Source organism: Paenibacillus polymyxa, assembly GCF_018614975.1.
GTDB lineage: Bacteria > Bacillota > Bacilli > Paenibacillales > Paenibacillaceae > Paenibacillus > Paenibacillus polymyxa_E.
In genome coordinates this window covers 1-89,297 of sequence record NZ_JAGGNR010000015.1, presented here as the reverse complement: position 1 = coordinate 89,297, position 89,297 = coordinate 1, and the positions used below count along the sequence as shown (strand labels likewise).

Sequence of the window (89,297 nt, the reverse complement as noted above, 5' to 3'; positions counted from 1 at the left end):
TAGGATATTCAACAGGCGTGCAATACTATGGTGATAGAAGCATTCAAGGCTCAAATGAATTATAATAGAGTCTAATCTACTGAAAAGGTTCAGGCAGCAGGAATAGCTGTTTATTTCAGAATAATCACCAGGAGTGGATATGAATACATCAAAACGTAAAGCTAAACAGAGAAAAAAGAGAAGTCTGAAAACCTGGATTATAGCTACTCTTTTACTTTCCATTATATATGTGTGGTTACAGCAAAAAGGTGATATAGATAACATGTGGCCCGGGTCAACAATCCAAGAAGCTGTGCCAATCATTGGCCTTCATCCTGTGGTAGCAGAGAATGAGAAATTATTGGTACGTAAGGCAGCGAGACGTGGAATAGAGATTGTTATCACCCACGGCTACCGAAGTTCCGAGGAGCAAGATGCACTATTCAACCAAGGACGCTCAAGCGCAGGCAATATCGTTACGAATGCGCGTGGTGGTGAGTCATATCATAACTATGGATTAGCAATTGATTTTGCACTGAAGACGCCTGAGGGTGATGTCGTATGGGATATGGAACGTGACGATAATGGCAATGGCAAGGCAGACTGGATGGAAGTTGTGGATCTCGCCAAAGCGTTAGGTTTCACTTGGGGTGGAGACTGGGCAAACTTTCCGGACTATCCTCACTTGCAGATGGATTTTGGCTTGAGTATCAATGAGTTAAAACGTGGTAAAAGACCTCCTGATTCTCAGTAAAGGGTATTATATATACAATTAAATGAATAAATATTAGATGAGCTCTGCATTTTGCAGGGCTTTTTTCTTTCTTTTGTAAAATAAATGATAAAAGATGACAATTTGGTCTTTACATTAGCAAATAAATAAAACTATACTAGATTAACTAGATTTTTTACTTTGATCGCATATATTTTTTCAATTGTAAGCATAACGAGTCCGATTAAATAAAGTTCAGCTATAGTTCGAGATATAATCATCACTCATATATGTAACATTTACCTCACGCAAAATTAAGTATATCTACTTAAATCAAATCATACACATACAATAGATGTAACTATTATGTTATGTATATGTTATTTTGACCAATTGCCTATGTTCACCTCACAGCGAAAAACAAGATAACATCTCTCAAACTCCCTGCTATACGCCTTTATAGTATTACTAATATCCAAATCTGTAGTATAAAAAACATTTATACCAAAAATCTCAAAATAAGCATTGACGTTAGCTAAAATTACACGTATGATTACATTAATTATTATGATATATAATTCCGCTAGGAATTATCAACATTAATTGACCAATGGTCTAAATATAAGTCTCTGAAGCTTGTTTCTCCTAACAATTTGGTATTTTGTATAAGCTATTGTTCGTTATCTTCAAGAACTTGGAAATATACAGTGGATGCATTCCTCTACACACGAATACAATCTACGGAAATTATGGGGTTAGGGTGATTGATTTGAATACAGAGCTATTGGAAGTCAGAAATCTAACAACATCATTCAGAATTGAAGATGACTATTATGCAGCAGTGGATCACGTTAACCTTACGGTGAAGAAAAATGAAGTGTTGGCGATTGTAGGTGAATCCGGGTCAGGTAAAAGTGCTTTTGCATTCTCTCTTATGGGTTTGCATAACAAAGCAAAGATTGAAGGCCAAATTCTCTATAAAGGACAAGATATTGCCAACATCTCCCCAAGCAAATTAAACAAGCTACGTGGCAAAGAAATGGGCATGATTTTTCAGGACCCATTGTCCGCACTAAATCCTCTAATGATTATTGGTGAACAGATTGAAGAGATTCTCACACTTCATCAGTCCAAGCTGTCTTCCAGAGAGAAGAGAGAAAAGGTCATTCACTTATTGAATCAGGTAGGGATTCCACGTCCCGAACAAATATACAAGCAGTATCCCCACGAATTATCTGGTGGTATGAGACAGAGAATTGTTATCGCCATTGCGATTGCCAACAAACCAGAACTACTCATAGCCGATGAACCAACGACGGCGCTTGACGTTACGATTCAACTACAGATTCTGGAGCTGATCCGTGATCTGAAGAATGAAATTAACGCAGGCATTATTCTGATTACACATGATCTGGGTGTCGTAGCTGAGATGGCTGATCGCGTAGCAGTTATGTATGCAGGCGAAATTGTTGAAATCGCAGATATCTTCACATTGATGAACGATGCTAAGCATCCATATACCCGCTCACTGTTGAATTCTATACCCACCCTGTCTGAAGAAAGATCCAAATTGCATGTCATCCAAGGCATCGTACCATCACTCAAAAATCTTCCTCGCAAAGGGTGCAGATTCAAAGCCCGAATTCCATGGATTAGTGAATCGGCTCATGAAGAGAACCCACAGATGCATGAAATTGCACCAGGTCACTTGGTACGGTGTACCTGTTACCAGCACTTTCATTTCCCTGACCAAAGCTGAGGAGGAATAACATAATGGCATTACTCGAAGTAGAAGGACTCAAGATACACTTTCCAATTCGCGGTGGATTGCTTAAACGGGAAATTGGCAGTGTAAAGGCTGTTGATGGTGTTAGCTTCTCCATTCAACAAGGACAGACTTATGGTCTGGTTGGTGAATCAGGTTCAGGTAAGACAACAACAGGCAGAGCCATTATCGGGCTAAATCATGTAACTGACGGAAAGATTCTGTTTAACGGAAAAAATCTGGCTACGGAGCGACGTAAGAACAGGCAGCTCCAGCGGGATGTACAAATGATTTTCCAGGACCCATATTCATCACTGAATCCAAAGAAGCGGGTTATTGATATCATCGCTGAGCCGTTTCGTAACTATGAGCGTCTGACAGCTACCGAGGAGAAAAGACAAGTAAGAGAATTACTTGAAAAGGTTGGCCTGAGTCCGGAATCAATCTACAAATATCCGCATGAATTCTCAGGCGGGCAGCGTCAACGGATCGGCATTGCAAGGGCTATTGCATTGAAGCCGAAGCTAATTATCGCGGATGAACCTGTATCTGCACTCGATGTATCGGTCCAGGCTCAGGTACTTAATTTCATGCAGGAAATTCAAAAAGAATTAAATCTGACGTATCTGTTCATCAGTCACGATCTGGGTATCATCCGTCATATGTGTGATGAGATTGGAATTATGTATAAAGGTCGATATGTGGAACAGGGCACAACAAATGATATTTTTGAGAATCCACAACACATCTATACCAAACGTCTTATTGCAGCCATTCCGGATATGGACCCAACCAAACGAGAGGAAATGGTAGCCTTCCGTCAACAGGTCAAATCCGAGTATGAACATTCATACCGAAATTTCTTTGATGAGGAAGGGCTTGCATACTCGCTCAAATCCATTTCCGATACTCACCGAGTAGCTCTACCTCAGAAAGGTTGAAGGCCATATGTGGAAAACGATAGTACGCAGAATTATCATAATGATCCCTCAGATATTTTTACTTAGTCTTTTGGTCTTTCTGATGGCCAAGGCCATGCCGGGCGACGCGCTAACCGGATTGCTTGATCCAAGCGTTGATCCCAAAGCATTGGAAGCCCAGCGAGAGAGACTGGGATTGAATAATCCTTGGTACGTGCAATATTGGGATTGGATCAAAAACGCCATCCAAGGTGATTTTGGACAATCCTTCCGTTTCAAAATGCCGGTTACGGACCTGATCGGTCAGCGTGTAGCAAACACATTCTGGCTTGCACTGGCGACACTTGTACTGACTTACCTGATCGCTATTCCACTGGGTATCATCAGTGGTCGTTACAACGATACCTGGTCTGATCGGTTGATCACGGGATACACCTACCTGGGCTTTGCCGCACCATTGTTCATCTTTGCACTGGTGATGGTATGGATCTTCGGATTCCACTTCGGCTGGTTCCCGACGGGAGGAAGTGTTGCGCCAGGACTTACACCAGGCACATTCAGCTACGTGATGAGTAAGTTCTATCATCTATTATTGCCGGCACTATCCATGGCACTAATTACAACGGTATCTACGGTTCAATATTTACGTAGTGAAATCATTGATATCAAGCATAAGGAATTCGTTATTACTGCCAGAGCCAAAGGCGCCTCGGAATCCCGGATATACAACAGGCATATCTTGAGGAACTCACTATTACCTATCGCCGCGTTCTTCGGATATGAGATTACAGGGCTTATCGGAGGTACGGTATTTATCGAAAGTATATTCAGTTATCCAGGTATGGGGCAGTTGTTCCTGAGTTCCATCTCATTGCGTGACTTCAGCGTTGTGACTGCACTCGTATTGTTGTATGGCGTAGCTTCCATTCTCGGGGCATTGCTGTCTGACATAATTCTAGGAATTGTAGATCCACGCATACGGATCAAGTAAGAACTTGAAGATTTCGGGGTGAAAACAAGATGAGCAAGGCCAACGAGGTAGTTGTAACTTCACAAAAGGTTGATAAAAGCCCCTCCAGCTTGAGTATTTTATGGAGGGAGCTTGTCAGAGATAAGGTGGCACTAATCTCGCTCATTTTCTTGGGCTTGGTCATGTTGCTGGTATATGGCACGTCTCTCATCCTGAATCAGGATGATATCGTACGCGTGGATCTGTTTGCCTTATATGAACCACCATCCGCAAAATATTGGCTTGGAACGGACTATGGAGGTCGTGATGTATTTGGCCAACTGGTCATCGGTACACGTAACTCCCTGACCATTGGAATTATCGTAACGTTAATGACTGGCTTCATAGGTATCTTAATTGGCCTTTTATCCGGTTATTTCGGTGGAATGATAGACAATCTGTTTATGCGTGTTGTTGATTTCTTCATGATCCTTCCAATGTTGATGATTGTTATCGCGTTTGTTACGGCAGTACCGAAATACAATATCATCTCGTTCTCTCTAATCATGACGGCATTTCTCTGGATGGGTATTGCCAGATTGATTCGCTCCAAAGCATTACAGGAACGGGAGCTGGATTATGTAAAAGCTTCAAAAACATTGGGCTCTTCTCATCTGAAGATTATGCTCTCACAGGTTCTTCCGAATCTGAGCTCCATTATCATCGTAACGATGACATTGAATCTCGCTGCCAACATTGGCCTCGAATCAGGGCTGTCTTTCCTTGGGTTTGGTTTTCCGGAAAGCACACCCAGTCTTGGAACACTCGTAAGTTATGCACGTAATCCGCAAACCCTGGAATCCAGATGGTGGATATGGCTACCCGCATCGGTACTGATTCTGGTATTGATGTTGAGTATAAATAATGTCGGTCAAGCCCTAAAGCGTGCGACTGATGCAAGACAAAGAAGAGGTTAAAAAAAGGGAGGAAAGGTTCATGAAAAAGGGATTATTTTCACGGGGACTATTTTTCACGATGATGCTGGTCTTTGTATTGGTGCTCGCAGCATGCTCGGAGAAAGAAGCAGCTACTCCAGCTCCAGCTTCCAACACAGAAGAGGGAAAAACGGAGGAAAAACCTGCTAATGAAGAGGGCGTTTACTCCATTGAAGACTTCAACAATGTCAAAACGAATGAAGGTACTGCGATCGAAGGTGGATCGATTACATTCGGACTTGTATCGGATACTGCTTTTGAAGGTACACTGAACTTTAACTTCTATTCCGGTAACCCGGATGCACAGGTTCTTCAATGGTTCGATGAAGGCTTGCTGACTTGGGATAAAGACTATGTGTACACCAATGATGGTGCTGCAACATATGAGACTTCCGAAGATGGCAAAACGTTCACACTGACCATTCGCGACAATGTAAACTGGCATGATGGCAAGCCGGTAACGGCTGAAGATCTGCAGTTTGCTTATGAAGTGATCGGTAACAAAGCGTATGATGGTCCACGTTACGACTCCAACTTCACTAGTGTAGTAGGTATGGACGAGTATCATGCTGGAAAAGCAAAAACAATCTCTGGTATTAAAGTGCTGAGCGACAAACAAATCAGCATTACGTATAAAGAATCTACTCCGTCCCTGCTGACAGGTGGCGTATGGACGTATCCACTGGCTAAACATATCTTCGGAGATATGGATGTAGCCAAAATGTCTTCTTCCAAAGAAGTACGTGAAAAACCAATTGGTTTTGGTCCATTTAAAGTGGATGTTATCACTCCAGGTGAGTCTGTAACTTTTGTTAAAAACGATGACTACTGGCGTGGAGCTCCAAAACTGGATAGTGTAACTCTGAAAGTTATCAACCCGACAACGGTTGTTCAAGAACTGAAATCTGGCGGGGTAGATCTCGTAGATGCATTCCCGACAGATCAATACAAAGACAATGCTAACCTGTCCAACGTAGAATTCCTGGGCACAATCGATCGTGCTTATACGTACATCGGTTTCAAACTGGGTACGTGGGATGAAGAGAACGGAAAAGTTAAAAGCAATGCTGAAGCAAAAATGGGCGATAAAAACTTGCGTAAAGCAATGTGGATGGCCGTGGATAACGATCAAGTGGGTAAACGTTTCTATAATGGTCTGCGTTGGAACGCAACAACCCTGATTCCACCGTCTCATCCAGAATTCCATGATGCCAGCAATCCGGGTGTAACGTATGATCCAGAAGCAGCGAAAGCATTGCTCGACGAAGCTGGTTACAAACTGGATGGTGAATTCCGTACGAATCCGGATGGAACACCACTCGAAATTAACTTTGTATCCATGACAGGTGGCGACACAGCTGAACCATTGGCTCGTTATTATGTTCAATCATGGGCAGCTATTGGTTTGAAAGTAAACCTGGAAATGGTTGAGTTCAACAGCTTCTATGACCGTGTAGGTAACACAGGTAAAGATGATCCGAACATTGATGTGTATCAAGCAGCATGGGGCGTTGGTATTGACGTAGATCCATCTGGTCTGTATGGCCGCGATGCACTCTACAACTTCTCCAGATTCTCCAGCGAAGAGAATGACAAATTGCTGGCACAAGGTATCTCTGCTGAAGCATTCGATGTAGACAAGCGTAAAGAGATCTACAATCAATGGCAGCAATACATGGTAGATGAAGTTCCTGTATTCCCTACACTGTATCGTGCAGTTGTAGCACCAGTTAACAAACGTGTAATGAACTATGCGATTGGTGATGGAACAGGCGTTTACCTGAGCGACCTGCAAGTTAATGCAGACAAAGCAGTTGTAGCTGAGTAATACATTCTTAAATTAGCAGCTGTAAGGATTGGGGTCCTTTAAGAAGTCGGTTGCTAGATTATTAATGAACAATTTTCCTGGGAAAATGAATAAAAAGTGTCTTTAAAAACATGGATTCTGTACACTCTGGCATGGGTGTATGGAGTTCATGTTTTTTTGTAACTGAAAAATAAAAAAAATTAACTTTTTTTCAAAAAAGTGCAGACAAAATGCCTTTTCACTTCGTCTATATAGGTAAGAGGTGATCATCTTATGAAAAAATGGTGGAAACGGGCCGGTATGCTCCTGGCTCTGCTGCTTATTATATATTTGGGTGTGAAACCGGACTTGCTGGTAGGCAAACCGGGAATTAAAGCTGAATCTGCAGTATTAATGGATATGAACTCTGAACAGATCTTAATGGATTTTAACGGCTCCGAAGAGATTGCCCCGGCAGGCGTCAGTAAGTTGATGACAGAACTGCTAGTGATGGAGGCCGTGATCAATGGTGATATAGGCTGGAATGATCTTGTTAATGTGAGTCTGTATGCCAGCTCCGTGGGGGGCAGTCAACTGACCCTGAAACAGGGAGAGCAATTCACCGTTCAGGAGTTGTTCGAGATCGTAGCTGTCTATTCAGCCAATGATGCAACTGTCGCTCTGGCTGAACATATCAGTGGTACAGAGCAGAAGTTTGTGCAACAGATGAATCAGAAAGCAACTCAAATTGGACTGTCTGAGAATACACAATTCACGAATTCAACGGGCCTCAGTGAAAAGCTGCTTGGTCCTAACCGTCCGATGGAAATACAAGGGCAGACCTTAATGACGGCTATAGATGCATGCAAGCTTGCAAGATATCTGCTGAATAACCATCCCGAGATTTTAAGAATTTCCAGTCAAATGCAAGTATCAATGCACCAAAAAGGGATGTACATGAGTAACACGAACTGGATGTTGTCCTCTATTGGTGGGCCGTATGCTTACGATGGAAATGACGGATTAAAGACTGGGTATGACGAAGATTCCGGCTATCATTTTGTGGGGACAGCTGAACGTGATGGCAAAAGACTGATATCAGTTGTATTTGGAACAAATACTCGTGAAGGGCGTTTTGTGGAGACACGGAAGTTATTCAACTATGGGTTTTCGGGCTCAAAATGAGAGGGCGTACATAGGCATCATCAAAGAGACCTTCAGGGCGCCAATGATCCACATGTCAAACAAACCGAGACCGGATCATTGAAGCATTACGTAAGCGTTAGTACATTAGATAAGATATGAGGGCTGTCTCACAGGTTCGACTGAACATGTGGCAGCTCTATTTTATCGAATCAGAGGTAAATTTAAGCCATATATCCATATTATTAAATTGACATATAGATTTATTTTGTTTTAAAATGACCAGTGAGTCATTATTGTTCAATCCGGTTTAATATATATGTACCAAACCAACTGTACGATACTGAATTTACGATCTGATCGGGAGGTAACATGTGATGCAAAAACAAATGAAATGGCCGCTAATCCTGTTTGCCATAGGGGTATTTATGGCTGCACTGGATAACGGGATCATCACCTCTTCACTGACCACCTTAAATGCATCATTTGGTGTGTCGCCAACGTGGGGGGCATGGACAATTACGCTCTACACGCTTGGGCTTGCGGTGAGTGTACCTATTGCGGGCAAGCTGTCGGACCGTTATGGTCGCAAGAAACTATTTTTGATTGAAGTGGCGTTGTTTGGGATCGGGTCCCTGCTCGTTGCGCTAAGCACATCGTTTACCTTTTTCCTGATCGCTCGTGTCATTCAAGCTTTGGGCGGCGGGGGGATTTTTATCATTGCCAGCTCATACGTATTAAGCAAGTTCCCGGCGGAGCGTCAGGGTACAGCTTTGGGTCTGCTCGGAGGTATGAATGGTGTTGCCGCTATTTTGGGGCCGAATGTCGGTGCTTTTATACTGGACATTACGGGCAACTGGCATTGGTTATTCCTGATCAATGTACCTATCGCCATTCTGCTATTCATTGCAGCTATTCGATTTATTCAGGAAGAGCAGGAACTGAATCGTGCAGCAGTGGACTGGAGCGGTATTGCTGTCCTAACGTTGGGTGTGCTCAGTTTAATGTATAGCTTCAGCAATCTGGACGGTGTGAACATGCTTCAAAGTCTGGGATCACCGATGTTCTACGGCTTTTTCTTGGCAGGTGTGATCATTCTGGTGCTCTTTTATTTCATGGAAAAAAGGCTGGAAGGATCTGAACGTGAACCTGTTGTATCAACACAGCTTCTGGGCATTGCGTCCTTTCGCTGGACGCTATTGATTGCCTTTTTCTCCGGAGCCATTCTGGCCTCGGTGATCTTTATTCCCGGATTTGTTGAGCAGTATCTCGGCGTATCCAATACGGCTTCCGGGTATTGGTTTACTCCGCTCGCGCTAGCATCCGGCATCGGGGCTGGTGGAGGTGGATACCTCGTTGACCGCAAAGGGCCAATCTGGACGTTATCGGTTGCGGGGCTGCTATCTGCCATTGGATTCCTGCTGTTCCCACTATGGGTGGAGCATATCTGGCAATTTGTCATCGCGAGTACGCTCGTAGGTATCGGCTTCGGCATGATGCTTGGTGCGCCAGTTAACGTACTTGTCACAGAACAGGCGGGGGAGAACAACAAAGGCATCGCGGTAGCGACCAGCTCGTTATTCCGCCAGATGGCGATGGCTATTGCACCTACTATTTTTGCCGGATTCCTTGCACGTTCTTTCACTAATCTGGGGTCCAACATTCAGGCAGGATTCGCTGACAAAGGAATTCAGGTGCCGCCGGAGATGCTTGAGCAATATGCCTCGGGAGGGGCATCCGGGAGTGATGTCTCCAGTCTGACAGAGGGCCTGTCCCAGATTCCTGATGAAGGTATCCGTGATGTGTTGCTCCAGGCAGTGCATCAAACGACAGGGCAGGGTTACAATGGCCTTTTCTGGTCTGCGGTGACATTCAGTGTGCTTACGCTGGTAGCTGCGCTTATAACGGGACGTCTGCGTCAAAAAGAGAAGAGCCATCATGTGGAAAGTGTATCCACGAACGGATAGGATCTCATGTGAAAATGAAGAGAACAGTGTACCTTTTGAAACTAAAAAGGAGTCGCTGTTCTTTTCAATTTAACCGGATTGTAACTTTTCTTGCTCCTGCAATGATTACAATAGAACGAGCGTAAGCGGTGTCTTGATTTCAGAGAGAGAGCAGAGAACACCGAGTCACTAGGGATCCCAGACGTTTAATTGGTATTATGGATTATCATTTTGATAGTGAAGAAGGAATCAATGGATGAAAAGCAGAACTAAAGATAAGAAGAAGAAAAGAAGAAAAGGCCTATATATAACGCTCGTTTCACTTGTTGTTTTGTTAATCGGAGGTTATTTGTTCCGTCAGCAACTGGCTGTAGCGGCATTTGATCTGTTTCTCGCCGGTTCGGTAGAAGATCAGCTATCCCGCTCTTATGTGCCGCAAGAAGGCAACAATACGCCTGATCCAACGGTATACCGTAAGGAACCATTCTCCGTGTTACTGCTCGGTTCGGACAAACGCGCCTATGAGAAAACGCGTGGACGTTCCGATACCGTTATCTATGCTGTAGTACGTCCCAAGGAATCCCGTGTGCTTCTGGTATCCATTCCACGTGATACGTATGTGCAGATTGTAGGACGGGATGCGAACAAGGACGGCGAAGATGATTATGATAAGCTAGCGCATGCCTATGCTTTTGGTGGGGAGAATATGTCCATCAATACGGTGGAGAAATTTCTTGATGCTGATGTGGGTTATTATGCAACGATCAACTTCGACGGAATCAAAAAAGTGGTTGATGCGCTTGGTGGTGTAAAACTGCCAATTGATGAGGACATTGTGAACAAGAACCCGGATCATGTGCAATTTACAATTGAAGGCGGTAAGCCGATCTATGATGGTCAGGAAGCATTGTATTATGTAAGATACCGTGAGGATAGCGATTTTAATCGTACCAAGCGGCAGCAGATTTTCCTCAACGCGATGGCAAATGAGATGCTGAATTTGAATCAAATCGCCAAAATTCCAGAATTGATTCAGATCATGGGAGACAGCTTCCAGACGGATATGCGAGCTTCTTTCATTATTGATCTGGCTAAACAAGTGCTTACTCAGGAGAAACCGCAGATTTCAAGCTTCACCATTCTGGGTGAGGGGATGAAAAAAGACGGTATCTATTATGGTCAGGCTGACGAGAAAGATGTCCAATATGCCAAAGAGCTGATTAACAACTGGATGGATCAATCGACCCCAGCCGGTGAAGTAATGATCCCTGACCGGCAAATGATTGAATAACCAATTCCATACCGATGATTTGTTGTAAACCACAATCAGCAGTACGTTTATTCGCGGGCTGCTGTTTTTTTTCTTTGTGGTGAGACCGATGAGCCTTTTGGAACATCCTGCGTTTTGATCCGTATAATATAAGTTGAGCGACATAAGTTGAACGAAGAAATTCACAAGGAGGATACGTAAGGGTATGAATATTGCATTTTTTTTGCTACCCAAACAAGAGGTTACGTGTGTGACGTCGGATTCTACGCTGCGGCAAACGTTGGAACGGATGGAATATCATCGATTTACGGCGGTGCCCATTTTGAATAAAGAAGGCAAATATATGGGTACGGTTACTGAAGGCGACTTACTGTGGTATATGAAGGATTCCGAGGGAAAGATTTCGTTTGAAAACGCTTCAAAGTTCTTACTCAAAGATGTTCCACTTCGCTTGGATATGAAGCCAGTATCCATTAACGCCAACATGGAAGACCTGATTAAACTGGCCAAAGTTCAGAACTTTGTACCTGTGGTCGATGATATGGAGCGTTTCATTGGTATTGTCAGACGGAGTCAGATTATTGAGTACTGCGAGGGCATTGTAGCCAAAGAGTCGATCAACACCAAGTAAGGTTGTAACGAATTTAAACATTATTGTGTCATCAGGGATAATCACAGCTGTCCAGTATCATGTTAAACTTAAGAAGTTCTGAACGAAGGGCGCAGTCAACGTTTTATTACAATCTATATGTCGATAGGATGTACGGAGGACTCCGCATAAGTACCTGACATCAGTTTCGGAGAACTTCTCCGCTTTTTGGGTAATTTTGCGGGCCCTCTTTTTATGCTATAATGGAGAATAAAGCTTTTTCGGGGGAGAGTGACTTTCGCCAAATGCCTAAAGAACTGGATGTAGCCAAACGCGCTAAAGTGATTGAATGGCTGAAAACCGAAGTGCTTGATCAGGTATCCCGATTATTCAAGGCGTTATGGGAAGGCAGTACAACTCGAATCGGGGACAGTCTTGCCAGTTTGATTATGAGTAGTTACATATTGGGCCGCAGGCTCGGTATTCCTTTCAAGGATCTGGATGCACTGCTAGTGGAGAAGTTGAAAAAGCATAAACAGGAAGGTCACCAGCTTGAAGACTGGTACCAGGATATTTCCGCGCTAGAAGATCATATGCGTAAGAGGTGAATTTGTTGAAATTTAGCTTTAAATCAGCTGTTTGGAGCGCAGTTTATCTGCTCTTGCTACTTTCGCTGTTAACTCCTTTATCGGTACTTGCCATATTTTTTATGATGATTCCGGGAGTTATTTTGTATGCTTCATTATCTTTAAAATCATTTATATGGCATCTCGTGCCCGTAGCCGTTATTTTGGTCGTATTCCACCCCATCTATCTGTTACTATTGCTCATCTTTACCCTGCCTGCGATCGCTATGGGTCACGCGTACAAAACACGCAAATCGGCCCTGTTCGCCCTGATGGCGGGAAGTGGCATGATGTTGGCAGAATACTTATTGTTGCTCTTAATTGGCAGTGTCATTTTCCAGTTCGACCTGTCCAGTTATATTGAAGATGTGGTCAAATTGACCATTGAACCGTTAACCAATACATCGAATCAGATGATCAACGGGTTTGCATGGACACCTGAGATGACCAAGGATGTTGCGAAACAAACACAGCTTATGATTCCGTTTGCTCTCGTTGTCACGTCGATGGTAATGGCCTTCATTACACACGCCATTGCTCGTCCGATTCTGAATGTGATGGGTGTGGTGGTATCGAAGCTTCCACCAGCGAGAGAATGGCGTATGCCGCGTGCGTTGATCTGGTATTATTTCCTCGCATTGTTGATCGAAGTGATCTCCAGACAAAGTGATGGAACATACTGGACCATGATTGCCATGAATCTGTCCCCGTTAATTAATCTGGGCTTCATGATTCAAGCGATCGGTTTCTTCTTCTTTCTCTCACATACAAAGAAATGGAATCCGGTTATACCATATTTCCTGGCGGCTGCTGTCTTCTTCATTGGTCCGCTTCGGATTATCGGAATTATCGATCTGGCGTTCCCGCTTCGTGAGGCAATATCGAAATCAAAACGATAGGGTGATGAGTCTTGCCTAAATTTCTGAAGAAACGCTGGCACGGCTACTATACCGTATGGGCGTTCATACTGCTGCTGTTGCTCGTTATGTTCGTTACCATTTATAACTGGACGCTAGGTTTGATTAGTCTGATACTGGCTTCGGCGCTGGGAATCGTCATGATTAAGGCGGAGCTCGCGTTCCGCCGTGAGCTTAACGACTACATTAATGGCCTATCTATTCGGATCAAACGGATGGAGGGGGAAGCGGTCAGCATGCTTCCATTCGGAATTGTGTTGTACAGCGAAGATCGTACGGTAGAGTGGCATAACCGCTTTGTCGCGGAGATGTTCCAGGAGAAGACAATGGTGGGTAATCCGCTACTTAATTTGTTTCCCAAACTTCCTCAGCCTAAAGAGAAGAAGGATGGGACGAAGGAACATTCATCCAAGGAGTTCCATGACGAATTCCAGTTGGATGATCGGCATTATGGAGTTATTCATAACCCGCAGGAGCGATATGTATATGTATACGAGATTACGGAGCTAGCCATTCTTCGTGATAAATATGAAAATGAACGCCTTGCATTGGGTATTCTCGTTCTGGATAATCTGGACGAGGCTGCCCAAGGCATGGACGACCAACAGCGTACAGCACTGATTGCCCGAGTGACCAGCGAAATTACGTCTTGGGCCAAGCAGTACGAAGTGTACCTGCGCCGGCTGTCTTCTGATCGTTATCTGTTGATGCTGAATCATAAGTCTTTGCAGGAACTGGAGCAGAGTCGATTTGTCATTTTGGATGAAGTTCGGGAGATGACTGCTGACCTCAAAGTGCCAATGACACTCAGTGTTGGACTGGCGTTTGGATCGGATAGCATCAGCGAGATGGGAGAACTGGCACAGTCCAGTCTGGACATGGCACTTGGACGCGGTGGTGACCAGGCTGCCGTGAAATCGGGGCAAAGGCTGTCTTTCTATGGCGGCAAGTCCAATGCAGTAGAGAAACGGACACGGGTAAGAGCACGTGTTATTGCGCACGCATTGCGTGATCTCATGCAGGAGAGCGATCGGGTGCTCATCTTGGGGCACAAAATTCCGGATATGGACGCGATCGGCGCATCCATCGGAGTGTGGAAAGCGGCCAGTCTGTACAATGTGGAAGCACGAATTGTGCTGGATGGAGTTAATCCATCGATTGAACGCATGATGGAGCAAGTGAACAAGGACGAGAAGTTGTCCAAGGCATTTGTATCACCGGAACAAGCAACCCAGATGATGACAGAGCACACGCTGCTGGTGGTGGTGGATACACATAAGGCCTCCATGACAATGGAGCCAAAACTGGTGCAGTCTGCAACCCGTGTTGTCGTTGTGGATCACCACCGTCGGGGTGAGGAGTTCATCAATGATGCTGTGTTGATCTATCTGGAGCCTTACGCGTCCTCAGCTGCGGAACTGGTAACGGAACTCTTGCAATACATTCATGACAAGGTGCAATTCACTCCACTCGAAGCTACGGCTCTACTTGCCGGAATTACAATGGATACGAAGCACTTTGCATTGCACACCGGGTCCAGAACGTTCGAAGCGGCAGGCTTCCTGCGTCGTAGCGGTGCGGATACCATTATGGTCCAGCGGTTTATGAAAGAGGATCTGTCAGAATATATTGCTAAGGCAGAAATCATAAAGCATGCTAAAATGGTATATGGAAACATTGCGCTGGCGGTCACGGACCCCGGTAGCAAGATTTCACAGATGATGATTGCCCAGGTGGCGGACACATTGCTGAACATGACTGACGTGGTCGCTTCATTTGTGATTAGTGAGCGTCCGGATGGACTGATTGGCATCAGCGCGAGATCGCTGGGGCGCATGAATGTTCAGGTTGTCATGGAACGACTGGGCGGTGGCGGGCATTTGACGAATGCTGCCGTGCAGCTTGAAGGAACGCTTGGAGAGGCAGAAAAACGGCTGACGAACGTACTGGCTGAAATCGAAAAGGAAGAGGGGCTGTTCGAATGAAAGTCATTTTTATAAAAGATATGAAGGGTCAAGGCAAGAAAGGGCAAGTGAAAGAAGTATCTGAGGGTTACGCACAGAACTTCCTATTGCCACGGGGAATCGCACGTCTGGCAACGGACGGCAACATGAAGACATTGGACAACCAGAAGGCGGCTGAGGAAAGACTCAAACAGGAAGAGAAAGCGGAAGCGGAAGCACTTGCGAAGAAGCTGGAAGCAGAAGTGACTGAACTGAAAGCGAAGTCTGGCGAAGGTGGTCGTCTGTTTGGCGCCATTACGAGCAAACAGATCGCAGAAGCTTTGTCCAAAAAGGGTCTGAAAGTAGACAAACGCAAAATTGAGCTGGACGAGCCTATTCGTACACTCGGCGTAACACAAGTAACTGTCAAGGTTCACCCTGAAGTGAAGGCAACCTTGAAGGTACAGGTAACGGAAGAGTAAAATGGGCGGAGAAATGTTATTCGACCGGATTCCCCCGCAGAACCTGGAAGCCGAACAGGCCGTGCTGGGTGCAATCCTGTTGCAGGGCGAAGCCCTGATTACAGCGATGGAACGGGTGCAAACCGAGGATTTCTATGATAAGCCCCATCAATTAATCTTTGAAGCGATGATCCAGCTTGGTGAGGGAAATCAACCGATTGACCTCGTGACACTGACTTCGCTTCTGAAGGATAAAGGTGAGCTGGAGGACATCGGCGGCGTTAGTTATCTGGCTAAGCTAGCCCATGGTGTACCTACAGCCGCGAATGTAGACTATTACGCTCAGATTATTGAAGAGAAATCGATGTTGCGTCGCCTGATTCGTACGGCAACACAGATCGTGAGTGAAGGATATACAGGCGGCGAAGATGTTGCAGCGATGCTCGGAGAAGCTGAGCGTCGCATATTGGAGATCTCCAACCGGCGCTCCAGTAGTGGGTTTATAGCCATTCAGGACGTTCTGATGGAAGTATTCGATCGTGTGGAGACACTTCATCAGAATAAGGGGACAACGACAGGTATTCCGTCCGGGTTCATCGATCTGGACAAAATGACTGCCGGATTCCAGCGCAGTGACTTGATTATTGTAGCGGCCCGTCCTTCCGTAGGTAAGACGGCCTTCGCCCTAAATATCGCTCAGAACGTTGCCATTCGGGCACAGGAGACGGTAGCCATCTTCAGTCTGGAGATGTCAGCCGCCCAGCTGGTGCAACGTATGATCTGTGCGGAAGCCAACCTGGATGCCAGTGTGATGCGTATGGGTGACTTTAAGGGTGATGAAGACTGGCAGAAGCTGACGATGGGTATTGCAGCGTTGTCAGAAGCCAACATCTTTATAGATGATACGCCAGGGATTACCGTAGCGGATATTCGTGCCAAATGCCGTCGCCTGAAGAAAGAGAAAGGCCTTGGCATGATCCTGATCGACTATCTTCAACTGATTAGTGGACGTGGTAAAGCAGGGGAGAACCGTCAACAAGAGGTATCCGAGATTTCACGTACACTGAAACAGATTGGCCGGGAACTGGAAGTTCCGGTTATTGCCTTGTCCCAGCTGAGCCGGGGTGTAGAGCAACGTCAGGACAAACGTCCGATGATGAGTGACTTGCGGGAATCGGGTTCGATCGAGCAAGATGCCGACATCGTAGCGTTCCTGTACCGGGATGACTACTATAACCAGGAGACCGAGAAGAAAAATATTATCGAGATCATTATCGCTAAACAGCGTAACGGTCCGGTAGGTACGGTAGAACTGGTCTTCCTGAAAAACTTTAATAAATTCGTCAATTACGAGAGGGCGCACAATGACGCCTTCGCGATGTAACGGGCAGGTGCTGACAGCTTCGATCAGGAAGCAAAATCGTCTGTCCCGAAGATCAACCATTAGAGCAACTGAACTCAAACATGTCTTATAAATACCAGATATAGATTCATATTAAATTGGGTATCCTTGAACCGGTGATAGCAGTCAAGCAAGCTTGGACTGAAGTCTCCGGTTTTTTGTGTCGAAATAATAGGTAAATCCCGAACATTACGGTTGTACTATATCTAATTGTTCGCCATTTGATTTGACTTTGAAAAAGGGTACTGGTACACTAATACTGCTGCGTTAAAGCAGCGCAAACCTTCCCTTGAATGTAACGGAAGGACATTTTTACTGTCCGTTAGCACGCTTCTCAGTCGGTTTATTGCGTAACATGCCTGCCGGGATAGAGGACGGACAGACCAATACAAAGGTGCGCAAGGCACCCACGGAGGAATGTTAACTATGTCAACGGTAGTTGTAGTGGGAACGCAATGGGGAGACGAAGGAAAAGGTAAGATTACGGATTATTTGGCGGAGAGCGCCGATGTCGTGGCTCGTTATCAAGGTGGTAACAATGCGGGTCATACGATTCTGATTGATAACAAAAAATATAAACTTACGATGATTCCATCAGGAATTTTCTACACGGATAAAGCGTGTGTCATTGGTAACGGAATGGTTATCAATCCTAAGGCACTCATCGAAGAAATTAACTATATTCATGACAATGATTTCACAACGAAGAACCTGTCCATCAGTGAGCGCGCACATATCATCCTGCCATATCACATGGTACTGGATGCACTCGAGGAAGAGAGCAAAGGTCCGAACAAAATTGGTACGACTGGCAAAGGAATTGGCCCATGTTACATGGACAAATCAGCTCGTATTGGTATTCGGATGGTTGACCTGCTGGATGCTGAAGATTTCGAATTGAAACTGCGTCATCTGGTCAAAGAAAAAAACCGCGTCATCGAGCAAGTCTACGGCGGCCAGCCTGTTGATGTTGAAGAGATTCTGCAAGATTACCTCGGATATGCTGAAATTCTGCGTCCTTACGTACGTGATACATCCGTTGTTCTGAACGAATATATTGATGAGGACAAAAAAGTATTGTTTGAAGGCGCACAAGGCGTTATGTTGGACCTTGATCAAGGAACTTATCCATTTGTTACATCATCCAATCCGTCTGCAGGCGGTGTATGTATCGGTTCTGGCGTAGGCCCGGCTCGTATTCAGCAAGTCATTGGGGTAGCGAAAGCCTACACAACCCGTGTAGGAGATGGCCCATTCCCTACGGAATTGCATGATGCAATCGGCGACCAAATCCGTGAGACTGGACATGAGTACGGTACGGTAACTGGACGTCCACGTCGTGTAGGTTGGTTCGATAGTGTGGTTGTTCGCCACGCGCGCCGTGTCAGTGGAATCACAGGTCTGTCCCTGAACTCTCTGGACGTAATGACAGGTCTGGAAACTGTAAAAATCTGCACAGGATACAAATTCCGCGGCGAGGTCATCACACACTATCCGGCAAGCCTCAAAATGCTGGCAGAATGTGAAGCGGTATACGAAGAGATGCCAGGCTGGAGCGAAGATATCACTGGAGCGAAGAAACTTGAAGACCTGCCAGTGAACACACAGAATTATGTAAAACGAGTATCGGAACTGACAGGCATTCCAATTGCCATCTTCTCCGTTGGTCGTAACCGTGAGCAAACGAATCAAGTTCTGCCAATCTACGAGTAATCGAAGAAATAGAGAGATTGTTTCTTGAATTATAAAATAGAATTGTCTGCCGACTTAGGCATATTAAGCCTCCAGTTGTTGCTTGTATAGCGATGACTGGAGGTTTTTTTGTATATTTTTCGGATATAATCCCGAGATTTCCGTCAATACTGGTTAACAGTAGAGTTACAGACCCCGACATGCATATGTTAGACGGGTAGGATAATCGGAGGGAGAGAACGGAATGAAGTTGCTTGTGTGGTTTGTAAAAATCGTGCTTACCGTGTTGCTGGTCAGTTCACTGACACTGCTCACGACTGGATTAATTGTACAGTCATATGCGAAGTCGCTACTCGCGAGTTTCAATATTCAGTGGGAAGGTCAACCCATGGGGTTAACCGCCATGTTCCAAGGTGCCTTGGGCGGTAAAACCAGCGAGGGGAATAAATCGGGAAATGGGACGACAGACCAGCCGTCAGGAGCGGACGAAGAGCAGGTTCCGGAAGATGCTGTTTCAGTTATGGGGAATGGGACGGATACGGGCACAGGTAATGACTCAGGAACAGATCAGGGTAGTGGTTCAGCTTCAGGTAATGGAACCGGAGCGGACAGCGGCGTTGCTTCTTCAGGCAATGATGCCATTGTTGTATCACCGGATGACATTACAGGAGCGAAGGACAAGTTGCCAGCAGAGGAGAAAGAAAAAATCTTCACCCTGCTCATGAACAAGCTGCCGCAGAAAGAAATGCAGCAGATCTCAGGCGCCATGGAAGGAGGCCTAACGGAACAGGAACTGCGTGAGATTGAACAGGTGATCTCGAAGTACCTGACCAGTGATGAGTACGACAACCTGATGGAAGTACTACAAACGGAGTAAAATAGACAGAGAAAGCAGGCGTGATCATAGACGAGTATCGCCTGATTCATATTGTAATGGACTTGTCGATGGCGATTGAATATAATCTATTTAAATAAATACTGGAAACTAGATACTGAATCATACCAGTTTTGGAGCATTGAGTGCTTACGTATATTTTATTAGCCTATAGGAGGGGGAAAGTGTATGAAATATAAAGGTAAAGAACACAACATATAAAAACGCTTAGGCAACATTGCAGAAACCTCCAGTCCAATTCGTGGACCTCCGTTCATAGGTGCTTTCAAGAGATCCGATGGACTTGTGTTTATGAATACACTAATTGGAGGTTTTATTGAACATGAACTTATATCATTCTAATTCAGAACCATCAGTAAAAAGGTTTGCCGAGGCGACGAAAGAGCGATACGAGCAAGGGCTGCAAGAGGCGGAGCAGCCGTTTAGTGGCTGGGATTTTAGCTATGTAACAGGGAGTGGGCGAATCCAGAGCGGAATGTTACCTTGGTCCTATGGAACAATGGCACGCCGATTGTTGAATCAAACAGAACGAATGCTCGACATGGGGACTGGTGGAGGAGAAATGCTGTCCAGACTTCGCCCTCTTCCTCCATACACATGTGCGACCGAGGGCTATCACCCCAATATACCGATTGCAGAGGAACGTTTACAGCCGCTCGGTGTGAAGGTGCTTCCAGTGACTGATGATTCGCAACTTCCTTTCGCAGACGGAGAATTTGAACTGATTCTTAACCGGCATGAGTCGTATGATGAACAGGAAGTTAGGCGGATTCTATCCGCAGGAGGACTGTTTCTAACCCAACAGGTAGGTTGGTCAGATTGCAGAGAGATCAATGATCGGCTTGGCATTCCTATGCCAGCGGATTACGCTGGATGGGAGCTGGATCGTGCTGCTTTTCAGCTGGAACAGTGTGGATTCCGCATTCTGGAGCAACGGGAAGCAACTCCCGCGCAGCGATTCTATGATATAGGGGCACTGGTCTATTATCTAAAGACCATCCCGTGGCAAGTACCTGATTTCAAGGTAGAGCAGTTCCGCGAACAATTAATGGATATTCATATGGAGATGGAGCACAATGGATTCTGGGAAGTTCAGCAGAAGCGATTTGTAATTCTTGCAGTCAAAGAATAGCGACATAATAGTTAATTTCTATTGTGGCATGAGATGAAATCCAGTTTTAAGATAAACCACAAACAGGTTGTTTACGTAATCCCTTATCAGAGTTGATCTGGTGAGGGATTTTATTTGTATTTTTATGAAAAATAAAGCATATTTCACTGGGTCTTAGAACCTAGTCTTAAATTGCAAGCTAAAGTACATAGTACTGCGGGTGTTGAGGCATAATGGGTGATGGACCAGCCGTGCCACAGGGTGGATAATTAAGGGAAACCAAGCGTGGCGTGGCTTTAAGGTGTGACGTGTAGAGTTGAAATGAATGTAAAACCTGTGTTAAAGTATACGGGTGTGATAAAAGGTTAAAATTTTGACACTTTTACGAGCGCAGCTAAAGTCCTGATTTTGCGGACACCCAATACAAGTATCAACGAGCATGGGACAGACACGATGGGTGATGTCTTGACAGAAATGCGAACTTAGAAGTGCTGAAAAGGAGAGAATCATGAAAGGTTTCAGAGGCATACGCCAACCGGGCAAAGACCGGGTACACGAACAATCCGGGGAACACCGGACGGCCGAAGACAAAAACAACATGAGCATGTCCACCTTCAGTGTGAATAAGAAGCACGTTCTGACCTCTCGCAAATGGATCATTACAGCAGCATGTGGTGTATTTATCGCAGCATCGCTCGGGTTCGCAGGCAAACAATATGTTACTGCAAACACCGTACCGTACTATAAAGTAATGGTTAAAGGTAGCGAGATTGGTACCATTGCAGATGAAGCACAATTACAACAACTATTTACAGACAAAACTGAGGAATATCAAAATAAATATCCGGATGCAGAGATGGTGCTGAACACGGATGGCATTACAACCGAAACGGTAAGAGCGTACAAACCTGAAGTGAACAGTGACGAAACGCTGGACAAACTGGGTGACATGCTGACAGCCTACGCCAAAGGTGTGGAGCTCAAGGTAGACGGTGAAGTCATTGGTATTGTGAAGGATCAGGCAACAGCGGATGCAATCCTGCAACAAGTACAGAGCAAATACATATCGGCATCGGCTGTGCGAAGTTCGCTGAAGACGAAGTCGGTATCGGCTAATTCCTCGAAGAAAGACGAGGGGCCAAGCACAACCCTGAAGTCGGTAGGCATCAAGGAAGATGTAGCCACAGATGTGGTGAAGGCTGATCCAAACAAAATATGGGATGTGTCCGAGGCGGTTAAAGCATTAACCGTCGGTAAAGACGCGCCTGTAACTTATGTAGTTCGTGAAGGAGATACAATCTCATCGATCGCTGCCAAGTATGAAATTAAACAAAGCGAGATTCGCAAAAATAATCCGGGCATCAAGGAAACGTCACTGCAAATCGGAGACGAACTGACCTTGACCGTGCCTAAGCCAGCTGTTACCGTTAAATCGGTTGAACAAGTGGTTGAACAGATCGAAATTAAACCGCAAGTAGAGGTTCGAAAAAGTGCCGAACTGAAAGCAGGAACAACAAAAGTCGTGCGTCCTGGACAAAACGGATTGAAAAGCATGCAATACCGTATAATAAAAGAAAATGGTGAAGTTGTTCAGGAGGAATGGCTTGGTCAGGAAGTGATCAAAGCCGCCGTAACTGAAGTTGTTCTAAGTGGAACAAAAGTCGTTGGTGAGGGCACGGGTGAATTTGCTTGGCCTGTATCAAATGCAACGATGAGCAGCAGCTTCGGACAGCGTTGGGGTCGTCAGCACAAAGGGGTCGATCTGGTAGGTAACCGGGATGTGAAGTCAGCCGATGAAGGCGTGGTTACTTTTGCAGGGCAGAAGAGTGGTTATGGCAATGTCATCATTATTAACCATCGTAATGGATACGAAACATTGTATGGGCATCTGGATAGTATCGGTGTGAAGGTTGGACAAGTGGTTGAAAAAGGGGAGAGCATCGGCGTTATGGGTAACACAGGTCGCTCGACCGGGACACATCTGCACTTCGAGATCCTGAAGAACGGCACAGCGGAGAATCCAATGACGTATTTGAACTAATATAAGCTAAAGTGAGAGCAAGGTTGGCTATAATGCTGGCCTTGTTTTTTGCTGCTGTAAAAAATTTTCAAATGAAAGACCTTTCAAGTCTCCAATCGGGATGTGACGGTGCTTCAGGTATGTTAAACTAGAGAATATAAACAACAGATTAGAGAAACAAATCAAAGCAGGCTTGGTACAAGCTAAACATAGAAGAGAGATATAAACGCTAACGCGGATTAAGCAGGATATAGGGGTGAACTTAGCCGATGCAGGGGAAGATTTTGGTGGTGGACGATGAACAGCCCATCGCGGACATTCTGAAGTTTAATTTGGAAAAAGAGGGCTACGAGGTCATCTGTGCATTTGATGGCATTCGTGCGGTTGAACTGGCGTTATCCGAGAAACCGGATCTGATGCTGCTGGATCTGATGCTCCCGGGCAAGGACGGTATGGATGTCTGTCGTGAGGTGCGCGCTCATCTGGAGATGCCGATCATCATGCTTACCGCCAAAGATGGCGAGATCGACAAGGTACTCGGATTGGAATTGGGTGCGGATGATTACGTGACGAAGCCGTTCAGTACGCGTGAGTTGCTTGCACGGGTGAAGGCACAGATGCGCAGACGGCAAAAGCTTGCGATTACGGCAGAAGCGCACGAAGACGAAGAGAAGCAGGTCATGCGGCTATTTGATCTGGCGTTTGATATGGACATGTATACAGCTTACAAAGGCGGGGAACCGCTCGATCTGACCCACCGTGAGTATGAACTTCTCTATTATATGGCGAAGCATTCCGGCAAGGTTATGACACGAGAACATCTGCTGCAAGCGGTATGGGGATATGAATATTTCGGCGATGTACGTACCGTGGATGTTACGATTCGTCGTCTGCGTGAGAAGATTGAGGAGAATCCGAGCAAACCGGAAACGATTCTGACACGCCGCGGGCTCGGTTATCTCGTGCGCAGTGCCAAAAGCGTGGGGATATAATGGGCCGATTCTCGCGATTCTCGTTCTTCCGAACGATTCAGGCGAAATTGATCATTATCTATGTACTGCTGATTCTGATTGCGATGCAATTGATCGGCGTTTATTTTGTGAGCGCGATGAAGAACTCACTAACGAGCAACTTTACGGAAGACTTGCAGGCGCGTGCGGAGATGCTGTCGGTTCTCGTGGGGGAGACGATGGCGGGTGGAGAAGCAGAGGCAGGCGAGGACAAAACGGAAAATCTGCGTGTACTGGTAAACAACCTGTTCAACATTAACGGTGCTGAGATTCAGGTGTTGGATGCTAGCGGCAAAGTACTGACGACCTCGCTAAGTTCACATTCGGATTATGTGGGGCGAAAAAATACTCAGACCGTCGTCAGCCGTGCGCTGCAAGGCATTCGGGACAATGAGGAATATATCGTGGACGAGGATAATGTTCGCAAAAAGGTCGTCGCCAAGCCGGTGCTGTCTGGCGGCAAGATCATTGGCGCGGTCTACATCGCGGCATCCATGAACGAGCTGTATTCCACGATGGAGGGAATCAACAAAATCTTCATCTCCGGCATCCTGATTGCCCTGGTGTTAACCGCGGTGCTTGGCGTGATCCTATCCCATACGATTACGCAGCCGATTAAGGAAGTGACTCGGAGAGCGACAGCGGTCGCAGAAGGTAACTTTGATCAGCAGACACCTGTATTTGGCACGGATGAGATTGGTCAGCTCAGTCGGGCTTTTAACTATATGACCAGCAGGCTTCGGGATGCACTTTCACTGAATGAAGAGGAGAAGGAGAAGCTCACCTCCATTCTGACGAATATGAGTGATGGTGTGGTGGCTACGGATGAGTACGGTAAAGTCATTCTCGTAAACCGTCGTGCCAGCAGCATTCTGGGTATGCATCCTGCGGATATTGAAGGAAGACACTTTGCCATATTACTCGGCATTGATCCGGAGGATGCGGAGGCCCTTGCGAGTGGTTTCACAGGTTCAACGCTGCTGCAGATTGCACCCGCAGGACAAGAAGAACCTGTGGTCATTCGAATGACGTTCACACCGGTTCATCGGCGTGAACGGGGGATCACGGGAACGATTGCTGTACTTCAGGATGTTACCGAGCAGGAAGAGCTTGAGGCATCCCGGCGTGAATTCGTGGCCAATGTATCCCATGAACTGCGTACACCACTGACTACGATCAAGAGTTACGCGGAAGCGCTGGATGACGGTGCACTGGAAGATCCGCAGCTTGCTGGTCGTTTCGTTGGTGTTATTCAGAACGAGACGGAGCGAATGATACGACTGGTTACGGATCTGCTGCATTTATCGCGGCTTGATTCCAAAGAGGCCATGCTACGGAAACAGCCAACCGACATCCTGGAAATGCTGGAGGAAGTGACGGATCGATTCTCGTTCCAGATGCATCAGAAGGATATTCAGCCTGTGTTATCTGTGGAGAATGATATTCCGGCTGTTCCACTGGATCGGGACCAGATTGATCAGGTGCTGGATAATGTCGTGTCCAATGCGCTGAAATATACATTGGAAGGCGGCACCATTACGATTGCAGCTAGACGCAGTGATGAACATACACTTGCCATCTCGGTATCGGATACCGGAATGGGTATCCCACAGCGTGATTTGGATCGCATTTTTGAGCGGTTTTATCGGGTGGACAAGGCTCGTTCCCGCAGTATGGGAGGCACAGGGCTGGGACTGTCCATTGCCCGGGAAATTGTGAAGGCACATGATGGCAGCATCTCTCTGGAGTCTGAGGTAGATGTGGGCACGACAGTAACGTTCACACTGCCGATGCGCGAGGAAGGGGGTGAGCACCGTGAAGGAACGGATTAAATCCCTGGTGCTTGCTGCCCTTGTTGTAGCCAGTCTGGTTCAGAGTTATTTCCTGATCTACCGTTTGCCCGGAGGCGGGGATTCCATTGTGACGTCAGAGACGAATTATGTGAAGACGGAAAATATGGGTCAGGAACGCAATATTGAAGAATTGATCTTCCCCGATCAGATGATTATTCATCTGGGCGAGGATAAACATACGGTGTTTTACCCTGGCAATACGTTCTATCAGTTGATCTATTCACGGTTACAGGGGCGAGCGTTCGATGATTTTCAGCGCCGCAGTGTGCAATCGGTGAATTGGAATCAGATTCGCAAGGAGAATCCTGGATTTGAGCTTTCGTTCAAGGAAGGAATCCCCGTAGCATTGTTACAGCGGGTGATGAGACTGGGGACAGATTCTTTGTTCCAAGGGGAGACCATTAACCGAATCTCGATCTATACGTCCAAAAATGAAACGAAGGCCCATGCGCTGTTCTTCAGTGCCAAGGGAGACGTGGTATACGAAGCAACCCAGGCGGACTTAACGGTACAGGACGTGCAGCAGCATGTCGACTTTGGTACGAACTGGACGCCATATACCTTGATGGAAGGCGGGTATTATATCCCGGCGGAAGCTCTGGAGACGATTGAGGCGGATGTGCCCACAGGTCAGTTCACGGTTGAGCAGATGCAACGCAGTCTGTTCTTCGATCCAAGCATGACCCGGAACATCCGGGAAAAAGATGGATCGGAGATCTACACGGATAGTAAACGTAGTCTGCAGGTAAAACAGGAACAGCGCTGGATCAGTTACACCGATCCGGCGGCACCGCCTGCGGGACAGATTGATCCTGCGAAGGATGCGTTGTCTGCAGTTGATTTTGTGAATCAGCATGGTGGCTGGAAAGGCCGTTCGCGCATGATGCTGGGGACCGCGGACAGCAAGACACGGCTTGAATTCCAGCAGTATTATGGCAGCTATCCGATTATGGATTCCATGCAGTTCCGCTTTGGCACGATCAGTATGGAGATGCAGCAGGAGACGGTATCCAGCTATGAACGATCACTGGAATATCTGAACGAAGGTGCAGAGACGAAGAAATCGGTAAAGTTGCCCGGCGGAGACAAGCTTAAGGCTCTTATTAAAAAGGTGGCAGGTGAGAACCGCCAGGTCGTGGACGTGTACCCGGCGTATCGTCCTTCTACGATTGAGGACGGACTAAAGCTGATCCCGGTATGGGTGATTCGCTTTGGAAATGGTGAGGAGACTACCGTATCTTAATGGGTTGTAGTCTTTGAACCAAAGAGTAGCTGTACTTTATCACTACGCGTACAGAATAACCTTCCGATCGCTGTTACCCCCAGATTTCTTGAATTCCCTTTTAACACGGGAGAAATCTGGTGGTGAAGGCGAGGCAAGTGCTTCCGAAGTAGTTTTCTTTCAGAAAGCTTTTAGCTCCGCTTCTTCAGGTTATTTCTGCCCTCTCCGTTGTCGTATAGTTTTAAGTTCAAAGGCTATAAACGGCCAGTTCCGGTGGAAGGGTAGGCAATTTGAGAAAGTATTTCAGCCAGTTAACTGAAGGAGGTGGATGTTTTGGATTGGGGACGGGCGAAAAATGTGTTGATCTATGCCTTTCTGCTGCTCAATCTGGTGCTGGGATACCAGATCTGGATGGATGCGCGGGAGACGGCCGGAGCCAATCTGGACTTCACCTCACTGGCAGATAATACACAGCAGGCGATGGAAGAGAAGGGCATTCAGGTGCTGGCTCCAATTCCGAATGAAACGCCGAAGCTGCCAAAGTTGTCCTATGAGTTCATTGAAGAGGACAAGGCTGGCGTGGATATGGAGCTGGAACAGCCTGTAGATAGCAAGCTGATCTTCTCGCAGAGTGAGCTGGAAGATGCATTAGAACGTGAGATTCCACAGATCGGGACATACCGGCTGGATCAGCTGATGGCGGAGGACGGGGCTTTTGTACTTCACCCACTGGTGGATGGCAAATGGCCGCTCTTCAATGTGAGTCTGGAGCTATTCTATAGCGACCAGAAAATAACGGGTTACCGTCAGACTCCAGTGCGGATTACGACCGCAGAGGAGAGCGATCAGCAGGTGCTTCCGGCGTCGAAGGCGCTGGGAACGCTGATCGAGAATTTTTTGCCAAACGATGCAATTGTCAAAGATATTCAGCTGGGTTATTACGGCCAATTGTTCAATTCAGATATACAGGTAGCGATGCCGGCGTGGCGGTTCGTGCTGGAAAGTGGCGAAGTGTTGTACGTGCAGGGCATCAGTGGGGATGTATTCAGTCCCAAGACAGACAAACCAGGGGAGTAATGCGTTATGGGGATATATTTTACCGTGTTGTCCAGCGGTTCGACAGGGAATGCTACCGTTATACAGCATGGGGGCACGTCGCTCATGATTGACGCGGGTTTCAGTGCAAAGCGGCTGGAGGCACTGTTTCAGGAACGGGAGATTTCGGGGGCAGAGCTGGACGGCATTTTGGTTACACATGAACATTCCGATCATATTAAAGGACTAGGACCGATATCTCGGAAATATAATTTACCGATCTATGCGAATACGAATACGTGGGCGGCACTGGAGAAGTCGGTTGGGGCGATTCCAGAGGAAAACCGGAGGGTATTTGAGACGGGTGAAAAGCATGATTTTGGGTCACTGCGCGTGGAATCCTTCGGGATCTCGCATGATGCAGCTGAGCCTGTAGGGTACACATTCGATGATGGTACGGAGAAGCTGTCTGTTGCAACCGATCTTGGGTACATGAGCGACAAGGTACGCGATGCGATCTCTGATTCCGATGTGCTGGTGCTGGAGGCGAATCATGATGTCGAATTGCTGCGTATGGGGCGTTATCCGTGGAACACCAAGCGCCGGATTTTGAGCGACATTGGGCATTTGTCGAACGAAGCGGCAGGGGCAGCGCTTAGTGAACTGATGAACGGACGCATCAAGCGCACGTATCTGGCACATCTTAGCCGAGATCATAATATGATGGACCTCGCGAAAATGTCGGTGCGCGACGCGATGGAGAGCCGGGGATGCTTTTATCGGGATCATGAGTTCAAACTCTGTGATACGTATTACGACCGTCCTACGCCATGGGATAGGGTGGGTGAGCCATAAAGCTGTCGAGTTCGGTGGCTTTGCGCTCGACTTCCTCGCGGGTTAGGATGCCTTTATCGATAAGCAGTTCGATGATGGTACTCAGGGCAAGGGTATTCCGATAGTGTTCTTCCTTGAGATCGGCCAGCTTGGCCGCCATATGAACTTCATCCATGGCTGTGAGTGTACGCGTGCGATCCATATATATCCTCCTCTATGAAGCTTCGAATTGTCTTTTACTATTATTGTAGTCAGGCTTGATGGAAAACATTCCTCTTTTTGCAGCTAACATTTGTGTGATAAGGCGTGTATGCTGAACCTGTGACTATGCAGGCGAAAAAAGTTCTTCAAATTTCCCGAAATGGCGCTTAGCGGACCGGATTTTGTGGTGATAGATACTATGGACCTTTATTGTTAAGCGCGAGATAGCAGAAATTTGCTTTAATTTTCGTAAATATGCAACTTTTTGTGATTTGACGTGTTTAGTATATGAGGAGCATTGTGATTTTGGCTGTTTTGCGTGTGAAATGGCATGTCATAGAATGCGAGAGCATGATTGATAGAGTCACTGACAGAATGGCGTGTCCGTTCTGTTGTACATAGACGCTGTATCCTGTTTTGATGCGGGATGCGGCGATATGCAAGACCATTTTATAAAAATGCAAAAAAGCATGAGAAAGCGAGAGGTTATTTACGGTAACGCACGTAACGGAAGACACAGAACGAGGCTGGAGAAGCGTAGCGTTCGCCTTTATGAACAAATTTTACCTTGGAAAAGGGAATACAAAAAATTTGTGAGTAACAGCGATTGAAAGCTCGGCTGTGGCTGGAGTGGGGGAACGTAAGGACACCAATGTTGATCCATGCGACAACTTAGGCGGCAGTCAGGGTCTTGATGCGTGACAACGAAGGGGAGAGGATCACGATGGGATTGTTTGGAGACGATTTTTATTCAACCAAAGTATCAAGACGCGCCGAACCTGAACAGAAAGGCAAACTTCAGATCATCCGCCCTGGAGGCAGAGCACGTGGACGTGACCGCTGGAGCAATCCGCGCAGATCGCGTACGGGAATTAGTTCCACAGTGAAAGTAGCTGTGATTAGCTCGGTGATCAGCTCCATCGTGACCGTCATGCTGTTTAGCTTCATCACACAGCCCGCTTCGTTACCGCTGGTTAAAGCTACAGGTAATGGTAGTGGAGGCGGTGCACAGACAGCGCAGGCAGCTGATCCATACGATCGGATTATCCAGGCAGCCGCACACGTTCGTCCTTCCGTGGTGAGCATTGTGAACCATAAAACGGGTAGCAGTCTGTCGATGGAAGATTCGGCGTTGGGCTCAGGGGTCATTTTCAAGAAGGAAGATGGCAAGGCTTATATTATGACCAACCACCACGTCGTGGAGGGTGCGAGTGATCTGGAGATTGTGACCGTGGATGGGGAGACACATAAGGCAAAGCTGGTCGGTAAGGACCGTGTGAGCGACATTGCGGTATTATCCGCAGAAGACAAAGGGCTGGGTGCGGTTGCGGAGATCGGCGATTCCAGCAAACTTCAGCGTGGTCAAACGGTGCTGGCGATTGGAAACCCGCTCGGTCTGGGCGGTACGCTGACATCCGGTATTGTCAGTTACACGGATCGTATCCTGCCTGTATCGATTAACCAGGATGGGGTGTACGACTGGGAGCAAAACGTGATCCAGACGGATGCGGCAATTAACGAAGGCAACAGCGGTGGTGCGCTGGTCGATCTGAACGGCAAAGTGGTTGGTATTAACACGATGAAAATCTCGGATACAGGCGTTGAAGGCCTCAGCTTTGCCATTCCGATGAACGAAGTGATGAAAACGGTAGATTCTCTGCTGCTGAACGGCAAAGTATCTCGTCCATATCTGGGTGTGTACACGGTGGATCTGAGCAACCCTTATGCACCATTGGATGACGAGCAGCGTAAGGATCTGAAGCTGCCATCTCAGGTGGACAGCGGTGTGGTTGTGCTGGAAGCATCGGGTCCGGCATCCGAAGCCGGCATGAAGCTGAATGATGTCATTACGGAATTTGACGGGCAAAAAATTACCTCCACGCTGGATCTGCGGAAATATCTGTATGATCAGAAGAAGATTGGGGATACGATTGAAGTGACCTTCTACCGGGATGGCAAAGCGGAGAAAGTATCGGTGAAGCTGACGGATAAACCGGAGTAGGAACGTTTAACGGGGCCTATACTGTTGCGTTGATTGAAATAGGGAAAGCTAGAGGAGTGATCAGATCAACTGACCACTCTTTTTTAGTTGTTATGGTTGGACGTATGCATTCGACAGTAAATGAGTAGATCAACCATTTTTATGTTCTCATGATCAGTTAGACCCGGAGCCAAAGGAGCAGATACATAAGACTCGGGCTGTGGTAAACTGTTGTCAATATGTTAGGACGGTCGTTGATGCAATAACATCTGTTTGTCGATCTAATTTTATTTCAGAATGGAAGGGGTATTTTTGATGAAACATTTGAAGAAAAAGATGCTTGGGGGAACGAGCTTGGCGCTGTCGCTGTTTATGCTGTCTGCTTGTGGTTCCGAGGTAGCTACAACAGGAGCATCTGTGGATACAAGTGCTCTGCAAGAGAAGATTACAGGGCTGGAGAAGAAACTGGTGGAACAGGGAGCCAAGAGCAGTGAGCAGGAGCAAAAGATCGCAGAGCTTGAGGCCAAGTTGAATGAGCTGAGAACAAATGTGATTGCGGTAGGTGGGGCTAGTGGTCAAACGCCTGTAGCCTCGGGAAACAACGGGTCGGCCGGGAAAGGCGATGGGGTGCTGATTACCTTTGCCCAGTATGAGAAGCTTGAGGTTGGCATGTCGGTGGAAGATGTCATTGAGATCCTTGGCGGCGAAGGTGAAGCGCTGAGTGAAGCGGAGAATATGGTGGTGTACAACTATAAAGGTACAGCTGGCAATGGTGCCAATGCTGTTATTGCTTTTCAAGGCGGGAAGCTGTTGACGAAGGCTCAGTCGGGATTGAATTAAAAGAGTATGGGTTAGAGGCTATTCTTAGAATGGATTGGAACAGAATAGGGAAATACGTAACTCTGTTTTCGCAATTCAGGCGTAGGCGCAGGATTCATTTGCTATGTTGAGTGATTGTTCTGTTTCAGGAGCATTCTTTTCGTGGTACCGTGCAGGTATCGAGAAGAATGCTTTTTGTGTTCTTTTACGGCGTACGGAGGGGTTTGGGAGATGTTGGGTGCGATAAATTAGGGCTGGGGGTTTCTTTTCGGTGGCAGGTGTGATAGAACTGAGAAGTGGCTATCCTGTAATAGGATAAGCGGTTGTGAATCGGGAACATAGCTGGTTACAGAAAGGATGCTTAACGGATGTACGTTGTATGCAAAGAACACGTGGACATTGCCATCGACATGTTTGTCGATGAGTATGAGGACGCTCCAGATATCGTTGATCTGAAGGAGACGGAATTTGCCGACTGGGACCCGCCTGCGAAGTGCGCCGAGTGCGAACAGCACGCGGAATTCCTCGTCGTTTAGCGTACTGTAGGATTTAGATGGCTGGGGGCGTGCTTAATGTGGCGCTTTGGGCTGACTTTCCATCCGGTATGAACATCACAGCAAGAAGCCAAGGAGAGCGTGATGAGCGCTCTTTTTGTGTTTGTGGGAGAATCTCGTTAGAATTTGAGAAATGTGTAGTATAGATAATGTGAGTTGGAACGAACGATGCTATGAAGCATCTTATTTATAGAATATCCCGCAAGACAATAGAGGAGGAATGGATCTTCATGTTTATTCAGATTATTGGCGTAGGCAAATTGAAGGAAAAATATTTGACGCTGGGCATTCAGGAATATGCCAAGCGGCTCGCCCCGTACATCAAGTTTCAGATGATCGAGGTCGCAGACGAAAAGGCGCCCGATACCCTGAGCGAAGCTGAGGTTCGGGCGGTAAAAGAGCGCGAAGGCGAACGTATCCTCGCGCATGTGAAGAGCGAGGCGCACGTGGTCGCGCTCGCGTTGGATGGCCAGCTCTGGAGTTCTGAAGAGCTGGCATTGGAGATCGACAAGCTCGGCACGTATGGGACGAGCCATGTCGTGTTTGTCATCGGAGGAAGCCACGGGCTCTCCGATGAGGTATTGCGCCGCGCGAAGCAGCGCTTGAGCTTCGGGCGCATGACCCTGCCGCATCAGCTTATGCGGCTGGTGTTGGTGGAGCAGATTTATCGCGCGGTGAAGATAAATCGGAATGAACCTTACCATAAATAATGGATAAACTTTTCGGTAGGGCAGAACCATTGGGTTAATGTATCAGAGCCACGAAGTTTAAAAAATAGTGCCAGCATGTTAATGGCGAGAGCCATCAAGTATATGATGGCAGAGCAGTGATTCTTGAACTAACGGCTTACCTCGGCTTGGTACGAATTACGCCTATGCGCGCTCTTTGGCAGAAAAACCGTGTTTCTTGGCAACCAACGAAACGATGAAGGCAATAAGCATGAGAATAAGCAATGTCCATGGGAAGGAAAGGACACCAAGTGATTCGAGAAGAATCCCACCGACCAAGCCGCCGCCGCTAATGGCCAGATTCCAAGCTGTCACAAGCATGGACTGGGCAACATCCGCGCTCTCGCCGGCAGCTTCGGCCAATGCCGTTTGCAATAGAGTTGAGGCCCCTCCGAATGTCAATCCCCATATGGAAATACTTATATAAACGACAATGAGCTGTTGACTGCCAATACCGAGTGCCAAAGAAGCCGCAGCAAAGCCAAAGTTGCTAATCAATACTAATAAACGCAGCCAACGGTCGATCAAAATGCCTGTTATTCAAATCCCGACAACAGAAGTAATGCCAAAAATAAGCAGGACAAAACCTATTCGGCTGGCAAGCCCGGCTTGTGCCAGATAGGGTGCTATATAGGTATAAAGAATATTGTGGGCTAGCACCCAAATCAAAACGACTAGCAAAATGGGACGTACACCGGCAATCGTGAAGACCTTAATTAGAGGAATCCGCTGATGGGTAGCTTGTCCGGGGAAATCTGGCAGTTTCCAGAGTACCCAAAAGACAATGCTACCGTCAGCAGGGACATAATTCCAAAGACCGATCGCCAGCCCACAAGAACGCCAAGGAAAGTTCCAACTGGGACACCGAGAGCAAGAGCCAGCGGAGTGCCTGACATGGCTATCGCCATAGCTCGTCCTTTTAATGAATCCGGCACCATACGACGGGCATAACCCGCGATCATTCCCCACAGCACGCCAGCGGATACGCCTGCAAGGAAACGGGCAACCAGCGTAAGCATGAAGTTGGAAGATAACGCCGTAATGGTGTTAAACACAAGAAAACCAATGATGCAGAGCAATAGTAACGGCCGTCGTCGCCATCCACGCGTCGCAGCTGTCAAAGGGATTGCGGCTGCCAGAGAGCCCATGGCATACACTGTGACAAGTTGACCAGCAAAAGCTTCTGATATTCCGAGCCCCTCGCTGATTTGAGGCAAAAAACCGGCAGGAAGGGTCTCGGTTAGGATACAAATAAATCCTGTCATAGAGAGTGCCAGTAACCCGGTCCAAGGGAGACGTTCTGATGCAGATGTGCCCTTAGTAGTATGCTCGGCAGAAGTAAGGTTTGAATTCATTCTGGAATCACCTCTCACGATAAATTTATAAGCTTCGGCCGATAGAAGGACCAAGCTTAGAGTAAACGAAAAGGAGTGCACTTACAGACAGTACGGTTAAAATTACAGCAAAACTAACAGTCCCGAATGCCAGCCCTTTACCATCAATAAGAAAGCCGGTGCATACAGGCAATAAGGCAGCCGGAATATATCCTCCCATATTTAAAACAGCATTCGCCTCTGCTCTGCGGTGCTCAGGGACATGAAGGCCAATGAGCGTCAATCCGCCTAATTGGCCAAGTCCCTGGCCCATACCGGCAAAAATGGCGGCTAATATAAATAACGGTACCGAGGAGGCAGTAACTGCTGCAACAAGACCAATCATGGATAGGATCGTGGCTATAGCTCCTATGATGAAGATCGTGCGGACAGAAAATTTGTTGAGAGCGAATTGAATCCCTGTGGCGGTTAAAAACATGACACATGCTGTACTGCCTGCTACCAGTGGATTGGTTACGTCAAGAACCTTCGCCAGCAAGGAAGGCCCTAAAGACAGAATGAAAGATGTTGCCGTGATTCCCGGTGCAAAAACAGTAATTCCGAATACGAGATGCAGACGATTACCTGAAGGGACGCCGGGTAAAAGCAGCCTCCGATTTTTTGGATGAAGCAGATTGGTATTTCTTTTGGGAAGCGTCCCTGCAACAAAACATGCGCTGACTAAAAGCATGGTCTGAATGATGAACAGGGGAACGACCGGTTGAGTCATGACGCTGGACAGTATGCTTGATAGCAAGGGACCGAGGCCAGCACCCAACACCATGGATACGGATGCTGCAAGGGATGCCTGTTGTTTCAACTTCGCTCCTCCCGCATCCACAACGGAGGCCATCCCCGCTGAGACCATGACGCCGACGGCTACCCCTGACAAAAAGCGGGCTGTAAGAAGTGCTATGACGGAAGGTGCAGTGGCAAACAGCAAGCAGGCTATAATAGCTGCTGTGATCCCAGGGAATAAAACGGGCTTGCGTCCAAATCGGTCTGACAGTTGACCCGCAATAATAAGTGTAAGGAGCAGTCCAACAATATAAGAAGCAAAAATCAACGTGAGCGTGCCGTTGGAAAAGTTGAATTTCTGCTGCCAATACACATAGAGCGGAGTAGCTGAATTAGAGAGAACGAAGACGGCTGTTACCATCCAGGCGGTGATCCATATGCGCCTGAATGATTTTCGTTCTTCCAATAAGGATGAACGATTATCTTGCTCAGCATGAATATTCATGATATAAACCTCTTTCCTAAATCCACTTTTTAATAAAAGTGTGGTCGATAGTAAATAATCTGCTTCACGTAAGCAGGAGTTGTATTTTATCATAAGGTATGTTCTACTATAACTGAAATATCTTTATATCATAAGGAGAATAACCAAATGGTTATGATGAAAATATGAATATGAATCATCTTGAAGTGTTTATGAAGGTCGCGGAGAAGTTGAATATTACGGAGGCTGCTAAAGCACTGTTTATTTCCCAACCGGCTGTTAGTAAAGCTTTGAAAAATTTAGAAATATCTTTACAAGTGAAGTTGTTTATTCGAGACAAACAGAATGGATTAATGCTTACAGATATTGGGGAAGAAATGTTGATCCTGGCTAGGAAAATGAAGGAAATCGAAAATAAAATGGTTCAACTCGCTTGTCAGGAGAACAAGCTTTTGCGCGGCAAGGTGAAGATCGGATCATTTCCGGCTGCCTCCACAAACTTGCTGCCGGAAGTGATATGTTTATTCCGCTCCCAATATCCGCAAGTCACGATTGAGCTTATGGAAGGAACCTCTAATCAAATTAAACAATGGGTGGAAGACCGAACGGTTGAAATAGGGATTATCGCTTCTCCCTTCGATCATTTTAACTTTAAAATCCTGGCGAATGATTACATGGTAGCCATTGTACCGGAGAATCATCCTTTAAAATCACAAAGCGAGATTAACCTGGAACATTACAGAAATGATTTTATTTTTTGCAAAGGTGGACATGAATCCGCTGTGTTGAACACATTTCACGAGAATGATGTTTCTTTCCATGAGAGTCTGACTGTCCAAACGGCCGAAACCTTAATCCAAATGGTCCAAAAAAATCTGGGGATCGGCATTATATCTCATTTTACGCTTACTTCTGTTCCGCATCACTTGATTGTCAAAGAGATTGTTCCTCGGATCACGCGGGATATCGGGATTGTGGCGCATTCCTTTGATGAAGTGACAACAGCAGCCAAGCAGTTTATAAGTGTAATGGGTCAATTGTATGGTGAGAGGATTTAATGTGAAGAGGCGAATGAACAATGCATTAAATTTGACGATGACAAGCTTATATACCCCATTCAATATTGTGCGTATTCTTGCGGGGTCTCATCAAGGGCATTACGTTGGTAGAAATTTAGCCGTTATAGCGTGTAAGCTGAACCGTACCACAAGTAGGGCGAAATCTTATGTGTTAATTGTTTACATGTATTAGATCTAGCCCAAGGTGGTAGCAGTTCTGATCACCCTGGACTAGATCATCACTAGAGCGGGCTTGTTATGCTTATTAGTTGAGAAAGTGGATAAGGGAGTCCCTAATCCGGTAGAGTGAAAGTTAAGTGAAAAAATGAATATATAGGAAATTAAGTGCGAATTATCTGTTTACTTCTTTCTTCAGAGGTAATAAGTGTATGTTAGAATATATGTATTAATCATTTTTTAGTGTAATTTCACAATGTATTTTGATGGGTTTTCTAGACAATAGATGGTACAATAGATGGTACAACACTCCTAATAACTTCGGTGATAATGATCATAAAATTCGTTATTTTTAGTAACTTAGTACTTAGAAAGTCATAATGTAATGCTGTTCTTGAACTTTTGTTTTGAGAAACGTGTTTTTGGGTTGATGACTAATTATATTTTTCATCATAGAATAAAAAGAGGGATGTATGTAGTGAAGATTATATGTGTACTTGTATGAGTTAGCCATATTCATCCCACACTATGTAATGGATACAATGAAGGAATGTGCAGATAATGGCAAGAGCAGATTTACTAAATAAGCCTTGTTATTGTGGGCTCTAGTGGTAATACTAAGTTATTTCACAGAACCGTCGAAGCATTATTGCCGAGGAACGCAGTAAGCAACATAATGTACTTGCAGAAAGGCTGGAAGAGAGCTTAAATCAAAACTAGTAGTGAAAGAGAATGGTTCTTCCCGGATCTTCGGAAAAAAGGCTGGGAATTGAGAGGTCCATCATTTGATGGTCGTTTGGCTTCGCTCAGAACCTCGGAGGCTTACCTTAGTTTTTTACGGTTATCGCGTTCAAGGCAATCACCCTACTAATTCGAGCTCGTTAAACCGCCCCTGCGCCGCAGACAAAGGAAGTGCCGATTCGTCAAAAAAAGTGTTATTACGATCATTTCCGCATTTTCCGTCCCACAAATAATAAAACCGCTACATCCCGATTCTAGGGACAAGAAACAATGTGGTTTAATATAGTTAATACACATTTATAAAAGGGGTCCCATTTCTATGACAACCGATCAAATCTCGCAATTCGAAAAGAAAATTATTATCCGAAACATTGAACGCGAAGATTTCGATAATATTATCGCGTTGCAAAATATTTGTTTTCCGAACATGAGTCCCTGGAAGCTGGATCAACTGGAAAGTCACGTCCTTACGTTTCCCGATGGTCAAATATGCGTCGAGCTCGACGGTGAAATTATCGGCTCCTGTTCTAGCCTCATTGTGAATTTTGACGATTATTTGGAGCAGCATACGTATTCCGAAATCACGGACAAGGGTTATATTCGCAACCATAATCCCCGGGGCGGGAATCTCTACGGGATGGAAGTCATGGTGCATCCAGATTTCCGTCGCATGAAGATCGGCAGAAGGTTATACGAGGCAAGGAAACGGCTGGCGGAGCAGCTTAACCTCAAGAGTATTATCGTAGGGGGACGCATCCCGGGGTATCACAACTATTCCGATAAGCTGTTACCAAGAGCTTACGCGGAAGAAGTGTTGCAGCAGAATATCTACGATCCGGTGCTGACTTTTCAGATGATGAACGGATTTACGCTGAAGAGGATCATTACCAATTATTTGTCCGATGACGCCGATTCCGAGAATTTCGCGGCCCTCTTAGAATGGAATAATATCGAATACAAGCCGAGCATCAACAAGACGCTTTATAAAATGTCTTTCCCCGTCCGCATTTGCGTGGTCCAGTATATGATGAAGAAGATCGATTCTTTCGAGGAATTCGCTAACCAGTGCGAGCATTACGTGGACGTGGCATCGGATTACAAGTCCGATTTCGCCGTTTTCCCGGAGAACTTCACCATGCAGCTGCTTTCCTTCTTGGATGAACGGTCTCCGAGCTTGGCCGTCCGCAAGCTTACGACTTATACGACCAACTATGTGGAGTTATTTTCCGAACTCGCGGTCAAATACAACGTAAATATCGTAGGCGGCTCCCACTTCGTTGAGAACAATAACCGGATTTACAACGTCGCTCACTTGTTCCGCCGGGACGGCTCAATTGAGCAGCAATACAAGCTACATATTTCTCCGAACGAGCGGAAGTGGTGGGGCATCAACGGGGGTAGCTCACTGGGGGTGTTCGACACGGATTGCGGTAAAATATCGATTCAACTCAGCAGTGACATCGAGTATCCGGAGTTGTCCCGTATCGTCGCGGAGGAGGGAGCGCAGATTATATTCGTTCCTTTCTGCGCGGAAGATCGGCAGACGTTCCTGAGGGTGAAGTACTGCGCACAAGCCAGAGCGATTGAGAACCAAGTGTTCATTGTGACCGCGGGAACGGTAGGAAATCTAACCCATGTGGACAACATAGACGTTCAGTACGCCCAGTCCGGTATCTATACGCCGGCTGATTTCTCCTTCTCTCGCGACGGCATCGCGGGGGAGTGCAGCGAGAATACGGAGACAGTCATCATGGCTGAGGTAGACATGGAAACGCTCGAAAGGTACCGTAAGTCCAATGATGCATTGTCGTTCAAGGATCGCCGGACGGACATTTATTCCTTACAAATTCGTACTTAAAACATACTAGAGGTGAATATGAAAAAGTTAACGATAGCAACTACGCAATACGGTCTCACCGATATCCGTACCGAAAAAGAGTTCTGGACGGGAATCGATATGAAGGTTCGGGAGGCTGCCGAGCAGGGCGCCTCCATGATCGTGTTCCCGGAGTACATGACGGCTCACTTGCTAAGCTTAGAGCCATCGATGATGCACGATGAAGCGTGTTATTTTCTGGACGGGCTGACGGATAAATATATCGAGTTCTTCGGAGAGTTAAGCCGAGAATGCGATATTGCCATACTAGCAGGGACGCATATTTGCTTAGAGGAAGAGAGCAAGTACTCGAACAAGGCATTCCTCTTCTTTTCAGACGGACGGGTGGAGACGCAGAGCAAGGTGCATCTTACGCCGGAGGAGCAGATTCGCTGGCCACTGGTTGCGGGTGACGAGCTTAACGTATTCGACACGGAGTGGGGCAAGATGGCGATCTTGACCTGTTACGACATCGAGTTTCCGGAGCTGGCGAGGGCAGCCGCACTTCGTGGTGCGGAACTGCTTCTATGCCCTTCCTATACCGATAATTCCTTCGGGTACCATCGCGTGCGGCATTGCGCCCAAGCGAGGGCGATCGAGAATCAGCTGTTCGTCGTATTGAGCGGCCTCGTCGGATCCTTGTCCGAGGATCGTCCGCAGGTGGACATGGGGTTTTGCCAAGCGGGCATATTCACCCCATGCGATCTACCGTTCGCTGCGGATGGCATCTTGCAGGTCGGAGAAACGAACGAAAACAGGACGGTGCTGGCCGAACTTGACTTCCACAGGCTCCGAGAGAATCGTGAACGCGGAGCGGTAGCACCCTTATACGACCGCCGCCCCGATCTATACGAACACCAGAAGACGCTACTCGAAAAGCCGTTGGCCCCTTGAGAAGGAGGGGGATGAATTCTTTGGATTACAGCCTGCTGAGGGTGGAAATACGCTGTGATTATATGGAAATATAAAAACATTTCAGATAAACCTATTGGGGCTTTTTCACAACCATCACTTAGAATAGTTAATAGTAATGGAAATAAGTATGATTCGGATATAAGAGCAACAAGTTTTTTAGAAATGAGTGGAGAGGTAAGCTGTTATGCTTATTTCTCCGCTCTTTATTTATACTAGACGGATTGCATTTCCTTGGTGGGTTGTTAATGAGATTGAGGGCTGATTTTAGTTCATCATCAGTTTAGTATAAAAAGAATTATGGAATTACATCGGAATCTATCCACTTACAACATACCCCTTGAATTTATCTTATATATAATATTTTACCATTTAAATAAATTTTAGAGAATAAAAAATGGCGAAAAATGATGAGATATGTCCCCATGCTATTTAGCATATGTTCTACATCAGCTGGGATTAACTTAACTTATCATTAATAGGAAATTCATTTCACATCTTGAAATTTCATACCAATTTATTGGCCTCATTATGAAAAAGGTGATAGGAAACAACTTCAACATTGATTGAAAAGCTGCGAAACCGGTATGGAAATTGATACCGTCAATGGAGACACTGCCTATTCTGAGAAAGGTAATATTCAATATGCCAAACAAAATGAGTTACAACTCGTATCGAAATTACACCCGCAGATTACTCAACACGTATTACTTTGATATCGAAAAGTGTAAGCAATCCCTATTAAAGAGGGTTGTTATTAAGAAGGAGCAAAATCAAAAACTTATTTGGTAAGTATCAAATAAGCAGAACATAGCGAACAGAAAGATTTTCCAAGAGGATGAATACTTCAAAGAAAAAGCCAAAGAACGCTATAAAATTGAAGCGAAAAATAGCGAATTGAAACATAGACACGGGTATGATGTTGCATCTTCCTCGGGTCTCGTTGGCATGCAAATGCAGGGGGCGATGGCCATATTTACTGTCAATCTCAAAAGAATATTTATTTCAATTTATTCTTTATTCTACAAAACAAAAACATAAGTTTTTCAGTGGCCTCAACTTCGAAACCTTATTTTTTATGTGTGTACAACGCTGGTTATTAAGACGGTTAAAAGTTTCGCCCTATAAATGTTACGCTGAACCCTACCACAAATAACGCTAAATTTGCGAGTATTGCTTTGAGCTTCGAAGGCAATTCCTCATTGATGAGGGATAATCGTGGTGATAAAGTAGATGTATGTTCCGAATGGCATCACCTGCTTCAGCGCCTCCTCGGCCCCCTTTACGTTCGTGGTGAACACGCGATCGAAGTGCGCCTCCTCGATGCCGCCGATCGTGCGGATCCGGATATTCCTGCGTTGGCAAATATGCCGTCGACCCTGCCGTGTTCATGCCGGATACGCTCGTTGAGCCGATCAAGGTCGTCGCATCCGTTCGCGCGTTACGGCATCGCTGCCCCGCGTTCCAAGTTTAAAAAGAGCGGTTATTATCTTCGAAAATAAAACCATATAATAAACGCCACATTACTGAGAGGACGCATCCAGATGCCCTGGATGCGTCCATTTATGCACAGCAACTATGCTAGATCCTTAGAGATTTGCCTGATAGAAAGCCCCTAATTTTTCAATGGCTTGGCCGACCGGCTCCGGCTGATCGTACAGGTCATAGTGGCTGGCCCCATCTATAACGAACAGATCCTTATTCCTGGAAGCCGCCCGGTTATAAATTTCATGGCCATCCTTATATGAACCATACGCGCCTTGAACGCCGCCGACAATGACCTGCAACGGCTGAGTCAACAGACTTTCCGCTAAATGGAACGCATCGAAGCCGATGATCGCGTCCACGCTTGTGAATTTCAATTTGTTGGGAGAATTGGGGTTCTGACCTCTTGGCGTACTGTAGTAATCAACCGCTCCTACAAGGTCGATATCCGTCATGCCGGCTTCCTCTCTCTCGGCATGACTATTAGGAATCCACTGGTTGACCATAGGCTCGGCTCCGCGCGCTTCCGCAGTGCGCTGCCGAGCGACTGCCTCGAGGATTTGGATCGGATCGCCTTCTCCACGATATCCCCGGCCGATATTAATACCGACGACAGTACCGACTGCCTTAATGCGGCGTTCCGTCATTGCGGCATTCACCGCGTATCCGCCTCCTGCGCAGACGCCCAACACGCCTATGCGGTTTTCATCGACGTAATCCAATGTCGTGAGGTAATCCACCGCCGACCGGATGTCTTCAACGCGGGCAGCGGGGTATTCGGCATAACGAGGCTGCCCCTCGCTCTCTCCTTGATAGGATGCATCGAATACAATAGTTGCATACCCCAGCTCCGCGAGCTTCTGGGCATAAGTGCCCGCGGTTTGCTCTTTGCAGCTGCTGCCCGGATGAACGCAAACTATAGCAGGAAGCTGTTTCATTCCGGCATGCTCAGGTACATATAGAATGGCTGCCACCTGCAGACCCTGAGCGCGATATTTCACTTCTTTAGCAATTGTGGTCATGGTTAGAACCTCCCTAGGGTTTAAATACACTTGTGAATATTAATTCATTTGTGTATATTTACTTTAAAGTGCAATTGACGCTGATTCAATTACCACATTGCGTGATCTGTGTGTTAATACACATCCAGCTATTATTGGGCAATAAATAAAGGAGATCTGCGCTGAATGGAAAAGGTTGATCGCAGGGTGATCAAGTCTCGGCAAGCTATTCAAACGGCTTTTTTGCAAATGCTGTATCAAGAAGGGTTTGACGAGATTACAGTCCGGGCACTGACCGAGAAGGCCAACATTGGCCGTAAAACGTTCTACTTGCACTACACGGATAAGTACGATCTGCTGGACCGGATCATGGATGAACATCTCGCACGATTGCGAGAAATAAGCGAGCAAAAAAAAGATACCGGAATTACAGAAGGCTCGATTATATGGTTTTCTTATTTCGAGCAGCATAAATCATTTTTCGCCGCATTGTTTAACAGTAAAGAGGCCTCATCATTTCGTAAAAGACTGTTGGACTTTACGATGGGGGAGATCAGCAGCAAGATAGATCCAGCTTCTAATCCAATGATCGATAAGCATATCTTATTGAAGTTTTTGGGAACCGCAACGATGGGAGTGCTAGAGTCTTATGTACTCGATGAGCTGGGTCGGGATATCGAATCTGTAGCAGCGCAGGTGGTGCAGCTCTATACGCGTTTGAATCCCGTGAGCATGCGATAACAAGCATGATGCAGTAGGGAAACTTCAAGTGAAGTATTCGCATTTTGAAGAAAGGCGATTGGTCAAGGTACATTTTCATTAATGGAAAGGAATTTAGGGCTGCTAAGAATAATGTTCGTGCAAAATATGCCATTAGAGACTATACAAATATTATTCGATCGATCCTTTTTGAATGTAATTTGGACTATGTGGATTTTCAACATTAAATCAGACAACTTTTTTAAGAACTTCTTGGCGATACTGTACAGGCGTGATGTACCCTAGTGATCCAAGAATTCGCTGCTTGTTAAACCAGTTGACGTAATCGTACAATTCCAAGTGACGGAGATTTCAGAATTCCATCTGGTAAATAAACTCCGATTTCATGACCTTATAGGTGGCTTCGGCCACGGCATTATCGTAGAGGCATCCTTTCTTGTTGAGTGATCGGCCGATGCCAAACGCGCCTAGAAGCTGGTCCATCGTATGGGTTTTAAACTCATTTCCACGATCCGTATGAAACCATTGGATTTGGCTCAGATCACCTTCTACCGTTGCAAAGGTACGCGAAACCAGAGCAGCGTCCTTATGTGGACCTGCACTGTGGCCAATGATTTCCCGATTGAAAAGGTCAATGAGGACACAAATGTAGTGCGACCGATACCCGACCTTCACATAGGTGAGATCGCTTACCACGAAGCGCTTCGCTTCCGTCCGATCAAACTCATGATCTAATTCATTCGCCGTTGTCGCCTCTTGCATTCATACTTCAAAGTGCTAAAGAGTGAGATGAAATCTGGTGACAATCAAAATAATAAGAAATAAAGAAGCCACTCCATTTTTCTGGAGTGGCTTTGTACTCAGCTATTATACGGTGAACGGTATAATAGCGATCGTGATAAAGCAAAGGGTCGAGTTAAAGTTTCAAAGTTACATCAGCCCGATGGAGACTGTGTAAAGACTACATTGTAGCTTGAACGAGGGCTATTTTCTACCTAGTGTCTCCCAGATACCATGGAGCCAGGAGTCGAACTCAGCATCTTTGTCGCCCTCGTAAGTGTCATAGAGATCCAGACGTGTCTTTTGCAGTTTTTCCTTAAATTCCTCAAATGTGTGACCTTCAGGAAGGCTTTTTTTAATCCGTAGCAAAATTTTGTTAGTACCTTTAAACAGCTCACCTTTGTTTTTGGCAGGCATTTGTACATCTTCATCCAACTGCTTGAGCTTGTGATATGCGGCTTCGCGCAGCTGGAACACTTGATCATTTTTCAAAACATGCTGAAGCAACTTAATGGTAGGGGCTGTGTTCCAGTTCCCCAATTCGTTCACCGCATTCAGTCTGTCTCTCCAGCTTGACGTCCGATTAGCCGCTCGTTTGAGCTCTTCAAAGTTCTCCGGTAGTTCGTTAACTGCTTCAATATCATGGTTGTTCGTCAAAATTCAATCTCCTTAATCATCGCCATCTCGGCAGAATGATGAATGTTATTTATGTGATCACTATTATAGCACGAACCTGACTAAACTACTCCTATGAAGCCGATTGGGTAGCCTTTTCCTTAATGAAGCCTAACATATACACCCAACCAATCAGTCCACATAAAACAAAACCAAACGCATGCAGAGATCCATAAATGGGAATAAAATCGAGTATGGTTAAGGAGTACATATTTTTCAGTAACGGATAGAAGATGGAAATGACAACAACCGTGTAAAAGGCTAGGCAAGAAAGGCCTAAGAAGAAGGCTGCCTTAATATCCAAAGCGTTTTTTCTCAAGTAAGTAAGGAGATAAGCGGTGTAAACCACAATATTGCAGGCGAACAAACTGACACCAATGTATTCAATTGGCTTGGAGAAAATCATACCAATCGCAATCAAAATGGGTCCGATGATATCGATCGCAACGACCCAGGGATACCAGCTTTTCTTCGTCATGATGCGTCCCAGTGCACCAATAAAAATCGGAACGATTGCAGACGAAAAATGAAAGTGAACTGAGCTTAATGCGTGAGTTGCAGGATTAGCCTGGAAAAGGTTTACTTGATATTGATATAAGGTAAACCAGATGCCTCCGATAAAAAAATAAACGAGCCCCGCACCAATCGCTATTTCCGCTGCTTTTCCTTTAGAGATCACAATCGTGGTCAGGCCATAGATGCCAAGCAGCAATGTGAACAGTAGCCATCCAAGAGACAGAATCCCTGGAATTTCCGTACTTTCTAACCCCCACATCCTGCTACTCATTACCGAGGCGAGGGTAAGAAGCGCAGCGGGAAATTGAAGCCATTTCATAACAGCATAAATCATTCGTTGATGTTTATTCTTTTCGTCATGGTTCAATAGTAAATTCACAAGAGGTACAATGACAAAAGCCGCAAAAAGCAGAAATTTCTCAACAAGTTCGAATTGGAAGTAATCAAGGTAAAATATCAGAATGGTTATGATTCCACCGGGAAACACTGGTGCTACTAATGATTTCATTCGTTGCTTCAAGGAACTATTCATGGGGTTTCCTTTCTAACTACGTTTATCGTAATAACTGTCTACATCCAGTTGTGTAGCGTTCTTTAGTATAGATCGGCAATTCTTCTTTTAGTAGTCTAACACATTTATTTGTCAATATATGAAAAAAAGCCTAACTCATCGGACGTTAATAAACGATCTACTTCCTTAGGAAACAAAAAAAGAGCCGCGCATCCTGCGGCTCTCGATCTAATTTTAACGCCCGCCCGTATTCGAAGCCCAGACAGGAATCCAGCTGTTCGGATAATTGCTATTGGTCAGCGTTGTATTATAGAGAACTAAATTCCCATCACTTTGCATGACCAGTGTGTCACCTGTTGTGTTAGCTGGTAAGCTGCTCCCGTGATGACCTGGAATCCATGAGGTGGTATTGGGAGACCAAGCAGCTACCTGTACAGAAGTATCAATCATCAAAACTTTATCCCATCCCCAACCGGTGTAATATTCGAATTTACCTGTAGCCGGGTTGAAACCATAACGATAACCATATTGGTAAACATCTTGATATTTCATGCCATATTTATAGATGACAGGTTTCCCGTACTGTGATTCAAAATTGAATGAAAGAGCCCCACTATTACTAGTTCCGCTACTCCAGAGCGAAGAACCATTTTGATAGATAACAAAGTTCCCGTCATTTTGCCAAATGGCTGAGAACCTGCCATCTTGAGAGGTGAGATAGTCACCCTTTGCCATGCTTTGGCCGATCGTGAGTTTATCTCCAAGATAGCCAGCAGAAGCCGTTGCTGGTACGGCAAATGCAAGAATTAACAAGCAAGCCATAAGAATGCGAAAAGATCTGGGAAAAAGCCGTTTGTTCATTGGACACGCTCCTATTTTTCTTATAATGGTTAAAGCTAGCCTCAATTGATGTAAAAGGGGAACTAAGATCTAAAATGCTCCCAACGGTCACCTCCTTTAATAGAAAGTGTGAAAATCTTTGATACATATTATGTAATGGGATGTGTGTGTGTTAGGAGGTGGAGGCTAAATGTTCTTTAGTAGAGGAGTTGCATCATCAGGCGAAAGTGCATACTTTATTTTCCATTATAGCAACAAAAAATATAAAAGCCATATTTTTCTATATGAAATTTTGAATCTATCACAAGTCCAATGCGTCATAATGTCTCGTCTCCTGAGCTAGAAAAAAACCTATTATTCGCTTGAATAAATTGAAGCCAAACACTAATTTTGGTGCAGCTCGAGACATAGGTATTCATCTCCTCTATCAATCTCCCAAAATTTTTACATACATTTTATATATTTTATGATTTTTATGAATTGAACTATGGTAAAATATCTCAGGATCTAAAATTGGAGAGGGGTTTTTTCATTCATGTTTTGGAAAAAAGTTTTGGGTAAAAGCACACTGCGTGTAGCTACTGCTGCACTATTACTCACGCAACTATTGGGCGCAGCAGGTTCTGTCTCTGCCGCAGGTAACGATGTAGAAGTACACTTGATTGGAATCAATGATTTCCACGGTCAGTTAGATACCACATCAATCGTGGGTGATAAGAAGGCAGGAACGGCTCCAATTCTAGCAACCTATCTCAAAGAGACTCAAGCCAAATATGAACACTCCCTACTCTTCCATAATGGAGACTCTGTTGGTGCATCTGCTCCAGCCTCATCTCTGGATCGTGACGAGCCTACCATGGAATGGATGAATATGATGGGATTTGATGTAGGGTCCTTGGGGAATCATGAATTCGACCAAGGTATCGCTGCATTAAAGGCACAGATCTTTGGTGGCCTTGATCCAAAAGAAGGTAAGGTAACGCATGCTGGTGCAAAATTTGATTACGTCAATGCTAACGTCATTGATACCGCTACTGGCAAAACATTGATTCAGCCCTATGTGATTAAAGAAGTGGGCGGAGTCAAAATTGGATTTATCGGATTAGTGACGAAGTCTACTCCTGCCAAAGTATCCCCATCGGGTACCGCTGGTGTGCGTTTCTTAAGCGCAGAAGAAGAAGTGGAAGCCGTTAATAAATATGCTAAAGAGTTGCAAGATAAGGGCGTAGAAACGATCATCGTGTTGGCGCATGATCCGGCATCAACCAAAGAAGGCGTAACCACTGGAGAAGCGGCTGATTTGGCAAAAGCTCTACCAGCAGATTCCCCTGTTGACGTGATCGTTGCAGGTGACAATCATGCTTTGGCTAATGGTGAAGTGAATGGAAAGTTGATCGTTCAAGCTTATTCCTATGGTACGGCGTTTGAAGATATCAAGCTGATGATTGACCCTGCTACCGGGGATGTTACTGAAAAATCAGCGACCGTTACAACGACTATCCAAGAGGGTGTAAAAGAAGATCCTGAATCTTTAGCTATTATCAAAAAATCATTAGACAAGCATCCTGAGCTGACGAAGCCAGTAGGCACAACGGATGGTTCTGTTACCCGTACAGATGCTTATAATAACGAAGCCCCTCTAGGCAACCTCATTGCAGATTCAATGCGTGAAGCAGACTTTGGGGATAAGGCAAGTGCTGCTGACTTTTCATTTATGAATCCAGGCGGTATTCGTGCGGATCTGCCACAAGGCGATGTGACCTTTGCTGATCTTGCCAAAATCCAACCGTTCGGTAATACTCTAGTGAAACTTGAGCTGACTGGCAAACAGGTTAAAACCTTGTTGCAGCAGCAATGGGGTACGAATGCTGACGGTACACCTAATACCAAAACACTCCAAATCTCTGGTTTGAAATACACTGCAGATTTCAATAAGCCAGTGGCAGAACGTATTACTGGTCTTACTCTGGAAGATGGAACACCAATTGATCCTGCAAAAACATATACGGCTGTAGTTAACAACTTTATGGCAGCAGGTGGAGATAACTATAAAGTGCTGTTGGATGCTAAATCATCCCTGGCAGGTCCTATCGATCTGGATGTATTCTACCAATACATCGTAGACACGTATAAAGGCGGTAGCATCGTAGCTAAAAATGAAGGACGTATCACAAACCTGGCTGCATCTAGCGAGCCAACAGAAACACCTGTAACAACAGAAGTCATTTCTCGTGCTGAATTTGTAAGTGCTCTGGTCGACATGTTGAAACTTAACGAAGTAGCTACAGCACCTGCATTCAAGGATGTTGCGGCTAATGCTGCATATGCAGATGCGATTGCTGAAGCTACGCATGCTGGATTCATTCAAGGTTATGGTGGAAACTTCTATCCTGATCGGGATATCACGCGTGAAGAAGCTGCTACCATTCTTGCTAAGTTGGTAAAAGATCAAGCGACTGATAAAGACGCTGCTACGATTATTGCTAGTTTCGAAGATGGTAAATCTGTGTCCGCCTATGCAATTAAACCTATGGCAAAACTGATTAACAAAGGTATTTTTGCTGGAACAGATAAAAAATCACTTCAACCTAAAAAAGGTCTGACTACTAACGATGCAAAAGCATTAATTGAAAAAGCTGTTGCAGCAAAAGCTTCATAATTTAGAACTTAGTCAAATTTTATATTAAAACAGGAAAACACATCCGATTGGGAGAAGGTTATATCCCAATGTAGGATGTGTTTTTTCACGCTTGGTGGTGTAAAGCTCAAGTATATTGTGGGAGAGGCCAACGTGCGCCATGGCTTAAAACATGTGAACGACACAGGAATATCCTTCAGGCCGTTCTTCGAGATTGAAGGAGCAGAGTCCTTTGCACATAACATCAACACCTCGCGGCTTGCTTATGTTGAACATACGGCAGATATTTCGCGCACGATTAAGGCTTATATGTTACATAGCAGAACAGATCGTATATCTATATTTACGCGGGAATATGACATTCCGCTGAATACGACACTTGGCAACATTGCGGAAGACTATGTTATTGAGACATTGGATATGTATCATATTCTGGTACAAGATGATAAATTCTGACGAATCCAACGAGTATCGAGGATATATAAATTTAGAGATGAGGACATGAAGGCCACTCCATCGTTGGGGTGGTCTCTATGCTGATCAACGACGCGGACTGAAAGGAGACGCTTTTGATCATATCATGGGGTTAAATCGACAAATCTAGGTTTCTATGATAGGGTTGAAGCATCCCATAGGCATTCTACTCTTCGGAGTAGAGTGCCTTCATGTATATTATGGGTGCTTACATTAAATGTATTTTAAAATCAATTGGATCGTATATGGAGGTGGTGATGCTATGTTTCTCTCTTTAGCCCCTACAGGGGATGGTTGGATGAGTATGAAAAATGTGAAAATATCATTTAATAAAGAGGAGCGAACATAGCATGACTACTCGTTTTCAAGCGGAGACCCGCATTCCATTAAATTCTTCTCGACTTAAGGATCTACGTAAATCCGGGCGTTTGCCAGGTATTGTGTTTGGCAGAAATACGGAGAATGAGATGATTCATATTCCAACAATAGAATTTCAAAAATGGTTGAAGCAAGGAGCGTCTGGTTTTATTGAATTGCAGTTTGAAGAGAAAGGTTCATTGACCGTATTATTGGAAGACCTCCAACGTGATTCGGTTACACGAGATTTGATTCATGTGGATTTTCAACAGGTGCAGACCAATGAGATCATGCGCACAAAAATTCCTGTCAAGTTCAACGGCACACCGATTGGCACAAAGCAGGGCGGAGTCGTGCAAGTTCAATTATCTTCTATTGAAGTGGAGGCATTGCCGAGACACTTGCCAACGTCGATTGAATTTGACATTAGTGCTATGGAACTTGGAGAAACGCTACATGTAAGTGATGCAACGTTTGCTCCAGATGTGACGGTGATCTCTGAGGGGAATGAGTCTCTTCTCTCTGTAGTTAAACCTTAACAATTCCAAATTCGCAAAGCTGAATAAGTCAAAATTAGCCGTACGGGTGATCATCTGTACGGCTAATTTGTGCTGATTACGAGATGTTGAAGTGCTTCCATCCTCACAAGGCGGGTAGTCTGGAATTCACCTCACGTATGTCTTTTGCTCGCGTACAGGCGCAATGATCCTGATATTTCGCTACCTTTTCACTGCCGCCAGAACGTCTTTTTTGCACTCTTTTTGAAAATGGTGAAGGTTACTATTATTGTACGTTATACACTACTGGCGAGGGACATGCGCCAAGCATCTCTGCATGGTCGTGGGAAGTTTTGGCGTTGGAATCGGGCAGAATTTCCGGCTATGCAAGCATGGTTGGCAGAGGCGGCAGAATAGAAGCATCTGCAATTTGGAGAGTTTTGACCTTCTAGTATGTACCGTTTCGACTCAATTGGCCAATAAGATGATACTAACAGTAGATCTATAATTCGCGAACCACCTTTGCACAGTAAAGGGTGGTTTTTTGTGTTTGAGTTATGACATCAAAGCTACTAGTTTTCCTCTACCACTGTATAAACACACTTTTTCTACCTTGTCCACATTTATACCTTACCAAAACAATTCAATTGCATTTAATAGACTATCAATAAAAAAGGAGGTTTTGAGAATGGGAAATAGAAGACCTGGAGCACCTAGAGGTGGTTATGACCCTGTTCAGATCTATAATTCTACTTCGTTTAATGCGAGTGGAGTAGTGGAGTATGCATCCATCTTTTGTAGCAACGATAGATATAGCGTTCAGCGTGACGAGACTTGGAGATCTTCCGACCGTGGTGTGTGCCTGGTAACTAGAATCACTGCGACGGTTAGAACACCGAGTGGGAATATTGAGGCTGAACCTTATACCTCTTCCGGTACTTCGTACAGCCAGTTCGCCATTATACAGGTAGGGGTTAATCAGTTCCGAGTGACACGTGTTACAAGTGCGATTAGAAAATGCCGGAAATAACCGAAGAGGGTTAATATCGAGATTAGGCACGAAATATGGAGAGACGACTTGCCCGGGATAGCAGGCAGGTCGTCTTTTTTGTTTTAATGTTTCTTGTACCATAATATTCTGCGGTACATCAAGGAGTCTTTCATGAGTCGGAAAGGACGCAAATCCGGTTGATAATTGCCTTCGATGATCCAAATTCGCCGTTTCTTGTCAACGGCTATATCGAACCCGACTTGTCTAAGCATGGGGTAATGCTGTCCCAATCGTATGGCGGCTAATCGTGCAACTTGTTCCGCTTTGACAAGCAAGCGCCGATCTCCAATTCGAGCTAGTCTCAGTGCCTTAAGCACTGGAATGGGTCGGTTATTCACATTGGTGACTTGGTATCCTTGTGCCGCAACTTTAGCATAGGAACCTGTCACGTTCCAAGTGGACGAGGAGCCTTTTTTGCGCTGAACCATGATCCGAATGTCGAACGGCCTGTGTTTAATTTGAGCAAGCTGCAGACGCTTTTGGACAATATATTCATCACTTTTGTTCGTTTGTTCGAGCCAATCGAGTAACTGATCGTTGTCTCTCATGGTGACCGTGTTATTTTCATTTTGAATACGATAGGCTTTTGCGCCGTCTCGTCTAATGAACAGGATATCCCTTCCGTAACTCCCATTGCGAGGTTTCAGTACAACGCTGGGATATTGAAGAAGCATCTTTGTTAGCGTATCCTTCTCAAGCAACTCTGTTTCTGGCAACCGTTCTGCGAGAGAGGGCTCATCGCTCAGAATGCCATACTGTAACCATTTGTCTCTTTCGAATAACATTGGAATCACAGCCTTTTTCAATCGTCTACGGTAATTCTAATTCAAATTCATGATCCGCATAAGTGGCCATCCGTCCAGATTTGTAAGTCGAAGCATGTCCAATCGGTCGATGGAGACAGAAGATGAACTTTTGCGAGAAACGACGGCATTCTGGGAAGGCGTTCATCCACGCTTTGAGTGGCTTCTGGATACGCAGGCGCACTTCTATCACCATCGTGGACAACTGCATGCCATGCTGGTACATGTGCTGAAACGAGAGCCGAATGTCCAATTGTTCGAGTAGTGCTAGACTAACCCTCTACTAGTATTTTTCGCCTATGAATTCGCTTATAAAAGAGTGCAACTTTTTTACCAATATATATACAAGTTATTCGTTTACTGTATGCCTTTTCGATGTTATACTCACAATATTCAAAAAAGAATCTGTGAAAATATGTCGAATTGAGGCTTATCAGGATGATTATAGGTAGACAAAACGGCGAAACGATCATCCTCATTCCATCGCTTGAACCGGATGAGAGACTTCCAGCCTATGTAAGGCAATTGCGAGAGTATGGATTGACAAATATTGTCATTGTGGACGACGGATCTGGTGAGGCCTACCAGTCGATTTTTGAGGAGCTTCGTGAGAACGGTTGTACTCTGCTGACACATGCGGAAAATCAGGGGAAGGGTGCGGCACTCAAGACCGGATTTGAGTATATTGGTCAACAGTTCGACGCATCCTCCTTCGTTGTAACCGCTGATTCAGACGGACAACACGCAGCTGAGGATGTATACCGCATAGCCCAAGAAGCAAGGCTTCATCCGGACTCATTGGTGCTTGGGGTAAGGAACTTCAGTGAGGGGAATATACCCCCAAAGTCCCTGTTAGGCAATCGGATGACCTCCTTTATTTTTGCCATGTTGTATGGTAAAAAGCTGTCAGATACCCAGACTGGGCTTCGTGCCTTCGGTCCAGGGTTACTTGCGTTTATGCAGGATGTTCGCGGCACTCGATTTGAATATGAGCTGCAGATGCTTATCTCGTGCATTCAGTCTGGCATACAGATTCATACCATGCCAATCCAAGTCATTTATGAGAATGGCAATGCGGGCACTCATTTTAAAGCGATTCAGGATAGTGCTCGGGTCATGGGAGTGCTGTTCTCCAATTTCCTGCGGTTCATTTCATCATCGGTGGCCAGTTCGGTTGTTGATTTGGGCATCGCCTGGTTTTTGATCGACGCGTTGCGGCCCATGTTGGGTGAGCAACACTATCTAAGAATTCTGCTTGCAACCGTGATTGCGAGAGTGATTTCCATTGTGGTCAACTATGTACTGAACAGACACTTTGTATTCCGCAAGGAGGATAGCCAGGGAAGTCTATGGCGCTATCTAACGTTATGCGGAGTAGTGATTTTGCTTTCCAGTACCGGTGTATATATATTCCATACCGTTCTCTTCGTAGATGAGAAATTGGCGAAATTCGTCTGTGATGCCATGCTGTTCCTGCTCAGTTTCCAATTGCAGCGAAGATGGGTATTTGCAGCAAGGAGGAAGCAGTTGTAGTGCAAAACGAAAAAAGGCAGAATATCTTTTTTGTCATCACGATGATCCTGATGTCGATTTATTTGCTCTGGCGTACGTTCTTTACGTTGCCATGGGGTGAAGGCGTGCTGAACGTCATTTTTGGTATGCTGCTGATTGTGGCTGAGACGGTCACCGTACTGACAACCTTTGAATTATTCTTTCAAAAGATGCAAAAAGAACGTACACAGCTCGATTTTCCAATCGTCCCGCCGGAGTATTATCCGGATGTGGATGTATTTATTGCTACGCATAATGAGCCCGTTGATCTGTTATATAAAACCGTTAATGCCTGTACGTTCATGGATTACCCGGACAAGCGGAAGGTTCATATCTATCTCTGTGATGATGGAGCAAGACCAGAGGTGGAGGAGCTTGCCAGACAATTTGGTGTGGGATATCTGGGGTTTCCCGGAAATAAGGATGCCAAGTCTGGTAATCTGAACAATGCACTGAGCAAAAGCTCTTCGCCGCTCATTGCAACGTTTGATGCGGATATGATTCCACAGCACACCTTTTTGATGAAAACGGTACCCTATTTCATGCTCTCCACGTTTATTAAGGAGAATGAGGTATGGCGTCCTCGCAGGCAGGACGAGATGGACCCTAAGTTCAAGCTTGGTCTGGTACAGACCCCGCAGAGCTTCTACAATCCGGATCTATTCCAGTTCAACCTGTATGCAGAGCAAGGTATTCCGAATGAACAGGATTTCTTCTCCAGAGAAGTGAACATTCTGCGTAATGCCTCCAATGCGGTAGCTTATACAGGAAGTAATACGATCATTTCCCGGCAGGGCATGGAAGACATCGGAGGTTTTCCGCTCAATACGATCACCGAGGACTTTGAGACAAGCATCCGCTTGCAGCAAGAAGGTTATATTACCTATGCGACTCAAGAGGTTCAAGCTGCCGGGCAGACAACAACAACAGTGAAGAGTATGATTAAGCAGCGGATTCGTTGGGCACGGGGGATCATTCAGAGCCTGCAGAATACGCGTGCGCCCTTATCTGGGAAGCTTCCTTTCTGGACGAGAGTGACCTACTTAAGCAGTTTCTTATACTGGTGGTCCTTCTTTAACCGCTTGATTTTCATTTTGGCACCTATTTTATTTGCGTTGTTCGACTTCCAGATTGTTAACACAACCTTCTGGCAAATCTTAATATTCTGGCTTCCATCTTATTTCTTCTATAGTGTATCCATGCGATATCTGTCCAGCAATATTCGGAATCAGCGATGGAGTCAGGTTATCGATACGATATTCATGCCTTATTTGATCTGGCCGGTTCTCCTGGAGACGCTGGGAATTCGTGAGAAGAAATTCAAGGTTACCAACAAAAGCAGAGCAAGTGGTCGACAATGGATGTCTGCTCTTTTATATGCACTTCCGCATATCTTCTTGCTGTTGCTATCCATTGCAGCCGTGATTCGGTATGTCAATGGCAAGTACGGCATTGCGCTGTTCTTCAGCAGTATCATTATTTTCTGGCTAATTCATAACATGATTGCGCTGTGTTACGCCCTGTTCTTCATGATCGGCCGCCGTGCGTATCGGGAGACAGAACGGATTCGGGCGCAGGAAGATGTCACGATTCACGACCAAGCCAACAATCTGCGATATCAGGCCAAGACGGTTGATGTATCTGAACAAGGTATTGCCTTCTATGTTCCTTATCCCATTTATTTGGCTGAGCAGAAGATCATCTCACTGGTTGTCAAAACCGAGCGATATGAGGCCAACCTCGATGCAGTCATCGTTTATGTGAAACAGGATGGAGAGGGCTGGCGTTACTCCGCAACGGTTCAGCCGATTGATGAGAATGATAACCGTCAATACATGCAAATCATCTACGACCGTAAACACTCATTGCCAGAGCAGATGAATCTGTGGGATACGGCTTATGACGATATGTTACGCAATGTAAAAAAACGGATTGTTCAACCCAGATCGGATCAGCGAAAAATGCCGCGGCTATCCCTTCAGCTTCCAGTTCATTTCACCAATGATGACAGCTGTACGCTGCGCAGCTTCAATTATCGTTTCTTCTCCGCGACGGGATTTCATGGTGATATTGCGGCAGGAGCGGTCGTTACTTTTTATACGAAGAGTAATATTGAAGTCATTTTGCAACATACGGGAAAAACGACAGCCCGTGAGCGCGAAGTGCTTCTCTCGGTGGAGAATATCGATGATATTGTGGAGAAGGGCCTGATCGACCAATTGCTGACGGATTTGATTCACCCACATTCCGATCGTTCCACCAGAGAGGGTTAGGAGAGATAGAGATGCTCATTGTGCTTCATTTTGTGATGGGAGTTTTATTGATATTCTCCTTTCTTGGTTATATGCAGTTTGTACGGAAGGCACTATCACTACGTTGGGAGTTCATCCCTGTATTTGTGTTTTCCTCGATTGCCTGCATTGTTTTTCTGAGTGGTTTGGCAGGGCAGCTCTTTTTAGGCAGCGTTATCGTATTGATTATAGGGTTGGTGCTGTACAGAGGCAGTGTAGTCGGCGCCTTGCGCCAAGGTATATCTTTTCGCATGTCCTTTTCCATATTCCAATTTTCATTCCTTGCAGGGACTTTTGTTTTCTTGCTGGTACTCTTTCAGAACCAATTAACACATTACGATAATTTCTCCCACTGGGCTATCGTATTGAAGCAGATGCTCAGTACAGATGCCTTTCCGACGCCAGACTCCGACCTGATTGATTTTAAAAACTATCCGCTCGGGACTTCGTCATTTATTTATTATGTCTGTCGTTTCATGGGGCACTCCCAGTCCGTAATGCTCTTGGCACAGGGATTGCTTATCTTTTCCTGTTTTTATGCCATGTTTGGCATTGTTTCGGAGAAGAAACGCTTTCTTCTGTACGCTTTTCTCGGACTCGGGTTATCTACAATTTCGTTTTTCAATCTTACGATTCGGATCACCAATCTGCTCGTGGATTTCTTGCTTCCGATCTACGCGCTCGCCATCCTGGCTGTTGTGTACCAGTATCGTAATGAGATCAAAAAGGCATGTATTATTGTTCTTCCGCTTGCCGGGTTGCTGACGATCATCAAAAGCACAGGGGTTATTTTTGCAGCCATCGGCCTCATCTTCCTGGTATATACATGGCTAAAGCACGGGCAAAAGTTCAGTTGGAAAACGGCGCTTGCTGTGGTGGGCACGATCTGCGGTGCGCTGATTCCATATTTCGGCTGGAGCTGGCGAATGGCGACGGTATTCCAAGGGATTGATAACAAGTTCGAGGGAACAGCCTCGGTGATCCAAGCTGGCAAGACAGGAGAACAGAAATGGGAGATCCTGACGCTCTTCCTGAAATCAAGCATAGATATCACGTCCAGGCCTGTGCTCGGAATTGTACTTTTCCAGCTTATCGCGATCGGAGCTTCGGTATTTGCCGTTGTTGTGCTCAAGAAGAAGTGGAACTTGTGGAAAGCATTAATTGCGTTGGACGTTGTTCTGTTACTGTATTATGCGGGTATTCTGGCGTTGTATCTCTTCTCCATGCCATTGGATGAAGCAATTGTCCTGGCTGGATTTGAGCGTTATGCATCGAGTATCGTGGTGCTATTCGCCGGTGGGCTGGTGTTGTGCGCTGCGATCGACTTGGAGCGATCATTCCACTATCGGATTGGTGAAGTACCAGATTATCAATCCTTTAAGACAGTTGAGACAAAAGGTCATTATCAGAAAGGCATTATCGGCTGTATGGCGGTTGCGGCCACCATCCTTTTATCCGAATATAATGGTATCGTGTCTATTGCCCAAAGCTATGATACAACGCTCCCGTACAAGATTCATGCGGTTACTGGTGATCGGTGGTACCCAGGTGGGCAAGAGGATAACAACAGATATCTCTTCTACGCTTCAGATAGGGACCAGCAGGTCACGAACTATTACATGCAATATGTAGGGAAGTATTTCTTGTATGCTCCTCATGTGGACGGGATTGTGTTGTTCTATGAGGACAATATGGACAACCTGTTGAGCGGCTACGATTATCTGGTTGTTGTAGAGACAGACCTCAATGCGAAGTATTTGCTGAAAAAACATTATGGCATCGACATGCAGGAAGGGATCTACAAAATCTCCCGTTCCGGGGATCAGATTGTTCTTACGTTGACTTGAGAACATAGATGGTGAGACCCTGTTCCGGATATCCGGTCTGGTCAGATGGAATACATGACTTCTATATAGAGTCCGCTTAAAATAGCCCGCTATAGCTAATACCTATAGCGGGCTATTACTCTTTCGTAGAACAGTTATTCCGATCGGATATGTTATATTTAATTCTATAATAATAAACGGGGAGATTAAACTATGAGCGTACAAACCAAGCCTAAACAACGAACCGTCACTCCATTTCGATATGATATTGTGGGCAGTTTCCTGCGCCCAAGTGTGTTGAAGGATGCCCGATTAAAATACCAGAACGGCGAAATTACCACGGAACAGTTGAACGAAGTGGAGAATGCCGAGATTGTGAAACTTGTACAGAAACAAAAAGAGGTTGGCCTTCAGGCTGTAACGGACGGCGAATTCCGCCGCTCTTGGTGGCATCTGGACTTTTTCTGGGGACTAGATGGTGTTGAGCGGACAATCATTGAGGAAGGCTACCGATTCAACGGTGCGACATCCAGACCGGAAACAGCTCGTCTGAGCGGCAAAATCAGCTACAGCAGTCATCCATTTGTAGCGCATTACGCCTTCTTGAAAGAAGCCGCTGGGGAAGACGTTGTTGCCCGTCAATCCATCCCGGCAGCTGCACAGTTCCTATTCGAATTGGACCGGGCGGATAATAAGGAAAGCACACAGGCCATCTATCCAAACCGCCAAGAGCTTCTCTCAGACATTGCTGGGGCGTACAAAGCATCCATCCTGGCCTTCTATGAAGCCGGCTGCCGCAGCATCCAGATTGATGATTGCACGTGGGGTGCATTGTGTGACCAACAGTTCATCACAGTGATGGAGCAGATTGGCGTTAATGTGGAAGAGTACGCAAACGAACTCGCAAAACTGAACGAAGATGTGGTATCTGGCCTGCCGGAAGACCTCGTGGTAACCACTCATGTCTGCCGCGGTAATTATGTTTCGACATTTGCAGGGGTTGGTGGGGGTTACGAGCCAATTGCGCAGACACTTCTGAGTATCGATAACTACTCTGGATTCTATCTGGAGTTTGATACGGAACGGGCAGGTGATTTCAAGCCACTTCGTTTCCTGAAGGATAATCAGCAGGTTGTACTTGGCCTCTTCTCTTCCAAATTCGGAGAGTTGGAGAACAAGGAAGATATTCTGAAACGGATTGAGGAAGCCAAACAATATGTTGATCTGGATCGAATCTGCCTGAGCCCGCAATGCGGCTTCGCTTCCACGGAAGAAGGCAACCATCTGACTGAGGAACAACAGTGGCGCAAGCTTGCCTTCATTAAGGAAATTGCCGAAGAGCTCTGGAAGTAGCAATGCCGAAGGTAGATTAAACCAATTAAGTCGTATGGACCAAGGTCTGTGCGACTATTTGTCATGCTGCAGGAAATAGGATATTCGGCGACTCGTGATGAGGAGTGGATTCCACACTGTGTTCATTCAATGATGAATAGGGGGAAGCTTCGCAGATGAATGCTTCTCTGAGATATACAGCTCACCGTTGTCATCTACAGATGCAAAAAAGATGTCGTCCTGACGTAGTCCTCGTGTTTGAAGTTGGGATGCAAGCCATGTGGTATCCTTTTGAACATAGGCCAGGGTGTCTTCATATACTTTCCCTTCTATGATCAAAGGGTAGGAGGCGCTCTTCTTTTGCTTGACCAGGCCCAAATCTTCAAGAGAGGGAGCAGATTTTGATTCTTTTTTATAAACGGTCAGCTTGCCGTTAGCCTCCAGTATGGCGAAATCAACATCGCCTAGATGAAATATATCTCGTTCACGCAGCATTTGAAGAATGTTGTCCACCGAATATTTTACTTTTATCAGGTTGGGGACAATGAGCTGGCCTTGACTTACAACAACAGTTGGTTCAAATGTGATAAGGTTTCCAAATTTTCTCCATTTAATCGTCAGAACAGAAACGAGCCGCTGTGTAAGACCGATTAATATGATCGCCACCGCGGTATGGATATGCTCAATTTTGGGATCAGCAATATCAGCACCTACAACAGCTCCCAAACTAAGGACGACCAGAAAGTCGAACACAGGCAGTTCCCCAACGGATCGTTTGCCCATGAACATACCTACAATGAGCAAGAGAGGGAAAATCGTAAAAATCCTTCCTGCAACCAGCAAACTATCTTTCACTATTTCCATGATTTCCACACCAAGGTACCCGCCATTTCCTTCTGAATTAATAAGCTCTGAACATATCATGAGTCCTATCATTATTGCCAAGAAGAAAACGAAAATAAACAGTCACTTGGTAATATATCAAACTCAATTCACATTCAAAACCTGTTAATCTTCAGCGGCTATACCTATATAATTCTGTGGCTGAGCTGGTTCGTTTATTCCACTTCGATCTCCTTCACCGTCTCTCCCTCAACCAGCACCGGCTGATAGTAGGTGTTCCTCGGCAGATCCTTTTTGCCTTGCAGATTCTTGATCACCCAGTCGGCAGCATCACGGCCCATCTGCTCTTGGGGATGGGTTAGCGTTGTAAGCCGGATGTTGGCGTTCTTGGCGATGTACGAATTGTCTTGTCCAATGATGGATAACTCATCCGGGATCGAGATGCCCAGTTGCCTGCAGGCGTTCACAACCTCCAGTCCCACCTCATCGTTGTAACAGACAATCGCGGTGAGCGAATCCCTGTTTTCGTCCAGATACGTGGCTACATTAGAGGATAACTCCGGTTTCGATGCGGTATCAAAAGAAAGCACTTGATCAGGATGGAACCGTAACTTCGCTTCACCCAGCGCCTTGATGTACCCCTTCATTCGGTACTTGCCTTGTAGATCATCCATTTTGGCAATAATGCCGATCTGGGTGTGGCCTTTGGCGATCAATTCCCGTGTGGCAAGATAACTGGACTGCACGTCATCCAGGCAGAAGAACGGAACCTCCAGCTCCTCATAGAACGCATTAATCATCGTAAATGGCACATCCTGCTCTTTGAACGATAGGTAGTATGCAATGTTAGGATTGTAGAGATTACTTTTGGTCGGTTCGACAATCAGGCCATCCACACCGTAGGAGAGCATCATTTCGAGTGCTTTTTTCTCCTGTGCCACATCATTATTGGTGCTGGCGAGCAGTAACGAGTAGTTGTCCTCATTCAGACGACTCTCAATACCGCGGATAATGGAAGGAAAGATGTAATCCGAGATGTATGTTGTAATCACACCGATCGTTTTCTTTGACGTATTGCCGCCTGATCGTGATCGATACTGGTTGCTAACGTAAGTGCCTGAACCCTTTTCGCTTCGTAAAAACCCTTCGTTTGATAACTCCAAAATAGCCTTCCGCACCGTCTGGCGACTTACGGTGTAGCTTTCCTGTAATGCCAGCTCGGTTGGGATCTGTTCGCCTATGCTATATGTCCCCGAAAGGATATGACTCTTTATATCATCAATGATGACCTGGTATTTTGGCTTCACGTAGTCCACTTCTTTCATCGTTACTCATCTATATCAACGTTGTTGTTCAGATAGTTGTACGTACATATTTTAGCATGATTCAGACGGGATGAAAATAAAACCGAACATTTTTCAAAATGAGCCGTACATATCCAGTCTTTTTGCATGGAGGTGTACCTTACAGCATAGCCATTTTAGAGACGTTTAAGCCCTTTTAATGATCAAATAGAGCACATTATGTGCCCTTTGTAAGTATAACTATTATATATGATTGACAAATGTACGTACAAAAAATATACTAAGGCTGTCAGAAAAGGAAAGCGCATTCTTTGATAACACAACAGGAAGTATCTAGACAAAATTCATAAATACATCATCAGCCATCGCTGTAAGTAGAAGCTTCACCTTTTATATATCATCCTATAGGATGTGAAATCGCGACCGGAGAGGGGATACACGTGATTATGAGTCAATTGGACTTGAAAGAAGCCATTACCAAGGGCGCTACTTCGCTCGGAATTGAATTTGGATCAACGCGGATTAAGGCGGTGTTGATTGACGAGCGTTTTGAGACCATCGCATCAGGCAGTTATGAATGGGAGAACCTCCTGAAAGATGGATATTGGACGTACAACCAGGAGGATATCATCACAGGTCTGCAGACGGCTTATCGTGAGATGAAGCAAGATGTGGAACAGAAATACGGAATTACGCTGCGTAAGGTCGGTTCTATCGGATTCTCGGCCATGATGCATGGATATATCGCATTGGATGAGGCTGGCGAACTGCTGGTACCTTTCCGTACTTGGCGTAATGCTACAACGGGAGCAGCTGCAAGAGAGCTAACAAATCTTCTGCAATTCAATATTCCGGAACGCTGGAGCATCGCTCACTTGTACCAAGCGATTTTGAACGAAGAGGCACATGTGCCACAGATCGATCACCTGACAACCTTGGCTGGATACATCCACTGGTTGCTAACGGGCAATAAGGCGATTGGGATCGGCGATGCTTCAGGCATTTTCCCAATTGACGAGTCTACACATAATTACCACCCATCCATGATCCAACAGTTCGATGAACAGATCGCAGGCAAAGGTTATCCGTGGAAGGTCGAGGACCTTCTTCCCAAGGTATATCTCGCTGGTGAGAATGCAGGTGCATTGACGGAAGCGGGAGCCAAGTTGCTCGACCCTTCGCAAGATCTGCAAGCAGGCATTCCGCTCTGCCCGCCAGAAGGCGATGCCGGAACGGGTATGGTAGCAACGAATAGCGTGAGAAAACGTACGGGGAACATCTCCGTTGGGACATCCGTATTTGCGATGATTGTACTCGAGAAGGAATTATCCAAAGTGTATCCCGAGATCGATATGGTCACCACGCCGGATGGTAGCCCAGTAGGGATGGTGCATGCCAACAACTGTTCCAGTGATATCAACGCATGGGTTGGACTGTTCCGTGAATTTTCCCAAGCGATGGGATATGAAGTGGATAACGGCAAGTTGTTTAGCGTGTTGTTTAACAAGGCTTTGGAGGCAGACCCTGATGGTGGTGGTTTGCTCAGCTATGGCTACTACTCAGGTGAGAATATTACGGGACTTGAGAAAGGCCGTCCATTGTTCGTCCGCTCTCCGGAAAGCAACTTCAATCTGGCAAACTTCATGCGGACACATCTGTTCAGTGCCTTCGGTGCACTCAAGCTGGGTATGGACATTTTGACGGAGGAAGAGAATGTAGCCATTGACAGCATTTTGGCTCACGGTGGCCTGTTCAAGACCCCTGTCGTCGGACAACGGATTGTAGCTGCTGCGATGAACGTACCGGTGTCGGTAATGTCTACCGCTGGTGAAGGCGGCGCATGGGGCATGGCGCTTCTGGCTTCGTACATGATCAACAAGGATCAAGAGGAGAGCCTGGATGTGTTCCTGGAGCAGAAGGTCTTTAAGGATGTTGAGGGTGTCGAAGTGGCGCCGGATGCATCGGATGTGAAAGGGTTTGAAGCATTTATCGAGCGCTACCGGAATGGGCTCACAATTGAGCAGGCAGCTGTAGATCATCTGGTAGAGAATGTTCAAAAAGACCGCTTTTGATTACGAAGGATGCCTAGTGGCATCATCAACATCGAATATGGAATTCAGCTGAAATGTCCGTTGCTCACGTAGCTCTATCTACGCTCCGCTACTCCATTTCTAGCTTCATCCCATCTTCTCGGTACTGAAAACCGACTTTTTGAACACGCACTTTTAGAGAACGGGAGGGAATAACATGTTAGAACAACTGAAGGAAGAGGTATTCCAGGCGAATCTGGAACTGCCAAAGCACGGACTTGTAAAATTCACATGGGGTAATGTCAGCGCAATCGATCGGGAAAGCGGTCTGTTCGTGATCAAACCAAGTGGCGTTAGCTACGATGTGATGAAAGCAAGCGACATGGTTGTGGTTGATCTGGACGGTAACGTGGTGGAGGGTGAGATGAGACCTTCCTCGGACACCGCAACACATGCCGTACTATATAAGCATTACTCGGAGATTGGCGGTATTGTGCACACACATTCCACGTGGGCGACCATCTGGGCACAAGCCGGACTGGACGTACCTGTAATGGGAACCACACATGCGGACACGTTCTATGGTGCGGTGCCTTGTGCACGTTTCCTGAATCAGGAAGAGGTGGATCGTGGATACGAAGCGGAGACGGGGCGCGTCATTATTGAAACGTTTGAACAGCGTGGGATTGATGTTATGGCAGTTCCGGCTGTACTGCTCCATGGTCATGCACCGTTTACGTGGGGGAAAGATGCCAAGTCTGCGGTGGTGAACAGTGTCGTGCTGGAGGAAGTATGCAAAATGAACCTGTACGCGCGGCAATTGAATAACTTTGCGAAGGAACTGCCACAAGGCATTTTGGATAAACACTATCTGCGAAAACACGGCAAAGACGCGTATTACGGACAGAAGTAATTAGTTTGTGTATCGATCGGATGACACTAATCCAATCGAATAGGTCTTGTGCTACTACTGCCAACGAAGTTGTATAAAACTTTTACACGATAACGGAGAGTGCAGTACCAATCTGTAGAAGCGAAGCGCTCGCCTTTATAACCGGATTTCACCCTTATTAAAATTGATCAAAGAAATCCGGGGATAACCAGCGATCGGAAGATGGTACTGCAATCGGAGTGGTAAGTGTAACCCATTTGTTCAACTATAAAATAATGAAATGAGGATGATTATATGTCAGCAGCAAAAGAATTCTGGTTTGTGGTCGGTTCACAGCACTTGTACGGAGAAGAAGCACTGGGTGAAGTCAAAGCCAACGCACAGAAAATCACGGATGCCCTTAATGCCAGCGGCGTACTGCCGTACCCGCTTGTATTGCAGGATCTGGCGGTAACCGCAGATAAAATCACAAGCATCATGAAAGAAGTCAATTATCGCGACGAAGTAGCGGGTGTCATTACGTGGATGCATACCTTCTCCCCGGCGAAAATGTGGATTCGTGGTACGAAATTGCTGCAAAAACCTTTGCTGCACTTGGCAACCCAATTCAACGAAAGCATTCCGTGGGCAACCATCGACATGGACTTCATGAACTTGAACCAAGCGGCACATGGTGACCGCGAATATGGCTTCATTAATGCTCGTCTGAGAAAACAAAATAAAATCGTTGTTGGCTACTGGGAGCGCCCAGAAGTGCAACAGCAAGTTGCAGACTGGATGGACGTAGCGGTAGCTTATAATGAAAGCTTTAACATCAAAGTAGCGCGCTTCGGTGATAACATGCGTAACGTGGGCGTAACCGAAGGTGATAAAGTGGAAGCGCAGATCCAATTCGGATGGACGGTTGATTACTTCGGCATTGGCGACCTCGTACAATATGTGAACGCTGTGACAGAGCAGGAAATCGATGATTTGATTGCTCAGTATGGAGACCTCTACGAATTCGATTATGGCACGAACAGCAAGGAAGCTTGGGAAGCCAGTGTACGTGTGCAAGCGAGTTATGAAATTGCGATCAAACGTTTCCTGGACGAAGGTGGGTACAGTGCCTTCACTACAAACTTCGAAGATCTGCATGGCATGAAACAACTTCCGGGTCTGGCTGTACAACGCCTGATGGCTCAAGGGTACGGATTTGCCGGTGAGGGTGACTGGAAAACAGCTGCGCTGGATCGCTTGCTGAAAATCATGGCCCATAACGAGAACACAGGTTTCATGGAAGATTACACATACGAGATGGCTGCAGGACAGGAAGCGATCCTGCAATCTCACATGCTTGAAGTAGATCCGACGCTTGCCAGCACCAAACCGAGAATCATCGTATCCCCACTGGGCATTGGCGATCGTGAAGATCCGGCACGTCTCGTATTCGACGGCAAAGCAGGCGAAGGTGTCGTGGTATCCATGGCAGACTTCGGTACACATTACAAACTGCTGATCAACGAAGTATCCGCATTTGAACCAACCGTTCCAGCGCCTAACCTGCCGGTAGCACGTGTTCTGTGGAGCGTGAAGCCTAACTTCCAAGATGGAGTGAAAGCATGGATCGAAAATGGTGGTGGTCACCATACGGTTGTATCCTTGAACCTGACTACAGATCAGATCGTAACGTATGCGAAGCTGGTGAATCTGGAGTACGTTATTATTAAGTAAAAGTGGATTGGCAGCTACTGCTTGAACTCAACCAATTTTTTTCTCTGTGGCCGGGGGTTAACCCTCGGCCATTTGTTTGTTATGCTGAGAAGCATGATGTGAAGCTGAGCAAGGATTTGCTTTTTCATCGAAAAAGGGATAAGAAGTGAAGGAGGAAGGACATGTATACAAAAGAAAGCTTGATGCAGCACCTAGAGCTGCTCGGTATGGATAGGCAAGGCACGTTGCTCATTCACTCTTCCATGAAAAGTATAGGCGAGGTTGAAGGTGGAGCAGACACGGTGTTGGATGCCTTTAGCGACTATATGAAAGAGGGATTGCTGGTGCTTCCCACGCATACATGGTCTACCATTAATGCGGATAACCCAGTGTTCCACGTGGAAACTTCTTCCTGTTGTGTTGGTATTCTTCCTGAACTTTTTCGTAAACGTCCGGGCGTCGTTCGTTCCTGGCACCCTACGCATTCGGTAGCGGCACTGGGAAGGGACGCAGAGGCGTTTACGAAGGACGATCATCTCTTCGATACACCATGTGCGAGAGGTTCAGCCTGGGGGAAGCTGCTAGATCAGAAAGCGACGATCTTGTTAGTAGGCGTTGATTTGAAGCGGAATACATTTATCCATGGGGTCGAAGAGTGGGTAGACATCCCTGGCAGAATGACGGACGAGCATGAGATGCTGTATACGGTTTTACCAGATGGAAGCCAGATTTCAGTACCATCCCGCAGACATTGTGGGTTGCCGTGGTCGGAGCATTTCTGGAAAGTAGATGAGGTATTGGTTCGCGAAGGTGCGATGCGTAAAGGAAAGCTCGGTGATGCGGTCGTAAGAGTGTGTGATGCGGCTAAGACCGCAAAGGTAATTACGGAGATGCTGAAGGATAACCCCGATCTATTCACGGACAATCTCCCTCTACATGCGGTAACCGAATGATATAAGGGCCGTCCGATAGTCGGATGGCTCAATATGAATTACATGACAATGTCCATATATCTCCGGAATAGATGATCTTCCTCTCCTGTTTGTACTCTAAACCTTTAAAAGCATTCATAAATAATCAGAAATAGATCAGCATTTCGATCAGAGGTTGGTCGGACTTCCAGTGTATGGGCTACTCACCCTTATGGTGGTGTGATAAGATATGGTTAAATTAACCAATAAGTTTGGCGTAGCAATATTGTATAGGTGTTTATTGAAGTTTTATATACGTATCACTTAGAATCATGAACAACCACGTTGTCATTGTAGCATCTAAGAAGGAGAAGATTCGTGAACCCTTTAGTATGGTATGATCTCTTTTTATTTGTCCTATTGTTCGGTGTAGGTGTATATGTGTTTACTACGGTTAGAATTACGAACTTACATAAGGTGTACTTTTTGTTTCACGGGTTGATGATGCTGTGGCCGTTCTGTCAATTTGCGAGTACGCTCACGGATGATTCCGGTCTGCAGTTGTTCTATGTTATGTTATCTTTCGTCGCGGTCTCCTTGCTTGGGAGCGGGTGGCTTCTACTGACGATTTTCATTACCGGTTATTCAGAGCGTTTGAGTGCAAAAGGAACCTTCTTGCTATTTGTCCCAGCGGTGATCGGGGCTATAGGTGTGGTCGCAAATCCATGGAATGAGTTCGTCATTCCACTGGAAGGCGGGTACATCGAGCGGGCTTACGGTCCTTGGTTCTGGGTTGTGATGGTTATTCTGGTGAGCTATTTCTTGGCGTCTCTCGTCGTTCTGTTCCGAGCGGTGTATTCTTCGCAGACGTCTGCCATGATCAAAAAACAGGTGAGAATTACCCTGTGGGGCATCTTGGTCTTGGCTGTCTTTGCAACGATTGATGCGATCCTGAATGTTGTGCTAGCCCGCTGGTTGCCGATCATTCCTGGCATGACTTCGCTGGGGATCTTTCTGTCGGATCTCTTCTTCGTCTATGTGATCAAAAGATACAATGTGTTCGATCTGGTCTCCATCGCGCATGAGGACGTGATCAATACCATTCCATATGGCATCCTGGTACTGGATGAGAATGAAGTCATTGTTGAAGCGAACAAAGCCTCACGATCCTTTATGGATCTGCATGTGGGGGATTGTTTTGATATGGAAGCCTTCCTAGAGTCTGTTCATGTTGTGGGCAGCTGTCGGGAGTTCGTGAATCACTATAAGAAAAAAGAAAATACCCTCTCCCATATTGAAGTGATCGTGGAACGGGACAATAACATCCGGCACTATATCCTGCAATCTTCTCCGATTGTGGATTCGGCTTTTGTGCCGATCGGTCATATCCTTACGTTCCAGGATGTCTCGCAGGAGCGCTTCTACGTGAAAGAGATGAATCGCCAGAACGTAACGCTTCAGGAGCGAAACCAGGCGCTAGACTTGATCCGTCAGGAGTTATCCGAGGCCAATCGCAAACTGGAGGAGCTCGCGCTGACGGACAGTTTAACCAACTGTTACAACCGTCGTTATCTGACCCAACATCTGAATCACGAGGTCATTACCAATATTCAATACAAAACCCCATTCTCACTCCTGCTGCTTGATATCGACTACTTCAAAGCGATCAATGATCGCTACGGACATGTCATCGGTGATGAAGTGCTCGTTCGCACGGCTGAGACGCTCAAACAATCCATTCGCAGTACCGATATCCTGACGCGTTATGGCGGGGAGGAGTTCATGATCTACCTTCCGCATACGGAGCATGACTTGGCGAACCAAATCGCGGAGCGCGTGAGAACAGCTGTGGAGTCCAACCACATCATGGTGGATCACGAGATTATGCAGGTGTCGATTACGATTAGTATTGGAATTCTTTCCTTTGAGAACTTTGAAGTGGAGCATGTACCGGAAAATCCGGAGGGGTATTTGACTCAGCTATTCGCTGCGGTGGATAAGGCGTTGTATCAGGCGAAGCAGAATGGGCGTAATCGGATTGAGTTTGCGGCGTTTGAGCGGGGAGTTGTTTGAAAAGAGAAATAAGAGAAGAGTGGAGACGTGCTCCACTCTTTTTTTGTATTAAAGAATGATGTTGATACAGATATATTTAATCGGAATTTTTATGTGATTTTTCGATAGCATTTAAAACTTCTTTGCTAATTTTGGTCAATGATACGATTGTATCTGTACTTTTGCCGCTTATTAAAGTTATATGTTCATCTAAGGCTCTTTTGTACTCAGAGTCTTCTTTAAATTTAAAGATTTCTTCAGCAGTGACCTGCAATCCATTCATTATTTTCTCAAGAGTCTCCAAAGAAATGTTACGATCTCCCCGTTCAACTCCACCAATATAGCTGTAATGAAGACCTGCAGCTTCTGCCAGTTGTTCCTGAGTCCAGCCTTTTGCCTTCCTTAACTCACGTATTCGATTTCCTACGTCCTCTGGTAAACTCATTTGATCACCTCCACTTAAGATTAGAAGAGGTTATAGAATCCTTACAGACTAATATGTGCAAACTGTATAGCTAAATAAAAGTACTTATAAGTACAATTTAGATTGATCTTTTTTTGATTTATCTATACAATTATAAGAAAATGGATAATTAAGGGGGGCCTTCTCTTTGCGTAAATCTATCCTAAGATCACTCAAACCGGACATCATTGTTGAAATGTTGGACATGGCTGTGGCTTTTGAAAATTGGAACAAGGTGATGGAGAGGGCGGACATGTTATATCAATGTGTTCAGTCCATCCATGAAGAGCGGCAGGAGTATCACTCAAAGGGAGTGCCTGCGCCACATATACACATCGAGCGTCCGTTAGTCTATTATTACGGGTTCAGTCATTTAATGCAGGGGATGGCTCACCAGAAGATGGGGCAGGTAGATCAGGCGAGGGCATGTATCGATCAATATGCAGAACTAGGGTGGATGGAGGATCTGGATGAGGTAGGTATGCAGGTGGTACAGGAGTTCAGGCATAAGGCACGGGTGAATCGGTATGCTCTTGAGATTGAAGCCGGTCAGGAGGAACTGCTGGAGGAGTTTATGAACTTTTTGCCTGAGCATCCGGAGGAAGGTTTGGCAGGTCTGAAAGTGATTACGGAAGCAGCAGTGAGGCATAGGTGGCAGATTGATCGGCTTTTACATGTGTTCGAGGATCAGATACAGGGCGATGGCACAGAAATGAATTCTTCAAACAACGATGATATGTACCATTACTGTTATCAGCGGGCTTTGTATGAACAGTGGATGGGAAGACCGCAGGAGGCAGTGGAGTTCATTTTGCAGGCGATTCGGTTAGCGGATAAGCTTGGTTTGGATCGGTTTTTTATAAGGTGCACAGCATTGTTGGAATCATTGCGGGAAGAGGCGACAGAGGAGCAGATTGGACGGTATCGGGTGATGTTGGAGGAAATGAAGTAGGAGAGGTATTTACTGAAACTGGTAGGATATGCCTTGAAGTGGGTATATGCATATAGGACCATAGCACTGATGAGGAGCACAGCTTGTGTTTTTATCATGGTGAAATCAGGATGTTAGCCGGATAGTTTACATATCACACTTCTGCTAACATAGGATAATCCTATTTCGAATGAGCGGAGAAACGTATGAGTACAATCAAAGTTACCCCTGAACAACTACATCACGTATCGAATCAGGTGGATCAAGCCAGACAACAGTTAGAGAGTATACGAAGTGACCTGACGAGACAGATCATGTTTGTTCAGATGATGTGGATGGGTGCGACGCAGGAGCGATTTTACTATGAGTTCGAGCAGTCACGACCTATACTGGATAAAGCGCTGGAGAGTATGGTGAATACATCCAAGGAATTGAAGGATATCGCCACGCGTTTCCAAGATGCAGATGCTCAGAAGGTAAGTTTGGGTGGTGCGTTTGGAGCAGTCGGTGCCGTAGCTATGATGACCAAATCAACAGGTGATTCAGGTTCGGGTGATAAGGGCTATCGGATGGCGCAAGTCAATATGTTTGGTAAGTGGGTATGGATGCCTGTCAACGAGAATGGTGTTGCGGATCAGGCTGCTCTTCAGGCTTATCAGCGGGATCAGGGAAATCTGGACTTTAATCGCATGCAAGCTGTGAACGTTGAACCGCCTGGAGAAGATATTTTTGCGTTACAGATCAAGGCATTTGAGATGGGGATTCATCCTACGACGGGAGAGCCTGTATCGGATAAGTATGCTCAGATGATGGTGACCTCTCTAAAGTTTAGTCAAATTTTCATGGCCATTCAGATGGTTCGTGGGAGTATGCCGGGTGGTAAAGGGCCTTATCGATTGCCTGCTTCTAGTCCAGCTGTGGCGAAGATTAAGCAGCATATTGAGGCTGCTAAGGCTAAGAATAGCAAAGTGGTAGGACCATCTTCTCCAATTCCAGTTAAGCAAGAGTCTTATAAAGAGGTTAACATTCATGGTAAGTTAAATAGTGAAATTGACGAGGTAGATTTAAAAAACAAAATAATATATGAGGATAAGTCGGCGAAGAAATTGTACATGGATAACCCCAATGTTCCGCAAACTGAAGAACAATGGGCACTTAAACAGATATTTAAAAAGGGTTCAAACAGAATAACAGCCCTTCAACAAACGGAAGTGAAACTGTCCAGTTCTGTTTCTCAAGATGTTCCCTTATTTGAGGATATAACGAACATTAGAAAGTATGTGTTCAGAATTGATGCAGATACTCCAAAGTTAAGGTCGGCAGTTCAAAATGAACTAAATAACTTAAAAACTAAATATCCGGATTACAATTTTTCAGCTGAATTTGGAGGGAAAGAATAATGTCCATAGGTCTATTTAGATATAACGGTGACATCAATGATCGGAATTCAGAGCTGACACTCAGTGAGAATATATCAACTCAAGATTTCTATGAAGAACATTGGGAGAAAGCAATACATGAATTAGGAATAACAATTATTCAAGATGGATCTGAGATAAATTATAGCCAATTAGAAGCTGCAATAGTTGAGTTAGCGCTTTTGAAGGAATGGTCAATAAAAAATTTGGATGGAAATGATTTAGAGTATATGAAGGGGAGAATTGAGAATCTACAAAAAGTGTTGCCTAATGCATTTATTAATGAAGACACGGTACTCTATATATTCTAGGTAAGATTTAAACCTTATGCACTAATGAAGGTAGGGGCTAGGTCACATTCTCTGGAAGGGCATGTAACTTTATATTAATCTCTCTTTTTACACAATTAGCGCAACAGGAATAAACCATAATAACACCCTCATATGTAACAAAAAACTTGAAGAATCCGCTCTCATCTGAGAGTCGGATTTTTTCTCGTTTCACCACCAAGATAACTCTTGTCAAAACGTAATCATTACGATATGATAATACTCATTGTTTAGATCATAATGATTACGATTAAGAGAGAGGGGCATTACCTTGAATAAAAAGACGCCACTGCTAGCGCTGGTCTCCTTGGCCTTGAGTGCTGGACTGTTGAGCGCCTGCGGATCATCTGAGTCCAGTCCCGCTGCGCAACCATCCACCGATAATAAAAATGTTCACTTCCTATATAACTTCTCCACCAGTTCGCTAGATCCACATGTGGATTCCAGCTATGTGCCGCTGCGCGCGGGCATTACGGAAACGCTGGTTCGTCTCGATGAAGAGAATCTGACGGTTGCTCCATGGCTCGCCGAGAGCTGGGAGAGTGAAGACGGACAGCATTGGACGATCGATCTGCGAGATGATGTGACCTTCCAGAATGGCAAGCCGATGACAGGCGAATCCGTTAAGGCATCCCTTGAGCGGGCACTGGAAGAGAATGTAGCCATCCAGAACGCGCTGAAGATCCATACGATTGAAGCCGAGGGCGACAAGCTGGAGATTACCACAACTCAGCCATTCCCGGAGTTCGCTTCGGAACTGGTGAATCCCAACACGGCGATTATCGACGTGAGTGAGCCGGACATTGTGAACAAGCCCATTGGTACGGGCCCGTTCAAGTTGACCTCTTTTACCCCAGGCAGCAAGCTGCAACTGGTTCGCTATGATGAATATTGGGACGGAGCATCGCCTCTGGATTCCATCACGTTCTCATTCAATGAAGATGCCAATGCCCGTACACTAGCGCTCAAATCTGGGCAGGTTGATATCGTATACCGTCCGGAAGTCGAAAGTCTCGAATCGCTCAAAGCGATGGACGGCATGAAGGTTGAGTCCACATCGACGTTCCGCGTGCATCAGCTAACGATGAACATGCAGCGGGAGAGTATGAAGGACCTCAATGTTCGTCGTGCGCTGGACGCGCTGATTGACCGTCAGGGTATCGTGGACACAATCCTGCTCGGCTACGGTGAAGCTGCTATCGGACCGTTCCTGCCATCGCTACCGTTCGCACCAACCTATACGGATACAACAACGGAATCCGGAGCTGATGTCGCTGTAAAATATCTCAACGAATCAGGGTACACGCAGCAAAACGGCGTGATGACCAAAGACGGCAAACCATTACAGCTGACGCTACTGACGTATTCGGCTCGTGCCGATCTGCCACTAATCGCCCAAGTGTTCCAATCTGATGCCAAGAAGATCGGTATCGACGTGCAGATCCGTCAGATCGACACGCCGGAAGATTACATGGCGTCTAATCGCGACTGGGATATTGCGACATACAGTAATTTGACGGCTCCGCGTGGGGATGCAGGCTATTACCTGAATGCAACGTACCATCCGAAGGGTGCTCTTAACTTCAGCGGATCGGAAGATCCAGAATTGACCAAAATCATTGACGAGCTAAATCTCACAGTTGCACCGGAAAAACGTGCAGAGCTTGCCGAGAAGGCAGCCAATTACGTGCATGATAACGTGCTGAACTCATTCGTGCTGCATCCAGGTACAATCGTTGCCTATAACGGCAAGAAGATCAAGAACTGGGTTACCACTCGCAGTGAATATTACATGATTACCAATAAGCTGGATGTGATGTAATGTTTCGCATTGTGCTGCGGAAGTTCCTTGAGGTATTTATCTTTCTGTTGTTCATTATGTTTGTGAGCTTTCTGTTCATTCGTCTGGCTCCTGGTGATCCCGTGCTGACGATCCTGAACGTAGACGAACTATCTGTTAGTCAGGAGCAGGTTGAAGCTGTACGCGAGGAGATGGGCTTTAACGATTCTCTTCCTGTGCAGTTCGGCAATTGGTTACTCGATTTCGTTCGGCTCGACTTCGGCGTGTCATACTCGACAGGCCAGCCTGTCATGCAGACCCTGATGCGTGCACTGCCGGCTACAGCTGAGCTGACGATTGGCGCGCTGCTGGTTATGCTCGTCATAGCGATCCCGCTAGGCTCACTGTCAGCGCTCCATCGTGGCAGTTGGATTGACCGCGGCAGCCGTATGCTCTCCATTGTGGGTGCGGCGGTGCCAAGCTTCTGGCTGGGTCTGATCCTGATCGACATGTTCGGCGTACGCTTTGGCAATCTGCCAACCATGGGCCGGGATGGATTCACATCGCTTATTCTGCCATCTCTGACGCTGGGACTTGCCATCTCCAGCGTTTATGTGCGTCTTTTACGTTCAAGCCTGCTGGATTCACTAAGTCAGGAGTTCGTTCGGTCCGCCCGAGCCAGAGGGCTCTCAGAAGGCCGTATCTTCATGCTTCATGCCTTCCGGCATAGTCTGCCACCTGTCATCACGGTATTCGGCGTGAGTCTTGGCAGCCTGATTGGCGGAGTTGTCGTGATTGAAGTGTTGTTCGCTTATCCGGGCATCGGCAAGCTCGTGGTGGACGCGATCCGCCAGCGTGATTATCCACTGATCCAGGGTTACATTCTGATCATGGCTATCGTGGTATTCCTCGTGAATACGGCGGTTGATCTGTCGTATCGTTATTTGAATCCTGAAATGAAACTCAAGGAAAAGGAGGCCCACCGATGAAAACCATTCCCCTGCCCATTCCAACGACAAAATCTAAAAAACATAGCTGGCAGGCGATCGTTGGTTTGCTATTTGCACTTCTAGTCATCGCGGCCTCCTTATATACTTTTTTATACTTGAAACATGACCACACCTTAACCGATCTGCGCGGACGATTGCAGGGCGCAAGTGCTCTCCATCCGTTCGGCACCGACCATCTGGGCCGCGATGTACTGACACGTCTGCTGCTTGGCGGCGGCCAAACAATGGGTTATAGCTTGCTGGCACTCGGTGCGGCACTGCTGATCGGCATCCCGTTTGGTCTGATCGCTGGTTACAAACGTGGCTGGGTCGATAGGCTGTTCATGCGGATTGCCGATGCTTTCCTCGCTTTTCCTGATACCATCGTGGCTATTGTGCTCAGTGGTCTGCTTGGCGCGGGAATCGGTAATCTGGTGTTGGCCATCGTGATCGTAAAGTGGGTCAGCTATGCGCGTCTCGTTCGAAGTACGGTTTTATCGGAGTCACAAAAGGATTACATTCGGATCGCCCGCACCAACGGATTGTCGGACGGTCGTATCATGAGAAAACATCTGCTTCCGCATATCGCAGGTCATGTGCTCGTGCTGGCCAGTCTTGATCTGGGCAAAATTATTCTGCTCATCTCATCATTGTCCTACATCGGCCTTGGTGCACAGCCGCCAACACCTGAATGGGGGGCGATGCTGAATGACTCACGGCCTTACTTCCAGTCTCGGCCGGAGCTGATGATCTATCCGGGTCTTGCCATTGTATCGATAGTGCTGCTCGCCAACATGCTGGGCGACTATCTTCGAGACCGGTTTGACGTGAAGAAGGAGGTGCAGCCATGATTCTCTCCATTGAGGAACTGAGCATCTCTAGCCGGGATCGCACGATTGTAGATCAAGTCTCTCTGGCTGTTCGCGAAGGTGAATTCATGGCATTGGTCGGACAGAGCGGTAGTGGCAAAAGCTTGCTATCGCAAGCGATTGGTCGTCTGCTGCCGCCCAACCTGCATGCGTCGGGGCGAGTCATGTTCGAGGGCAGTAACCTGCTCGAACGGAAGCCAAAGGAGATGCGAGCCCTGCGGGGAAGCCGCATCTCATATATTTTTCAAGACTATCAGGGAGCGTTTACGCCATTTCGCAGCATTGGCGGACACTTTGATGAATACCAGAAGGTACACGGGGAAAAGTCTTCTGCCATCCGCAAGAAACGGGCGGAGGAAGCATTGGAATCGGTTGGCCTTGGCGCTGAATTGCTGCGCCGCTATCCGTTCCAATTGAGCGGTGGACAGCTTCAGCGGGCTTCTATTGCCACATCGCTGATGCTCTCCCCTCGTCTGCTGATCGCTGACGAAGCGACAACGGCGCTGGACAGTGTATCCGGGCATCGCGTACTGGAACTGCTGGCACGCAAACAAGCGGAGACGGGCTGTGCCATTCTGTTTATCACGCACGATTGGCGCCATGTTCGCCGCTATGCCAACCGCTTGGCTGTAATGAAGGAAGGACAGATTGTCGAATCTGGTGGGAAACATCGCATTCTTGATCATCCTCAGCATGAATATACGCGCCAACTGATTGAGGCGGCTCCCGTTCTGAGTCGCTCGCTGAAGTCGGGATTGAAGGAGGCGGAAACCGAATGAAGACGACCGCAAATGATGAACACCGTGGATTCGTGAAGTCTGAAGAATCTGGTTTGCGAAGCCACGACTTTGCTAACGACGTAAACCATGAAGACACAGACAATGCAGTCATAGATACTGCCTTTGCAGATCATGCATTCACAAAGGTTACAGATACAGATCATGCGGATACAGGTGTGAATATAGATATTGCCGCTTCAGAGAATGCTTCACCGTTCAGCATCCCTGGCAATCCTGTGCTTCACGTGGAACATCTCAGCCGAACGTATGCAGATGCAGACCGACCGGCTGTGAACGATATTTCCTTCACCCTGAACCGCGGTGAGTGTCTTGGCCTAGTTGGCGAGAGCGGCTGTGGGAAGAGTACACTCGCACGCTGTCTGCTGCGGATCGAAGATGCAGATGCAGGCTCAATTACACTGGGTGGACAGGATATTGCACGGCTGAGCGGCCGACGATTGCGACCTCATCGCCGGAAGATTCAGATTGTATTCCAGAACCCGATGGCTGCACTGAATCCAAAGCTCAAGATTGCCGACTCGCTCATCGATCCGTACGAGCAGCTTGGACGGAACGCCGAGCTTTCCCACTTTACCTATACGTCTAAGGATGCTTACGTCCAAAAGCTGCTTGAAGCTGTTGAGCTTCCAAGCGATTTGGCTGGACGATACCCCCATGAGCTGAGTGGTGGACAGCGTCAGCGGGTCACGATCGCACGTGCCATTGGTATTGAGCCGGACGTTGTCGTTCTGGATGAACCGACGGCCAGCCTGGATGTGATCTCGCAAGGAGCAGTTTTGCAGTTGCTTACCGATCTCCGGACATCACTGGGTCTATCATACGTGTTCATCTCACATGATCTGGCCGCGGTTCATCGCATGAGCCAGCGCATCATCGTCATGCGGGAAGGTCAGATCGTTGACCGCTTTGGTGCAGATGCGTTGTTCGCTGAAGAACGCCATCCGTACACGAAAGAGTTAATTTCGATCTTCTGAGTACTCCCGGAGACGCCGGGGGTGGTAATCGTTAATCTTAAATATAAAGCCGCCTTGCGAAGCGATTCGAGAGCGGCTTTTAGTGCATCCATTTGATCACCCAAAGTCCCCCTAAAACCGGGTTCCTTTCTTTGTTTTGAACAAATATATCTTTCAGGCCTATAACCGGGCTAACGTTCCGATGTAAACTAGCGTATACTGATGGAATAGCAAATATCTTGAAATTGCATATTTAAATTGCTCTATATTATTGATACACTAGATCAAGGTTATAATCATTAGAGAAGGTGCGATCCTGTTCAAGAATGGGCTTGCTGCAAATGCCAAATCGATAACGCTTACATCCTTTTGGCAAATATAGGATATAAGGACGGTAGACATGAGCCAGGGACAAACGAGTACAGATGTGATCTTGATTGGTGCCGGAATTATGAGTGCAACTTTGGGAACTTTGCTAAAAGAATTGGCACCAGACTGGAATATTAAGGTTTTTGAAAAGCTAGCCACTGCAGGAGAGGAAAGCTCCAACGAATGGAATAATGCCGGAACCGGGCATGCTGCATTGTGCGAACTTAACTATACCGTTGAACGACCAGACGGAACCGTAGATATTAGCAAAGCGATTAAAGTGAATGAACAATTTCAGATCTCAAAGCAATTTTGGTCCTATCTCGTCAATAGCCGTCTGATTCGTAATCCGCGGGACTTCATTATGCCGATTCCTCATTTGAGTTATGTGCATGGAGAGAGTAATGTCCAGTTTTTGAAAAGACGTTATGACTCCTTGTCGAATCACCCGCTGTTCGCAGGCATGGAATTCTCGGATGACAAGAAAGAGCTGGCGAAATGGATGCCACTGATGATGAAAGATCGTACAAGTAATGAACCTGTAGCAGCGACCAAAATTGACTCCGGTACGGACGTTAACTTTGGTGCTTTAACGCGTATGCTGATCCAACATTTGAAGGAACAACACGTGGGTATCCACTACCAACATAGCGTGAAGAATATGAAACGTACCAGCGATGGACAATGGGAATTATCCGTGAAAAATCTGAAGAGCGGTGCAGTCGAACGCCATAAGGCAAAATTCGTCTTTATCGGCGCTGGCGGCGGAAGTCTGCATTTGCTCCAGAAGACGGGCATTCCAGAAGGTAAACATATCGGCGGATTCCCGGTCAGTGGGATCTTTATGGTGTGCAAAAATCAAAAAGTTGTGGAACAGCATCATGCCAAAGTATACGGCAAGGCTTCGGTAGGGGCTCCGCCTATGTCCGTTCCGCATCTGGATACCCGTTTTATCGACAATAAGAAGTCGCTGTTATTTGGACCGTTTGCCGGGTTCTCGCCGAAGTTCCTGAAGACGGGTTCCAATGCCGACTTAATCACGTCTGTTAAGCCGCATAATCTGTTAACGATGCTTGCAGCAGGTGTCAAAGAAATCTCTTTGACCAAGTACCTGATCCAACAACTCATGTTATCCAAAGAACAGCGTATGGCAGAATTGCGTGACTTTGTTCCGGGTGCGAAGAGCGAGGATTGGGATATGGTTCTGGCGGGCCAGCGTGTGCAGGTGATCAAGGATACCGTTCAAGGTGGCAAGGGTACGCTCCAATTCGGTACAGAAGTGGTTACGTCTGCAGATGGAACGATTGCGGCTCTGCTTGGTGCATCACCAGGTGCATCTACCGCAGTTCAGGTCATGCTTGAGATTCTTCAGCGGTGCTTCCCGCAGCATATGGAGGCATGGGAGCCGAAGATCAAGGAAATGATTCCTTCCTATGGCATATCACTTGTGGAGAACCTGGATCTGCTCAAAGAGGTTCATTCTTCAACAGCCAAGGCGCTCGGGTTATCGGATGAAAAACATGTCATGCACGTATAACCATTCGCTTATCGTGTTAGATAATAATGAAGCCATAGGAAAGAGAGCTAAGCCGGGACGAAACCCGTGCTTAGCTCTCTTTTGGTTGATTTGGTATGTCTAGACCCGTAGCTGAACCTGAACATGAATATGAATATGTCCTGCACCATCGCGCTCACCCTAGACCTTAAATATGCATACGGACACGGTCTGCATAGAGCACAGATTGCAGTTGAAGAGGTGTAGGATAGTTTAACATGTCGCTCAGGCTCCTGTGTCGCGGTCCAATGGGATGACAAAAGATACTTTCGTACCTTGGCCCGGAGAACTGACGATGTTCAAGCCCTGTCCGTACATCTGAGTCAACCGGCGATGTGTATTGGTTAATCCAATGCCTCCAGTTCCGCCGGGACCTTTCTTGGGCCACGCCAGTGCCCGTTCGATCTGCTCGGGTTGCATTCCTACACCGTTATCCTCAATCTCCACCAAGGTGGACGCTGTTTGGTTGATGATCCGGATATGCACGGTTCCACCCTCAACTTTGCTGAGAATACCATGTCGAACGGCGTTCTCAATGAGCGGTTGAATGGTGAGTGGCGGCAGGGACAGATCAAGATCATCAGGAATATCCCAGATGACGTTCAACCGATCCATGAATCGTTCTTTCTCAATGTAGAGATAGGCACGGGATAGATCCAACTCATGAGTGACCTCCACCATTTTCTCCGAATTGACAAAATGAAAGCTGGTCTGAAGATACTCGATAAAAGCATCACCCAGTTTCTGCATTCGCTCCGTGTCCATCTCACTAAGAACCATGATTGAATTGAGCGTATTAAAAAGGAAATGTGGCTGAATCTGTGCTTGTAAGTAAGCGGCTTCCATGCGCAGCCGCTCATCGATGGATTGTTTCAGCACGATCAGTGATCCAATGCGATGCCTTAACTCAACGGCATCAACAGGCTTGGTAACATAGTCGGTAGCACCGGCCATGAATCCGGCGTAAACATCCGCTGGTTCGTTACGGGCCGTCAATAACAGGATGGGAAGCTCAGAGACCGAATAACGTTTGCGTACGTTCTCGGTCAGCTCATAACCGGACATGTGAGGCATCATGACATCGGCAATCAGTAAGTCCCAAGGCTCCTGATCCAGTAATTCGAGTGCCTCAAGCGCGGAAGCTGCGGGTTGAATATGATACGGTTCATTCGCAAGCATGGAGATCAGTACTCGCAGGTTTACAGGATCATCATCGACGGCAAGAATACGGGCGGCAGTCTTATCATGAGATATGGCTTGCTGCTGCGGTTCTGCAATCGCAACTTCATCAAAGCTGTGAGCGTCCCATCGCTGCTCAGTCTGGTCAGAGAGCGCTTCAGTATCTTCCCGTGGAAGTGAGATCTGGAAGGTCGATCCTTGCCCAGGTACGGATTGCACGGTGAGCTGACCGCCATGGAGTTCGGTGAGCTGTCTGCTGATATTGAGACCAAGGCCGATTCCTCCACTTAAGCGAGCTTCTGGGCTCCCTTGCTCATATGCCTCGAATATGCGCTGTTGTATCTCCTCACTTATGCCAACGCCTGTATCCGAGACTTGGATCAAGACGTACTCACCATGTTCCCGAACAGATACAGTAATCGTACCCTCATCGGTAAATTTGAGTGCATTATGTAACAGGTTGTAAAGTACCTGAACAAGTCTTCTCTCATCGGCTTGAATTAACGGTAGTGATTCAGGAATATCTACCTTCATGTGGACAGGCCTTCCCTCTGCCATAAATCGGAACATACCGATCACACCTGGGATGACAGATGCAAGGGAAAGTGGTTTCTTTTGAAGTTTAATACGTTTCTCCTTCAGACGAATGACATCAAGAAGGTCATCAACAAGTTGAGACATGCGTCGACCGATGGTAACTAACAGTTTCATGTCTTCTGCCTGCTGTCCACCTGATTTACGCCGTTCACGGACCGCAATACTCTCGGCAATATTGATAATGCCATGCAATGGTGTACGCAGCTCATGAGCCGTATTCACAAGGAATTGATCCTTCTGCCGATCCTCCTCTTTGAGCTGTTCGTACAACTTCTCAATCTCACTTGAATTGCGAAAATATTTCCTGAACCAATAGGCGGAGAAGCCGAACATGGCCGCGATAACATCTATTGGATAATACACGTTGGTGATTTCATTAAGTGAGTTCACAATTCCCCACAGTACGCTGGATAAGCTGCTGGTCGCTGCAAAGAGCAAAAAGCTTGCGTCACTTCGTTTCTCGGCTGCCATTCGGAAGAACAGGTACACAGACCAGCCGATGGCAAACAGATAGAGGAAATCAGAGAGCCCAATCTCAAGTACATGATAGATTAGGGTCACTGGTGCGACGAGTAAAAATAAACAGTAAACGCCAAGCACGCTGGCATAGATACGGAACAGTTTACGCCATTGTAGATTATGGGAGAAGCTTCTCGCCATCTGTAAAAGAAAGAATGCGAACAACGGATAGGATAACGCTTTGGCCTTAACGATCCAAGTGAAGTTGAGTGGAATCCAACTCAATAACAGATTGTCATGGTCGGAAGTGATCGTTAGGGCAGCTACCAGTGTTAGCATCGAGAACGTCAGCAGAGCTCGTTCCTTTCGGATAAACAGAAACATGACAAAAGCGTATAGGCTGTGCAAAATCAGTATGGCGAACGTGATCTTTTGCAGATCGATAGACAATCCTCGTTCACTTCCAATGGCTTCTGGAGAACCAAAATAGAGAGAGCGCGTGATCCCTCCACTATAAGGATCGTCAAAATTGGCTGTCTGCACCAAAAGATTGAGTTCGGTAGAACCGTCAAGCACATAGGAAGTTGTAAATGCAGTCCTTTCTGGTCGATAGGCTTCGGCATGAGTGGCAGGTTGGCCGAATTCGGCAACAATGGTCCCGTTCATCTCGATGATCGATGATGTCTGGATTTTCTGAGCCCAGAGAGAGACTTCCTCCACAGATGGATCTAAAAGTATGCGAAGACGATACGTCCCATATCCGAACGATGATGAGGATTGTGGTAATGCATTACGCCAGTCACCGGGAACTTGAATCCGTGTGGATAGGTTATCCGTTGTTTTCGCGTCACGATTAGAGATTAACGCATGGGGGTAAAATTCCCATTCTCCATCGAGGGATATGGGTGAAGCATTGGCGAGGTCCCAGCCTCGAAGGTCCAACACGCCTTTAGCGGGTTCAGGATGTTTGGGTATAGTGAAAGACTCGGACCATACCCAGCGAAAACCAAGTAAAATAGTCAGGAATAGAATCGACAGCAATACATATCGGGGTATCTTTTTATAGGTTATTGGTATCATGGCAGACTTTAGTTTTCGACAGTTCCCTCCAAATTCCTGCATGCGTTCTGCCAATGAAGAACATTTTTTTGAATACCGGAACATAGATTCTATATTCAAATGATAGCGGTACCACATCACGATTTATGGTAAAATTATAGATTAAAGGGTGATCAGTGAGCCAGAGGAGTTGTGCATATGAGAGTGATTTTGGTAGATGATGAATATCTCGCTCTGAGCAGGTTGAACAAACTGTTGCAAGAGAGAGAGGATTGCGAAGTTGTCGGCTCTTTTCTGACGGCACAGGAAGCCATAGATCAGATCAAACGTCATCTGCCGGAAATCGTCTTCATGGACGTTCAGATGCCGGGGATGAACGGGATCGAGGCGACCGAACGGATCCATGAGGTTTCCCCTGGAACAGAGGTTATTTTCACAACAGCATATAACGAACATGCACTGACGGCCTATGGACTTGAAGTGCTGGATTATATTATGAAGCCTGTAACGCGTGACCGTTTGGAAAAAACGATGAAGATGTATCAACGCCGAACTGTGCCAGCAAGCCTGAATATAGCAGAGGGGCCATCCATGTTAATTCGCTGTCTGGGGATGCTTAAGGTCCAACTGCATCCGAATGAGCCACCGAAGCATATGAAGTTCAGAACAACCAAAATCAGAGAGTTATTCGCCTATTTGCTTCACCATCGGAACAAACCGATTAAGCGGGATACGCTACTTGAACTGTTGTGGCCAGAGTTGGATGAGCGGAGAGGCATATCCAATCTGCATAGTGGCATCCATCGCTTGCGCAGCATGATGAACGAACTCATGGGCGAGGACAAGATGTCCATTCGTTATCAGCAGTTTGGTTATATATTGGAAATAGGACAATTCAGGATTGACGCGGAAGAATGGGAGAGTCGTCTTAATCGATTGCCTTTATTATCTTCGTCTACAATAGCTGAACATCGGCAGACCTCAGATCAATATGAAGGTAAATATTATGGCGAGGACGATTATGTATGGGCTGAGCTGGAGCGTCAGCGCTTGCATGCGTTATGGCGTAATCACGCTATGCAGCTCGCACGATATTACAATGAACAGGGGCAGAGCACGGAAGCACTCACGCTATATCACCGGGTACAACAATTCGAACCATCATTGGAGGAAGTCGGACTGGCCTTAATGAAGACCTACGATCGATTAGGCAATAAAGATCCTGTGGTCGCTCAATATAATCAGTTGGTTACCGCGTTAGAACAAGAGGCGGGCATACGTCCTGGCCTGGAAGTTGAGTTGTGGTATCAGCAATGGAAACAATCCAATATTTAATTGAAATTATTCAGCCTTGCAGCTTCATTTGCAAGGCTGTTTTTTTGTTGTATTTGTTAGCGAAAGGTTTGGTAAGAGTTTGGTAAGAGGCTATGTGTAGAATAAGCAAGATGAGGGTAGATATGATGTTTTGAGTCAGTAAGCAGTCCAAAAATAACATATTAAGTAGGAGGAAACTATGTACACAGCAGAAATCCGGAAGAAAACATGGCAGAGAATTTCCATGCTAGTTCTTTCCTTTATTCTAACGATTGGAACGTTGCCAATGAGTTTGGCTCAAGCAGAGGAGGTTAAAGAAACTCCTGTTGGCCCAGGTGGAGTTGGTGCCCCTGCATTATGGCTACGATCAGATCTGGGCACGGAAGTTACCAGCGGCCAGAAGGTGAGTACCTGGGAAGATCAAGGCAGTAAAGTAAATAACGCAACGCAAGATGAGGTCAATAACCAACCAACTTATTGGGATAATAAGGATCATAATATCAATTTCAATCCGGTATTGGAATATGACGGCACGAGTAGTTTTATGAATCTGGATGTAAGTAAGCTTCCACAAGGGAAGAGCCCCAGATCGATTATTACGGTTAGCAAAACCAATAGAACTGGAGACATCAGTTATATCATTTCATGGGGAGTCAAAACGAGTGGTTATACGGGTATAGGGATGCTTCAAAATGCTACAAGAGGCGGCTTGACCACATTTAACAGTGACAGGAACCAAACATTATACACCCCCGAAGGATTCTTGGGAACGACATTCCCGAACGAGCAATTTGTTACTTGGACAGGCGGGGAGACTGAATCTAACATAGCTAGATTGTATAGTAAAATGAAGCAGGTACAGCAACTAAATGACTGGGGAAAAGATAATGTGAAGCTATGGGATACCGGGAACTCTGGTGGAGCGGTAGTTGGTAAGCTCATTCCAGCAGCTACCGGCATTGAACATTGGCAGGGTACAATTGAAGAAATTATCGTATATGATCATGCTCTGACGGACGCAGAACGGCAAAAAGTCAGCACATATCTGGCGATCAAGTACGGCTACACGCTGGATCAGACAACAGCAAATTCATATGTCGACTCCAATATGACTACGATCTGGGATTCACAGGTGAATGGAGCCTACACCCATCGCATTACAAGCATCGGTCGAGATGATCAGAGCGGCTTAATGCAGAAGCAAGCCAAAGCGCAGGAACTAGAATCCGTATTGACGATTGCATTGGGTAACAGTATCGAGGATACAAATTCTGCAAATGCAAATGAATTTTCATACGATTCTTCTTTCTTTACCTTTGGTGACAATGGAGCAAGTGCTGAATTCGCAAAGCCGAGTACTAAAGATCAAGAAAAACTGCTTCTGATGGACCGGATCTACAAAGTACAGAAAACAAATTGGGCTGAAACACAGATCACACTTCAAGTAGATGAAATGGGGGGCACGCAGTGGCCTCGATATATTGTGATCAGCGATGATGAGCAATTTGATGGTCAAGACTCGTTCCATTTAATAGAGAACGGCCAAGTAACCCTTAATACTTCCAATTTTGGTCCAAATTCGTACTTTACCATTGCGGCTGCTGCCACTCCTTTGTCGGCGCCAGACATCGAACTGACCGGTGATGAGTTAAATTGGGAAGTAGTTGAGCATGCAGATAAATATGAAGTAACGATTGAACTGGAAGACGGCACAACGCGGACAGTGGAGGTAACCGGAACAGCACTTAACCTGTCGCAATTGGAACCTTCGCTGGAAGCTGGAAACTACACGGTGACAGTCACAGCGAAGACGAACAATCCTGCATATGCAGATTCAGAAGCATCAAATACGAAAAGTTATGTTGTTGTTATTGATAAGGCGAAGTTGAAAGCCAAAATCGATGAGATTAACGGTAAGACTGAAACAGGTGAACTGGACAAAGAGGAGTACACGCCAGAATCATGGCAAACGCTGCAAAATGCGTTAGAAGTTGCTCAATCTGTGTTCGACGACGAAAATGCAACACCGGAACAGGTGGAAGAAGCGCATCAGGATTTGGTGGATGCCCGAGAAGGTCTTACCAAAAAGCCTGGTACTGGTATCGACAAGTCAGTGCTAAAAAACGAATATGATAGAATCAAGACTGAAAATCTAACTGAAACAGAATATACGCCAGGTAGCTGGACAGCACTCGATAATGCGATGAACGAAGCAGAGCGAGTGTTGAATGATCTGACATCGACTCAAGCGCAGGTAGACAAGGCACTTCAGGATCTGACTGATGCGAGAACGGGACTCACCAGAGTGATTGGTACAGATGCATCTACGTTGCAAACACTGGTTCCTTCCGTGGGAAGCTTATCTCCGGCCTTTGATCCGGCTAAAGATACGTACACCATCTCTGTGCCGAATAGCGTATATCAATTCCAGCTAACACCAACGGCACTTGATCCACTTGCCAAGATTGAAATAGCTGTTGGAGATGGAGAATGGAACGAGGTTACAAGTGGTAGTGTAAGTGAGAATCTTGCACTTCAAGTTGGTGGAAATAAGATCGTTGTTAGAGTAACAGATTCACTTGGCAATGTTACGGCGTACAAAATCAATGTGACTAGAGCATCCAGCGACAATGGTAACAATGGTGGAGGCAACAATGGCGGCGGTGGAAATACGGGAGGTAACAGTGGAAGCACACCAGCACCTACACCTGCGCCAGTACCGACGCCAACTCCGGCGCCCGTGAAGGATAATTTGGAAACAACTCGGGATGGTAGCCATCAACCATTTGCTACATCCAAACCATCTGACAACAAAGAAACGTTGGTTCAAGTTGATCCAGCGAAGCTGAATGTTGCCATGTCCCAAGGCACAGGGCAACAGTTCGCCATTCATTCACCGAATGATGGGCATATGAAGGTGGATGGTTTAACCCTCGAAACACTGAAACAATTAGTGGACCAAGGTTCTAAACTGAACATTAGCAATCCACTGGCGATCTATCCGGTACCTGGTGGCAAAATGGACCTGAATGGTGTATCCGGACAGCTTGGTAATGCAGCGTTGAACGATATCGATGTCCATATCAACATCGCACGTTCATCGGATACGTTGATTGACAGCGCCGAAACAAGAGCCGCTTCCCAAGGATACGAGCTAATTGTCACACCGGTTGATCTGGATCTGACGTTTACGAAAGATGGACAGACCGTACGATCCGGCCAGCTGAACGGTTATGCACCGAAGTATATTGCACTTCCGGAAGGTATCGACCCGAACCGGATTACCACAGGTGTAATCATTAATCCAGACGGTAGCATCTTCCATGTACCAACGGTTGTCACTAAGATTGATAGTCGTTACTATGCACTCATTAATGACTTGCGTAGCAGCGGAAGTTACTCGGTTATCTGGAACCCGCAGGATTTTGAAGATGCCAAATCCCATTGGGGTAAAACTGATGTGAACAACATTGCTGCAAGATTAGATTTGCAAGGTAACGGAGATAACACGTTCTCACCGAACCGTCAGGTTACTCGTTCTGAGTTTGCCGAGATTGTTGTGCTTGGACTGGGCTTAATGCGTCAGGATGCACCACAGAATCTATTCCCTGACGTTAACGATTCCGCATGGTTCCGCTCTGCGGTAGCCCTTGCGAATGAATTCGGTATCGTTCGCGGTTACGATAATGGGAACTTCCACGGTAATCAAGAAATCACACGTGAGCAAGGATTTGCGATGGTTGCTCGTGCCTATCGTCTGATTGAACCGGAAGCAGCAATTAGCCCGGATCAGATGAACTCTGAACTGGAACGTTACAGTGATGCAGCGGATGTATCGAATTGGGCGAAAGAAGATGTAGCCCAGTTGATTGCAGCTGGAATCATCCAAGGTAATGGGCCAGAGGTTCTGAGTCCGAAGACCACGATGACCCGTGCTGAGGTTACTGCATTGATTGCAAGAATGTTGAAAGTAACCAACTTGATTGATCAATAAATACAATCTAAAATGAAAAGCCTTTGCTGACATTGATATGCTCCCCCCATAGTAGACAGTAGAAAAAAACAAAACTTCTACGTCTATTATGAGGGGAGTTTTCTCATGTCTAAAAGAAGTCCCATTTCTTTAGAAATCAAATTACACACCGTACAGCGCTGCCTTGAACTCCAATCCAATCCGAATTCGGAAGCTAAACACATTGGGGTGAGCAAGAATTCAGTCAAAGATTGGGTCAGAAAATATAGAGCACATGGGTCGGATGGGTTAAAGGAATCGAAAACGTGGAAAACATACGCCGAGGAAATAAGGCTGGGTGCGGTCAGAGATGTCTTGTCTGGTCAGCTATCTTTATCTGCTGCAACAGAAAAATATGATATTTCAAGCAAAAGTGTGTTGTCGAAATGGATAACCAAGTATACTCAGGAGATCGAAGGGAAACCGGCTCGA

Annotated in this window: 72 protein-coding genes and 3 pseudogenes; 61 read left to right on the top strand and 14 right to left on the bottom strand. The window is 46.1% G+C overall.

Annotation, left to right across the window (positions count from 1 at the left end; genetic code table 11):
* Positions 1-139: 139 nt before the first annotated feature.
* From J7E78_RS15745 to J7E78_RS15630, 24 genes are all read left to right on the top strand, one after another.
* Entirely contained in the window at positions 140-733 is a 594-nt protein-coding gene (locus J7E78_RS15745; protein WP_215077183.1) for a M15 family metallopeptidase, read from the top strand.
* 727 nt (positions 734-1,460) lie between these two features.
* The gene (locus tag J7E78_RS15740) at positions 1,461-2,450 is read left to right on the top strand and encodes an ABC transporter ATP-binding protein (protein ID WP_215077182.1); all 990 of its coding nucleotides are present in this window, start codon (positions 1,461-1,463) and stop codon (positions 2,448-2,450) included.
* A gap of 14 nt (positions 2,451-2,464) precedes the next feature.
* Positions 2,465-3,397, top strand: coding sequence for an ABC transporter ATP-binding protein (locus J7E78_RS15735; protein WP_251035074.1), 933 nt, complete (start codon positions 2,465-2,467; stop codon positions 3,395-3,397).
* 7 nt (positions 3,398-3,404) lie between these two features.
* On the top strand, positions 3,405-4,367 hold the full coding sequence (gene opp4B / locus J7E78_RS15730) for an oligopeptide ABC transporter permease (RefSeq protein WP_036611942.1): 963 nt from the start codon (positions 3,405-3,407) through the stop codon (positions 4,365-4,367).
* A gap of 29 nt (positions 4,368-4,396) precedes the next feature.
* The gene (locus J7E78_RS15725) at positions 4,397-5,302 is read left to right on the top strand and encodes an ABC transporter permease (protein ID WP_036611941.1); all 906 of its coding nucleotides are present in this window, start codon (positions 4,397-4,399) and stop codon (positions 5,300-5,302) included.
* 19 nt (positions 5,303-5,321) lie between these two features.
* Entirely contained in the window at positions 5,322-7,148 is a 1,827-nt protein-coding gene (locus J7E78_RS15720; protein ID WP_215077181.1) for an oligopeptide ABC transporter substrate-binding protein, read from the top strand.
* Positions 7,149-7,400: 252 nt separating this feature from the next.
* The gene (locus J7E78_RS15715) at positions 7,401-8,291 is read left to right on the top strand and encodes a D-alanyl-D-alanine carboxypeptidase family protein (RefSeq protein ID WP_215077180.1); all 891 of its coding nucleotides are present in this window, start codon (positions 7,401-7,403) and stop codon (positions 8,289-8,291) included.
* A gap of 335 nt (positions 8,292-8,626) precedes the next feature.
* The gene (locus J7E78_RS15710) at positions 8,627-10,216 is read left to right on the top strand and encodes an MFS transporter (RefSeq protein ID WP_215077179.1); all 1,590 of its coding nucleotides are present in this window, start codon (positions 8,627-8,629) and stop codon (positions 10,214-10,216) included.
* 235 nt (positions 10,217-10,451) lie between these two features.
* Positions 10,452-11,486 carry an LCP family protein gene (locus J7E78_RS15705; protein ID WP_215077178.1) on the top strand — a complete coding sequence of 345 codons (1,035 nt, stop codon included), beginning with the start codon at positions 10,452-10,454 and terminating at the stop codon, positions 11,484-11,486.
* Positions 11,487-11,670: 184 nt separating this feature from the next.
* Complete coding sequence (locus J7E78_RS15700; RefSeq protein ID WP_215077177.1) at positions 11,671-12,096, top strand: CBS domain-containing protein; 426 nt, start codon at positions 11,671-11,673, stop codon at positions 12,094-12,096.
* Positions 12,097-12,359: 263 nt separating this feature from the next.
* Complete coding sequence (locus tag J7E78_RS15695) at positions 12,360-12,662, top strand: MazG-like family protein (RefSeq protein ID WP_017691445.1); 303 nt, start codon at positions 12,360-12,362, stop codon at positions 12,660-12,662.
* A 5-nt stretch (positions 12,663-12,667) separates the two neighbouring features.
* Positions 12,668-13,579: a DUF2232 domain-containing protein gene (locus J7E78_RS15690; protein WP_215077176.1), complete on the top strand. Its 912-nt coding sequence runs from the start codon at positions 12,668-12,670 to the stop codon at positions 13,577-13,579.
* An 11-nt stretch (positions 13,580-13,590) separates the two neighbouring features.
* Complete coding sequence (locus J7E78_RS15685; RefSeq protein ID WP_215077175.1) at positions 13,591-15,582, top strand: DHH family phosphoesterase; 1,992 nt, start codon at positions 13,591-13,593, stop codon at positions 15,580-15,582.
* Positions 15,579-16,022 (top strand): 50S ribosomal protein L9, encoded by a 444-nt coding sequence (gene rplI, locus J7E78_RS15680; RefSeq protein ID WP_036611925.1) that lies wholly within the window; start codon positions 15,579-15,581, stop codon positions 16,020-16,022. Before J7E78_RS15685 ends, rplI begins: the two co-directional genes overlap by 4 nt.
* A 1-nt stretch (position 16,023) precedes the next feature.
* Positions 16,024-17,385, top strand: a complete 1,362-nt coding sequence (gene dnaB, locus J7E78_RS15675) for a replicative DNA helicase (protein ID WP_036611922.1) — start codon at positions 16,024-16,026, stop codon at positions 17,383-17,385.
* A 444-nt stretch (positions 17,386-17,829) separates the two neighbouring features.
* Positions 17,830-19,116, top strand: coding sequence for an adenylosuccinate synthase (locus tag J7E78_RS15670; RefSeq protein WP_036671866.1), 1,287 nt, complete (start codon positions 17,830-17,832; stop codon positions 19,114-19,116).
* A gap of 223 nt (positions 19,117-19,339) precedes the next feature.
* Positions 19,340-19,972, top strand: a complete 633-nt coding sequence (locus J7E78_RS15665; RefSeq protein ID WP_215077174.1) for a hypothetical protein — start codon at positions 19,340-19,342, stop codon at positions 19,970-19,972.
* Between the two features lie 340 nt (positions 19,973-20,312).
* Positions 20,313-21,122: a class I SAM-dependent methyltransferase gene (locus J7E78_RS15660; protein WP_251035073.1), complete on the top strand. Its 810-nt coding sequence runs from the start codon at positions 20,313-20,315 to the stop codon at positions 21,120-21,122.
* Positions 21,123-21,609: 487 nt separating this feature from the next.
* Entirely contained in the window at positions 21,610-23,142 is a 1,533-nt protein-coding gene (locus J7E78_RS15655; protein ID WP_215077173.1) for a peptidoglycan DD-metalloendopeptidase family protein, read from the top strand.
* A 248-nt stretch (positions 23,143-23,390) separates the two neighbouring features.
* On the top strand, positions 23,391-24,113 hold the full coding sequence (gene yycF, locus J7E78_RS15650; RefSeq protein WP_017691453.1) for a response regulator YycF: 723 nt from the start codon (positions 23,391-23,393) through the stop codon (positions 24,111-24,113).
* Positions 24,113-25,963 (top strand): cell wall metabolism sensor histidine kinase WalK, encoded by a 1,851-nt coding sequence (gene walK / locus J7E78_RS15645; RefSeq protein WP_215077172.1) that lies wholly within the window; start codon positions 24,113-24,115, stop codon positions 25,961-25,963. Before yycF ends, walK begins: the two co-directional genes overlap by 1 nt.
* Entirely contained in the window at positions 25,947-27,227 is a 1,281-nt protein-coding gene (locus J7E78_RS15640; protein ID WP_215077171.1) for a YycH family regulatory protein, read from the top strand. The genes walK and J7E78_RS15640 overlap by 17 nt, the downstream gene beginning before the upstream one ends.
* Before the next feature lie 312 nt (positions 27,228-27,539).
* Positions 27,540-28,283: a two-component system regulatory protein YycI gene (yycI, locus tag J7E78_RS15635; protein ID WP_036612041.1), complete on the top strand. Its 744-nt coding sequence runs from the start codon at positions 27,540-27,542 to the stop codon at positions 28,281-28,283.
* A 6-nt stretch (positions 28,284-28,289) separates the two neighbouring features.
* The gene (locus J7E78_RS15630; RefSeq protein WP_215077170.1) at positions 28,290-29,096 is read left to right on the top strand and encodes an MBL fold metallo-hydrolase; all 807 of its coding nucleotides are present in this window, start codon (positions 28,290-28,292) and stop codon (positions 29,094-29,096) included.
* Here the strand turns inward: J7E78_RS15630 and J7E78_RS15625 are convergent.
* Entirely contained in the window at positions 29,065-29,277 is a 213-nt protein-coding gene (locus J7E78_RS15625; protein WP_079348410.1) for a hypothetical protein, read from the bottom strand. The genes J7E78_RS15630 and J7E78_RS15625 overlap by 32 nt on opposite strands.
* 723 nt (positions 29,278-30,000) lie before the next feature.
* On the opposite strand from J7E78_RS15625, the gene J7E78_RS15620 reads away from it, so the two are divergent.
* The 4 genes from J7E78_RS15620 (at position 30,001) to rlmH (ending at position 33,340) form a co-directional block, all read left to right on the top strand.
* Complete coding sequence (locus J7E78_RS15620; protein ID WP_215077169.1) at positions 30,001-31,278, top strand: S1C family serine protease; 1,278 nt, start codon at positions 30,001-30,003, stop codon at positions 31,276-31,278.
* A gap of 294 nt (positions 31,279-31,572) precedes the next feature.
* Positions 31,573-32,097 (top strand): hypothetical protein, encoded by a 525-nt coding sequence (locus J7E78_RS29430; protein WP_251035072.1) that lies wholly within the window; start codon positions 31,573-31,575, stop codon positions 32,095-32,097.
* Between the two features lie 347 nt (positions 32,098-32,444).
* Positions 32,445-32,612 carry a CxxH/CxxC protein gene (locus J7E78_RS15610; protein ID WP_017691462.1) on the top strand — a complete coding sequence of 56 codons (168 nt, stop codon included), beginning with the start codon at positions 32,445-32,447 and terminating at the stop codon, positions 32,610-32,612.
* A gap of 248 nt (positions 32,613-32,860) precedes the next feature.
* Positions 32,861-33,340, top strand: coding sequence for a 23S rRNA (pseudouridine(1915)-N(3))-methyltransferase RlmH (gene rlmH / locus J7E78_RS15605; protein ID WP_076252167.1), 480 nt, complete (start codon positions 32,861-32,863; stop codon positions 33,338-33,340).
* A gap of 162 nt (positions 33,341-33,502) precedes the next feature.
* Here the strand turns inward: rlmH and J7E78_RS15600 are convergent.
* A pseudogene (locus tag J7E78_RS15600) lies at positions 33,503-34,713 on the bottom strand (MFS transporter).
* 25 nt (positions 34,714-34,738) lie between these two features.
* A complete protein-coding gene (locus tag J7E78_RS15595; RefSeq protein ID WP_215077168.1) occupies positions 34,739-35,974 on the bottom strand; it encodes an MFS transporter in 1,236 nt (411 codons plus the stop codon).
* 164 nt (positions 35,975-36,138) lie between these two features.
* Here J7E78_RS15595 and J7E78_RS15590 point away from each other — a divergent pair, with 164 nt between their 5' ends.
* From J7E78_RS15590 to J7E78_RS15570, 5 genes and pseudogenes are all read left to right on the top strand, one after another.
* Positions 36,139-37,011, top strand: a complete 873-nt coding sequence (locus tag J7E78_RS15590; protein ID WP_251035071.1) for a LysR family transcriptional regulator — start codon at positions 36,139-36,141, stop codon at positions 37,009-37,011.
* Positions 37,012-38,248: 1,237 nt separating this feature from the next.
* A complete protein-coding gene (locus tag J7E78_RS15585) occupies positions 38,249-39,787 on the top strand; it encodes a GNAT family N-acetyltransferase (RefSeq protein WP_215077167.1) in 1,539 nt (512 codons plus the stop codon).
* Positions 39,788-39,805: 18 nt separating this feature from the next.
* Positions 39,806-40,699, top strand: a complete 894-nt coding sequence (locus tag J7E78_RS15580) for a nitrilase-related carbon-nitrogen hydrolase (RefSeq protein ID WP_215077166.1) — start codon at positions 39,806-39,808, stop codon at positions 40,697-40,699.
* Positions 40,700-40,753: 54 nt separating this feature from the next.
* Positions 40,754-40,936, top strand: a complete 183-nt coding sequence (locus J7E78_RS15575) for a hypothetical protein (protein ID WP_215077165.1) — start codon at positions 40,754-40,756, stop codon at positions 40,934-40,936.
* 350 nt (positions 40,937-41,286) lie between these two features.
* Positions 41,287-41,758 (top strand): annotated as a pseudogene (locus J7E78_RS15570) (transposase); the annotation flags it as partial.
* A gap of 548 nt (positions 41,759-42,306) precedes the next feature.
* On the opposite strand, the gene J7E78_RS15565 reads toward J7E78_RS15570, so the two are convergent.
* Entirely contained in the window at positions 42,307-43,224 is a 918-nt protein-coding gene (locus J7E78_RS15565; RefSeq protein ID WP_215077164.1) for an alpha/beta hydrolase, read from the bottom strand.
* 165 nt (positions 43,225-43,389) lie between these two features.
* Here J7E78_RS15565 and J7E78_RS15560 point away from each other — a divergent pair, with 165 nt between their 5' ends.
* A complete protein-coding gene (locus J7E78_RS15560) occupies positions 43,390-43,944 on the top strand; it encodes a TetR/AcrR family transcriptional regulator (protein WP_215077163.1) in 555 nt (184 codons plus the stop codon).
* Positions 43,945-44,151: 207 nt separating this feature from the next.
* Here the strand turns inward: J7E78_RS15560 and J7E78_RS30025 are convergent, their stop codons facing one another.
* From J7E78_RS30025 to J7E78_RS15535, 5 genes are all read right to left on the bottom strand, one after another.
* A complete protein-coding gene (locus J7E78_RS30025; protein WP_397330579.1) occupies positions 44,152-44,256 on the bottom strand; it encodes an IS3 family transposase in 105 nt (34 codons plus the stop codon).
* A gap of 18 nt (positions 44,257-44,274) precedes the next feature.
* On the bottom strand, positions 44,275-44,685 hold the full coding sequence (locus J7E78_RS15550) for a DDE-type integrase/transposase/recombinase (RefSeq protein WP_215077161.1): 411 nt from the start codon (positions 44,683-44,685) through the stop codon (positions 44,275-44,277).
* Positions 44,686-44,907: 222 nt separating this feature from the next.
* A complete protein-coding gene (locus J7E78_RS15545) occupies positions 44,908-45,360 on the bottom strand; it encodes a HEAT repeat domain-containing protein (RefSeq protein ID WP_215077160.1) in 453 nt (150 codons plus the stop codon).
* A gap of 91 nt (positions 45,361-45,451) precedes the next feature.
* On the bottom strand, positions 45,452-46,426 hold the full coding sequence (locus J7E78_RS15540; RefSeq protein ID WP_215077159.1) for a YndJ family transporter: 975 nt from the start codon (positions 46,424-46,426) through the stop codon (positions 45,452-45,454).
* Positions 46,427-46,639: 213 nt separating this feature from the next.
* Positions 46,640-47,266, bottom strand: a complete 627-nt coding sequence (locus J7E78_RS15535) for a hypothetical protein (protein WP_053061396.1) — start codon at positions 47,264-47,266, stop codon at positions 46,640-46,642.
* Positions 47,267-47,780: 514 nt separating this feature from the next.
* On the opposite strand from J7E78_RS15535, the gene J7E78_RS15530 reads away from it, so the two are divergent.
* The 5 genes from J7E78_RS15530 (at position 47,781) to J7E78_RS15510 (ending at position 52,241) form a co-directional block, all read left to right on the top strand.
* Positions 47,781-49,904, top strand: coding sequence for a 5'-nucleotidase C-terminal domain-containing protein (locus tag J7E78_RS15530; RefSeq protein ID WP_215077158.1), 2,124 nt, complete (start codon positions 47,781-47,783; stop codon positions 49,902-49,904).
* A 132-nt stretch (positions 49,905-50,036) separates the two neighbouring features.
* Positions 50,037-50,339 (top strand): hypothetical protein, encoded by a 303-nt coding sequence (locus J7E78_RS15525; RefSeq protein WP_215077157.1) that lies wholly within the window; start codon positions 50,037-50,039, stop codon positions 50,337-50,339.
* 368 nt (positions 50,340-50,707) lie between these two features.
* On the top strand, positions 50,708-51,253 hold the full coding sequence (locus J7E78_RS15520; RefSeq protein ID WP_091035311.1) for a 50S ribosomal protein L25: 546 nt from the start codon (positions 50,708-50,710) through the stop codon (positions 51,251-51,253).
* A 191-nt stretch (positions 51,254-51,444) separates the two neighbouring features.
* Positions 51,445-51,663, top strand: coding sequence for a DUF4303 domain-containing protein (locus tag J7E78_RS29425; protein WP_251035077.1), 219 nt, complete (start codon positions 51,445-51,447; stop codon positions 51,661-51,663).
* Positions 51,664-51,899: 236 nt separating this feature from the next.
* A complete protein-coding gene (locus tag J7E78_RS15510) occupies positions 51,900-52,241 on the top strand; it encodes a hypothetical protein (RefSeq protein WP_047841001.1) in 342 nt (113 codons plus the stop codon).
* 83 nt (positions 52,242-52,324) lie between these two features.
* On the opposite strand, the gene J7E78_RS15505 is transcribed toward J7E78_RS15510, so the two are convergent.
* Positions 52,325-53,047, bottom strand: a complete 723-nt coding sequence (locus J7E78_RS15505) for a YheC/YheD family protein (RefSeq protein WP_215077156.1) — start codon at positions 53,045-53,047, stop codon at positions 52,325-52,327.
* A gap of 94 nt (positions 53,048-53,141) precedes the next feature.
* Between J7E78_RS15505 and J7E78_RS15500 the strand changes: the two genes are divergently transcribed.
* From J7E78_RS15500 to J7E78_RS15480, 5 genes are all read left to right on the top strand, one after another.
* On the top strand, positions 53,142-53,330 hold the full coding sequence (locus J7E78_RS15500) for a hypothetical protein (RefSeq protein ID WP_215077155.1): 189 nt from the start codon (positions 53,142-53,144) through the stop codon (positions 53,328-53,330).
* Between the two features lie 173 nt (positions 53,331-53,503).
* On the top strand, positions 53,504-54,598 hold the full coding sequence (locus tag J7E78_RS15495; RefSeq protein ID WP_215077154.1) for a bifunctional glycosyltransferase family 2/GtrA family protein: 1,095 nt from the start codon (positions 53,504-53,506) through the stop codon (positions 54,596-54,598).
* Positions 54,598-56,889, top strand: coding sequence for a glycosyltransferase family 2 protein (locus J7E78_RS15490; RefSeq protein WP_215077153.1), 2,292 nt, complete (start codon positions 54,598-54,600; stop codon positions 56,887-56,889). The genes J7E78_RS15495 and J7E78_RS15490 overlap by 1 nt, the downstream gene beginning before the upstream one ends.
* A gap of 11 nt (positions 56,890-56,900) precedes the next feature.
* The gene (locus tag J7E78_RS15485) at positions 56,901-58,754 is read left to right on the top strand and encodes a hypothetical protein (protein WP_215077152.1); all 1,854 of its coding nucleotides are present in this window, start codon (positions 56,901-56,903) and stop codon (positions 58,752-58,754) included.
* 192 nt (positions 58,755-58,946) lie between these two features.
* Positions 58,947-60,086, top strand: coding sequence for a 5-methyltetrahydropteroyltriglutamate--homocysteine S-methyltransferase (locus J7E78_RS15480; RefSeq protein ID WP_215077151.1), 1,140 nt, complete (start codon positions 58,947-58,949; stop codon positions 60,084-60,086).
* Positions 60,087-60,212: 126 nt separating this feature from the next.
* On the opposite strand, the gene J7E78_RS15475 is transcribed toward J7E78_RS15480, so the two are convergent.
* Positions 60,213-60,929 carry a DUF421 domain-containing protein gene (locus J7E78_RS15475; RefSeq protein ID WP_215077150.1) on the bottom strand — a complete coding sequence of 239 codons (717 nt, stop codon included), beginning with the start codon at positions 60,927-60,929 and terminating at the stop codon, positions 60,213-60,215.
* 194 nt (positions 60,930-61,123) lie between these two features.
* On the bottom strand, positions 61,124-62,215 hold the full coding sequence (locus J7E78_RS15470; RefSeq protein ID WP_215077186.1) for a GntR family transcriptional regulator: 1,092 nt from the start codon (positions 62,213-62,215) through the stop codon (positions 61,124-61,126).
* 443 nt (positions 62,216-62,658) lie between these two features.
* Between J7E78_RS15470 and J7E78_RS15465 the strand changes: the two genes are divergently transcribed.
* From J7E78_RS15465 to J7E78_RS29820, 5 genes are all read left to right on the top strand, one after another.
* Complete coding sequence (locus J7E78_RS15465) at positions 62,659-64,284, top strand: xylulokinase (protein WP_215077149.1); 1,626 nt, start codon at positions 62,659-62,661, stop codon at positions 64,282-64,284.
* A gap of 175 nt (positions 64,285-64,459) precedes the next feature.
* Positions 64,460-65,155, top strand: a complete 696-nt coding sequence (locus J7E78_RS15460) for an L-ribulose-5-phosphate 4-epimerase (RefSeq protein WP_215077148.1) — start codon at positions 64,460-64,462, stop codon at positions 65,153-65,155.
* Positions 65,156-65,428: 273 nt separating this feature from the next.
* Positions 65,429-66,847 (top strand): L-arabinose isomerase, encoded by a 1,419-nt coding sequence (araA, locus tag J7E78_RS15455; protein ID WP_215077147.1) that lies wholly within the window; start codon positions 65,429-65,431, stop codon positions 66,845-66,847.
* A 161-nt stretch (positions 66,848-67,008) separates the two neighbouring features.
* Positions 67,009-67,779: an AAC(3) family N-acetyltransferase gene (locus J7E78_RS15450; RefSeq protein WP_215077146.1), complete on the top strand. Its 771-nt coding sequence runs from the start codon at positions 67,009-67,011 to the stop codon at positions 67,777-67,779.
* Positions 67,780-68,115: 336 nt separating this feature from the next.
* The gene (locus J7E78_RS29820; protein WP_215077145.1) at positions 68,116-69,810 is read left to right on the top strand and encodes a histidine kinase N-terminal 7TM domain-containing diguanylate cyclase; all 1,695 of its coding nucleotides are present in this window, start codon (positions 68,116-68,118) and stop codon (positions 69,808-69,810) included.
* 76 nt (positions 69,811-69,886) lie between these two features.
* Here the strand turns inward: J7E78_RS29820 and J7E78_RS15440 are convergent, their stop codons facing one another.
* Complete coding sequence (locus J7E78_RS15440) at positions 69,887-70,234, bottom strand: helix-turn-helix domain-containing protein (RefSeq protein ID WP_215077144.1); 348 nt, start codon at positions 70,232-70,234, stop codon at positions 69,887-69,889.
* 166 nt (positions 70,235-70,400) lie between these two features.
* Here J7E78_RS15440 and J7E78_RS15435 point away from each other — a divergent pair, with 166 nt between their 5' ends.
* The 9 genes from J7E78_RS15435 to J7E78_RS15395 all read left to right on the top strand — a co-directional run bounded on the left by J7E78_RS15435 (position 70,401) and on the right by J7E78_RS15395 (position 80,227).
* The gene (locus tag J7E78_RS15435) at positions 70,401-71,204 is read left to right on the top strand and encodes a DNA-binding protein (RefSeq protein WP_215077143.1); all 804 of its coding nucleotides are present in this window, start codon (positions 70,401-70,403) and stop codon (positions 71,202-71,204) included.
* 185 nt (positions 71,205-71,389) lie between these two features.
* A complete protein-coding gene (locus J7E78_RS15430) occupies positions 71,390-72,583 on the top strand; it encodes a WXG100 family type VII secretion target (RefSeq protein WP_215077142.1) in 1,194 nt (397 codons plus the stop codon).
* Positions 72,583-72,912 (top strand): hypothetical protein, encoded by a 330-nt coding sequence (locus tag J7E78_RS15425; protein ID WP_215077141.1) that lies wholly within the window; start codon positions 72,583-72,585, stop codon positions 72,910-72,912. The genes J7E78_RS15430 and J7E78_RS15425 overlap by 1 nt, the downstream gene beginning before the upstream one ends.
* 289 nt (positions 72,913-73,201) lie before the next feature.
* Entirely contained in the window at positions 73,202-74,752 is a 1,551-nt protein-coding gene (gene nikA, locus J7E78_RS15420) for a nickel ABC transporter substrate-binding protein (protein ID WP_215077140.1), read from the top strand.
* Complete coding sequence (gene nikB, locus J7E78_RS15415; protein ID WP_215077139.1) at positions 74,752-75,699, top strand: nickel ABC transporter permease; 948 nt, start codon at positions 74,752-74,754, stop codon at positions 75,697-75,699. Before nikA ends, nikB begins: the two co-directional genes overlap by 1 nt.
* Complete coding sequence (gene nikC / locus J7E78_RS15410; RefSeq protein WP_215077138.1) at positions 75,696-76,550, top strand: nickel transporter permease; 855 nt, start codon at positions 75,696-75,698, stop codon at positions 76,548-76,550. Before nikB ends, nikC begins: the two co-directional genes overlap by 4 nt.
* On the top strand, positions 76,547-77,347 hold the full coding sequence (locus tag J7E78_RS15405; RefSeq protein ID WP_215077137.1) for an ABC transporter ATP-binding protein: 801 nt from the start codon (positions 76,547-76,549) through the stop codon (positions 77,345-77,347). The genes nikC and J7E78_RS15405 overlap by 4 nt, the downstream gene beginning before the upstream one ends.
* Positions 77,344-78,342: an ABC transporter ATP-binding protein gene (locus J7E78_RS15400; protein WP_311517467.1), complete on the top strand. Its 999-nt coding sequence runs from the start codon at positions 77,344-77,346 to the stop codon at positions 78,340-78,342. Before J7E78_RS15405 ends, J7E78_RS15400 begins: the two co-directional genes overlap by 4 nt.
* A 379-nt stretch (positions 78,343-78,721) precedes the next feature.
* Entirely contained in the window at positions 78,722-80,227 is a 1,506-nt protein-coding gene (locus J7E78_RS15395; protein ID WP_215077136.1) for a malate:quinone oxidoreductase, read from the top strand.
* Between the two features lie 243 nt (positions 80,228-80,470).
* On the opposite strand, the gene J7E78_RS15390 is transcribed toward J7E78_RS15395, so the two are convergent.
* Positions 80,471-83,614 carry a hybrid sensor histidine kinase/response regulator gene (locus J7E78_RS15390; protein ID WP_311517465.1) on the bottom strand — a complete coding sequence of 1,048 codons (3,144 nt, stop codon included), beginning with the start codon at positions 83,612-83,614 and terminating at the stop codon, positions 80,471-80,473.
* 123 nt (positions 83,615-83,737) lie between these two features.
* Here J7E78_RS15390 and J7E78_RS15385 point away from each other — a divergent pair, with 123 nt between their 5' ends.
* The 3 genes and pseudogenes from J7E78_RS15385 to J7E78_RS15375 form a co-directional block, all read left to right on the top strand.
* Positions 83,738-84,874 (top strand): response regulator, encoded by a 1,137-nt coding sequence (locus J7E78_RS15385; RefSeq protein WP_215077135.1) that lies wholly within the window; start codon positions 83,738-83,740, stop codon positions 84,872-84,874.
* Positions 84,875-85,052: 178 nt separating this feature from the next.
* On the top strand, positions 85,053-88,847 hold the full coding sequence (locus tag J7E78_RS15380; protein WP_215077134.1) for an S-layer homology domain-containing protein: 3,795 nt from the start codon (positions 85,053-85,055) through the stop codon (positions 88,845-88,847).
* Between the two features lie 105 nt (positions 88,848-88,952).
* A pseudogene (locus J7E78_RS15375) lies at positions 88,953-89,297 on the top strand (helix-turn-helix domain-containing protein); the annotation flags it as partial.

Bases quoted from the DNA above. Each gene is read 5' to 3' on its own strand.
- J7E78_RS15745 (WP_215077183.1), top strand. From the start codon at position 140: ATGAATACATCAAAACGTAAAGCTAAACAGAGAAAAAAGAGAAGTCTG.
- J7E78_RS15735 (WP_251035074.1), top strand. From the start codon at position 2,465: ATGGCATTACTCGAAGTAGAAGGACTCAAGATACACTTTCCAATTCGC.
- opp4B (WP_036611942.1), top strand. From the start codon at position 3,405: ATGTGGAAAACGATAGTACGCAGAATTATCATAATGATCCCTCAGATA.
- J7E78_RS15725 (WP_036611941.1), top strand. From the start codon at position 4,397: ATGAGCAAGGCCAACGAGGTAGTTGTAACTTCACAAAAGGTTGATAAA.
- J7E78_RS15720 (WP_215077181.1), top strand. From the start codon at position 5,322: ATGAAAAAGGGATTATTTTCACGGGGACTATTTTTCACGATGATGCTG.
- J7E78_RS15715 (WP_215077180.1), top strand. From the start codon at position 7,401: ATGAAAAAATGGTGGAAACGGGCCGGTATGCTCCTGGCTCTGCTGCTT.
- J7E78_RS15710 (WP_215077179.1), top strand. From the start codon at position 8,627: ATGCAAAAACAAATGAAATGGCCGCTAATCCTGTTTGCCATAGGGGTA.
- J7E78_RS15705 (WP_215077178.1), top strand. From the start codon at position 10,452: ATGAAAAGCAGAACTAAAGATAAGAAGAAGAAAAGAAGAAAAGGCCTA.
- J7E78_RS15700 (WP_215077177.1), top strand. From the start codon at position 11,671: ATGAATATTGCATTTTTTTTGCTACCCAAACAAGAGGTTACGTGTGTG.
- J7E78_RS15695 (WP_017691445.1), top strand. From the start codon at position 12,360: ATGCCTAAAGAACTGGATGTAGCCAAACGCGCTAAAGTGATTGAATGG.
- rplI (WP_036611925.1), top strand. From the start codon at position 15,579: ATGAAAGTCATTTTTATAAAAGATATGAAGGGTCAAGGCAAGAAAGGG.
- dnaB (WP_036611922.1), top strand. From the start codon at position 16,024: ATGGGCGGAGAAATGTTATTCGACCGGATTCCCCCGCAGAACCTGGAA.
- J7E78_RS15670 (WP_036671866.1), top strand. From the start codon at position 17,830: ATGTCAACGGTAGTTGTAGTGGGAACGCAATGGGGAGACGAAGGAAAA.
- J7E78_RS15665 (WP_215077174.1), top strand. From the start codon at position 19,340: ATGAAGTTGCTTGTGTGGTTTGTAAAAATCGTGCTTACCGTGTTGCTG.
- J7E78_RS15660 (WP_251035073.1), top strand. From the start codon at position 20,313: ATGAACTTATATCATTCTAATTCAGAACCATCAGTAAAAAGGTTTGCC.
- J7E78_RS15655 (WP_215077173.1), top strand. From the start codon at position 21,610: ATGAAAGGTTTCAGAGGCATACGCCAACCGGGCAAAGACCGGGTACAC.
- yycF (WP_017691453.1), top strand. From the start codon at position 23,391: ATGCAGGGGAAGATTTTGGTGGTGGACGATGAACAGCCCATCGCGGAC.
- walK (WP_215077172.1), top strand. From the start codon at position 24,113: ATGGGCCGATTCTCGCGATTCTCGTTCTTCCGAACGATTCAGGCGAAA.
- J7E78_RS15630 (WP_215077170.1), top strand. From the start codon at position 28,290: ATGGGGATATATTTTACCGTGTTGTCCAGCGGTTCGACAGGGAATGCT.
- J7E78_RS15625 (WP_079348410.1), bottom strand. From the start codon at position 29,277: ATGGATCGCACGCGTACACTCACAGCCATGGATGAAGTTCATATGGCG.
- J7E78_RS15620 (WP_215077169.1), top strand. From the start codon at position 30,001: ATGGGATTGTTTGGAGACGATTTTTATTCAACCAAAGTATCAAGACGC.
- J7E78_RS29430 (WP_251035072.1), top strand. From the start codon at position 31,573: ATGAAACATTTGAAGAAAAAGATGCTTGGGGGAACGAGCTTGGCGCTG.
- J7E78_RS15610 (WP_017691462.1), top strand. From the start codon at position 32,445: ATGTACGTTGTATGCAAAGAACACGTGGACATTGCCATCGACATGTTT.
- rlmH (WP_076252167.1), top strand. From the start codon at position 32,861: ATGTTTATTCAGATTATTGGCGTAGGCAAATTGAAGGAAAAATATTTG.
- J7E78_RS15595 (WP_215077168.1), bottom strand. From the start codon at position 35,974: ATGAATATTCATGCTGAGCAAGATAATCGTTCATCCTTATTGGAAGAA.
- J7E78_RS15590 (WP_251035071.1), top strand. From the start codon at position 36,139: ATGAATATGAATCATCTTGAAGTGTTTATGAAGGTCGCGGAGAAGTTG.
- J7E78_RS15585 (WP_215077167.1), top strand. From the start codon at position 38,249: ATGACAACCGATCAAATCTCGCAATTCGAAAAGAAAATTATTATCCGA.
- J7E78_RS15580 (WP_215077166.1), top strand. From the start codon at position 39,806: ATGAAAAAGTTAACGATAGCAACTACGCAATACGGTCTCACCGATATC.
- J7E78_RS15565 (WP_215077164.1), bottom strand. From the start codon at position 43,224: ATGACCACAATTGCTAAAGAAGTGAAATATCGCGCTCAGGGTCTGCAG.
- J7E78_RS15560 (WP_215077163.1), top strand. From the start codon at position 43,390: ATGGAAAAGGTTGATCGCAGGGTGATCAAGTCTCGGCAAGCTATTCAA.
- J7E78_RS15550 (WP_215077161.1), bottom strand. From the start codon at position 44,685: ATGCAAGAGGCGACAACGGCGAATGAATTAGATCATGAGTTTGATCGG.
- J7E78_RS15540 (WP_215077159.1), bottom strand. From the start codon at position 46,426: ATGAATAGTTCCTTGAAGCAACGAATGAAATCATTAGTAGCACCAGTG.
- J7E78_RS15535 (WP_053061396.1), bottom strand. From the start codon at position 47,266: ATGAACAAACGGCTTTTTCCCAGATCTTTTCGCATTCTTATGGCTTGC.
- J7E78_RS15530 (WP_215077158.1), top strand. From the start codon at position 47,781: ATGTTTTGGAAAAAAGTTTTGGGTAAAAGCACACTGCGTGTAGCTACT.
- J7E78_RS15520 (WP_091035311.1), top strand. From the start codon at position 50,708: ATGACTACTCGTTTTCAAGCGGAGACCCGCATTCCATTAAATTCTTCT.
- J7E78_RS15510 (WP_047841001.1), top strand. From the start codon at position 51,900: ATGGGAAATAGAAGACCTGGAGCACCTAGAGGTGGTTATGACCCTGTT.
- J7E78_RS15505 (WP_215077156.1), bottom strand. From the start codon at position 53,047: ATGTTATTCGAAAGAGACAAATGGTTACAGTATGGCATTCTGAGCGAT.
- J7E78_RS15500 (WP_215077155.1), top strand. From the start codon at position 53,142: ATGTCCAATCGGTCGATGGAGACAGAAGATGAACTTTTGCGAGAAACG.
- J7E78_RS15495 (WP_215077154.1), top strand. From the start codon at position 53,504: ATGATTATAGGTAGACAAAACGGCGAAACGATCATCCTCATTCCATCG.
- J7E78_RS15485 (WP_215077152.1), top strand. From the start codon at position 56,901: ATGCTCATTGTGCTTCATTTTGTGATGGGAGTTTTATTGATATTCTCC.
- J7E78_RS15480 (WP_215077151.1), top strand. From the start codon at position 58,947: ATGAGCGTACAAACCAAGCCTAAACAACGAACCGTCACTCCATTTCGA.
- J7E78_RS15475 (WP_215077150.1), bottom strand. From the start codon at position 60,929: ATGGAAATAGTGAAAGATAGTTTGCTGGTTGCAGGAAGGATTTTTACG.
- J7E78_RS15465 (WP_215077149.1), top strand. From the start codon at position 62,659: ATGAGTCAATTGGACTTGAAAGAAGCCATTACCAAGGGCGCTACTTCG.
- J7E78_RS15460 (WP_215077148.1), top strand. From the start codon at position 64,460: ATGTTAGAACAACTGAAGGAAGAGGTATTCCAGGCGAATCTGGAACTG.
- araA (WP_215077147.1), top strand. From the start codon at position 65,429: ATGTCAGCAGCAAAAGAATTCTGGTTTGTGGTCGGTTCACAGCACTTG.
- J7E78_RS15450 (WP_215077146.1), top strand. From the start codon at position 67,009: ATGTATACAAAAGAAAGCTTGATGCAGCACCTAGAGCTGCTCGGTATG.
- J7E78_RS15440 (WP_215077144.1), bottom strand. From the start codon at position 70,234: ATGAGTTTACCAGAGGACGTAGGAAATCGAATACGTGAGTTAAGGAAG.
- J7E78_RS15430 (WP_215077142.1), top strand. From the start codon at position 71,390: ATGAGTACAATCAAAGTTACCCCTGAACAACTACATCACGTATCGAAT.
- J7E78_RS15425 (WP_215077141.1), top strand. From the start codon at position 72,583: ATGTCCATAGGTCTATTTAGATATAACGGTGACATCAATGATCGGAAT.
- nikB (WP_215077139.1), top strand. From the start codon at position 74,752: ATGTTTCGCATTGTGCTGCGGAAGTTCCTTGAGGTATTTATCTTTCTG.
- nikC (WP_215077138.1), top strand. From the start codon at position 75,696: ATGAAAACCATTCCCCTGCCCATTCCAACGACAAAATCTAAAAAACAT.
- J7E78_RS15405 (WP_215077137.1), top strand. From the start codon at position 76,547: ATGATTCTCTCCATTGAGGAACTGAGCATCTCTAGCCGGGATCGCACG.
- J7E78_RS15400 (WP_311517467.1), top strand. From the start codon at position 77,344: ATGAAGACGACCGCAAATGATGAACACCGTGGATTCGTGAAGTCTGAA.
- J7E78_RS15395 (WP_215077136.1), top strand. From the start codon at position 78,722: ATGAGCCAGGGACAAACGAGTACAGATGTGATCTTGATTGGTGCCGGA.
- J7E78_RS15385 (WP_215077135.1), top strand. From the start codon at position 83,738: ATGAGAGTGATTTTGGTAGATGATGAATATCTCGCTCTGAGCAGGTTG.
- J7E78_RS15380 (WP_215077134.1), top strand. From the start codon at position 85,053: ATGTACACAGCAGAAATCCGGAAGAAAACATGGCAGAGAATTTCCATG.